Source organism: Roseibium algicola (assembly GCF_001999245.1).
Classification (GTDB): domain Bacteria; phylum Pseudomonadota; class Alphaproteobacteria; order Rhizobiales; family Stappiaceae; genus Roseibium; species Roseibium algicola.
Map to the genome: position 1 here is coordinate 2,472,501 of NZ_CP019630.1, position 115,343 is coordinate 2,587,843.

At 60.9% G+C, this 115,343-nt stretch carries 105 protein-coding genes (2 of these 105 cut by a window edge); 44 read left to right on the forward strand and 61 right to left on the reverse strand.

Annotation, left to right across the window (positions count from 1 at the left end; translation table 11 throughout):
* From B0E33_RS11505 to B0E33_RS11530, 6 genes are all read right to left on the reverse strand, one after another.
* Positions 1–531, reverse strand: partial view of a thiolase family protein gene (locus B0E33_RS11505; protein WP_077291302.1) — the start only. It extends 669 nt beyond the left edge of the window; only the first 531 of its 1,200 coding nucleotides appear in the window; it begins with the start codon at positions 529–531; the stop codon falls past the left edge of the window.
* The gene (locus tag B0E33_RS11510) at positions 528–1,982 is read right to left on the reverse strand and encodes an AMP-binding protein (RefSeq protein ID WP_077291303.1); all 1,455 of its coding nucleotides are present in this window, start codon (positions 1,980–1,982) and stop codon (positions 528–530) included. Before B0E33_RS11510 ends, B0E33_RS11505 begins: the two co-directional genes overlap by 4 nt.
* Positions 1,983–2,008: 26 nt before the next feature.
* Positions 2,009–2,563 (reverse strand): biotin transporter BioY, encoded by a 555-nt coding sequence (locus B0E33_RS11515; protein WP_031269905.1) that lies wholly within the window; start codon positions 2,561–2,563, stop codon positions 2,009–2,011.
* A 145-nt stretch (positions 2,564–2,708) separates the two neighbouring features.
* A complete protein-coding gene (locus B0E33_RS11520; protein WP_077291304.1) occupies positions 2,709–3,317 on the reverse strand; it encodes an energy-coupling factor transporter transmembrane component T family protein in 609 nt (202 codons plus the stop codon).
* Entirely contained in the window at positions 3,314–4,093 is a 780-nt protein-coding gene (locus tag B0E33_RS11525) for an energy-coupling factor ABC transporter ATP-binding protein (RefSeq protein ID WP_077291305.1), read from the reverse strand. Before B0E33_RS11525 ends, B0E33_RS11520 begins: the two co-directional genes overlap by 4 nt.
* Before the next feature lie 127 nt (positions 4,094–4,220).
* Positions 4,221–5,630, reverse strand: coding sequence for an aminotransferase-like domain-containing protein (locus B0E33_RS11530; protein ID WP_208997799.1), 1,410 nt, complete (start codon positions 5,628–5,630; stop codon positions 4,221–4,223).
* Between the two features lie 106 nt (positions 5,631–5,736).
* On the opposite strand from B0E33_RS11530, the gene B0E33_RS11535 reads away from it, so the two are divergent.
* Positions 5,737–6,333, forward strand: a complete 597-nt coding sequence (locus B0E33_RS11535) for a LysE family translocator (RefSeq protein ID WP_023002287.1) — start codon at positions 5,737–5,739, stop codon at positions 6,331–6,333.
* 248 nt (positions 6,334–6,581) lie between these two features.
* Here the strand turns inward: B0E33_RS11535 and B0E33_RS30900 are convergent, their stop codons facing one another.
* Entirely contained in the window at positions 6,582–6,818 is a 237-nt protein-coding gene (locus B0E33_RS30900; RefSeq protein ID WP_156912389.1) for a hypothetical protein, read from the reverse strand.
* 95 nt (positions 6,819–6,913) lie between these two features.
* Between B0E33_RS30900 and B0E33_RS11540 the strand changes: the two genes are divergently transcribed.
* On the forward strand, positions 6,914–7,840 hold the full coding sequence (locus B0E33_RS11540) for a LysR family transcriptional regulator (protein WP_023002291.1): 927 nt from the start codon (positions 6,914–6,916) through the stop codon (positions 7,838–7,840).
* Positions 7,841–7,940: 100 nt separating this feature from the next.
* Here the strand turns inward: B0E33_RS11540 and purU are convergent, their stop codons facing one another.
* From purU to B0E33_RS11555, 3 genes are all read right to left on the reverse strand, one after another.
* Positions 7,941–8,798, reverse strand: a complete 858-nt coding sequence (purU, locus tag B0E33_RS11545) for a formyltetrahydrofolate deformylase (RefSeq protein ID WP_023002292.1) — start codon at positions 8,796–8,798, stop codon at positions 7,941–7,943.
* Positions 8,799–8,870: 72 nt separating this feature from the next.
* Positions 8,871–9,680 carry a beta-keto acid cleavage family enzyme gene (locus B0E33_RS11550; protein WP_077291306.1) on the reverse strand — a complete coding sequence of 270 codons (810 nt, stop codon included), beginning with the start codon at positions 9,678–9,680 and terminating at the stop codon, positions 8,871–8,873.
* Positions 9,681–9,682: 2 nt separating this feature from the next.
* The gene (locus B0E33_RS11555; RefSeq protein ID WP_077293237.1) at positions 9,683–10,999 is read right to left on the reverse strand and encodes an aspartate aminotransferase family protein; all 1,317 of its coding nucleotides are present in this window, start codon (positions 10,997–10,999) and stop codon (positions 9,683–9,685) included.
* Between the two features lie 188 nt (positions 11,000–11,187).
* Here B0E33_RS11555 and B0E33_RS11560 point away from each other — a divergent pair, with 188 nt between their 5' ends.
* Positions 11,188–11,604 carry a YcbK family protein gene (locus tag B0E33_RS11560; RefSeq protein ID WP_023002295.1) on the forward strand — a complete coding sequence of 139 codons (417 nt, stop codon included), beginning with the start codon at positions 11,188–11,190 and terminating at the stop codon, positions 11,602–11,604.
* Positions 11,605–11,668: 64 nt separating this feature from the next.
* Here B0E33_RS11560 and B0E33_RS11565 read toward each other — a convergent pair whose 3' ends face one another.
* Entirely contained in the window at positions 11,669–12,028 is a 360-nt protein-coding gene (locus B0E33_RS11565; RefSeq protein ID WP_023002296.1) for an ArsC family reductase, read from the reverse strand.
* A gap of 273 nt (positions 12,029–12,301) precedes the next feature.
* On the opposite strand from B0E33_RS11565, the gene B0E33_RS11570 reads away from it, so the two are divergent.
* From B0E33_RS11570 to B0E33_RS11610, 9 genes are all read left to right on the forward strand, one after another.
* On the forward strand, positions 12,302–14,080 hold the full coding sequence (locus tag B0E33_RS11570; protein ID WP_077291307.1) for an adenylate/guanylate cyclase domain-containing protein: 1,779 nt from the start codon (positions 12,302–12,304) through the stop codon (positions 14,078–14,080).
* Between the two features lie 64 nt (positions 14,081–14,144).
* A complete protein-coding gene (argE, locus tag B0E33_RS11575; RefSeq protein ID WP_075284584.1) occupies positions 14,145–15,287 on the forward strand; it encodes an acetylornithine deacetylase in 1,143 nt (380 codons plus the stop codon).
* Positions 15,288–15,403: 116 nt separating this feature from the next.
* Positions 15,404–16,987 (forward strand): ABC transporter substrate-binding protein, encoded by a 1,584-nt coding sequence (locus B0E33_RS11580; RefSeq protein WP_031269916.1) that lies wholly within the window; start codon positions 15,404–15,406, stop codon positions 16,985–16,987.
* 79 nt (positions 16,988–17,066) lie between these two features.
* Positions 17,067–18,041 (forward strand): ABC transporter permease, encoded by a 975-nt coding sequence (locus tag B0E33_RS11585; protein ID WP_023002301.1) that lies wholly within the window; start codon positions 17,067–17,069, stop codon positions 18,039–18,041.
* A gap of 14 nt (positions 18,042–18,055) precedes the next feature.
* On the forward strand, positions 18,056–19,033 hold the full coding sequence (locus B0E33_RS11590) for an ABC transporter permease (protein WP_173017272.1): 978 nt from the start codon (positions 18,056–18,058) through the stop codon (positions 19,031–19,033).
* A gap of 7 nt (positions 19,034–19,040) precedes the next feature.
* Positions 19,041–20,762 (forward strand): ABC transporter ATP-binding protein, encoded by a 1,722-nt coding sequence (locus tag B0E33_RS11595; protein WP_077291308.1) that lies wholly within the window; start codon positions 19,041–19,043, stop codon positions 20,760–20,762.
* Positions 20,763–21,536: 774 nt separating this feature from the next.
* Positions 21,537–22,940 (forward strand): HAD family hydrolase, encoded by a 1,404-nt coding sequence (locus tag B0E33_RS11600; protein WP_077293239.1) that lies wholly within the window; start codon positions 21,537–21,539, stop codon positions 22,938–22,940.
* Between the two features lie 115 nt (positions 22,941–23,055).
* A complete protein-coding gene (locus B0E33_RS11605) occupies positions 23,056–24,855 on the forward strand; it encodes an IlvD/Edd family dehydratase (RefSeq protein WP_023002305.1) in 1,800 nt (599 codons plus the stop codon).
* Positions 24,856–25,138: 283 nt separating this feature from the next.
* Positions 25,139–25,420 carry an SCP2 sterol-binding domain-containing protein gene (locus B0E33_RS11610; protein ID WP_023002307.1) on the forward strand — a complete coding sequence of 94 codons (282 nt, stop codon included), beginning with the start codon at positions 25,139–25,141 and terminating at the stop codon, positions 25,418–25,420.
* Between the two features lie 312 nt (positions 25,421–25,732).
* On the opposite strand, the gene B0E33_RS11615 is transcribed toward B0E33_RS11610, so the two are convergent.
* The 9 genes from B0E33_RS11615 to modB form a co-directional block, all read right to left on the reverse strand.
* Positions 25,733–27,337: a TRAP transporter large permease gene (locus tag B0E33_RS11615; protein ID WP_023002308.1), complete on the reverse strand. Its 1,605-nt coding sequence runs from the start codon at positions 27,335–27,337 to the stop codon at positions 25,733–25,735.
* Positions 27,338–27,347: 10 nt separating this feature from the next.
* Positions 27,348–27,968 (reverse strand): TRAP transporter small permease, encoded by a 621-nt coding sequence (locus B0E33_RS11620; RefSeq protein ID WP_023002309.1) that lies wholly within the window; start codon positions 27,966–27,968, stop codon positions 27,348–27,350.
* Between the two features lie 125 nt (positions 27,969–28,093).
* Positions 28,094–29,101 carry a DctP family TRAP transporter solute-binding subunit gene (locus B0E33_RS11625; protein ID WP_075284138.1) on the reverse strand — a complete coding sequence of 336 codons (1,008 nt, stop codon included), beginning with the start codon at positions 29,099–29,101 and terminating at the stop codon, positions 28,094–28,096.
* A gap of 273 nt (positions 29,102–29,374) precedes the next feature.
* Complete coding sequence (gene sigJ, locus B0E33_RS11630; protein ID WP_077291309.1) at positions 29,375–30,289, reverse strand: RNA polymerase sigma factor SigJ; 915 nt, start codon at positions 30,287–30,289, stop codon at positions 29,375–29,377.
* A gap of 1 nt (position 30,290) precedes the next feature.
* On the reverse strand, positions 30,291–30,722 hold the full coding sequence (locus B0E33_RS11635) for a carboxymuconolactone decarboxylase family protein (RefSeq protein WP_031269919.1): 432 nt from the start codon (positions 30,720–30,722) through the stop codon (positions 30,291–30,293).
* Between the two features lie 147 nt (positions 30,723–30,869).
* Positions 30,870–32,204 (reverse strand): sigma-54-dependent transcriptional regulator, encoded by a 1,335-nt coding sequence (locus tag B0E33_RS11640; RefSeq protein ID WP_023002313.1) that lies wholly within the window; start codon positions 32,202–32,204, stop codon positions 30,870–30,872.
* 16 nt (positions 32,205–32,220) lie between these two features.
* Positions 32,221–34,017, reverse strand: a complete 1,797-nt coding sequence (locus tag B0E33_RS11645) for a sensor histidine kinase (protein ID WP_023002314.1) — start codon at positions 34,015–34,017, stop codon at positions 32,221–32,223.
* Positions 34,018–34,060: 43 nt separating this feature from the next.
* A complete protein-coding gene (gene modC, locus B0E33_RS11650) occupies positions 34,061–35,182 on the reverse strand; it encodes a molybdenum ABC transporter ATP-binding protein (RefSeq protein WP_077293241.1) in 1,122 nt (373 codons plus the stop codon).
* Positions 35,175–35,882 carry a molybdate ABC transporter permease subunit gene (modB, locus tag B0E33_RS11655; RefSeq protein WP_055660401.1) on the reverse strand — a complete coding sequence of 236 codons (708 nt, stop codon included), beginning with the start codon at positions 35,880–35,882 and terminating at the stop codon, positions 35,175–35,177. Before modB ends, modC begins: the two co-directional genes overlap by 8 nt.
* A gap of 237 nt (positions 35,883–36,119) precedes the next feature.
* Between modB and B0E33_RS11660 the strand changes: the two genes are divergently transcribed.
* Both B0E33_RS11660 and B0E33_RS11665 read left to right on the forward strand, forming a co-directional pair.
* Complete coding sequence (locus tag B0E33_RS11660; protein WP_023002317.1) at positions 36,120–36,542, forward strand: GNAT family N-acetyltransferase; 423 nt, start codon at positions 36,120–36,122, stop codon at positions 36,540–36,542.
* Positions 36,543–36,642: 100 nt separating this feature from the next.
* Entirely contained in the window at positions 36,643–37,110 is a 468-nt protein-coding gene (locus B0E33_RS11665) for a DUF1203 domain-containing protein (protein WP_077291310.1), read from the forward strand.
* On the opposite strand, the gene B0E33_RS11670 is transcribed toward B0E33_RS11665, so the two are convergent.
* Positions 37,111–37,758 carry a pyridoxamine 5'-phosphate oxidase family protein gene (locus B0E33_RS11670; protein ID WP_208997801.1) on the reverse strand — a complete coding sequence of 216 codons (648 nt, stop codon included), beginning with the start codon at positions 37,756–37,758 and terminating at the stop codon, positions 37,111–37,113. It lies immediately after the preceding gene.
* On the opposite strand from B0E33_RS11670, the gene B0E33_RS31110 reads away from it, so the two are divergent.
* Genes B0E33_RS31110 through B0E33_RS11680 form a run of 3 tightly spaced genes read left to right on the forward strand, consistent with a single transcriptional unit; the run spans position 37,757 to position 39,300 of the window.
* Positions 37,757–37,936, forward strand: coding sequence for a hypothetical protein (locus tag B0E33_RS31110; protein WP_162493103.1), 180 nt, complete (start codon positions 37,757–37,759; stop codon positions 37,934–37,936). The two genes, B0E33_RS11670 and B0E33_RS31110, sit on opposite strands and share 2 nt — an antisense overlap.
* Before the next feature lie 47 nt (positions 37,937–37,983).
* Positions 37,984–38,829, forward strand: a complete 846-nt coding sequence (locus B0E33_RS11675) for an isocitrate lyase/PEP mutase family protein (protein ID WP_075284142.1) — start codon at positions 37,984–37,986, stop codon at positions 38,827–38,829.
* A 6-nt stretch (positions 38,830–38,835) separates the two neighbouring features.
* Positions 38,836–39,300, forward strand: coding sequence for a GNAT family N-acetyltransferase (locus B0E33_RS11680; RefSeq protein WP_077291311.1), 465 nt, complete (start codon positions 38,836–38,838; stop codon positions 39,298–39,300).
* Between the two features lie 107 nt (positions 39,301–39,407).
* Here B0E33_RS11680 and rsgA read toward each other — a convergent pair whose 3' ends face one another.
* A complete protein-coding gene (gene rsgA / locus B0E33_RS11685; RefSeq protein ID WP_077291312.1) occupies positions 39,408–40,502 on the reverse strand; it encodes a ribosome small subunit-dependent GTPase A in 1,095 nt (364 codons plus the stop codon).
* Between the two features lie 199 nt (positions 40,503–40,701).
* Positions 40,702–41,871, reverse strand: coding sequence for a citrate/2-methylcitrate synthase (locus tag B0E33_RS11690; RefSeq protein ID WP_075284145.1), 1,170 nt, complete (start codon positions 41,869–41,871; stop codon positions 40,702–40,704).
* A gap of 76 nt (positions 41,872–41,947) precedes the next feature.
* Between B0E33_RS11690 and B0E33_RS11695 the strand changes: the two genes are divergently transcribed.
* A complete protein-coding gene (locus B0E33_RS11695) occupies positions 41,948–43,051 on the forward strand; it encodes a citrate synthase/methylcitrate synthase (RefSeq protein ID WP_077293245.1) in 1,104 nt (367 codons plus the stop codon).
* A gap of 21 nt (positions 43,052–43,072) precedes the next feature.
* Here B0E33_RS11695 and B0E33_RS11700 read toward each other — a convergent pair whose 3' ends face one another.
* Positions 43,073–44,011: a LysR family transcriptional regulator gene (locus B0E33_RS11700; RefSeq protein ID WP_077291313.1), complete on the reverse strand. Its 939-nt coding sequence runs from the start codon at positions 44,009–44,011 to the stop codon at positions 43,073–43,075.
* Between the two features lie 149 nt (positions 44,012–44,160).
* Here B0E33_RS11700 and B0E33_RS11705 point away from each other — a divergent pair, with 149 nt between their 5' ends.
* From B0E33_RS11705 to B0E33_RS11715, 3 genes are read left to right on the forward strand one after another with little or no spacing between them, the layout of a single operon-like run.
* Positions 44,161–45,336 (forward strand): cytochrome P450, encoded by a 1,176-nt coding sequence (locus tag B0E33_RS11705; RefSeq protein WP_077291314.1) that lies wholly within the window; start codon positions 44,161–44,163, stop codon positions 45,334–45,336.
* Positions 45,337–45,386: 50 nt separating this feature from the next.
* Positions 45,387–45,710 carry a 2Fe-2S iron-sulfur cluster-binding protein gene (locus tag B0E33_RS11710; protein ID WP_062485787.1) on the forward strand — a complete coding sequence of 108 codons (324 nt, stop codon included), beginning with the start codon at positions 45,387–45,389 and terminating at the stop codon, positions 45,708–45,710.
* Between the two features lie 29 nt (positions 45,711–45,739).
* A complete protein-coding gene (locus tag B0E33_RS11715; RefSeq protein ID WP_228148085.1) occupies positions 45,740–46,807 on the forward strand; it encodes a TRAP transporter substrate-binding protein in 1,068 nt (355 codons plus the stop codon).
* Between the two features lie 160 nt (positions 46,808–46,967).
* On the opposite strand, the gene B0E33_RS11720 is transcribed toward B0E33_RS11715, so the two are convergent.
* Positions 46,968–47,711, reverse strand: coding sequence for a tellurite resistance TerB family protein (locus B0E33_RS11720; protein ID WP_075284149.1), 744 nt, complete (start codon positions 47,709–47,711; stop codon positions 46,968–46,970).
* Between the two features lie 151 nt (positions 47,712–47,862).
* Between B0E33_RS11720 and B0E33_RS11725 the strand changes: the two genes are divergently transcribed.
* On the forward strand, positions 47,863–48,402 hold the full coding sequence (locus B0E33_RS11725) for a hypothetical protein (protein ID WP_145903837.1): 540 nt from the start codon (positions 47,863–47,865) through the stop codon (positions 48,400–48,402).
* A 4-nt stretch (positions 48,403–48,406) separates the two neighbouring features.
* Here the strand turns inward: B0E33_RS11725 and B0E33_RS11730 are convergent, their stop codons facing one another.
* Positions 48,407–48,874 carry an Lrp/AsnC family transcriptional regulator gene (locus tag B0E33_RS11730; protein WP_023002331.1) on the reverse strand — a complete coding sequence of 156 codons (468 nt, stop codon included), beginning with the start codon at positions 48,872–48,874 and terminating at the stop codon, positions 48,407–48,409.
* A gap of 127 nt (positions 48,875–49,001) precedes the next feature.
* On the opposite strand from B0E33_RS11730, the gene hppD reads away from it, so the two are divergent.
* Positions 49,002–50,114 carry a 4-hydroxyphenylpyruvate dioxygenase gene (gene hppD / locus B0E33_RS11735; RefSeq protein WP_023002332.1) on the forward strand — a complete coding sequence of 371 codons (1,113 nt, stop codon included), beginning with the start codon at positions 49,002–49,004 and terminating at the stop codon, positions 50,112–50,114.
* 541 nt (positions 50,115–50,655) lie between these two features.
* On the opposite strand, the gene B0E33_RS11740 is transcribed toward hppD, so the two are convergent.
* From B0E33_RS11740 to rsmI, 4 genes are all read right to left on the reverse strand, one after another.
* Positions 50,656–50,985 (reverse strand): antibiotic biosynthesis monooxygenase family protein, encoded by a 330-nt coding sequence (locus tag B0E33_RS11740; protein WP_023002333.1) that lies wholly within the window; start codon positions 50,983–50,985, stop codon positions 50,656–50,658.
* Positions 50,986–51,082: 97 nt separating this feature from the next.
* Entirely contained in the window at positions 51,083–52,027 is a 945-nt protein-coding gene (gshB, locus tag B0E33_RS11745) for a glutathione synthase (protein ID WP_077291315.1), read from the reverse strand.
* 369 nt (positions 52,028–52,396) lie between these two features.
* Positions 52,397–52,801 carry a YraN family protein gene (locus B0E33_RS11750; RefSeq protein ID WP_077291316.1) on the reverse strand — a complete coding sequence of 135 codons (405 nt, stop codon included), beginning with the start codon at positions 52,799–52,801 and terminating at the stop codon, positions 52,397–52,399.
* Positions 52,801–53,715: a 16S rRNA (cytidine(1402)-2'-O)-methyltransferase gene (rsmI, locus tag B0E33_RS11755; RefSeq protein WP_077293249.1), complete on the reverse strand. Its 915-nt coding sequence runs from the start codon at positions 53,713–53,715 to the stop codon at positions 52,801–52,803. Before rsmI ends, B0E33_RS11750 begins: the two co-directional genes overlap by 1 nt.
* 189 nt (positions 53,716–53,904) lie before the next feature.
* Here rsmI and B0E33_RS11760 point away from each other — a divergent pair, with 189 nt between their 5' ends.
* Positions 53,905–55,128 carry a penicillin-binding protein activator gene (locus tag B0E33_RS11760; protein WP_023014453.1) on the forward strand — a complete coding sequence of 408 codons (1,224 nt, stop codon included), beginning with the start codon at positions 53,905–53,907 and terminating at the stop codon, positions 55,126–55,128.
* A 36-nt stretch (positions 55,129–55,164) separates the two neighbouring features.
* Positions 55,165–56,391 (forward strand): bifunctional phosphopantothenoylcysteine decarboxylase/phosphopantothenate--cysteine ligase CoaBC, encoded by a 1,227-nt coding sequence (coaBC, locus tag B0E33_RS11765; protein WP_077291317.1) that lies wholly within the window; start codon positions 55,165–55,167, stop codon positions 56,389–56,391.
* A 134-nt stretch (positions 56,392–56,525) separates the two neighbouring features.
* Here coaBC and B0E33_RS11770 read toward each other — a convergent pair whose 3' ends face one another.
* The 3 genes from B0E33_RS11770 to B0E33_RS11780 all read right to left on the reverse strand — a co-directional run bounded on the left by B0E33_RS11770 (position 56,526) and on the right by B0E33_RS11780 (position 58,563).
* The gene (locus B0E33_RS11770; protein ID WP_023002340.1) at positions 56,526–57,314 is read right to left on the reverse strand and encodes a DODA-type extradiol aromatic ring-opening family dioxygenase; all 789 of its coding nucleotides are present in this window, start codon (positions 57,312–57,314) and stop codon (positions 56,526–56,528) included.
* Positions 57,315–57,540: 226 nt separating this feature from the next.
* Positions 57,541–58,122, reverse strand: a complete 582-nt coding sequence (locus B0E33_RS11775; RefSeq protein WP_077291318.1) for an OmpA family protein — start codon at positions 58,120–58,122, stop codon at positions 57,541–57,543.
* Between the two features lie 21 nt (positions 58,123–58,143).
* Positions 58,144–58,563, reverse strand: coding sequence for a hypothetical protein (locus B0E33_RS11780; RefSeq protein WP_208992429.1), 420 nt, complete (start codon positions 58,561–58,563; stop codon positions 58,144–58,146).
* 175 nt (positions 58,564–58,738) lie between these two features.
* Between B0E33_RS11780 and dut the strand changes: the two genes are divergently transcribed.
* From dut to cysK, 3 genes are all read left to right on the forward strand, one after another.
* Positions 58,739–59,188, forward strand: a complete 450-nt coding sequence (gene dut / locus B0E33_RS11785; protein ID WP_023002343.1) for a dUTP diphosphatase — start codon at positions 58,739–58,741, stop codon at positions 59,186–59,188.
* On the forward strand, positions 59,188–59,844 hold the full coding sequence (locus B0E33_RS11790; RefSeq protein ID WP_208997802.1) for an HAD family hydrolase: 657 nt from the start codon (positions 59,188–59,190) through the stop codon (positions 59,842–59,844). The genes dut and B0E33_RS11790 overlap by 1 nt, the downstream gene beginning before the upstream one ends.
* A 144-nt stretch (positions 59,845–59,988) precedes the next feature.
* The gene (cysK, locus tag B0E33_RS11795) at positions 59,989–60,948 is read left to right on the forward strand and encodes a cysteine synthase A (protein ID WP_023002345.1); all 960 of its coding nucleotides are present in this window, start codon (positions 59,989–59,991) and stop codon (positions 60,946–60,948) included.
* 57 nt (positions 60,949–61,005) lie between these two features.
* Here cysK and speB read toward each other — a convergent pair whose 3' ends face one another.
* From speB to B0E33_RS11870, 14 genes are all read right to left on the reverse strand, one after another.
* On the reverse strand, positions 61,006–61,965 hold the full coding sequence (gene speB, locus B0E33_RS11800) for an agmatinase (protein WP_077291320.1): 960 nt from the start codon (positions 61,963–61,965) through the stop codon (positions 61,006–61,008).
* 109 nt (positions 61,966–62,074) lie between these two features.
* Positions 62,075–62,665, reverse strand: a complete 591-nt coding sequence (locus B0E33_RS11805) for a GNAT family N-acetyltransferase (RefSeq protein WP_077291321.1) — start codon at positions 62,663–62,665, stop codon at positions 62,075–62,077.
* Between the two features lie 7 nt (positions 62,666–62,672).
* Positions 62,673–62,990 (reverse strand): heavy metal-binding domain-containing protein, encoded by a 318-nt coding sequence (locus B0E33_RS11810; protein WP_023002348.1) that lies wholly within the window; start codon positions 62,988–62,990, stop codon positions 62,673–62,675.
* A gap of 81 nt (positions 62,991–63,071) precedes the next feature.
* The gene (hisC, locus tag B0E33_RS11815; RefSeq protein WP_077291322.1) at positions 63,072–64,133 is read right to left on the reverse strand and encodes a histidinol-phosphate transaminase; all 1,062 of its coding nucleotides are present in this window, start codon (positions 64,131–64,133) and stop codon (positions 63,072–63,074) included.
* A 480-nt stretch (positions 64,134–64,613) separates the two neighbouring features.
* Positions 64,614–66,413 carry an NAD(P)/FAD-dependent oxidoreductase gene (locus B0E33_RS11825; RefSeq protein WP_077291323.1) on the reverse strand — a complete coding sequence of 600 codons (1,800 nt, stop codon included), beginning with the start codon at positions 66,411–66,413 and terminating at the stop codon, positions 64,614–64,616.
* 135 nt (positions 66,414–66,548) lie between these two features.
* Positions 66,549–68,309, reverse strand: coding sequence for a sigma-54-dependent Fis family transcriptional regulator (locus tag B0E33_RS11830; protein WP_077291324.1), 1,761 nt, complete (start codon positions 68,307–68,309; stop codon positions 66,549–66,551).
* A 116-nt stretch (positions 68,310–68,425) separates the two neighbouring features.
* Entirely contained in the window at positions 68,426–70,510 is a 2,085-nt protein-coding gene (locus B0E33_RS11835; RefSeq protein ID WP_077291325.1) for a peroxidase family protein, read from the reverse strand.
* Positions 70,507–72,966 (reverse strand): c-type cytochrome, encoded by a 2,460-nt coding sequence (locus tag B0E33_RS11840; protein WP_077291326.1) that lies wholly within the window; start codon positions 72,964–72,966, stop codon positions 70,507–70,509. Before B0E33_RS11840 ends, B0E33_RS11835 begins: the two co-directional genes overlap by 4 nt.
* 288 nt (positions 72,967–73,254) lie before the next feature.
* On the reverse strand, positions 73,255–74,178 hold the full coding sequence (locus tag B0E33_RS11845; protein WP_228148086.1) for an ABC transporter substrate-binding protein: 924 nt from the start codon (positions 74,176–74,178) through the stop codon (positions 73,255–73,257).
* A 98-nt stretch (positions 74,179–74,276) separates the two neighbouring features.
* Positions 74,277–75,401, reverse strand: a complete 1,125-nt coding sequence (locus B0E33_RS11850) for an NAD(P)/FAD-dependent oxidoreductase (RefSeq protein ID WP_077293251.1) — start codon at positions 75,399–75,401, stop codon at positions 74,277–74,279.
* A gap of 39 nt (positions 75,402–75,440) precedes the next feature.
* Positions 75,441–76,967: a YifB family Mg chelatase-like AAA ATPase gene (locus tag B0E33_RS11855; protein WP_077291327.1), complete on the reverse strand. Its 1,527-nt coding sequence runs from the start codon at positions 76,965–76,967 to the stop codon at positions 75,441–75,443.
* 88 nt (positions 76,968–77,055) lie between these two features.
* The gene (locus B0E33_RS11860) at positions 77,056–77,316 is read right to left on the reverse strand and encodes a hypothetical protein (protein WP_077291328.1); all 261 of its coding nucleotides are present in this window, start codon (positions 77,314–77,316) and stop codon (positions 77,056–77,058) included.
* Positions 77,317–77,398: 82 nt separating this feature from the next.
* On the reverse strand, positions 77,399–78,595 hold the full coding sequence (locus B0E33_RS11865; RefSeq protein ID WP_077291329.1) for an MFS transporter: 1,197 nt from the start codon (positions 78,593–78,595) through the stop codon (positions 77,399–77,401).
* Positions 78,555–79,595: a hypothetical protein gene (locus tag B0E33_RS11870; protein WP_055660346.1), complete on the reverse strand. Its 1,041-nt coding sequence runs from the start codon at positions 79,593–79,595 to the stop codon at positions 78,555–78,557. Before B0E33_RS11870 ends, B0E33_RS11865 begins: the two co-directional genes overlap by 41 nt.
* A 162-nt stretch (positions 79,596–79,757) precedes the next feature.
* On the opposite strand from B0E33_RS11870, the gene B0E33_RS11875 reads away from it, so the two are divergent.
* Positions 79,758–80,666 carry a LysR family transcriptional regulator gene (locus B0E33_RS11875; protein WP_077291330.1) on the forward strand — a complete coding sequence of 303 codons (909 nt, stop codon included), beginning with the start codon at positions 79,758–79,760 and terminating at the stop codon, positions 80,664–80,666.
* Between the two features lie 12 nt (positions 80,667–80,678).
* Here B0E33_RS11875 and B0E33_RS11880 read toward each other — a convergent pair whose 3' ends face one another.
* Positions 80,679–81,554: a LysR family transcriptional regulator gene (locus B0E33_RS11880; RefSeq protein ID WP_156912392.1), complete on the reverse strand. Its 876-nt coding sequence runs from the start codon at positions 81,552–81,554 to the stop codon at positions 80,679–80,681.
* Positions 81,555–81,593: 39 nt separating this feature from the next.
* Here B0E33_RS11880 and B0E33_RS11885 point away from each other — a divergent pair, with 39 nt between their 5' ends.
* Positions 81,594–82,565, forward strand: a complete 972-nt coding sequence (locus tag B0E33_RS11885) for an NAD(P)H-dependent flavin oxidoreductase (protein WP_156912393.1) — start codon at positions 81,594–81,596, stop codon at positions 82,563–82,565.
* Between the two features lie 342 nt (positions 82,566–82,907).
* The gene (locus tag B0E33_RS11890) at positions 82,908–84,047 is read left to right on the forward strand and encodes a PepSY-associated TM helix domain-containing protein (RefSeq protein WP_077291332.1); all 1,140 of its coding nucleotides are present in this window, start codon (positions 82,908–82,910) and stop codon (positions 84,045–84,047) included.
* A 132-nt stretch (positions 84,048–84,179) separates the two neighbouring features.
* On the opposite strand, the gene polA is transcribed toward B0E33_RS11890, so the two are convergent.
* The 3 genes from polA to B0E33_RS11905 form a co-directional block, all read right to left on the reverse strand.
* On the reverse strand, positions 84,180–87,170 hold the full coding sequence (polA, locus tag B0E33_RS11895; RefSeq protein ID WP_077291333.1) for a DNA polymerase I: 2,991 nt from the start codon (positions 87,168–87,170) through the stop codon (positions 84,180–84,182).
* 55 nt (positions 87,171–87,225) lie between these two features.
* Positions 87,226–88,257 carry an acyltransferase family protein gene (locus B0E33_RS11900; RefSeq protein ID WP_077291334.1) on the reverse strand — a complete coding sequence of 344 codons (1,032 nt, stop codon included), beginning with the start codon at positions 88,255–88,257 and terminating at the stop codon, positions 87,226–87,228.
* Positions 88,258–88,375: 118 nt separating this feature from the next.
* Entirely contained in the window at positions 88,376–88,888 is a 513-nt protein-coding gene (locus B0E33_RS11905) for an FxsA family protein (protein WP_075283209.1), read from the reverse strand.
* A 238-nt stretch (positions 88,889–89,126) separates the two neighbouring features.
* Between B0E33_RS11905 and B0E33_RS11910 the strand changes: the two genes are divergently transcribed.
* The 7 genes from B0E33_RS11910 to trpS all read left to right on the forward strand — a co-directional run bounded on the left by B0E33_RS11910 (position 89,127) and on the right by trpS (position 97,837).
* Positions 89,127–89,855: a Tim44/TimA family putative adaptor protein gene (locus B0E33_RS11910; protein WP_077291335.1), complete on the forward strand. Its 729-nt coding sequence runs from the start codon at positions 89,127–89,129 to the stop codon at positions 89,853–89,855.
* A 113-nt stretch (positions 89,856–89,968) separates the two neighbouring features.
* Positions 89,969–91,087 (forward strand): murein transglycosylase A, encoded by a 1,119-nt coding sequence (gene mltA / locus B0E33_RS11915; RefSeq protein WP_208997803.1) that lies wholly within the window; start codon positions 89,969–89,971, stop codon positions 91,085–91,087.
* 3 nt (positions 91,088–91,090) lie between these two features.
* Complete coding sequence (locus B0E33_RS11920; RefSeq protein WP_062485885.1) at positions 91,091–91,660, forward strand: Smr/MutS family protein; 570 nt, start codon at positions 91,091–91,093, stop codon at positions 91,658–91,660.
* A gap of 4 nt (positions 91,661–91,664) precedes the next feature.
* On the forward strand, positions 91,665–92,036 hold the full coding sequence (locus tag B0E33_RS11925) for a helix-turn-helix domain-containing protein (RefSeq protein ID WP_023002387.1): 372 nt from the start codon (positions 91,665–91,667) through the stop codon (positions 92,034–92,036).
* 171 nt (positions 92,037–92,207) lie between these two features.
* Entirely contained in the window at positions 92,208–95,042 is a 2,835-nt protein-coding gene (locus B0E33_RS11930) for a [protein-PII] uridylyltransferase (protein ID WP_023002388.1), read from the forward strand.
* 32 nt (positions 95,043–95,074) lie between these two features.
* Positions 95,075–96,637 carry a murein biosynthesis integral membrane protein MurJ gene (gene murJ, locus B0E33_RS11935; RefSeq protein ID WP_062485891.1) on the forward strand — a complete coding sequence of 521 codons (1,563 nt, stop codon included), beginning with the start codon at positions 95,075–95,077 and terminating at the stop codon, positions 96,635–96,637.
* 120 nt (positions 96,638–96,757) lie between these two features.
* Positions 96,758–97,837 carry a tryptophan--tRNA ligase gene (trpS, locus tag B0E33_RS11940; protein ID WP_023002390.1) on the forward strand — a complete coding sequence of 360 codons (1,080 nt, stop codon included), beginning with the start codon at positions 96,758–96,760 and terminating at the stop codon, positions 97,835–97,837.
* Positions 97,838–98,514: 677 nt separating this feature from the next.
* Here trpS and B0E33_RS11945 read toward each other — a convergent pair.
* Positions 98,515–98,829 (reverse strand): cupin domain-containing protein, encoded by a 315-nt coding sequence (locus B0E33_RS11945; protein WP_077291337.1) that lies wholly within the window; start codon positions 98,827–98,829, stop codon positions 98,515–98,517.
* Between the two features lie 138 nt (positions 98,830–98,967).
* On the opposite strand from B0E33_RS11945, the gene B0E33_RS11950 reads away from it, so the two are divergent.
* From B0E33_RS11950 to B0E33_RS11965, 4 genes are all read left to right on the forward strand, one after another.
* A complete protein-coding gene (locus B0E33_RS11950; protein WP_167579532.1) occupies positions 98,968–99,384 on the forward strand; it encodes an Lrp/AsnC family transcriptional regulator in 417 nt (138 codons plus the stop codon).
* Positions 99,385–99,491: 107 nt separating this feature from the next.
* The gene (locus tag B0E33_RS11955) at positions 99,492–101,909 is read left to right on the forward strand and encodes an ATP-binding protein (protein WP_077291339.1); all 2,418 of its coding nucleotides are present in this window, start codon (positions 99,492–99,494) and stop codon (positions 101,907–101,909) included.
* 289 nt (positions 101,910–102,198) lie between these two features.
* Positions 102,199–103,137 (forward strand): l-ornithine N(alpha)-acyltransferase, encoded by a 939-nt coding sequence (olsB, locus tag B0E33_RS11960; protein ID WP_031269943.1) that lies wholly within the window; start codon positions 102,199–102,201, stop codon positions 103,135–103,137.
* 327 nt (positions 103,138–103,464) lie between these two features.
* Positions 103,465–105,714 (forward strand): transglycosylase domain-containing protein, encoded by a 2,250-nt coding sequence (locus B0E33_RS11965; protein ID WP_077291340.1) that lies wholly within the window; start codon positions 103,465–103,467, stop codon positions 105,712–105,714.
* 262 nt (positions 105,715–105,976) lie between these two features.
* Here the strand turns inward: B0E33_RS11965 and B0E33_RS11970 are convergent, their stop codons facing one another.
* Positions 105,977–106,414 (reverse strand): hypothetical protein, encoded by a 438-nt coding sequence (locus tag B0E33_RS11970; protein WP_077291341.1) that lies wholly within the window; start codon positions 106,412–106,414, stop codon positions 105,977–105,979.
* Positions 106,415–106,490: 76 nt separating this feature from the next.
* A complete protein-coding gene (locus B0E33_RS11975) occupies positions 106,491–107,324 on the reverse strand; it encodes a LysR family transcriptional regulator (protein WP_167579533.1) in 834 nt (277 codons plus the stop codon).
* Between the two features lie 87 nt (positions 107,325–107,411).
* Between B0E33_RS11975 and B0E33_RS11980 the strand changes: the two genes are divergently transcribed.
* Positions 107,412–107,675, forward strand: coding sequence for a cyclase (locus tag B0E33_RS11980; protein ID WP_077291343.1), 264 nt, complete (start codon positions 107,412–107,414; stop codon positions 107,673–107,675).
* Positions 107,672–108,556 carry an EamA family transporter gene (locus B0E33_RS11985; RefSeq protein WP_077291344.1) on the forward strand — a complete coding sequence of 295 codons (885 nt, stop codon included), beginning with the start codon at positions 107,672–107,674 and terminating at the stop codon, positions 108,554–108,556. Before B0E33_RS11980 ends, B0E33_RS11985 begins: the two co-directional genes overlap by 4 nt.
* 10 nt (positions 108,557–108,566) lie before the next feature.
* On the opposite strand, the gene B0E33_RS11990 is transcribed toward B0E33_RS11985, so the two are convergent.
* From B0E33_RS11990 to rph, 7 genes are all read right to left on the reverse strand, one after another.
* A complete protein-coding gene (locus B0E33_RS11990) occupies positions 108,567–109,304 on the reverse strand; it encodes a M48 family metallopeptidase (RefSeq protein ID WP_055660313.1) in 738 nt (245 codons plus the stop codon).
* Positions 109,305–109,514: 210 nt separating this feature from the next.
* Positions 109,515–109,937, reverse strand: a complete 423-nt coding sequence (locus B0E33_RS11995; RefSeq protein WP_167579534.1) for a DUF2852 domain-containing protein — start codon at positions 109,935–109,937, stop codon at positions 109,515–109,517.
* A 164-nt stretch (positions 109,938–110,101) separates the two neighbouring features.
* On the reverse strand, positions 110,102–110,794 hold the full coding sequence (locus B0E33_RS12000; protein ID WP_055660566.1) for a glycosyltransferase: 693 nt from the start codon (positions 110,792–110,794) through the stop codon (positions 110,102–110,104).
* Positions 110,795–110,957: 163 nt separating this feature from the next.
* Entirely contained in the window at positions 110,958–112,580 is a 1,623-nt protein-coding gene (phaZ, locus tag B0E33_RS12005) for a polyhydroxyalkanoate depolymerase (RefSeq protein WP_077293257.1), read from the reverse strand.
* A gap of 281 nt (positions 112,581–112,861) precedes the next feature.
* A complete protein-coding gene (hemW, locus tag B0E33_RS12010; protein WP_077291345.1) occupies positions 112,862–114,016 on the reverse strand; it encodes a radical SAM family heme chaperone HemW in 1,155 nt (384 codons plus the stop codon).
* Positions 114,017–114,031: 15 nt separating this feature from the next.
* Positions 114,032–114,670, reverse strand: coding sequence for an RdgB/HAM1 family non-canonical purine NTP pyrophosphatase (gene rdgB / locus B0E33_RS12015; RefSeq protein ID WP_023002405.1), 639 nt, complete (start codon positions 114,668–114,670; stop codon positions 114,032–114,034).
* An 11-nt stretch (positions 114,671–114,681) separates the two neighbouring features.
* Positions 114,682–115,343, reverse strand: the 3' portion of a protein-coding gene (rph, locus tag B0E33_RS12020) for a ribonuclease PH (protein ID WP_023002406.1). The gene runs 52 nt beyond the window's last position; the window shows 662 of its 714 coding nt (coding positions 53–714); its start codon lies off the right edge, out of view; it ends in the stop codon at positions 114,682–114,684.

Genomic DNA, 115,343 nt, shown 5'->3' on the forward strand with positions numbered 1-115,343 from the left:
CACAGCAAAGACCGCCTGGTCTTCTCGCGATGTTCCCGTTTCAGCGGCGAGCCTTGCAGCTGCATCTGCAAGATCCGGGTCGCCGAATGGCGCGGGCGCAAAAGCAGGACGGTCGTAAGCAACGGGCGGTACCTCCGGATCGACAGGTCTGATCATCCGGATCGGCGACCGGCTGAAGCTTTCCGCTCCTCCTGCCAGAACAATGTCCGCCGCACCTGCCTCGATCAATCTTGCGCCCATGACGATCGCATCAAGTCCCGAGCAGCACTGCGTATCGATGGTGAGAGCGGGAACCGTTTGAGGCAACCCGGCGCGAAGCGCGGCAAGGCGGGCCGGATTGCCGCCGCCATAAAGAGCGTTGCCCAGAAAGACGCAGTCGACCTCTTCTGGCTCTATTCCGGCGTCAACGACAAGCTGTGCAAGAACGGGTGCGGCAAGCTCGTCGGTCTGAAACAAGGCAAGTGCGCCACCGCGCGGGCAAACCGCCGTCCGCCGTGCTGCTGCGATCACTGCCTTGCGTGTCTGCGTCACCCGCTGCCTCCGGTTTTCGCCAAATCGGCCACGACCTTCCGAATATCCGGCTTGCCCCCTGGCGTCAGCGGCATCTTTGCCCTGATGTGAATATGCCTCGGCACCTTGCCGGGTGCGAGACGTTCGCGGCAATGGCGCAGCAAGATCTGCTCTGCCCCCGCCAAAGACGCACCCAGCTCAACCACCGCCTCCAGCCGGTGACCGCGCACCTGATCCGGTAACCCTGCGACGACTGCAAGGGCGACGGCGGGATGGTCGGCCAATACGGCCTCAACCTCTTCCGGATAGACATTCAGCCCGGAAGTGATGACCATGCGGTTTTCCCGTCCTGTCAGAAACAGGAAGCCTCGCTCATCGAGAAAACCGTGATCGCCGACGGTGAGCCAACCGTCCCGCCAGAGCGTGTCCGGCGATGTGCCGCTTATATAGTGCGAAAACAGCAGTCCGCTCCGCACCCAGACCGGCCCGGCCCGGCCAGGGGCAGCGGGGGACGAAGGGTCACCGATCACGATATCGACCCCTTGCGCGGCACACCCGACCGAGCCTGCAGGGACATTGTCCTCAGGTGAGGACAGCGTGATGAAGCTGGTTTCCGAAGCCCCGTAGAATTCGAAAAGGCGTGCCTCGGGGAAAACCGACTTCAAGGCCTGCCTGTCGGCTTCACGCCATTTGGCCCCGCTCGCGAGAACCTGTTTCACCGCAGCGATGGGACCGCTGCGCCGGGCAGCCTCGGCCAGAAAGTGCAGCTGGGTCGGCGTTGCATAAAGGACAGAGCCTTCGGGGGCACTGCCAAGTTCCCTCAGGACGACGCGCGGGTCGAACCGCGGCGTGAGCACCACCTGCTGGCCGCAGGCGAGGCCGCAGACAGCGCCATAAAGGTGAAGTGAATGCGTGAGCTGCCCGGGCAGGACGACGCGGCTGCCTTTCGAAATACCGAAAGCCTGTGCTGACAGCTTGAAGCTTTCGAGCCACGATCTGTGAGAGCGCACATAGCCCTTGGGAACACCGCTGGAACCGGAGGTGAAGCCTGCATAAAAGAGGTCGTCTTCGTCCGGCAGGATCTCAGGTGGAGTTTCCGGTGACCTTCGCGCTTCAGTGGAACCGGTACCAGCCGTCAACAACACCGGCAGGGACTGGTCATCGATGACGAGGTCTGGCCCGACCGCTTCCAGAACTGCTGATGCCTGGGCTGAAGGCCAGTCCGGGTCCATGACCGTGGCGACACGCCCGGTGCGGGCGCAGGCAAAGAAGCAGACGACCAGGTCCGCAGGGTCCCGAAGACGCAGAACCACATAGCTTGCATGGTCGGTCCGATCACAAAGCACTGCCTCGATCCGGTTGATCCGGACTGCAAGCTCCTGCCAGGAGAGAGAATTCGGACCGCATGTGAGTGCGGCCCCAGTGGCTTTCTCACTGGCAAACCGGTCGAGATTGTCGCCGACGAAGGCCATGATGTGGCCTTGCTGGATCTACGGAATTAAGACCGGGACAACACGGCACCCGGCAGGCCGCGTGCGACGGTCTGAACGATGAGCGCCGTAAGTGCGACCTTGACCAGGTCACCGGGAATATAGATTGCGCTGCCAAGCGCGGCTTTCGGAAGGGAAAGTCCGGCCATGATGGCAACGCCCGGGATGCCGAAAGCGTAGACCACCAGAATGCCGCCGACCGCAGCCGCTATTGCCGAAGACACCAGAATGTTCAGCTCGCGGGTCGACTGCATGATCAAGCCGGCCACGAGAGCTCCGACCGGCCAGCCGATCAGGAAACCGACAGACGGACCCATGAAGACGCCAAGACCACCGCGGCCGCCGGACAGGAACGGCAAGCCCAGCGCGACGAGAAACAGGAAAAGCAGCACGGCAAGCGCACCACGGATCGGGCCGAGCATGACACCGGCCAGCATGACACCGAGGGTCTGCGCCGTGATCGGTACACCGCCGAGAAAGGCGATCGCCACCGGCGGAACCAGCCCCAGGGCGGCAATCAGCGCGGCATAGAAAGCAACGTGCACAAGAGACCTGTCAGCCATGATGAATTCGACCTTCTTCTCGTTAACAAGGGCGCTGCCGTTCAACCTCGCGCGGATCTTACCACATGAGGGTCAGGCAACGTCATCTGTGGGCGGGATATCCCAGTTTTTGGCCGAATGCCAGCCATATGGAGCTTCTTTTCGGTCATCTTGACAAGCCTTCCGAGCCGCCTCGCGCCTTCAGTGCCTCGGCAACGTGATCCGACATGCTCAGGGACTGAATGGCGAAAGGCGCCAGCAGACGCCACGAATTTCGCGTGCCTGTTCGCGCCTGCCAGGCTTCGCGTAGTTGACCGAAAACGACGAGCATGTAGGGCGCGAAGCGAAGCACCAGTGCAACGCCCAGCGCCGGTTTGCGAGTAGAGAAACCGAGGAACTCGAGCGGCCTGAACAGCGGCTGGACGGCATTCAGCATATCGTCCATGCGGGTGGTCACCGAAACGAAGTTTGCAGCCAGGATCATGATCGCAAGCCGCAGGATGATCGTAATCCCTTCCAGCAGACTTCCGGACACCCAGTGAAGCGCCAGCAGCACGGCAAGCAGAAACGACATTGCCCGCAGGAGCTTCAGTTGCGCCAGTCCCTCGCGCCCGAGGGAGGCATAACAGAGGAGAACACCTGCAAGAGCCGGCAGCAGAACCCAAAATGATGTGTATCGCAGCAGCAGCAGACTGGCGACGGCAACAGCCAGAAGTTTCAGGCCCGCGGGCATCCGGTGGGCCCAGCTGTTGCCCTGGAGATAGACCGACATCATAACTCGGCAACCTCCACATCCATGCCCTGCCGCGAGACGACGTCTTCCTGAAACGCCGCCCGAACCGCATCCGGCGCGCCATCCATGCGCAAACGTCCGTCCTCCAGCCAGAGCAGTCTGTCGAAACCGTCGAACTGGCTGAGATCGTGACTGACGAGAACGATCTTCTGCGGCAGTGACAGGATTTTCTGGCGGATCCGCACTGTCGTCAGTGCATCGAGGCTGGCCATCGGCTCGTCCAGCACCAAAAGGCGCGGCTCCATGACCAGAACCGCCAGGATGCAGACGAGCTGTTTCTGACCGCCGGAAAGTTCCGTGATCGGTTTGCCGGCCAGCCCCTCACAGCCATGCAGGGCGAGGAACGCCCGCGCGCGGCTGCGGCTTTCTTCCTTGCCGGCCCCGAGTTGGGTGAGGCCAAAGGCGATCTCTTCTTCCACCGTGGGAAAAATGGCCTGATGATCCGGGTTCTGGAACACGAAGCCGACATGACGCGGCAACTCCAGTTCCGCCTCGGCGGAGGGGGCTCCAAAAAGCGTGAGGTTGCCGTTCGTCGGCGTACGCAACCCGTTCAACAGGCGTACAAGAGAGCTCTTGCCGGACCCGTTCAGGCCGATGATGCCGATCCGGTCTTCGGCAAGCTGCAAGGTGAGATCCTGCAGGATATGCTCTTTGCCGACACTCAGGCCAACCCGATCGAAGACCGCGTAGGGACTGGCGTCGGGATTACAGACACTGGGCCTGTCCTTGAGTTTCCTGCTTTTGGGCCAGAATGCCATGTCACCTCGTCGCGGACGGCACTCCTTGCAAGGGCCGGTCCTGTTTTGCGCGCAGCTTATCGGTCGGATCTGCCGGCTTGTCAAAGACTGACAGGTGCCTGGCAAAATCACACATTACCGCAAGGCCTTACCCTACCGGGCGGGTGAGATCGGGCAATTCGGCCAATTGGCCGATGGTGGATCTGATGCGCTGGAGGGCCCAGCGGAATCGGTCGTCGGACTGCTCGGATCCGAAGGTCAGGCGCAGATAGGGCGCCGGCTGGTGGTCCTTCGCCTGAAAATACCGGGATGACAAGACCGAAATGCCCTGGTGTCCGAGCGCGTTCTGAAGCGCGTCGGGATCGACGGTTTCCGGCAGGCGCAGCCAGCCGAACACCTTGTTGACGTCGCTCTGCAGGAAATGCGGCGCGAGCAGGTCACGCGCCGCCAGGAACCTCGTGCGGTTTGCCTTGCGCTTCAGGCGCAGCGTCTTGAACAGATGTCCCTCGCGTACCCAGCCGGCAATCAGTTCTGCCGTGATGGGGGAGGCCATCCAGGTGCTTTCACCGATCTTGTTGCGAATGCTGTCACCGAAAGGCCCGGGCACATGGACGAAGCCGATCCGGCTTCCGGGTGAACAGACCTTGGAGATACTGGCGATTGAGGCCGTGCGCTCCGGCGCCAGCGCACCGAAGGCGGGCAGAGCATCCGGCAGAAAAGGCGTATAGGGATCGTCCTCGACGATCTTCAGGTCGAATTGCCGGGCAACCGCAACCAGATCCTGCCGTTCTTCAACAGACATGGTGTGAGTGGTCGGGTTCTGCATGTTCGGCATCAGGAACACGCCTTTGACACCATGCGTCTTCGCGGCCTGGGCAAGCGCTGCCGGATCCATGGCGCCGAAGCCGCCATCGGCCCGTATCAATGCGGGCAAAGGCACCGGCTTCAGGCCGATGCTGGCAAAGGAACTGAAGATCGACGGGTAGGTGAACCGGTCGACGGCAACCGCATCGCCCGGGCGGAACAGGGCCTGGCAGGTGACCTGAATTCCGTGCTGCGCGCCACAGGTAACCGCGACCCGGTCCGGGTCGGCTTCCAGACCGTAGTCCTTGAAGACGAGAGCCCCGGTTTCGCGATGCGCCTTCAGCCCTTCAGACGGTACGAACCCGTTCAACCGGTCGATCCCCACCGTGCGCGCCATCCGCGTCAGCCCGTCGGAAAGACTCGGGTTGAGATGCGGATAGGCAAAGTTTCGCGCCAGATCGCAGGTTTCCGGCTCGTCTTCCTTCGGGACAAGGGGCGAAACCTTCTGGGTTTCAGAGGCAATATAGGTGCCCCGTCCGGTTTCTCCCTTCACCAGCCTGCGCCGCTCGGCTTCGCCGTAGGCACGGGTAATGGTGCCGAGCGTCACGCCAAGCTGATAGGCAAGTTCGCGCTGTGGCGGCAGCCTGTCGCCCTGGGCAAGCGCCCCGGTCTTGATGTCGGCTTCCAACGCGTCCGCGATCGCCAGATAGATCGGGCCACCGGCCGCTTCGATGTTCGGGATCCACATTGTCATGAGAACAATGTTATCATTGACTGATACAATACCTCAAGACAATTAGTATCTCCGCTATTTTGTATCGATTGTATCGAAACACTCGATGCTGTGTCTGGAGATACCCATGGATTACGCCACGTTTCTCGCCTTCGCGGTGTTCGTCATCGTCATGACCGGGACACCCGGTCCGGGCAACCTGACCTTTCTGGCCATCGGCGCATCCGCAGGGTACCGCACCGCCTTTCCCGTGATTGTCGCCTCGCAGATCGGATCTTTGCCGCTCAAGCTCAGCGTTGCCTATGGCCTGGGCCATGTCATGGCCGGAGGCGGCACGGTGGTGACTGTCTTCAAGGTGCTGAGCATGGCCTATATGACCTATCTTGCCTGGCGGATCGTCTGCCTCAGCGTCAAGCCGAAGGGCGAGGTCGCGCTGCCCAGTTTCTGGGAAGGATTGCTGATACACCCGCTCAGCCCGAAAACCTGGGCCATGAACCTGGTTGCCTTTTCAACCTTCCTGGCCGGCAACGGGCTCGGGATCCACGAAAACGCAATGATTTTGGTGGCGGGATTTACCCTCGGCGGAATGGTGTTTCATTCCCTATGGGCCCTGGTTGGCGTGTCGATCCTCGCCCTGATCGGCGAAGGCCCGCTCATGCGAGCCATCACGGTGACCATGGCAATCGCCATGTTGGCGGCGACTGTTTGGGCACTACTGATCTAGCGAAGTCTCGCTGCTTTTCGATTATCTGCACGGCAAGACGGCGGAAGAAATCGCCAGATATCCGGCAATGAAGCTCGCCAATGACCAACTTCGCAAACAGGTACAATGCCTTGCCGGCGCTCAAGAAACTGACCTGACCGGAGGCACAGCGTGAAGCGAGACAGATCCGGCAGCATGCGCCTGCCGGATCTGCCCGACCGGCCACAGGGGAGACCGCGGCCGGGTGAAGGTCAGGCAACGGGTAAACTCTACCGCTGCAGGTCCTTCAGTTCCTTTTGCCAACGCGCCTCGAACGACGTTTCATGCGGGTTGGGGCCAAGCCCGATATCCCGGCGCAGCTCGTCCGTCAGATGAGCCACATTCACACGCTTGCGGCCACGGGTTGCCATCCTTGCGAACAGAGAACCGATAAGCGACCGCAATGAAAAGCCCAAGTCTTGCTGATGGGTCGCGCAGCCCGATTTTGTCTGGGAGAGCCTGAACACGTCTATAACTCCTGTTTCTTGTGAGTTACATATCGGCGGGTTCCGGTTGTCTTACCAACGAAAATTCGATAGACATGCATAAGGGAGACTTATGCATGTCAGTGAATTTGCCACCACTTTCCGCAATCCGGGCCTTTGAAGCTGCAAGTCGGCACCTGAGTTTTACCAAGGCCGGCGACGAGTTGGGCATGACCCAGGCGGCTGTCAGCTACCAGATCAAGATTCTGGAAGATCGTCTCGGCTTTCAACTGTTCACCCGCAAGGCCCGCAAGATCGAGCTGACCGACAATGGCGGACAACTGGCGGCGCGGGTGGTGGATGCGTTCTCCTCGCTTCGCAGTGCCTTCGAGGATATTTCCGAAAAGAACGCCGGCCAGCTTGTCGTCTCCAGCAACACCACGTTTGCGGTCAACTGGCTGTCAAACCGCCTGTTCGAGTTCCAGATGCAGAACCCGGACGTGGGCGTGCGCATCGTGCCCTATGGCCCGCATGCTGAACCGGAGTTCAACGAATCCGACGTCGTGATCTCCGCCTGCAAGGCCCCTCCGAAAAACTGGCTCGCCCATGAAATCGTGCGCGCGGACTTTACACCGATGCTGAGCCCGAAGCTTGCGGACACGATCGGCGGCGTCAAAAAGCCCGAGGACATTCTGAAATTGCCGCTGGTCGATCCTCAGGACCCGTGGTGGCAGATGTGGTTCGAGGCAGCGGGACTGCCGAATGTCGACCTGAGCGGTCACCCTAGCTCGCGCATGGGGTCACAGGCGCTCGAGGCCAACCGGGCGATCGCAGGACAGGGCGTCGCGATCCTGACCCCTTATTTCTGCAAGACCGCCCTTGAAAACGGCCAGCTGATCCAGCCGTTCAAGCTGACCTGCCATGCCGATGACGAAAGCTGGTACATGAGTTACCCGCCCGCCCTGCGCACCAGCCGCAAGGTCCGCCTGTTCCGCGACTGGGTTCATGCGGAACTGAAGCGCGACGGCATGCCCGTCACCGCGCCGATGGCAGTGGTAGCCTGAGGACACTCGTCCTCCCAACCCAAGCTTCCGGATCATGAAAAAGCCCCGGCCATCCATCGGACGACCGGGGCCAATTGCTTTTCGGGCACCAAGGCCTGCCTTACGGCGTGAACACGATGGTCTTGTTGCCGACGATCATCACCCGGTTTTCCAGGTGGTATTTGACGGCACGGGCCAGCACGCGGGATTCGATGTCGCGGCCACGGGCGACGAAATCGTCAGCGGAGAGCGCATGGCTTACCCGTTCGGCGTCCTGCTCGATGATCGGGCCTTCATCGAGATCCGGCGTCACATAGTGAGCGGTGGCCCCGATCATCTTGACGCCGCGAGCATGCGCCTGGTGATAGGGTTTTGCACCCTTGAAGCTCGGCAGGAAGGAGTGGTGGATGTTGATGATCTTGCCGAACAGACGCTTGGAAAGGCTGTCGGAAAGCACCTGCATGTAGCGGGCGAGAACCACCAGATCGGCTCCGGTTTCCTTGACCAGCTTCAGCAGTTTCTCTTCCTGCTCGGCCTTGTTTTCCTTGTTCACCGGCCAATGGTGGTACGGAATGCCTTCGTGCTCGGCCGTGCGCTGGCTGTCGGTGTGGTTGGAAACGATCGCAACCACTTCGGCATCCATCCAGCCGACGCGGATCTGGTAGAGAAGGTGCAACATGGCATGGTCGAATTTGGACACCATGACGATGACCTTCGGCCGTTTGGCCGTGTCGACCAGTTTGGCCTTCATGTCGAAACGGCTGATGACCGGGTCAAGCGCCCTCTGAACGCTTTCCAGGGTCACGCCTTCCGGAGCCAGAATGGCAATACGCAGGAAGAACTGGTTGGTTACCCGGTCCCAGAACTGGTCACTTTCGGCAATATTGGCGCCAAAATCTGCCAGTTCCGTCGTGACTGCCGCCACAATGCCAGGCTTGTCCGCGCAGGACAGCGTCAGAACGTAAAGGCTATCCGCCATGATTTTCCAGTCTCCAACCTTGAGGGCCGCAGCCCGCTGATTTTGCTTCGTGCCGGATGCCGGCCCGAATGATCAGGCAGGCATCAGACTGTGTTCCTTCAGGGCCGATACCAGATCGCTGACCCGGTCGGCATTGTCTATCGCGCGTTCTCCGGTCCTGTTCCACAGGCCGTTTTCAAAACCGATCCTGGTCTTGCCGCCCCGCCGGACCGCCTCCACCAGACACTCGGTCTCGCGGTGTCCGAAAGCGCAGACCGCCCAGTCCAGCGACTGCCCCTTGCCGCGTTCCGTGAGCTTTTCCAGAAACGGCACCAGATCTTCCGGTTTGCTTTCCTGGCCTGCCGCATAGCGCCCCAGAACGAACAGCAGCTGATGGCTTTCCCCTGCCAGGGTGCCGGCTGCCGCCAGGTTGAAAAACCGGTCCAGATCATCCGCGCTGTAGACGATATGCTGGACCGCACATTCATGGTCGAACGCCCAGTGGTAAAAGGCTTTTGCCCGGTCTTCCCCGCCTTCCGGAACCATCTCCCGGATCGCGATGGAGACCGCATCCGGCTTGACCTTGTAGACCAGTTCGCGTTGCTCTTCCGGAGTGTATTTTCCAACAGCTTCCGTGGTGATTTGAACCTGCATTTGCGGCACCGCAACACGCATTTCCGACAAGAGCTCACGATAAAGCCCGGCGTCAAGCACATGGGCACCGGTAAGGTCGCGTACGTGGGCATGAAGCGCACCGGCTCCAGCCTCAAGACACGCCTTTGCCGCCACCACCGTTTCGGCGATGGTCATCGGCAGGGCGGAATGATCCGCCTTTGTCCGGCGGGCACCGTTGGGAGCCACCATGATCAATGATAAAGGCGGCGGGACAAAAAGCGCACTCATGTTCAGAAGACCGCCTTGAACGCCTGGTTGAGCTTGTCGGTAATCTCTCCGACATGGCTGTCCTCGAGAATGAAAGGCGGCGCCAGAAGTATATGGTCGCCCCGCACCCCATCGATCGTCCCGCCCATCGGGTAGCAGATTAGACCGGCCTCGAATGCTGCCTTCTTGAGCGCCTTGTTGATGCCCCTCTTCGGATCAAACGGCGCCTTGCTGGCCCGGTCCTCGACGATTTCGATGCCCCGGAAAAGTCCGCGGCCGCGAATATCACCAACATGCGGGTGCTGACCGAAAGCATTGTTAAGTGCCGTCGTCAGTTTCTCGCCCATCGGCATCACCCGGTCGGCAACGCCGCCCGTCAGTTTCCTGAACACGGCGAGCGCGGCGGCGCAGGCGGTCGGATGGCCGATGTATGTGTGGCCATGCTGGAAAAAGCCCGATCCGGTCTCGATGGCTTCGTAAATGGCAGCGGTGCACAGCATGGCACCGACCGGCTGATAGCCGGCTCCGAGCCCTTTCGCGATGCATAGAATATCCGGCGCGACACCATCCTGCTCACAGGCAAACAGGGTGCCCGTGCGGCCCATGCCGCACATGACCTCGTCCAGGATCAGAAGCACGCCGTAATTATCGCAGATCTCCCGGATCCGCTTGAAATAACCTTCGACCGGCGGCAGGGCACCCGCCGTCGCACCGACAACCGGTTCGGCAACGAAAGCCATGACGTTTTCCGGCCCGAGCCGAAGGATTTCCGCATCCAGTTCGTTGGCGATCCGCTGACCGTAGTCGAAGGCGGTTTCCCCCTCGCGGCGGTCCCGATACTCGTAACAGGGGGCAATATGGGTGGTATCGATCATCAACGGTGCAAAAGGCTCCCGCCGCCACTGGTTGCCGCCGGTTGCCAGCGCACCAAGCGTGTTGCCATGGTAGCTCTGCCTGCGGGCAATTACCCGGTGCCGCGACGCTTCCCCCTTCTCCAGGAAATACTGACGCGCCAGCTTCAGCGCCGCCTCCATGGCTTCCGATCCACCGGAGACGAAATAGACGCGGTCCAGATTGCCCGGTGCTTTTCCGATCAGGAGGTCCGCCAGTTCCTCTGCAGGTTCGCTGGTGAAAAAGCCTGTATGGGCGAAGGCGATCCGGTCCACCTGGGCCTTGATGGCAGCGATCACATCCGGATCGCTGTGCCCGAGACAGGAAACCGCGGCGCCGCCGGATCCATCGAAATATTTCTTTCCGGACCGATCGAGAATGTAGCAACCTTCCCCTGTTACTGCGACGGGGAGATCGGCTTTGGTGTGGCGGGGAAAAACATGAGACATGGCAAACGCATCCGACAACTGACGGGACAGCCCACATTGGGTTGACGCATTTGTATCAGAAAACGGCAGCGCCTGAAACATTTGTTTCGTAGGTGCGTTAACCACGTTTTTCATTAGAATTTTAATAAAATTCAATCAGCCTGCGCGCGGGGGACGAGATTGTAATCAGTAACCGAAGGCCGCCCGTCATGCGTCAGCGCCTCACCGCCTGGATCGTATTCCTAGGATTGACTGTCACACTTGCCGGCTGCGGAACCGTCGCCGGTGTTACCGGCATGGGCTGGATGACCGCATCCCACAATTCCATCGACTATAACGACAGTTCCTGGTGCGTGCCGCGCAAGCTGAAGAAGGTTCTAAACCGGGTTGCATCCCGCTATGGCAAAGTGACTGTCAGCTCGACCAAGCGCTGGTGGCTTGAGAACTGGTGGAAGGGTGGCGCCAGGGATTCCTATCACCTCAACTGCCGGGCGGTCGATTTTTCGGTCCGTGGCAACCCGTCGTCCGTCATTGCCTTCTTGAAATCACAGCCGGAAGTTGGCGGATACAAGCACTATTCTTCCGGCCACTACCACATCGACACCGGCCCGCGCCGGACCTGGTAACCGCCTGGCAGGCAAAAGCCCGGCCCGGTATGTACCGGGCCTGATTGGCCAGTGACGGCAACCGCTACTTCAGCTCGCCCAGTTCCAGTGCCATTTCCCATGCGACAGGGTCAAAGCCGACGAAATTCTTGGTTTCGCCTGCCACGATCGGCCTTTTGATAACGGACGGGTTCTCGATCATCACGTCAAGTGCACTCTTGGCATCGACAACGCTGTCCTGTGTCGCTTCGTCCAGGCGCCGCCACGTGGTGCCGCGCTTGTTCAGGATAGACTCCCATCCGAATTCACCGACAAAGCCGGCCAGTCGATCGGCATCGACGCCATCCTTCTTGTAGTCGTGGAATTCATAAGGCACGCCGGCCTCTTCCAGAAACTTCCGCGCCTTCTTGACGGTGTCGCAGTTCTTGATGCCGTAGACCTTCATTGCCTCTTCCCGGTTGTTGGATGTCCGGCCCGGAATGTGCCGACTGACGCCCGGGATGCAAGGTCATAGCCGAAGAAAACCCGAAATTTTGCGAAAATTGAGCTGACAGTGCCTTCATGCCGAGGAGTTTTCCACGTTTCGCGTGCCTTCACGGGCAGTTCACCGCATTTCCTTTTTGGCTCCTTGACCTCGGCTGCCCCCCGCGCTTCAAGTGGCAATTGACAGGGTGGACCGGCAGAAGGCCGGAACGGCCAGACCGGAGACTGAAAATACATGCAGGAAGAGGCCCCCGGCACAAGCCGGCCAAACAGGCCCGCGACGGCCGCCAAATCTTCTGAAAAGTCCGCTTCGGCTGCAAAACCGGGCAAGAAGTCCGACAGTGTCATGGTTGCCGGAGGGAACTGGCGTCAGCGGCTCCGGCTGTGGAGCGGCCTGATCCTGTTCACTTTCTGCCTCAGCCATTTTTCAAATCACGCCCTCGGCATCATTTCCTTCCAGGCGATGGACCAGGCCTCGATCTGGCACTACTGGGTCTGGAGAAGCCCGCTTGGGGAAACTGTCCTCATCCTCGCAGCGCTGACCCATGTGCTGCTCGCCTTGTGGCGGACAAGCAAACGGCGAACGTTGAAGATGTCCCGTTGGGAGCTTTTACAGCTCGCCCTCGGTCTTTACATTCCCTGGCTCCTGATACCGCATGTCACCACGACCATGGGCGTTGCCAAGGAGTTCGGCTTCCTGCCGCTCTACGAGCAGATGCTGACGCTGCTGTGGCCGAATGCGGCGGTCAATCAGTCTATTCTGCTGCTCATGGTGTGGACCCACGCCATGATCGGCCTGCACTTCTTCCTGCGCCTTTATCCGGCTTACCAGAAGCTGAAGCCGCTGGCGGCCGGGTTTGCCTTTGCAATGCCGGTGCTTGCCATCTGGGGCTGGATTGAAGGCGCCCGCCGACTGGCCCTCAGCCGTGACGTAACCCTCCGAATCACTCCGGACCAGCAATTGTGGGCCAGCGAGGTCGTCGTTCAGTTCCGCGCGGTCGTGTTCGGCCTGATTGCCGTCAGCCTGCTGGCCATCCTGATCCGTTACCTTCTCAGCCTGAAAGCGCGCAGCCTGACCGTGGTGTATCCGGGCGGACTGACGGTGAAGGCGCAACCGGGCGCAACGCTGCTGGAAATCAGCCGCATGAACGACATACCCATCGCATCGGTATGCGGCGGGCGGGCCAGATGCTCCACCTGCCGGGTGAAAATTCTGGAAGGCGGCGAAACCTTGCCGAAACCGAGTGTTGCCGAAGCTGCGGTGCTGACGCGGATCGGCGCGGGAAGCGACATTCGGCTGGCCTGCCAGGCGCGCCCGGAAAGCAACGTGGAAGTGCAGCCCCTTGTACCGGTCAAGGCCAGTGCAATTATCGGCGAACACCTGAAGGACGCCTATTACTGGGGCGTCGAGCAGGATGTGGTGGTCATGTTCGTGGACCTGCGCAATTTCACCGGCATCACCGAAAGCCAGCTCGCCTATGACGTGGTTTATCTGCTCAACAGCTACCTGGACCAGGCCTCAGCCGCGATCCGGGAGGAGGGTGGCTATGTCGACAAGTTTATTGGTGACGGCATCATGGCCATCTTCGGCATGGACAGCAACGCTGAAACCGGCGCTCGGCAGGCTCTTGCCGCCTGCCGCCGTATCGAGAAGGTCATGAAATCGCTCGACAAGGAGAAGGGTCCGCAGTTTCGCGATCCGATCCGGCTCGGCATCGGCCTGCATCTGGGGCCGGCCATTCTCGGTCGCATCGGCGCCGCCGGAACGGCAGGCAAACGGGGTGGGCTGACTGCGCTTGGCGACGTGGTCAACACCGCAAGCCGGCTGGAAACGGAGAACAAGAACCACGGCAGCTTCATGGTTGTTTCCAAGGCTGTTGTCGATGCGGCAGGCGCGCGGATCGACGGTGCCGAAGAGGCCGAGATCAAGGTGCGCGGCAAGGAAATCCCCTTGCAAATCCTTGCGGTGAAAAGCTTAGATGGTCTCCATCTCGCTGACGCCGTTCCCGCCTGAGACCCATCCTCCCTGTCACAAAACCTCTGGAGACCACGTGAGCCGGACCTACACGCCTCGGGAAATGCTGGAGAAACTGATCTCCTTCAACACCGTTTCGGATCGAAGCAACCTCGATCTGATCACCTTCGTCGAAGACTATCTCAGCCAATGGGGTGTCACTTCAGGGCGGGCGCTGGATGAAACGGGCCAAAAGGCCGCTCTTTATGCCCGCATCGGTCCGGATATCGACGGCGGAACCGTCCTGTCCGCCCACACCGATGTCGTTCCGGTGGCGGGCCAGAACTGGTCTCACGATCCTTTTTCCGCCTGGGAGGAAAACGGCCGCCTCTACGGCCGTGGCGCGGCGGACATGAAAGGCTTCGCGGCAACTGTACTTGCCAAGGTTCCGGATTTTCTGAATGCACCGCTCAGACGGCCCATCCACATCGCGCTGTCCTATGACGAGGAAACCGGCTGCGACGGGGCCAGGGTGCTGATCCCTGAAATGCTGGCAAACGGCCCGCGCCCTTCCGTGGTGATTGTGGGCGAACCGACCAGCATGAAGGTCGTTACGGGCCACAAGGGCATTACAGTACTGAAGACGCGCATCCAGGGACATCCGGTCCATTCCAGCCAGTTGCACCGGGGTGTTTCGGCGATTTCGGTGGCGGCCAGGCTGATCGGCTGGCTGGATGCCAGAACCGCGGAGAACCGGGCCAAGGCCGATCCTGACTGCCCGTTCGAACCGCCCTACACCACCTTGCATTGCGGCACCATTTCCGGCGGCCAGGCGCACAACATCACGGCCCAGCACTGCGAATTCGTGACCGATATCCGGCTGCTGCCGGGTGAACACGCGAAGGACTGGGTCGCAGCCTACCGGGCCTTCATCGAAAATGAGGTTCTGCCGGGAATGAAAGCGATCTCGCCGGACTGCGCCATCGAGGTGAGAGAACTTGCCTATGTGCCCGGGCTGGGAGAGGAACCGGACGGGCTGGCGGAAACCACTGCCAGGCGCCTGACCGGCGACAACAGCCGCAACGTCGTGGTCTATGCCACCGAAGGCGGGATCTTCCAGGATCACGGACTTTCGACCGTGGTTTGCGGTCCCGGATCCATCGATCAGGCCCATCAGCCCGACGAATTTATCGAGCTTTCCGAACTCGACCGCTGCGCTGCCTTCCTCGACAAGCTGATTGACAGAATGTCGCAATTTGACAGCTAAACGGGTTTGAACACAGAGATTTACGATGTCATAGTCGTTTTTGACAACATGGCCGCATGGTCCTGGCAGGGGGGTGCGGCCGTGGAGCAAAGCCGAAACCGGAAAACGAGGGGACTATGAACAAAAGAAAAATTGTCATCGCCGCAGCGCTGTTTGCGGCGGGAACGGGGACTGCTGTTCATGCTGAAACGCTGAAATTTGCCTTTCAGGGTGCACTGAACGCGCTTGATCCCTACAGTCTCAACGAGACCTTCACCCTGTCGTCGCTCGGCAATACCTATGAAGGCCTGACGCGCCGTGGTCCGGATCTGGCCATTGAACCGGCCCTGGCCGAGAGCTGGGAAATCGTCGATCCGAACCGCTGGCGTTTCCACCTACGCAAGGGCGTAAAGTTTCACAACGGCAGCGATTTCACTGCCGAAGACGTTGCCTTTTCCGTCGACCGCGTGCGCTCGGAAGGGTCCGACCTGACCACCCGCGTCCCGGCTGATGCCAAGGTCGAGATCGTTGACGACTACACGGTCGATTTCGTTCTCACCGGTCCGAACCCGATCCTGCATTACGAGTGGGACACGTTCTACATCATGGACAAGGAGTGGACGACGGAGAACGACGCGGTGAAAGTCACCTCGGCGTCCGACACTTCTGCGAACCATGCCGCGCTCAATGCAAATGGTACCGGACCCTTCAAGATCGTCAGCCATGAAGCCGGCGTGAAGACCGTCTATGAAAAATACGACGGCTGGTGGGACGAAGCCAAGCACAACATCGACACGGTGGAATTCACGCCGATCGGTTCCGATGCAACGCGCGTTGCCGCGCTGCTGTCCGGCGAGATGGACATGGTCTACCCGATCCCGGTGCAGGACATCAAACGCATCAACGACAATGCGGGAACCAAGGCGCTGACCGGCCCGGAACTGCGCACGATCTTCCTGGGCATGGACCAGATGCGCGACGAGCTGCTCTATTCCGACGTCAAGGGCAAGAACCCGCTCAAGGATGCCCGGGTGCGCAAGGCCTTCTACCAGGCGATCGACATCGAGGGGATCAAGAAGAAGGTCATGCGGGACCTGTCCAACCCGTCTGCCCTGATGGTTTCGCCACTGCTGTTCTCCAAGTCGGCCGATTTCGAGCGTTATCCCTATGACCCGGAAGCCGCCAAGGCACTGCTGGCCGAAGCCGGCTATGCAGACGGCTTTTCCATCGGCATGGACTGTCCGAATGACCGCTACGTCAACGACGAGGCGATCTGCCAGGCGGTTGCCGCCATGCTGGCTCGTATCGGCGTGAAGGTGAACCTCAACGCCCAGCCAAAGGCGAAATACTTCGCCAAGATCCTTGCTTCCGGTGGTTACGATACGTCGTTCTACCTGCTTGGCTGGACCCCCGGATCCTTCGACAGCTGGAACGTTCTGGACAACCTGATGAACTGCCGCGACGAATCCGGCAAAGGTTCGCCGTTCAACAACGGTGGCTTCTGCGACGAGAAGATCGACCAGCTGACCGATGAAATCCTGGTCGAGATCGATCCGGAAAAGCGTGACGCCATGATTGCTGAAGCTTTCCGCATCAGCCACGAGAACGCCTACTACCTCCCGCTGCACCAGCAGAGCCTGGCATGGGGCGTTTCCGACAAGCTGGACCTTGTCCAGCGTGCCGACAACCAGTTCCAGTTCCGCTTCGTGACCAAGAACTGATCCTGAAGCACAGCAAATGACGCTCCCGGCAACTCCGCCGGGGGCGTATTTTCATGACTAAAGCATTCAAAGAGCCGAAATGATTGGATTTGCAACGCGCCGCATCGTGCAGGCGATGATTGTCATGCTGGTGGTCGCCCTTCTCGCGTTCACCATGTTCCGCTTTGTCGGCGATCCCATCAACCAGATGGTCGGCATCGAAACCTCGATCGAAGAACGGGAGGCCCTGCGCGAGCGCCTGGGTCTGAACGACCCGGTTCCGGTCCAGTTCTTCCGTTTCGTCACCAAGGCCGCGCAATTCGATTTCGGCACGTCCTACCAGTTCCGTCAGCCGGTTTCCGAGCTTTTCGCCAAGCGCATACCCGCCACGCTCGAACTCAGCTTCGCGTCTGCGGTGTTTGCGCTCGTTGTCGGCATTCCCATGGGCATCTACGCCGGGCTCAATCGGGAATCGCCCGTTTCCAAGCTGTTTCTATCAGTTTCGCTGATCGGCATTTCGCTGCCGACGTTCTTCATCGGTATCCTGCTGATCTTCCTGTTTTCCGTCACCCTGCAGTGGCTGCCGAGCTTCGGACGCGGCGAGACCGTGCAGATCGGATCCTGGTGGACGACCGGCTTTCTGACCATCTCCGGCCTGAAGGCGCTGATCCTGCCCTCCATCACGCTCGGCCTCTACCAGATGACCCTGATCATGCGGCTGATCCGAGCCGAGATGCTGGAAGTCATCCGGACCGATTACATCAAGTTCGCCCGGGCGCGCGGTCTGCCGGACCGGCTGGTGAACTTCCGGCATGCCCTCAAGAACACGCTCGTTCCAGTCATCACCATCACCGGGCTGCAGCTTGGCGCGATCATCGCTTTCGCGACCATCACCGAGACCGTTTTCCAGTGGCCCGGCATGGGCCTGATGTTCCTGCAGGCCGTGCAGAACGTCGATATTCCGATCATGTCCGCCTATTTGCTGCTGACTGCCTTCCTGTTCGTGACGATCAATTTCATCGTCGACATCCTTTACTTCTTCATCGATCCGCGTCTGCGGGTCGGTCGGCCATAAGGGAGACCGACGCCATGCCTTTCGTCACCAACGAAGAAGCAAAATCCAGCGTTCAGGACAGGGCGACACCGGTCAAGGAACCGGGGCGGATGGCCCGCGCTCTCGACAGCGACCTCTTTCATTCGTTCCTGAAATCGAAGGTCACCGTTGTCGCTGCCACCGGCACGGCAATCCTGTTCCTCCTTGCGTTCCTGGCGCCGTGGATTGCTCCACATGATCCGTTCGACCTGGCGTCGATTTCCATCATGGACGCCCGCGTTCCTCCGGTCTGGATGGAATATGCCGATCCCCGCTTCCTCCTGGGAACGGACGATCAGGGCCGAGATATGCTCTCCGGTATCTTCTACGGCATGCGGATCTCGCTGATCGTCGGCTTCTGCTCTGTTGTCGTCGCCGCCTTCATCGGCATCTCGCTGGGGCTCGTCGCGGGCTACATGGGTGGTCGGGTAGATGCGATCATCATGCGGATTGCCGACGTTCAGCTGACGTTTCCGGCCATTCTGATCGCCCTTCTGATCGACGGTGTCGCGCATGGCATCTTCGGCGCGATCGACCGGGAGGTCTTCGCCTTCTACATTCTGATCGTGTCGCTGGCGCTGTCCTTCTGGGTGCAATATGCGCGCACGGTTCGCGGTTCCACTATGGTGGAGAAGAACAAGGAATATGTTCAGGCCGCCCGCGTGATCGGCATTCCCTCGGTCATCATCATGGTGCGCCATATCCTGCCGAACGTCACCGGACCGGTGCTTGTGATCGCGACCATCAACCTGGCACTTGCCATCGTGACCGAAGCGACGCTCTCGTTCCTGGGTGTCGGCATGCCGCCTACCCAGCCGTCCCTCGGCACATTGATCGCCATCGGCAACGATTTCCTCTATTCGGGGGAGTGGTGGATCGCGATCTTCCCGGGCCTTGCACTGGCCCTGCTGGTGTTGAACGTCAACCTTCTGGGCGACTGGCTGCGCGACGCCCTCAACCCGAAACTCAGGTGAGGCCGGTATGAGCGTTCTCGATATCAAGGACCTGAGGGTCGAGTTTCCGGGCCGAAAATCTGTCTTCGTCGCCGTCGATGACGTTACCTTGAGCGTCGATGCCGGCAAGGTTCTCGGCGTCGTCGGAGAATCGGGTGCAGGCAAGTCGACAGTCGGCAACGCGGTGATCGGGCTGCTGCAGGAACCCGGACACATAGCCGGCGGTGAGGTCTATCTTCACGGCAAGCGCATCGACCAATTGCCCTACAAGGAAAAGCGTCGTTTGCGCGGCCGAAAGATCGGCATGATCTTCCAGGATCCACTGACGTCTCTCGATCCGCTGCAGACGGTGGAAAGCCAGCTTGTGGAGACGATCCGCACCCATTTGCCGCTCTCCGGATCGCAGGCCCGCCAGCGCGCGATCGAACTGATCGAAGCCGTGGGCATTCCAGATGCGCCCGAACGCATCAAGCAGTATCCGCATCAGTTTTCCGGCGGCATGCGCCAAAGGGTGGTCATAGCGCTTGCGCTGTGTGCGGAACCTGAACTGGTGATCGCGGACGAGCCGACAACCGCGCTCGACGTTTCCATCCAGGCGCAGATCCTTGAACTGATGAGGAAGCTGTGCCGGGAGCGTAACGTCGCCATGCTGGTGATCACCCATGACATGGGCGTGATTGCCGACATCACGGACCATGTGGCGGTGATGTACCACGGTGAACTGGTGGAATACGGCGAGACGACCCAGGTGCTGGGCGCTCCGGAACACCCCTACACCCAGAGCCTGATTTCAGCCGTGCCACGCCCTGATATCAAGGTCGAGCGGTTTCCGGTGGTCAACTACATCGAAAAGGCCGGCACACCACAGAAGCAGATCGACATCGCCACACACTGGCTCGGCAAGGCACGCGACTATGAAAAAGTGTCCGGTCCGCTGGTCAAGGCAACGGACCTCGACATGCGGTTCGAGACCCGTGGCTCGATCTTCCCGTCCAAGCGCAAATACTTCCAGGCGGTCAAGAAGGTCAGTTTCGACATCAACGAAGGCGAGACCTTCGGCCTCGTCGGCGAGAGCGGGTCGGGCAAATCGACCATCGCGCGCCTGATCACCGGCCTCTACCAGCCGACCGGAGGGTCGATCCTGTTCGGCAAGACCGAGCTGACGTCGCTCAAGAATCGCAAGGACGTTCTGGCGATGCGCCGCCAGATGCAGATGATCTTTCAGGATCCCTATTCCTCGCTGAACGCCCGCATGCGCGTCAGCGACATCATCGCGGAACCGATCAAGTTCCACCGACTGGCGTCAAGCAACGCGGAAGTGCGCCAGATCGTCGATGACCTGCTCGATCATGTCGGTCTGGGCGCGGCGGCCGGCAGGAAATTTCCGCACGAGTTTTCCGGCGGTCAGCGCCAGCGCATCTCCATCGCACGGGCGCTCGCGACGCGGCCCAGGTTCCTGATCTGCGACGAGCCTACCTCGGCACTCGACGTGTCGATCCAGGCACAGATCCTGAACCTTTTGAAGGATCTTCAGGAAGAACTTGGGCTGACCATGCTGTTCATCAGCCACGACCTGGCCGTGATCCGGCAGATGTGCAACCGCATCGGCGTCATGCGCCATGGCGAGTTGTGCGAGGTGGCAGACTGCGACCAGCTCTTCGAAGCGCCGCAACACCCCTATACACGCGAACTCCTGAACCTGATGCCGTCACTGGAGTTGCTGTCGCGGGCAAACCTCGCAACGGCCTGAAGGAACCGGCGGCGTTGTCGCCGGCCTTCCCAAGTCTTTGAAGATGAGTCTTTTTTCGGATTCGGCCGAGTCGCTGACTTGACTCCAAGCCCCACCCCGATTCTCCGGTGACCGCAAAACGTTAGTCACAATCCAGTCCGAACCGGGCAGTTTTTGCCGCCCAGGGCGCCACTACGATCTGCACTCAAATAGATTCATTCTGACTTTCAGTCCGGACGCGATTGTTAACAGATGTTAACCATGTTTTTCCGGCGCACCCAAACGTAAAAGGGAGAGCCTTTCGGCTCTCCCATTAATATACCACACCCCGAAATAATCTTCGTCCAGAGGACTATTAAATACAGGCCCTCAATACTTGCAGGCCGTTTAAAAAATTACCCGTTTATACTACCCGCAATTCAGTTTCGCTCAAGTTCCACGCTGCACAAATGGTCAGCACCCATTCCGATGCACTGCGACTGGGACAGGCAACATGCTTACCGAACTGACTCTGCGGCATTGCCTGTCTCCGGCCGCTCCCGCATTTTCAGACGGTCCCCAGGGCGTGCCGTTTGTATCTCCAGTTGGCCCACGACCCGGTTCCAGCAGAAGAATTCCAGATACGAGAGCCGACCGGCTATGCCGAAAACATCATTGATTTCAGTTCTTTGGGCATTTTTTCTTGTCATTGCCGTAGTGTGCCTTGTTCTGGCTCTGGCAGCAGCAGGCGGAGAACCATCTGACGCCGCGACGTCACTTTTGGTTTTCGGTTCCTACAGCGCCTTAATTTTCAGCATGTTTTCCGCGATTTTTTCGCTTCTCGGCCTCTCTTTTTCGCTCAACACCTCTGTCGGCCGGCCCTTGACGCTTTTCACGGCGCTGGTCAGCACCGGATTGCTTACCGTTTCGACCGGCCTCCACCTGTCCGGTCCGACATCGCCCCAGACAAATGCACCTGCCCTTGCCGCAGCTTTCCTGATGGTGCTGCGGGCGTTCGGTGTGGTTCTGTTGCCACCAAGGGGTGACCTCAGCGGAGTGCCACAAGCGGCTTGGTCTGTCCTGTTGGCGCTGCTGGCTGCCGGTACCTGGTGGTGGGTCTTCGACAGGACCGAGGCCCCGGCAGCTCTTGCCGCCGCGCTGCTTCTTTCCTGGCCGCAACTGATCGACGGAATCAACGCATTCGCGGACAAGGTCTTTCACAAGGCAGCGCTGGCGGCAGGCGCCCGTGACATTGCCCCCGGCGCCTTTACCAAGGTCGCTCATGCCCGCGATATCCTCATCGACAAGGCTGCCGTGATGTCTGGACCCAACCTGATGGTCACCAATGTCATGGCCTTCAACAACGAGCCGAAAACGCTCCTGGCCGTTGCCGCCTCCGCTGAGGCCGGATCATCCCATCCGGTCGCCCAGGCCCTGCGCGAACTGGCCAGCCAGTGGCAAGTCGCCCTCAAGATGCCGGACCGGTTCGAACCGACACCTGGTCTGGGTGTTGTTGCGCTGCTCGGCGGACAAACCGTGGTGATCGGCACGACGGACCTCCTGAAGCGCCTCAAGATCGACAGTTTTACCGCCGACGCCATTGCCCGGTCGCTGGAAGCAGACGGCAAGACGGTGCTGCGTGTCGCTGTCGGGGGACGCGTCGTGGGTGTTTTAGGTCTGGAAGGCACATTGCGTCAGGACGCCGGCGTTGCGGGGATGGCCCTGCGCAAAGAGGGCCTCGTGCCGTGGTTGTTCAGTGGTGACAGCCCCAACACACGCAGCGCGCTGGCGGGCATGCTTGGCCTAGAGCTGACCGATGATCCGAAGCCGGGAGAAACCGCGCCTGAGGCCGCCTCACGCTGCTTTCCGGACATGCCTCCCCTTGTCCTGACCCTGTCGCAGGACCGTATGGCGCTGGAACTGCGCGAAGGCGCCACGCCCGGAAAGGACGGGACCGATGCAAGGCATTCCCCCCTTGCTGTCAGCGACACCGGCGACATTGGAGCCTTCCCTGCCCTGAAGGCGCTGGCCATGCGCCGCAATCTGCTGGCCGTGCACGCCCGCCGGCTGCTGTCAGGTCTCTGGCTTTTCGCCGGCCTGTGCGGTGCCTTGACCCTCCTTCCGCTGTCGGCCGCACCCATTCTTTTTGCTATCTGTCTTGCCGTCCTTTGGACATTTGCCCGATTTTCCATTGCAGATACGCTGCACCGGAATACATGACGCGCCCATTCTCAGATTGTGGAACCGAAATCGGGTTTCAGCGCCTTTACAGCCTCATGGAGCTGGTGTTTATCGGCTTTTGACACTTTGTGAGTGCATTGAGGGATGAGGCGACATGAGCGACACCAAAACACCGAAACTGCGGTCCGCCGCCTGGTTCGACAATCCCGACAATCCGGGCATGACCGCGCTCTATATCGAGCGTTACTTGAATTTCGGCATCACGCGTGAAGAGCTGCAGTCGGGCAAACCGATTATCGGCATCGCCCAGACCGGCTCTGACCTTTCACCCTGCAACCGCCACCATCTTGAGCTGGCCAAGCGTGTGCGCGAAGGTATTCGCGACGCCGGTGGTATTGCCTTCGAATTTCCGGTTCACCCGATCCAGGAGACCGGCAAGCGCCCGACCGCAACACTGGACCGGAACTTGGCCTATCTTGGTCTCGTCGAACTGCTGTATGGCTACCCCATCGACGGCGTGGTGCTGACAATCGGCTGCGACAAGACCACACCTGCCTGCCTGATGGCCGCCGCAACGGTGAATATTCCGGCCATCGCGCTGTCCGTCGGTCCGATGCTGAACGGCTGGTACAAGGGCGAACGCACGGGCTCCGGCACCATCGTCTGGAAAGCCCGCCAGATGCTTGCCGCTGGCGAGATCGACTACAAGGGCTTCATGGACCTCGTCGCCTCCTCCGCGCCGTCCGTCGGCTTCTGCAACACCATGGGCACGGCGACGACCATGAACTCGCTGGCCGAAGCCCTGGGCATGCAGCTTCCGGGTGCGGCCGCCATTCCGGCGCCTTACCGTGAGCGCGGTGCAATTTCCTACGAGACCGGCAAACGCATTGTCGACATGGTACGCGAGGATCTGAAACCCTCCGACATCATGACCCGCGAAGCGTTTGAGAACGCCATTGTCGTCAACTCGGCCATCGGCGGTTCGACCAATGCACCGATCCACCTGAACGGCATTGCCCGCCATCTGGGTGTTGAACTGGACAACGACGACTGGCAGGAGATCGGCCATGACGTGCCGCTGCTGGTCAATCTGCAGCCGGCCGGAGAATATCTCGGCGAGGATTACTTCCACGCAGGCGGCGTGCCTGCTGTCGTCGCGGAGCTGATGCGAAACGGCAAGCTGCCGCATCCGGGCGCGCTGACCGTCAACGGCAAGGGCATCGGCGACAATTGCGACGGTGTCGTCACAGACCTGCCGGATGTCATCAAGCCTTTCAACAATCCGATGAAAGACAAGGCTGGTTTCATCAACCTGAAGGGCAACCTGTTCGACAGCGCCATCATGAAGACCAGCGTGATCTCGGAAGAGTTCCGCGACCGCTATCTCTCCAATCCGGACGATCCGGAAGCGTTCGAGGGCCGTGCCGTTGTGTTCGAAGGGCCGGAGGATTATCACGACAACATCGACAATCCGGACCTTGAGATCGATGAGCACTGCATGCTGTTCATCCGGGGCACCGGCCCGATCGGTTATCCAGGCGGTGCCGAGGTGGTCAACATGCAGCCACCCGCAGCCCTGATCAAACGCGGGATTACATCCCTGCCCTGCATCGGCGACGGCCGTCAGTCGGGCACATCCGGTTCGCCGTCGATCCTGAACGCATCTCCGGAAGCTGCCGCCATGGGTGGACTCGCGCTTTTGAAAAGCGGGGACCGTGTGCGCATCGATCTGAGGAAAGGCACTGCCGACATCCTGATTTCCGATGAGGAGCTTGCACAACGTCGCACGGACCTGGAAGCGGCGGGCGGCTTCAAGATTGCGGAGAGCCAGACTCCCTGGCAGGAGATCCAGCGCGCCATGATCGGGCAGTTCGACAAGGGCATGGTTCTGGAGCCGGCGGTTAAATACCAGGACGTCGCGCATACCAAGGGGCTGCCACGGGACAATCATTGATCTGACGAACCTGTCAGGTGCATTGCCTCTGGCACCGCGAAATGTTGAAATTCTCCGTCACTACCGGAGTTGATCCGGCAATCCATGCGATGATCACGGCGGCCGCGCTGCCGGTGAAGCGACATGGATCCCATGGTCAAGCCATGGGATGACGGAGCGTGTGGCGAAACGCTCCCGGCGGCGCATCTCTTTCGACACAGATTTCTACTTGACGATTACGTAAACGTCATGCTTCAAGAGGGCAAAGACGGGCTCCGGCCCAATTCAAACGGGAGAAAACGACATGTCCTTGGAACAGCTTACCGAAGGTGTCCGCGCAAAGGTTGCCGATGGCGGCATTGAAGAATCCGTCAAGTTCGATCTTGGGGAAACGGGTATCATCTTCCTGCAAGGCTCCAGCGTTTCCAACGAAGATGACGAGGCAGACTGCACCATCAAGATGTCCGCCGAAGACCTCGGTGACCTTCTCTCGGGTGATCTGAACCCGACGGCTGCCTTCATGGGCGGTAAGATGCAGGTGGAAGGTGACATGAGCGTTGCCATGAAACTCGGCAGTATCGTCTAAGCGATTTTTTTAAAGCAGAGCCTTTCAAGCCGGTCCTGAGGGCCGGCTTTTTTTGTTCCACGATCACCACTCCCACCTCCCCCATTCCCATCAGCCTCATCCTGAGGAGCCCGGTACAGCCGGGCGTCTCGAAGGATGGGCCGCTTGTTTCGGAGTGTGCCGCCCATCCTTCGAGACAGGCCTTTGGCCTTCCTCAGGATGAGGTGGCGGGAATGAGGCCCGGTGAAGGACGTGAAGGTTCCCTCCCGGGCACGGCAAACAAAAAAACGGCGGGCAAGGCCCGCCGTTCGAGTTTCTGGATGGTCCGGGTCGTTACCGGTTTGTGATGATTTCCGGTCCCATCAGGCTGTAGGGCAGCCAGGTGGACAGGGCCGGGACGTAGGTGACGAGGATGAGGAACAGGAGCAGGATGAGCACGAACGGCGCTGCCGCCTTGACCACCTGCACCAGACTCATCCCTGTTATCCCCGATGTGACGAACAGATTGAGCCCGATTGGCGGCGTGATCATGCCGATTTCCATGTTCACGACCATGATGATGCCGAGGTGAACCGGATCGACGCCAAGTTCCATGCCGATCGGGAAGACCACCGGCGCCACGATCAGAAGCAGGCCCGACGGTTCCATGAACTGACCACCAAGCAGCAGCAGCAGGTTGACCGCGATCAGGAAGGTGAACCAGTTGAAACCGGCTCCGACCATCCAGTCGGTGATTGCTTGCGGAATCCGCTCCGATGTCAGCACGTGGGCAAACAGGAGGGCGTTGACGATGATGAACATCAGCATGATGGTCGTCTTCGCCGCGTCCACCATCACCTTCTTGGTGTCCTTGTGGAACATGGCCGGAAGAAACTTCCAGACGATCAGTCCGATATTCCGACCCCAGATCTTTGCGCCGATACCATAGATGGACGGCAGCTCCGCAGGGCTGACACGGCCACGCAGAAGCGGATAGCCAATCAGCGCAGCCAGCAGGACAATGGCACTGTCGATGCCGTAGAAACCCTGTCTGTCCGTGACCATGCCGGCGATGCTCGACCAGGCGAACATTGCGGCAAACCCGTAGGTGATGGTCTTGAAACCGGCCAGTCCCAGAGGGCCGTCCTGTTCCTGCACCCAGCGAATGCCACTGAGCGGGCCCATGTCGCGATAGACGAAGAGTGCCACCAGACAGGCATAAACGGCTGCCACTGCCGCAGCTTCGGTCGGGGTGAAGATACCGCCGTAGATGCCGCCCAGGATGATGACCATCAGGAACAGGCCGACGGCTGCTTCCATCATGGCATGCCAGATTTCCTTGAAGCCTGGCCACGGCTGGGCCGGCAGGTTCTTGACGCGTGCCATGACATAGATGGCGATCATCAGCATCAGACCGGCGATCAGCCCTGGAACCACACCGGCAAGGAACATGCGGCCAACGGAAACGTTGGTTGCAGCCGCATAGACCACCATGACGATGGAAGGCGGGATCAGGATGCCGAGCGTGCCGGCGTTGGCGATGACACCCGCGGCAAACTCTTTCGTGTAGCCTGCCTGCCGCATGCCGGCGATGGCGATGGTACCGATGGCAACGACGGTTGCGGGCGAGGAGCCTGACAGCGCGGCGAACAGCATGCAGGCAAAGACGCCCGCGATCGCCAACCCACCCCGGATCGCACCGACGGACGCGATCGAGAAGCGGATGATGCGCTTGGCAACGCCGCCCGTCGACATGAAGGCCGAGGCCAGAATGAAGAAGGGAATGGCCAGGAGCGTGTAGTTCTGCGACGCCGTGAACAGCTGCAAAGCCACCGACGAGATTGAATCGTTGGAGAAGATGGCAATCGCCAGAACGCTGGACAAGCCGAGCGAAATGGAGATCGGAACGCCCAGGAACAAGAAGCCGAGGACGAGAATGAAGAGAATTGCTGCTTCCATTGCCCCGGCCTCAGTCCTTCAAGACGTCTTTGTTTTCAGCGACGAGGTCTTCCGCCTCATGCGCGGCGATCATCATTTCGCGCTCGCCGGTAATGATCTGCCAGGCCGCCTGAATGCAGCGGAACATGAACAGGAACAGGCCGATGGGCAGGATCAGATAAGCGATCCAGCGCTGAACGCGCTCTTTCGTGCCGAAGGTTTCAATGATCGCGTCGGGATAGCGCAGGTCGTCGAGACCGATGCCGATCTTGTACATCTTGGACCAATAGTCGATCGCGCCACCTCTGGTATCGAGACCGAAGATGTGCAGCCATTCCGACCAGAGCAGCGTCAGCGCATAAACAACGCCGCAGAGTGCACCGAATACGGCAACAGCCCGGAACACCGGCTTGGGAAACAGGCGGATGACCGCATCGACGCCCAGATGCGAGCCGATTTTGACGCCATAGCTCATGCCGAACAGGATCAGCCAGGCGAACAGGATACGTGTGAATTCCAGGGCACCAGTCCAGCCGGAATTAAAGCCGTATCGCGCCACCACCTGGGTGAAGGATACGATGGTCATGGCGGCCAGGAGAAAGGCGAGTACACCTTCCTCGAAGCGCGTGACCCAATTGTCGACGCGTTGCATGCGTTTCCCCCGAATTGGCCTCTTGGTTATCAGCGTGTCCGCCGGCATGGTTGCGCGTGCGGCCGCGGGACCTTGGCAGAAGGGCCGGACGATCCGGCCCTTCCAGGAGTTGTTTCAGGTCAGCCTTAGCTGGCGTTGTTGGAAGCGACGGCGGAGTCGATCAGGTCCTTACCGATATCGCCTTCAAACTTGTCCCAAACCGGCTTCATGGCGCCAACCCATGCCTTGCGCTGTTCCGGCGTCAGTTCACGAATGGTGGAACCGGCATCCAGAACGTTCTGGCGGTTCTTGGCTTCAGCAGCTGCCACGTTACCGTTTGCGGTTGCAGTGACTTCTTCCACGATGGTCAGGAACTGGTCACGAACTTCCGGGTCCAGGCTGTCCAGCCACTCGTCGGAAGTGACGAGCAGGTAAGCAAGCAGCTGGTGGTTGGTTTCGGTGATGCCATCCTGCACTTCGAAGAACTTCTGGGTGTAGATGTTGGACCAGGAGTTTTCCTGACCGTCCACAACACCGGTCTGCAGTGCGCCGTAGACTTCCTTGAAGGCCAGCTTCTGAGCATTGGCGCCCATGGCTTCGATCATGGCAACAGCCACGTCAGAGGTCTGCACGCGGAACTTCAGGCCTTTTGCGTCGTCCGGAACCAGCAGCGGCTTGTTGGCGGAGAACTGCTTCAGGCCGGAGCTCCAGTAGCCGAGGCCCTGGAAACCGTAGTCGGTCATGGAGTTCAGGAGTTCCTTGCCGTTTTCACCGGTGGTGAAACGCTCGACGGCGTCCAGATCCTGGAACAGGAACGGCAGGTCGAACAGGCGGAACTTCAGCGTGTAGGCTTCGAACTTGGAAAGCGACGGCGCAGCAAGCTGAACATCGCCGAGCAGAAGGGCTTCCATTACCTTGTCGTCGTCGAACAGCTGAGAGTTCGGGAACACCTGCATGCAGGCCTTGCCGTTCATCTCGTCGTTGACGCGTTCCGCCAGCAGCGTGGCAGCGTCGCCTTTCGGGTGGCCGGTTGCGGCAACCACATGGCTGAACTTGATGACGATTTCACCGTCATTGCAATCGTCAGCCGCATAAGCGTTCGCAGACAGGGCCAGAGACGCCGCGGTAGCTGCGGCGAGAGCGAATTTTTTCATCGGATGTCCTCCCAGACATTTCAGTATGACGGCCATTCGGGCCGGACAGCGTGGTGGCTGGTCGGCACCCTATTGGCAAAGTCCGTGCCAAGTGCCGGAAGAGCAACAAAAAGCGCCGATTTCTGCAGGTTAACAAAAAGTTTCAAATGAACCTGGTCGGGAGAGACTTTCGTTTATGGGTCGAGTCAGACACATGGCATGAAACCGGATGTGTCGAAACCGACACATTTCCGGCCTGCTACATCATATTTTAAGCCGTAAAGCGCCGAATTATCAGTGCCAGATAGCGCCTGAAGACCGGTCGTGGCGCAGCTTGACCTTCAGGCGTGCCAGCTTGTCCGGATTGCGCATGTTGTAGATACGCTCCAACCGCCCATCGGCGTCATAGGCGAACATCACGGCTGTCACGATCTCGTCGCCGTAGAACATGACGAGGCCACGCGTTCCGTTCAGATCCAGTATCTTGATCTGGCAGGGCTCCCAGAGGCGGCCAAGAATAAGAACTGCGTAGCGAGCGACCTCGTCCGCGCCTTCCAGGATCCGGCTCATGGCCGTTGCTTTGCCGCCACCATCGGACTGGAGTTGTACTGTTTCGGCGAGAAGGCCCGTCAGGTGGTCCGTGGATCCTGTTTCAATCGCGGTGAGAAAAGCAGACAGGATCCGGTCCTGATGATCGGCCGGAGGAACAAAACGGGAGGTCGGACCCTGCACATGTCTGCTTGCGCGGGACACCAACTGGCGGCAGGCCTGTTCGGTAACCCCCAGAGTTTCGGCAACTTCGTCATAGGGCTTTGCGAAGATTTCGCGCAGCAGGTAGGCGGCGCGCTCCTTCGGGCTGAGGCGCTCCAGCAGCAGGAGGAACGCTGTCGTCAGGGATTGTGCCCTGTCCAGGTCGGTCTCCGGGTCCGAGCCACTTTCGAACTGAAGCGGTTCGGGGATCCACGGGCCGACATAGTCGACCCGTTTCCTGTGAGCGGCCTTGAGAGTGTCCAGGCAGCAATTGGTGCAGACCGTGGTGAGGAATGCTTCCGGATTCAGGATGCCGGCACGATCCGTGGATTGCCACTTCAGGTATGTGTCCTGCACCGCATCCTCGGCATCTGCCATGGAGCCGAGCATGCGATAGGCCAGCCCCATCAGCTTCGGGCGTACCGTCTCGAAAACATCGATGCCTGGAGCGTCACTCATGTCAGTGGTTCGATACCTGTACCCGGTTCCACAGATTGATCATCGCGACCGCGGCGGTGATAGCACTGATCTCGGCGTCATCGAAGTGGCGGCGCAGTTCACCGCGCAACGCCTCATAGTTCGTATCGACCTGAAGACTGGTCAAGGCTTCCGTCCAGGCAAAGGCCGCCTTCTCCGCCGGCGTGTAGTCATCAACGTGCCGCCAGACCGTCAAGCGCTGCAAACGCTCCTGGGTCTCGCCCGCGTCAAGTGCTTCCTGGGTGTGCATCTTCACGCAATAGGCACACTGGTTGATCTGCGAGGCACGCAGATCGATGAGATGCCGCAGTTTCGGCTCCAGCCCTGCCTTGCCGATCTCACCGCTGGCAGCGACGAAACGCTTCACGATATCGGGGACATTTTCGTAGTGATTGATGGCATTAGAGGTCGTCATTGGCGTGTCTTCCATTCAGGTTTCAGGGTGTGACACAGGGTTGACGACCGGGGGCAGCGATTTGTGACACCGGCCCGAAACTTTTTTCGGCCATTCGTTTTGCCGACCCGCCCAGCGAGCCGGGACGGCAAGGAAATCAGGTCATTGTCAGACGGAAAGCGCTTCGTCCTTGCCGAGACCGTATTTGCGCATCTTCTCATAGAGCGCCTTTCGCGAGAGCCCAAGGTTCTCGTAAGTGGGCTTGATGGCACCGTCGTTGCGCTTGAGTTCGGCGACGATCAACGCCCGTTCATATGTCGCGACCTGTTCGAACAAGGTGGATCCGGCCCCGCTGCTGGGCGCGTTGACCAGCTCGACACCGAGCACGAAACGGTCGGCGACATTGCGCAACTCGCGGACGTTGCCCGGCCAGTCCCGCGCCATCAGCTCGGCGAGGTATTCCTCGTTGATGTCCGGGATCTCGCGCCGGTAGCGTGCCCGGGCTTCCACCGCCAGATGCCGGAACAGGAGGGGGATATCCTCCAGCCGGTCGCGCAACGGTGGAATGGCAACGTTGACGACATTGAGCCGGTAGAACAGGTCCAGCCGAAATCGGCCTTCCTTGCCGGCAGCCTCAAGGTCTTCCTTGGTGGCCGCAATGAAGCGCACATCCAGTTCGATCGCCTTGTTGGAGCCGAGCCGTTCGATTGTCCGGGTCTCGATCACGCGCAGCAGCTTGACCTGCAGTTCCAGCGGCATGGATTCGATTTCGTCCAGAAACACGGTGCCCCCATGGGCATGTTCCAGCTTGCCGATGCGCTGTCCACTGGCACCGGTAAAGGCGCCCTTCTCGTGGCCGAAGAGTTCAGATTCGATGATTTCGGCAGGAAGCGCCCCGCAATTGAGGGCGACGAAAGGCTTTTCCTTGCGGGGTCCTTCGTCATGCAGTGCCCGGGCGACCACCTCCTTGCCGGAGCCGGTCTCCCCCAGGATCAGCACATCGGCATCGGTTGCCGCCAGGGCCGTGACATTGCGGCGAAGCAGTTCCATGGCGGCGGTGCGCCCCACGAGACGGCTTTCCAGGCCCGTTCGGTCTGCCAGTTCCTCGCGCAGCTTTCGGTTTTCCAGCACCAGCCGGCGCTTGTCGAGCGCGCGTTCCACCACGGAGGCAAGGCGCGAAACGGAAAAGGGCTTTTCCATGAAATCATAGGCACCGGCGCGCATGGCCTCGACCGCCAGTGGCACATCGCCATGGCCGGTGATCAGCACCACGGGCAGGGCGGGATCGATCTCGAAGGCCCGCTTCATGACCTGGAACCCGTCCGTCCCGGGCATGCGAATATCTGTAACAAGCACGCCGTAGAACCCGCGGTTGACCCGTTCCAGGGCTTCTTCCGGTTCGCCGGTTGCAAACACCGCCTGGCCGGACAACTCCAGCCCCTGGCTCAAGGAGCCGCGCAGGTCCGCTTCATCGTCTATCAGTAGGACGGTCGCCTGATCCATTAACGCCTATCTCATTTCATTCCGCTGCAAGGACATGCTCATCGGCCACCGGCAGGCGCATGGTGAACACCGCACCGCCACCGTCGCGATTCGCCGCCTTCAGCGATCCGGAAAAGTCATGAACGATCTTGTAGGCAATCGACAAGCCCAGCCCGAGCCCGGCGCCGACATCCTTGGTGGTGAAAAACGGGTCGAAGATCTGTGGCAGCACATCGGCATCGATGCCTGTGCCGTTGTCACTGACGGTCAGAACCGCTTCGCTGCCTTCCTGCCTCAGTTCCAGCCGCACTTCGGGCATGGCAAGCGATGCGGCGTTGCCGCTGACGGCATCCAGTGCGTTGGACAGGAGATTGATGACCACCTGCTCCAGGCGGATGCGCCCGCCCTTGACGATGATATCCTCCGTTGGCAGTGCCAGATCGAGACGCACCTTGCTCTGCTTGATATGTGGCTGCAGCAGCAACGTTGCCTCGTCGATCACCTGGCGCAGGGACACCGGCTTGATGTCGGTGCCCGACTTGCGCGTGAAGCCTTTCAGCGTCTTGGCGATTTCGGCCATGCGGCTGACCATGCCTTCGATCCGCGAGAGATTGCCGAGGGCCTCGTCCGCACGCCCCCGCTCGATCAGCATGCCTGCCACTTCGGCATCGGAACGGATAGCTGCCAGTGGCTGGTTGTACTCGTGACTGAGAGCCGCAGACATCCGGCCGAGCGTTGCGAGCTTGGCTGCCTGCACGAGTTCGGCCTGGGCCAGACGCAAATCGGCTTCAGCCTGTTCGCGCTCGCGCACTTCCTGTTCCAGAAGGACGTTGGTGCGGCGAAGATCCGCAGTCCGTGATTGCACACGGCGCTCCAGGCGCAGTGCGCTCGCCCGGTTGCGCCGTTCCTGGCGCACGAATTCTTCCCGCCTGACGATCAGGATGGCGATACCTCCGGCGGCGATCACACAGACCAGAAGCGCGACCAGCATGGCCCAGCCGGATCGCTGGCGGGCATCCTCGATCGTCACAAGCGTTCTGACCTGCCAACCGAGAACGGCCAAGTTCTCCGTCAATTGCAGGTAATAGTAGGGAGACGGCGTTGCCGGCAGCAGGACCTCGATGCGCTCCGCCACCGACATGTCGGCGATATCCCGGCCGACAGAAAGCTCGTCCATCCGCTTGCCGCGCCATGCGGGAACGTTGGTGACCACAATCCGGCCACTGCCATCCAGCGCGACCAGCGGTTCCTTGCTGAGTGCCCAGGCTTGCTCGACGTCTTCCAGACTGACCCGGACGGCAATCACACCGACGATGGAGCTGCCCCGACGCAAGGGCGAGGCGAAGACATAGTTCGATGCGGCCTCTGGCGTACCGGGAATGAGCTGCCGACCGAGCTGGCCCTGTAGGGCCTGTTCGAAGGCATGTCCGATGCGTTCCGCCCCGCCGAAGGAGCCCGTCGGCACACCATCCTGGCTGGAGACCACGACATTGCCTTGCCTGTCCATCAGCCAGATCTCTTCCGCGCCCGACATGCCGGCAGCGATCGCGGCGATGCCGGGGTCTCCAGACCTGCCTGTGCTCATCAGCAACTGACCGATATCCGGACCGCGTGCCAACAGCGGCGACAGCAGGCGGAACTTGTCGAGAAGTCTTTCGAGAACGGCTGTCTGAACCGCAAGATTGGCCCGCGCACCGGTTTCCACCTCCGCAAGCGTGATCCGCAAGCTGGCAAGCCCGGTCAGCCACATCAGTGCAACCGTCGACAGGATCGCCGCCGCTCCGATACCGATCTTCAGCCTGCGCCAGGTCCGGCGCTTGGTCTTGCGCAACATCGCGTCAGTATAAACAAGCCGCGCGCCGCGTGAAGCGGGAGCCTTATCCAGCGAATTCCTCCCCGGTAGCCGTGTCCGACAGGGCCGGTGCACGCTGGCGCCGGTCAATGGCAACGCTCTTGATCAGAACCGTGACGTCCTTGCCTGTGTGGAGATCAAGGTCGGCAACGGACGCGCGGGTGATGCGGGCACGCAGCACCTGTCCGCTGACGGAGCAAAGGATTTCCGCATAGGGACCGCTTTCACTTGAAATACTGCGGATTGTCGCCGCGAAGGCATTGCGGATGGACAGGCCCTCCGGCGGTTTGACTGCCAGGGCAACGTCCCTGGCCCGGATGCGCAGGCGCACCGCATCGCCCGGCACGGCTGCCATATCCGGTATCTGCAGTGTGGCTCCGCCGATATCGACATCGGTCAGGCCCCAGTCCGGGTCACATCTGGTGACGGTACCTTCCAGCAGCGCGCTGGCCTCGTGACGGCCGGTTGCCCGGCCCAGATCGGTCCGCGCGAGCATGTCGGCCACCGGTCCAAAGGCGGGCGTGCGTCCATCCGACAGGATCACGAGCGTGTTGGACAGGCGCGCCACCTCCTCGATGGAATGGCTGACATAGAGGATCGGGATTCCCGCTTCCACGCACAGACGGTCCAGATACGGAAGAATGTCGTTTCGCCGCGCCTGATCGAGATTGGCCAGCGGCTCGTCCATGATCAGGAGCCGCGGGTCCGACAGAAGCGCCCGCCCGATGGCCACCCGTTGCCTCTCGCCGCCAGAAAGAGTTCCGGGCTTTCGCTCCAGGAGCCCAGCCAACCCCAACAGATCGACCACTTCGGCCATGTCCCGGGTCCCAGGCCTGCGGCCCGCCCAGCGCGCATAGGTGAGGTTCGAGGCAACGCTGAGATGCGGAAACAGCCGGGCGTCCTGAAAGACGTGACCGATCCTGCGTGCCTGAACCGAGAGGTTGATACTCTTGTTCGCGTCGAAAAGGGTCGTGCCGTTGACGGTGATATGTCCGCTGAGCGGCTTGATCAGCCCGGCGATCATGTTGGTGAGCGTTGTCTTGCCGGCGCCCGACTGGCCGAAAAGCGATGTCACCCCGCCCCGGCTGTTGAACCGGGCTTCAAGATCAAGTTGACCGACACGGCCGGTGATGTCGACATCAAGCATGACCACCCCCCATGCGCGCGCGCAATCGGCGCGCCAGTGCTTCCGAGGCGATCAGCGCCGCAAAGGCGACAAAGGCCGCAATCAGCGTCAGGCGGAAGGCAGCCAGTTCTCCACCAGGGGTCTGGGTGGCGGTATAGAGCGCCAGAGACAGGGTTCTTGTCTCCCCGGGAATGTTGGAGACGAAGGTTATGGTGGCACCGAATTCGCCCATGGCCTTTGCAAAGCCCAGGATCGCGCCACCGAGAATTCCCGGCAGGGCAAGAGGCAGGGTGACCGTCAGAAAGGCGGTCAGGCGATGGGCACCAAGAGACTTGGCCGCTTCTTCCAGTTTCGGGTCCACGGCTTCGAAGGAAATACGGATTGGCCTGACCATCAACGGAAAAGCCATCACACCGGCAGCAAGCGCTGCACCGGTCCAATTGAAGGCGAAGGTGACACCGAAGACACTGTCCAGAAACGATCCGACCGGACCCTTGCGGCCAAAGGTCAGCAGCAGCACGTAGCCCGTGACCACCGGTGGCAAGACGAGCGGCAGATGCACAAGAGCATTGACGGCGCCGTGGCCGGTGAACCGGTAGCGGGCAAGTACGAAGGCCATCAGAACGGCAAGCGGCAGCGCGACAGCGAGGGCGGCAGAAGCGACCTTGAGGGTCAAGAGAAGGGCCTGCCATTCCCCGGGCTGGAGATTGAAAAAATCCACGTCTGCTCAGTCTTCTCGTTCCGGTACGCGGCCGAATTTTCTCAGCCACCTGCCGTTATCGGTTAGAACACTGCAGGAACGCAAGATGTCGTTTGTCTTGAGCCTTCAATGCAAAGCAGTGTGCCTGGGGTCAACTGCCCCTTGTCCGGCTTGAGCATGTCTATTCCGATGGCCAGCGCCAGTGCGATCGGCTAGGGTCGCGTTCCCTCCTTGTTGCAGCCGATTCCAGGACACTGCATGACAATCTCGCTGAAGACCCAGGTCCCCGACATCGATACCTATTTGCGCCTGCGGGTCGATTCCGGGCTGAGCGGCTACGGCAGGGACGCTGCGGAAATCGGGCTGAAGAACAGCCTGTTTTGCGTGATGCTATATGACGGTGATGAAGCGATCGGCATGGGGCGTCTCATCGGTGACGGCGGCTGTTTTGTCCAGGTAACGGATATCGCGGTTTTGCCCGCCTACCAGGGGCAGGGCCTTGGCAAGCGCATCATGGCAGCCCTGACTGCCCATATCGAAAGCGCATTCCCGCCCTCGACCTATGTCAGCCTGATCGCCGATGTTCCGGCCAATGCGCTTTATGCCCAATTCGGCTTTGAAGAAACCGCGCCGGTTTCCCTGGGTATGGCACGCCGGGCAGGTGTCAAAAACCCGGCCTGAAAGACCGGCAGCGGGAAAATATTTTCCCGCTCGCAAATCGGGTCGTTTGGGCGTTTTGAGCCGCCTAGGGTCTTCTCACAACCATTGAGGAGACAACACCATGTTTCAGATCGAGCCTCTTCCCGCCACCGAGTTTGCACATTTGAGCAGCCTGAGTGACACGGAACTCGCGCAGAAGGGCATTCAGGTGCACATTTCGGACGGCGCGTTTCCCTGCCGTGTGTCACTTGCCGATGCAGCCCCGGGTACCCGGGTTTACCTGCTCAATTTCGAGCATCAACCAGGCGAAACGCCCTACCGCTCCCAGCATGCGATCTTTGTCGCCGATGGCGCGAAGGAAAACCATCCGGCCCCGGACACGATCCCGGAAGTCGTGGCAAAGCGCCTGCTGTCGGCACGAGCCTTCAACCGGGCCCACGAGATGATCGACGCGGAAGTCGTTGAAGGCCGTGAGCTGGAAGGTGTCATCCGGACGTTCTTCGACAATCCGCAAGTCGACTACATTCACCTGCATTTTGCTCGCCGCGGCTGCTACGCGGCAAGGGTTTCACGCACCGCATGGACCTGATCAATAAAGCCTGAGCAAGCCTTCGGAGGTGGCTTCTTCCAGAAGCGCCTCCGGGGTCTGTTTCAGCTTGCCATGCCGGATCATCGCATCGCCGATGTCGCCCAGGTCATCAGCGTTACGCCAGCTTTCCGGTTGCCAGATCTTCGAGCGGACCATGGCCTTCGGGCAATGCATGAATGCCCGGGTGATCTCCACTGCCAGCGCCATCGCCGGCTGTTTGCCCTCCACCTGCATCCGCTCCAGCAACCAGGCATCCCGGACGATGCGGGCTCTGCCCGACACCCTCAAGGTCTCGCCCTTGCCCGGGATCAGGAAAATAAGTCCGACGCGCGGGTCCTTCAGCAGGTTGTGGTAGCTGTCGAGGCGGCGGTTACCGGGGCGGTCGGGGATCGCCAGCACTGTGTCGCTCAAGACGGTGACAAAACCGGCCGGGTCCCCCTTGGGACTCACATCGATCACGCCCTCCGGATCGACCGTCGCGATCAGGCAGAAGGGAGATCGTGCAATGAACTGCCTGCAAAGGTCGTCCAGTGCCTTGATCTCCTTTACCCTCACCTTTTCGGGCGCGGTTCCGGCATGGGCTTCGAGCTGGTCAACCGTTGTTATCGGGTCGTTGAAATCTGAAAGTGTCGTGGGATCTTCCGGCATGGCAACCTCCCTGGATCTGCCTGCTGGCGCTTTCACCATCAAACGGCGCTGCGAACGCAAAGACAAGGCGTTTCGCTGGAATCACGGTTTTTCCAAACTGGCGCCCCGATTCTGGCTAAACTGGATCTTACCTGAGCAACATCGCACCCATCATAAAGGGATCGCATTGCCGATTTAAACTTTAACGGTAATCTTTGCGAAATACACCTCAAGGGAGATCCGGCCATGCCGACCGCAGCCAAACGCCGTGCCGCCTTCAAAGCTCTTCACGAAAAAGGGCGTGCTTTCCTGATGCCGAATCCCTTCGATATCGGCACAGCCCGCATCCTCGACGGGTTGCGGTTTGACGCGATGGCCACGTCCAGCGCCGGATATGCCTGGACGCAAGGCGTGAAGGATGCCGAAGGGCTGATCACGCGCGACGATGCGCTCGGACATGCCGCTGACATCATTGCCGCGACCAGCGTGCCGGTGAACGGTGACCTGGAGAACGGGTTCGGCGACAGCCCGGACGATGTGGTGGCAACGGTCAAGGGGGCGATCGAGGTTGGCCTCGCCGGCTGCTCCATCGAGGATTACACGACCGATCCGAAACATCCCTACTACGATCTGGAGCTGGCGGTGGAGCGGATCAAGGCGGCGGTGGATGCCAAGAACCGGCTGGCTCCGGATTTCGTCCTGACTGCCCGCAGTGAAGGGCCCGTCCAGACGCAGCATGAACTTGACGAGACGATCAAGCGCCTTAACGCCTTTGCAGAGGCGGGTGCCGATTGCGTCTATGCACCGGAGCTGAAGGACAAGGAACAGATTGCCGCCGTTCTGGCCGCCGTGAAAGCGCCGATGAACGTCCTGGCCGGGCGCAAGAACTTCCACCTGACCCGCAAGGAACTGGGCGACATGGGCGTTACGCGTGTCTCCATCGGGGCAGGTCTGGCACGGCTTGCCTACCGGGCCTTCATTGCTGCTGCCGAAGACATGAAAGACGGTGGCACGTTCGGCTGTTTCGACAGGACCGAAACCATGCCGGAAGGAATTCCCGATTTTGAATCCTTCATGAAAACAAGGCCCTGATCCGTAATGGACGCCTCACAGGTTTCCGAAGGCCTTGACCAGGCGAACCTGGGTGATGCAGTCGCGATGACCGAACTCGCGCGGCGGGCCTATGCGCATTATATCCCGGTCATCAACGCTGTCCCCGTGCCAATGACCGCCGATTATGCCGCGCATATCCGGCGGGACGACGTCTGGGTGCTCCGCTCCGGCACCTCTCTTGCCGCCAGCCTTGTTCTGATCCGGCATCCGGACCATCTCCTGATCGAAAGCATTGCCGTTGATCCGGAAGAGCAGGGCAAGGGCCGTGGCAGGCAGCTGCTCGACTGGGCGCGGCGGCGCGCAGCGGACTTCGGGCTGAGCGAAATCCGGCTCTATACTAACGTACTCATGACCGAAAACCGGGCCTGGTACCAGCGTGCGGGTTTCGCGGAAACCCATCAGGAACAGCGCGGCGACAAGCGGATCGTCCACATGCGGCTGACACTGTGACCAAGCTGCTTGCCAACTCCGGGTGCGCTGGAAAGCATTGATCCGGGGCCGGGCAGAGCCCGGCCCCGGATGTCAGCAGCTACGTAAGCCTTGGCCTTCCAGACCCGCTACTCCAGGCCCCAGGTTTTCTGCTTCTTCTGCTTCATGACGCTTCGGACCATCTTGCCGAATGCCCGGTCCTTGGACCTGCGCTCCGCCAGACTTGCAGAGTTGAAGGCTTCTTCCGCCTTCAGCTTTCGCCACCTGTTCAGCCGGCCAGGTTCCAGGGTGCCGTCCGCCAGCGCGGCCTGAACGGCGCAACCGGGCTCCGTTTCGTGCCGGCAGTCAGTGAAGCGGCAACGGGATGCCAGCTCGTTCAGATCCGAGAACAGATCATCGATCCCGGCTGCCACATCCGTCAGCTGCAGTTCACGCATGCCCGGTGTATCCAGCACCAGACAACCGCCTGGAACCACGTGAAGTTGCCGGTGGGTCGTCGTGTGACGGCCCTTGGCATCGTCTTCGCGAATAGCCTGAGTGGCTATGTCCTCGGTGCCTGAAAGCGCGTTCGTTAGCGTCGACTTGCCGACGCCCGAAGAGCCAAGGAAAGCAACTGTTTTGCCCGGCTTGCACCAGGCCGCGAGTTTCAGGCCCGGCTCATCGCCACGCGCGTCCAGCGTCACGACCGGAACCGAGTTCGAAATCGTCCGAGCCTGATCGACATAGTTTTCCGGATCGCTCGCCAGATCCGACTTGGTCAGGACGATCACCGGATCGATACCGGCTTCGAACGCAAGGGCGATGTACCGCTCCAGCCGGGCAATATTGAAGTCCTGATTGCAGGAAGACACCACGAACACCGTGTCGATGTTGGCTGCAATCAGCTGGATCTGTCGATCGGTTCCGGGTGCACGGCGTTTGAGCAGGCTCTGTCGCTCCAGCACCCGGCTTGACGGCGGATGAGCGCGGTCCAGCAGCAACCAGTCGCCTACCGTGGCGTTCCTGACAGGCAGGATCGCTTCGTCAAGCCCTTCGCCGACCACGTGAAACGCGTTTCGATGGACCTCGACAACACGGACGGGCGGTGTTGCCGTCAGCTCGTCGGAGCTGATCTGTTGTGCAAAATAGGGCTGCCAGCCAAGTGAAAGAAGTCGTGAAGTGTTTTTGTCCGGCCCATCGTTTTTAGGGCGTGCGGGAAAGAAGTCGGAATAGTTCCGTACCATTGGATTGTCTCGTGATTTAAACACACGTCATCGGGCGCCCGCCAAGGCACCGGTTCATGTATTCAAGGCTCTCTGATCTTCAGAGAGCCTGCTCACGCAATCTCTGACATCCAATCTCCATGGGACGCACCTCGAAGGTGCCCGTTACAAGTAGTCGCAAAGACGCCCCGATACAAGCATCCCGCAAATGTGACCAGGCTTATTCCGGACGCTCGCCAACATAGGCGGCCCGCGGGCGGATCTGTTCCGGCGCCGCGTATTGCTCCAGCGCATGAGCGATCCATCCGGTCATGCGGGCAGCGCAGAAGATGATCTTTCCGGCGTCCTTCGGCAGGTCATAGGTCTTTTGTGTGGCCGCCAGGGCAAGATCGATGTTCGGCGCTTCACCGAACAGGTCACGCGCGACCGTAATCAAACCCGGCAGACGCTGGACGAAGGGGTGCGCGGGCTCGCTGCGGTAAAGCACGTCGAGCAGGCATGCGGCGCGCGGATCCGGCCCGCGGTAGATCGTGTGACCGAAGCCGGGCAGGGGCTCGCCCCGGCTCAACCGGTCCGAAAGCAGGGTCTCTATATCGGTGTCCGGCCCGACATCGGACAGCCATGCCGTTGTCCTGTCGGATGCAGCACCGTGGCGCGGGCCGGCAAAAGCCCCCAGACCGGAAATGAGGGCTGCGTGGAGGGGCGCCCGGGTGGAGGCAGCGCAGCGCGTCGCGAAGGCACTGGTGTTGAGCTCGTGGTCGGCACACAGGATCAGCGCCGCCCGGATCACGTTCTTCGCCGAAGACGACACGCCGAAAGCGTTGGCAATCTGCGTGTGGATCGGCACGTCGACCGGATCTGCGTTGAGGAGAGCTGCAACCGCGTAGCGCAGCAGGGCAGCGCCTTTCACTTGCAGAAGCTTGGGTGCCTGCGTGTAGGCCGCCTTGTCCTGCAGCGGCCAGGCGGCAAGCGCGACCATCAGCCTGTCCAGCGGCGCAAGCCCCTCTGGCAGGTTGGGCGGGGGCAATGGAGCGCTTTCGGCAAACGGGTCTTCCTGCGACGCCCAGAGCAGGGTGGCCACCGTTTCAAGCGTGGAGGTTTGCGCCAGATCGACCGCGGGCCGGCCACGATAGACCGGACCGGCTTCCGAAATCAGCGTCAGTTCTGTTTCCAGCACCGGGTCGCCGGTCAGGGGCCGCGCACCGGAGTAGTCGTCGGCAGCCTTGCGGCCTTTCATGCGGCGCACATCCACCGCGTCGTAGCGGCGCTGCTTGCCCGGGCCGGCAACGGAATTGATCAGCCCCCGGCTGACATAGGCGTAGAGGGTTGCCGGCTGAACACCAAGTTCGGCGGCGGCTTCACGGGCGGACAGGTAGATCGGCTTGCTCATACATTGATTTTAATTATCAACATTGATCAATGCAATCTTCTCTTTCTATCTGACCGGGAAAGAAAAGGAGATAGCCATGACCGAAGCGCCGAACCCCGCCCGGATGACGCCTGACCCGATTGCCGGTTTGGAGGGCGTTGTTGCCGCCACCACCATGCTCAGCCATGTCGACGGCCAAAAGGGTGTCCTCATCCTCTATGGCCGCCATATCGAAGATCTGGCCGGCAAGCTGAGCTTCGAGGAGGCCGTCCGGCATCTGTGGCAGGATTTCCAGATGCCTGAGGCCTCGTCCCTGCGTGAGGCTTTCGGTGAAGCCCGGAGGGCCGCCTTTGCCGTCATGCCGGTTCTTGAAGCTGCGCCTTCCAGCCTCGGCGTTTATGAACGCATGCAGCTGGGCCTGGCTGCCTTGCCGATGTCCACCGGCCTGCCCGACTCGATTGCGATCAGCGGCGCATTGCCCGTCTTTCTGGCTGCGTCGCACCGGATTGCCAGGGGACAGACGCCGATCGCACCGGACAGCACCCTGGAGACCGCAACCGATCTTCTGCGCATGCTGACGGGCGCGCTGCCGCCTGCCGACCATGCCGCCGCGCTCAACCGCTATCTGGTGACAATCCTGGATCACGGGCTGAACGCTTCCACCTTCACGGCGCGCGTGATCGGCTCGACCCAGGCGAACCTGAAACAGGCCGTTGTTGGTGCGATGGGCGCCCTCAGCGGGCCGCTGCATGGCGGCGCGCCGGGCCCTGTGCTGGACATGATCGATGCTATCGGCCGTCCGGAAAACGCAGCTGCCTGGATCGGCGAAGCCTTGGCACGCAAGGAGCGGCTGATGGGATTCGGTCACCGGATCTACAGGACAAGGGATCCGCGCGCGGACGTCCTGAAGGCAGGGCTGCGCCTGCTTGGGCCTGAGAACCCAAAAGTGCGTCTGGCGGAGGAGATCGAACAGGCAGCGCTTGCCGCACTGAAAACTGCCAAGCCCGACCGGCCGCTGGAAACCAACGTGGAGTTCTATACCGCCGTCCTGCTGGACGCGATCGGCATCGACCGGACCCTGTTCACGCCGCTGTTTGCCGTCGGCCGGACACCGGGCTGGTGCGCCCATGTCCTGGAACAGCAGGAAACCGGCAAATTGATCCGGCCATCGTCGCATTATGTCGGGCCGAGCCCCGCGTGACGGAGACCAGCTGAAAGCTTGTTACCGCGAGATACCCAGCCCGGAAGACGGATCATCCGCCTTCCGGGCGCGTGTGTTCAGCCGGTAGACCATGTCGCGCACCCACATGTGCAGCGGTGCGCGGTGGTTGAGCGTGGTCCACACGAGGCTGATTGTCACCGACGTTTCCACCGGGCAGGGAACCACATGAAGTCCATCCGCAACTGATCTGGACAGCCGTTCCGGCACCGTGGCGACGAGGTTCGATCCGGCAACCAGACGCTCCAGCCCGGCCGGGCTCGGCACGCGCAGGGCGACTTTCAAGTCCTTGTTCATGCGCTCAAGCTCGATGATGTAGCGCGACCGCCACTGGCCGCCGTAGGTGACGAGCACGTGGTCGAGATCCAGATAATCGTCCAGGCTCAGTGCCGCTCCGGCTTTCGGGTGCTCCGGATCGAGCAGGCAGACGTAGCGATCCTGATAGAGGTCGCGCCTGTAGAAATGCGGGTCCGACCGTTCGAACGGACCAAGCAGGAGATCCGCCTCATTGCGCAGCAGTCGCTCGTGACCGATCCCCGACGCATCGATGATCTCCAGGTCCAGGTTAGGCGCTTCGCGCTTCAGAAAATGAACGATTTCCGGAATGATCAGCACGCGTTCATAGAAGTTGCAGGCGATGGTGAAGGTCTGCGCCGCCGTCTTCGGATCGAAATCCGGCGGAGCGACCAGTTGCCGGAACTCGGCCGTCAACCGTTTGGCCTGATGGACGATATCTTCGCAGCGTTGTGTCGGGTGGAGCCGACGAGCCTGGCGGACGAACAGCGGATCCTGAAACACGTCCCGCAGCTTGTTGATCGTGTAGCTGACCGCTGACTGATTGACGCCGAGTTCTTCCGCCGCACGCGTGAACGAACGGAGCTGGTGCACCCAGACCAGGACCTGCAGCGCCCGAAAATCGACTTCCAACGGATCGCCCGGCATCGGCAAATTCCCCCCGGATCCGGCAAGAACACTCGCCACGATTTGTAAAATCAAAAAATTCAATGACAACTATAAAGTCAATCGTATTGCTTGATTTTATTCTGCCCGCTTAACCTGCCGTCAGTGCCGGATTTGGGAGGAGAAGGCAGATGGCGGTCGCACCTGTCGACGAAACGCTGACGCTTGCGGACCTGACGCGCGACCCCTATCCGATCTACAAGCGGATGCGGGCCGAAACGCCGATCGTTCAGGTTCCGGCGGCAAACCGTATCTTTCTGACCAAGGCGAAACACACCAAGATGGTGAAGGACGACCCCGAGCTTTACAGTTCGGACGATCCTGTCACACCGATGCGGCGCGCCTTTCTGGCCCACACGCTGATGCGCAAGGACGGCGAGGAACACCGGCGCGAGCGCATGGCCATGCAGCCGGCTTTCTCGCCCAAGGTCATCAAGACAGACTGGGCCGATCTCTACCGCAAGATTGCCGCGGAGTATCTCGACCGGCTGCCACGAGGCGAAACGGTCGACCTTTTCACCGACCTGTGCGGACCGGTGGCGGCACGGATCCTCGCGCACATCCTGGGTCTCGACGAAGTCGGCGACGCCGACATGCAGCGCTGGTCGCAGGTGCTGATCGACGGCGCCGGCAATTTCGGCTTCGCGGATGAACCATTTGCCCGGTCTGATGCGGCCAATGCCGAAATGGATGCCGTGTTCGACAGCCTGATTGCCCGGCATCTGGCAGAGCCCAACAACTCCGCGTTCTCCGTCATGCTGAATGCCCGCGACCCGATCCCCAGAAGCCAGATCTACGCCAACATCAAGATTGCCATCGGTGGCGGCATCAACGAGCCGCGCGATGCGCTGGCAACCATCATCTATGGCCTGCTGACAAATCCGGACCAGCTTGAGGAAGTGAAGCGGCAGGACACCTGGGCGGATGCATTCGAGGAAGGTGTCCGCTGGGTCGCGCCGATCCAGGCGTCGTCTCGCCGGGCGACGCGGGATCTGGAAATCGACGGCATCGACATTCCCGAAGGCGTGACGCTGATGACCATCCAGGCCTCGGCCAATCGCGACGAGGATCTCTACGAGGACGGCGAATCCTTCAACGTCTTTCGAAAGAAAGCGCCGCATCAGGCCTTCGGCAGCGGCCCGCACCATTGTGCCGGCGCCCATATCTCGCGGCGAACTGTCGGGGAGATCATGCTGCCGATGCTGTTCGAACGGTTCTCCGGCATGACGCTGGACAAGCCCGAAGACGTTGTCTGGAGCGGTTTCGGTTTCCGTGGCCCCCTGAACCTGCCCGTCAAACTGAGCTGACAAAAAGAAACCAACCGGGCCGGGTTAGAGCCGGCTGAAAGGAAAACCGCATGGTGCAGATCACCTTCGTCCAGCCGAACGGCAGCCGGAAGACCATAGATGCGAGCGAAGGGGCGAGCGTCATGGAAACGGCTGTCAGCCACGGGGTCGATGGCATCTTTGCCGAATGCGGCGGGGCCATGATGTGCGCCACCTGCCATTGCTACGTGGACGAGGCGTGGAGCGACAAGACCGGCGCGCGCACGGACGGCGAGGAAATCATGCTGGAATGCGCAGCCGCAGACTTGCGCGAAACATCCCGCCTGTCCTGCCAGATCAGGCTGACCGGTGCGCTCGACGGACTGGTGGTGCATCTGCCGGACGAGCAGGCGTGAGGAAACGATTTCGAACAAGGGAGGAAACCATGTCGAAGTACCGGATGATGAGATCGGTGGCCGCAGGTGCGTTCACCGCGGGAGCGGTTGCCGTAGCCGCGCTTTCGCTAAGCCTTACGGCGGGCCAGGCCGTGGCAGCGGAGGTCACGCTGCGGCTGCACCAGATGCTGCCGGCGCAAGCCAGTGTACCGAAGAACATCCTTGAACCGTGGATGGCCAGGATCGAGGAAGAATCGGGCGGGCGGATCGAGTTCCAGCATTTCCCCGCCATGCAGCTTGGCGGCAAGCCGCCGGAACTGGTCGACCAGGCCATCGACGGCATCGCCGACATCGTCTGGACCTTGCCTGGCTATACGCCCGGCCGCTTTCCAAGGACGGAAGTCTTCGAACTGCCCTTCGTCATGACCAATGCCGAGGCCGTGTCGCGTGCCTTCTGGCAACTGGCGGAAGAAACCATGCTGGACCAGGACTTCAAGGACATGAAGGTTCTGGGGCTCTGGGTGCATGGACCCGGGCTGATCCACTCCAAGGACCCGATCGACTCGCTCGACGACCTGAACGGCGTGAAGCTGCGGGCGCCGACGCGGGTGACCAACGACATGTTCAGTTCACTCGGGGCAACACCTGTCGGCATGCCTGTGCCGGCGGTTCCGGAAGCCCTGTCCAAGGGCGTTATCGATGCCACCGTGGTGCCGTGGGAGGTGACCGGCGCACTCAAGATCAACGAACTCGTCAGCAACCACACGGATTTCGGTGACGATGCTCTTTACACGGCAACCTTCGTGCTGGGCATGAACCGGGCGGCCTATGACGGACTGCCCGACGACCTGAAGGCGATCATCGACAAGAACTCCGGTCTTGAACTGTCCGGATTCGCAGGTGGCCAGATGCAGCGGGACGATGCCAAACCTCGCGACGAAGCGATCGAGAAGGGGGCGACGATGATTGTCCTTCCACCGGAAGAAGTTGCCCGCTGGAAGGAAGCCTCGGCACCGACGATTGAAAAATGGGTGGCCGAAATGGACGAGAAAGGCATGGACGGCACAGGGCTTTACAAGCGCGCCATCGAGCTGATCGAGGAGAACACCGGGAAATAGCCGGCCAGGGGTGGTGTGCGGCTCCCCCACAGGGCTGCGTGCCTTTAGGCTCGCTTCGCGGCTTGCCTTTTCGACGGCCGCGCGGCATGTGCCGGTTATTCAGGGCGTCCCGTGATCTGTGGTCACGGGGCGCCCGATTTTATTTACGCCGTTTTGCCGGTCATCCCGCCATTTGCGCTTCGCGAACGGCGTATTCGATCTCCTGAACGAGGCCGTCCTCCAGACCAAGCCGGGCAGCGAGCATCTGCAGGTAGGCCTTTTCCGCCGGGTGATCCGGATCGATGGCAAGACGCGACGCGGCGTAGATTTCGGCCGCAGTCTCCTCACAGGTTGCACTGGCCACGACCTTGTCCAGATCAAGCGGCGAGCGCAATTCGTCCATCAGGAACGCCTTCGCCTCGCTGTCCAGTCCGGCCTCGTCGATCTTGTCGAAAATCCGGTCCTGTTCGTCGCGATCAATATGACCGTCGGCCTTTGCGGCGGAGATCATTGCCGTCAACAAAGCGATTGCGGCCTGATGTTCGCCGCCCGGATGCTCACACGGATCGAAGGCGGTGCCGCGCGGTGCTTCCAGCGGGATCGGATCATCGGCCGGATACTGTGGACGCGGTGCATTCTGCTGATTGGCCTTGTGGCCCTGGTAGGCCTTGTAGGCAAGGCCGGCAACCAGTGCGAGGCCGCCGTAGGTGACTGCCTTCTTGCCGAGCTTGCGTCCGCTCTTGCTGCCAAGCATGAGACCGGCCAGGCTGCCGAGTGCCAGACCGCCACCCTGGGACGACAGAAAATCCTTGCCCTGGGACAGGAGATCACCGGATCCACCCTTGCGGGCAGTCCCGCGCTGGCCGGGTTGACCACCGCCCTGGGTCCCCAGAAACTGATCCAGCAAGGATTTTGCGTCGAACATATTCGGCTCCTTAAAATTGCCGCGTGAAGCGGTTTAAATCACGGTTGCACTATCAAATGGGATTTTCTGCAAGGGACGCAAGTTTGCGTTACACTCGGTCACCCTTCTCCAATCCACAATGCTTGTGTTCCAGGCCACAACGAGAACAATCTTGAACTTCCTCGCCTCAGTCCGCAGTCTTTCCCTACGATGCTGCCTCATCGCCGGGACTTTGGGGAGCGGGAGTGCGCATGCCCTGTCGCTGAACGACGAGGCCGATACCTACCGCAAGATCTGGCAGGAGGATCTGCTGAGCGCCTATTCGCGCACGCTTGCCGATGCAGGCGAAAGCACGACCGGCAATCTTTATGCCTTCAACATCAAGGGCTGCTCGCGTGAAGACGCGCCTGGAAGCCTGTTGTACATCCATGCGATCCAGGACCGCGGCCAGCCGCGCGGCAGCGAGTTTCCGACCTATGTCTTCACCTCGGGAACAAGGCAGGACAAACCGGAACTCGCATTCAAGACCTTTGCGGGAAAACGGATCTATCTCTCCGACACGATCACCTGTGAACCGGAGCGATGTCTTCTCTCCGGCAAGACCGGGTTTTCAGATGTCTGCCTGGCGGATCCATACGGCAACCCGGCACCGGATCTCAAAGGCCTGCGCAAGGATTTCTGGACCGATCTCATGGGCTGGCTGGGGCTTTGAGCGGTCATTTCAGCGGCAGCAGATTGTCGTCCTTCAAGGTTTCCATGGCAATGGACGAGCGCACATGATGGACCGCCTCCTGGGGTAGTAGCTCGTCGTTGATGATGTGGCTGAGCGCCTTCAGGTCCGGCACCACGATCTTCAGCATGTAATCGACATCGCCGGTCAGCGTGTGGGCCTCCTGCACTTCCGGCATGGCGGTCACCATGTTGCGGAACTTGCGGGCGTTTTCCCTGGAATGCGCGCCAAGTGTCACGCCGACATAGGCCGTCACCATCAGACCCAGGGCTTCCGGATCCAGTGCCGCCCGGTACCGGCGGATGATACCCGCTTCTTCCAGTTTCTGCCGCCGCCTGGAGACCTGGCTTGCGGACAGGCCGATCACGTCACCCAACTCCGCATTGGTGAGGGCGGCATTGTTCTGCAAGGCGGCGAGCAGCTTCACATCAAAGCCATCCAGCGCAATCGTCATGCGTCACTCCGAAATTTCCTGCATGTTTCGTGCATCATCTTACGCGAAAACACGTGGATTGCACACACACTGCGCGTCCTTCGCGGCATTCTGGTTTCAATGACCCGTTTTACCGAGGAGGACTTTCATGGGACCGTTCCCGCACGACGCGCCGCCGGCACAGATCACGTCTGAAAATCCGGCAGGGACCGATGGCTTCGAATTTGTCGAATTCGCCCATCCGGAACCGGAAAAGCTGGACGAACTGTTCCGCAAGATGGGCTACCTCCCCGTTGCAAAGCACAAGAGCAAGAACATCACGCTCTATCGCCAGGGTGACGTCACATACGTGCTGAATGCCGAACCGGGCAGCTTCGGCATGAAGTTCGTGGACACGCACGGCCCGTGCGCGCCTGCCATGGCCTGGCGCGTCGTCGATGCGCAAAAGGCGTTCGAGCATGCGGTTGCCAAGGGCGCGACGCCTTATGAAGGCGACGACAAGACCCTGGACGTTCCGGCAATTGTCGGCATCGGCGGCTCGCTGCTTTATTTCGTGGATACCTACGGCGCCAAAGGCTCGGCCTATTCCAGGGAATTCAACTGGCTGGGCGAGTTCGACCCGAAGCCGCAGGGCGTCGGTTTCTACTATCTCGATCACCTCACCCACAACGTCTATCGCGGCAACATGGACAAGTGGTGGGACTTCTATCGCGACCTGTTCAACTTCAAGCAGATCCATTTCTTCGACATCGACGGTCGGATCACCGGTCTCGTCAGCCGTGCGATCACCAGCCCTTGCGGCAAGATCCGTATTCCGCTGAACGAATCCAAGGACGATACCAGCCAGATCGAGGAATACCTGAAGAAGTACAACGGCGAAGGCATCCAGCACATTGCTGTCGGCACGGACAACATCTACCAGAGCACGGACCTTCTGGCGGACAACGGCCTGAAATTCATGCCCGGCCCGCCGGAAACCTATTACGAGATGTCCCATGCCCGGGTGAACGGCCACGACGAGCCGATCGAGCGGATGAAGCGCCACGGCATCCTGATCGATGGTGAGGGTGTGATCGACGGCGGCATGACCAAGATCCTGCTGCAGATCTTCTCCAAGACCGTGATCGGCCCGATCTTCTTCGAGTTCATCCAGCGCAAGGGTGACGAAGGATTTGGCGAAGGCAATTTCCGCGCCCTGTTCGAATCGATCGAGGAAGACCAGATCCGCCGCGGCGTCATCAAGACTGAAGCAGCCGAATAATCCCACTTGCAGGTTGCTTCTGAAAGGCCGCTGTCCTTCGGGAAAGCGGCCTTTGTTTTGCCCTGCGGGCCAGATTATTCTTTTTCCGATGCAGCAAAGCCCGGACCCGGCTCAGGACTTGATCTTGTTTGCACGGCCCGAGGGAGTGGCCGCCCTGCCAAGCGACATGCCCCAGGGGAACACGAAAAGTCACGCCATTTCCGGGTGTTGCGCCTCGCTGACAGCGCGATCCGGGGTTTCAGCGGGTATCAATGGAAAAAAATCTTGAGCGTCCTTGGCCGGATTAATCCCGTATTTTCAATACGATAACGACAGCCTGAAGTAGAAACTTGAAAAATTTCACGTGAATCACGTTTTTCCAAGGAACGATTCCATGTGGAACGGGTTTTACATACAGAGGCTGCCGAGTAGGCCCTCTGTTGCATTGTCTAAGCACAAACTCTTTATACCTCCGCACCCCCATGCGGAGGTTTTTTTTGCCTTGGCGCGGGCTGTGCGCGCGACCTCCGCATGCGGGTATTCCCGTTCGTACCGTCAGACATCAGACAGCGTTCATGTTCGCCATGACTGCCTTTGCACCGATTTGCTTCAGGAAGGCCTGCGGGTCGAATGCGACCTTGCGGTATTCATCGGCAATCCGGGCTTTCGCCTCCAGAAAGACCTCTTCGTTCTGCCATTCGACAAAGGTGACGAATTTTGCCATCCCCTCGCCGGAAGGTTGCTCAAGCACAAGGTTCTGGCGGCACCCTTCGATGTTCTGAAGCAGGCCGCGAATGACATTGAGCCGTTCCAGCAGAACGTCTCGCGCCTCAAGCGGCACTTCAAAGCGGTCGACGCGGTAGATAGGCCGGGATTCCGTGTCCGATTTCATGCTTTTCTCCTTGGGATTTGAAAGGAGAGAAAGCTCTACAACCTCAACTTAAATTGAGGTCAAGCGGATATTCGAACTGGCTGGCGGGAAGGGCTGATCAGCCCTCCACCTTCGCTTCCAGCACGTCCCAGACCATGCCAGCCACATCCGGTCCGCCGAGATTGCGGATGGCGCGGATGCCTGTGGGGGCGGTGACGTTGATTTCTGTCAGGTTGCCGTCGATGACATCGATCCCCACCAGGATCAGGCCCTTCTCCTTCAGCGAAGGCCCGAGGCGCGCACAGATCTCGCGTTCGCGCTCGGTCAGCTCACTGTCGGTCGGCGCACCGCCCCGCACCATGTTGGAGCGCAGGTCGCCCGCGGCCGGAACGCGGTTGACCGCACCGGCGAACTGGCCATCAACCAGCAGGATGCGCTTGTCGCCGTGCTTCACATTGGGCAGAAACTGCTGGATGACCCAGGGCTCGCGGAAGGTCGCGGCAAAGAAGTCGTAGAGCGAACCGTAGTTGAGGTCGTCCTGGGTGATGCGGAAGACGGCCGCGCCACCATGGCCGAACAGCGGCTTCATGACGATGTCGCCGTATTCCTTCCGGAACAGATCGATTTCCGACTTGTCCTTGGTGATCAGGGTCGGCGGCATCAGGTCGGCGAATTCGGTCACGAACAGCTTTTCCGGCGCGTTGCGAACGGCTGCAGGATCGTTGACCACCAGAGTGTCCGGATGGATCTTTTCCAGAATATGGGTCGCAGCGATGTAGGAGAGGTCAAACGGCGGATCCTGGCGCATCAGCACCACGTCCATCTCGCGCATGTTGAACCGGCTCTTTTCACCCAATGTGAAGTGGTCACCCTTCACATCGCGCACTTCGATCGGCTCCAGCGCGCAGAACACTTCGTCACCGCGCATCGCCAGACGGTCGGGCGTGTAGTGATAAAGTTCATGTCCGCGAGACTGTGCTTCCAGCATCATTGCGAAGGCGCTGTCGCCGGCAATGTTGATGGACGAAACATGGTCCATCTGGACCGCAACTTTCAAAGCCATGAGGCAACTCCCGGCGGGCGGCGCCGCGTGAGCGCCTTTGGGATTTTCAGAACGATTGGTCCAGATATGCGGTGCGCAGTCGGCTTTGTCCAGAGGGGGAGGTCAGAAGGATCCGAGTTCGGTTCCTGTGGCTCCGGGCACCGGCAAATGAGGTGAAGTCTCCCGGCCATAGTCAGCGTCACCCCGGCGACCGACGGGAGACCCGGGGCCTGTTCGTTTCAAGAGCGCTCCCAAGGTGACGCAAACATCCGGGACATTGAGACAACTGTGAGCAAGCAGGGCAGCGAGCAAGCCCCGGATCCGCGCTGCGCTTGTCCGGCGTGACGCCGAAGGTGAATTTTCTCGGCAGCCGAAAAATTGCGCCCCGAACTACTCCCAGGCCTGAAACGCATTCACGATCCGCTCGGGCAACGCGCGGGGTCGGACGACGATAATATCGAAGCGCAGGGTGAAGAACCCGGCCTTCGGGTGTTCCGTGACGAAGATCTTCGCGGCACGCGAGATGCGCTTCTGGCTGGCGGGCGTGACGGCTTCCAGCGCCGCCTGCCGCGATTTGCGGGCCTTGACCTCGATGAAGGCGACTGTCTTGCGCCGTTTGGCGATGAGGTCGATCTCGCCAGCCTTTGTCTTGTAGCGGCGCTTGAGAATGCGCCAGCCGGTGAGGCGCAGGTACCAGGCGGCAAGGGTTTCGGCAGAAAGGCCCAGGGCATGTGCCCGGCGGCGGCGATCGGTTTCTGCCGGTTGCCTTCCGGCTCCGTCGGGACGACGTGCCATCAGGCGTCGTCCGCCTTCAGTTCCAGCGCGCGCTTATAGACCTCGTTGCGGTCAAGCCCCGTCGCTTTCGAGATTTTCTTGGCCGCGGCACTGACCGGCATTTCGGTGAGCGCCTCACTCAGCAAGGCATCCAGATCGTCCACCTCGGCTTCCGGCTTGTCTTCCGGCGGACCGACGAGAATGACGATTTCACCCTTGACCTGCCGGCCCTCGAACCGGGTGCTCAGGTCTTCCAGAGTGCCACGCTCGAAGGTTTCGAACCGCTTGGTCAGTTCGCGCGCAACGACGGCTTCGCGGCCGGGGCCGAGCAGTTCCGCCATCAGCGCCAGGGTCGCGGCGGTGCGGTGGGGCGATTCAAAGAAAATCAGCGTCGAAGGCACCTTGGCCAGCTCTTCCAGCCGCCGGGACTTCGGGCCTCTCTTTTGAGGCAGGAAGCCGGCGAAAAGCACCGTGTCGCTCGGCAGACCCGCGGCGACAAGGCCAGCCAGCGGGGCCGACGCACCGGGGATCGGGATGACTTTATGCCCTTCTGCGACCACATCACGCACCAGCCGGTAGCCCGGGTCGGAAACCAGAGGCGTGCCAGCATCAGACACCAGCGCCACGGCGCGGCCTTCCGCCAGAGCTTCCAGGATCTTCGGCCGCTGCTTGTCGGCATTGTGTTCGTGATAGGGGAGAAGCGGCGTCTTCAGCGAAAACCGCTGGGTGAGCGTTGCCGTGACCCGCGTATCCTCGCAAGCGATTACGCTTGCTGCAGCAAGCGTTTCCAGGGCCCTGACGGTGATATCACCGAGGTTGCCGATCGGCGTGGACACGATGTAGAGCGCGGGTTCCAGATTGGGTGCAGTGAAGACATGTTCGGAGAGGCTGTAGCGGTTCTTGTCCGCAGCCGGCCCGGCTGTTTCCTTGACCATGTCGCCTTTCCTCTTGTCCGCCGCGAATTGCAGCATCGGCCCCGTTTGCGCCCTTGCGCTAGCCTTTCAATACAACCGATGCAAGGCAAATCCACCGTTGATCGGGCCGATATGCCATTGAAAGGCCACTAAATCTTTACAGGCCTGTAGCGAATACGTAAGTCTTTCCCAAAGGGTGAACCAACAAATATGGCAAGTGCAAGACGGGGCGACATCGTGCAACAGCACAGACGTGTTTTCTTGAAAACGGCGCTGGCTGGAGCCAGCACGATGTTGCTGGGTGGCTGCATGGGGTCCACGCTCGGCTCTCTGCCGGGTGACCAGATCCAGCCAAGTGCCCAGCCGCAACCGACTGGTGAAATCATCGGCACGGGCGGGGTGCGCATCGGATTGCTGTTGCCATTGGCAAGCTCCGACGGCAATGCCTCCATCGGTACGGTTTTCAAGAACGCCGCCTCACTGGCGCTGCAGAACTTCCCGAGCGCGGATGTGCAGTTGCTGGTGAAAGATACCGGCGGCACGTCCGAAGGCGGACGCGCGGCAGCGCAGGCTGCCATTTCGGAAGGCGCGGAACTTATCCTTGGCCCGGTGTTCTCACCTGCGGTATCCGGCGCTGCGCAGGCTGCGCGGGCAACCGGCGTTCCGGTCATTGCCTTCTCTACCGACACCTCCGTCGCATCCCGGGGCGTCTATCTGCTCAGCTTCCTGCCGGAAAGCGACGTGAAACGGGTCGTCGGCTATGCCAACAGCCAGAAGAGACATTCCTATACCGCCCTGATCCCCGAAGGCTCCTATGGTGCCATCGTCGAGGCGGCGTTCCGCCAGGAAGTCGGCCGCGGAGCAGGCAGGATCGCATCGATCCAGCGCTATTCCATGAACGGATCGGACACATCCGATCTTGTTGCCAAGACCACGGCGCTGAAATCGGTTCTGAACAATGCAGACGCCCTGTTCGTACCGGCCGGGGGCGGTGTGCCGGCAGTTGTCGTGCAGACCCTGGTCAGCCAGGGCGCCAATCTGGGCAATGTGAAATTGCTCGGGACCGGACAGTGGGACTCTCCCCAGGTCAAGAACAACCCGGTGCTTGCCGGTGCCTGGTTCGCCGGGCCGGAGGACAAGGGTTTCCTGGCCTTTGCCCAACGCTACCAGAGCATCTATGGCTCCGCGCCGCCGCGCAATGCCAGCCTGGTCTATGATGGTGTCACGCTGGCCGCAGGCCTGATCCGCTCCGCCGGACAGCAGCGCTTCCAGCAGAACATCATCACAAACCGCGATGGCTTCATCGGCATTGACGGATTGTTCCGCTTCCAATCCAATGGCCTCAACCAGCGGGGCCTTGCCGTCTATCAGATCACCGGGCAGGGCACACAGGTGATTTCTCCGGCACCACGGGATTTCCGCACCGGATTCTGATCTTATCCGCCGACACCCTAGGAGTGCTGAGTTAAGATGCTGAGCGGCAAACAGATCGTCCTGATCATCAGCGGCGGTATCGCTGCCTACAAGTCCCTTGACCTGATCCGCAGGCTGAAGGAACGCGGCGCCCGGGTGATCCCGGTGATGACGAAAGGCGCGCAAGAATTCATCACGCCTCTGGCTGCCGGGGCTCTGGCCGCGGAAACCGTCTTCACCGACCTGTTCGACCGGCAGGCCGAACACGACGTCGGCCACATCCGCCTGGCCCGCGACCACGACCTGATCCTGATAGCGCCCGCCACCGCCGATCTGATGGCCAAGATGGCCCACGGGATTACCGACGATCTGGCGACAGCGGTTCTGCTGGCAACCGACAAGCCTGTTCTGGTTGCCCCTGCCATGAACCCGAAGATGTGGCAGCATGAGGCGACCAAGCGTAACCGGACGATACTCAAGGCGCGTGGCATTGCCTTTTGCGGCCCAGCATCCGGCGAAATGGCGGAAAGGGGCGAAGCCGGCACCGGCCGGATGAGCGAGCCGCTGGAGATCGTGGCAGCTGCCGAGGCCGTGCTGCGGGAAGAGGCGATCCGGGCTGGCAGCCTGCCGCTTGCCGGAAAACATGTTCTGATCACCTCAGGCCCGACCCATGAGCCGATCGACCCCGTCCGCTACATTGCCAACCGATCTTCCGGCAAGCAAGGCCATGCGCTGGCCCGCGCCGCCTATGAAGCGGGCGCTCGGGTAACGCTGGTATCCGGCCCGGTAACACTGCCGGACCCGGCCAATATCCATGTCATCCACGTGGAGTCCGCTTCCGCGATGTTGAAGGCGGTGGAAGGCAATCTGCCGGCGGATATCGCCATCATGGCCGCCGCCGTCGCCGACTGGCGTGTCGCGAGCGAGGGGGCCCAGAAGATCAAAAAGGATGGGACCGGCAAACCGCCCGCGCTGGAGCTGACGGAAAACCCGGACATTCTGGCGACTGTCGGTCATCATCCGGACCTGAGGCCAAAGTTGCTGATCGGCTTTGCCGCCGAGACGCAAAACCTGATCGACAATGCGCGTGGCAAGCTGGAACGCAAGAAGGCCGACTGGATCATCGCGAACGACGTCAGTCCGCAGACAGGCATCATGGGCGGCGACGCCAACACCATTCGCGTCGTCAGCCGTGACGGCGTCGAAGACTGGCCGGAAATGGACAAGGGTGAGGTAGCCCGCAGGATCATCGCCCGCGCAGCCGAGGCGCTCGGCTCGGACTGACCCGAGCCAGACATTTTCACTATCGTACGCGATGAAGGGCTCGAGCTTCTGACCGGCAGCTTTCTGCCTTGTTTCACCGAAACCGTTCTGCAAGCCTGCGCCCCTGCCGGAGCAGGGGCGGTCGATGGGGCTGGTCAGGCTGCGAAGCGGAAGTAGCTCATGCTGATGGAGCCGTACTCGTAGCTTCTATGGAGAAGCTGGGCCTTTGCATCCGTTCCGCCTGCGCCAAAGGCGAAGAACAGCGGCAGAAGGTGCTCGTCCGTCGGGTGGTTGCGGCGAAAGTTCGGAGCGCTCTGGATATCGTCGAAATATCCGATCGATCCGGACTTGAGGCCATCGTCCAGCCAGCGGTCGAAATCAGACGCCCACACAGGCGTTGGCGAGCCTTGCGGCCCGAATTCACGCAGGTTGTGCGTGGTGCTGCCGGACCCTGCCAGCAACACGCCCTTGTCCTTGAGCGGTGCCAGCGCCTGGCCGAGCGCATAGACGGATGCGGGCGTGCTGCCGTGCGGCAGAGACATCGCCACGACCGGAATGTCGGCATCCGGATAGGCAAGCGACAGCGGCACCCAGGCACCGTGATCAAGCCCCCAGTGACTGTCGAGTTCCACATCGTGGCCGGCAGCTTCCAGGAGGCGTGCCGCTTCGTCGACGTGATCCACATCGGCCTTTGCGGGATAGGAGATCTCGTAGAGCGGGCGCGGGAAACCGCGGAAGTCATGATAGGTCCGCAGCGGTCCCGGTGCCGACAGCTTCAAACCGTCTGTTTCCCAATGCGCGGACAGGATCAGGATTGCCTTGGGGCGTGGCTGGCTTGCGGCAAAACTCTTCAGGAACCGGCTGGCAGCGGTGTCTTCAAGTGCCAGGGTTGGCGCACCGTGAGCAAAAAAGACGGGCGAAATACGGTTTGGTGTAGCCGTCATGGGACCACTCCTCGGGAGAATTGTTTCTACCCGAGAAGATAAGCTATTCGGCCGGAAGGATTAGACCAGAAAGGGAAGAAGGCTCGTTCGACACATGTGAACAATCCCGGCCTTCGATTTCCACTGTTCAGCCATACCGCTTCCGCTTACGGGAGCGGTATGTGTCCTTGCTTGCCGGTATCAGGCGGGCTTCAGAACGCCTGGCCCAAACCCGCCCGAGCGGCCCTTACCTGTAACCCAGGTTGATCAGCTGAACGCGCCGGTTGATGGCGGCATCCGGCTTGGACGGATCGCGCAGCTGCTCCTCACCCAGGCCCACAGCGAAGAGATAGTCGCCCGGTACGCGGAATGTGGTCACCAGTGCTTCACGCACCGCCTGCGCGCGTTTCAGCGAAAGTTCCAGGTTATATTCGCGTGCACCCTTTGCATCCGTGTGACCGACGATGAAGAAAGTCTGCCCCTGCAGATAAGGCGTGTGCAGGGCATCCGCGATCAGGCCAACGGTTTCATAGGATTCCGGGCGAATGCGCGCGCTGTCGAAATCGAACGTGATTTCCACGTTGAACTGGCGCAAAGAGGCCAGCTTGTCGGCAAGCGGCAGAGTGTTGGGAGCGTTCGCACCCGGATATTTCTGGATATTCTCCAGCGCTGCCTTCTGCAGTTCGTCGGCCGTGAGGTCGACCTTCTGCTGGGCCCCCTGCAGGGAGTTGATGATCTCGTTGCGGCTCAGCTTGGTCTGGGCCACAAGGCCCGAAGCGGACACGGCGAGAAAGGCGGCCGACAAACCGGCCAGAAGCATCTTGTTCATGAAAAATCTCCCGGTGCCGTGTTAGCGGTAGCCGGCCAGGTCAATGGCCGTGTTGCATTTTTCGCTGACGGAAGGCTGGGCCTTCAGCAGGCAGCGCAGAAGATGGCCCGCACCGGCCTTGACGCCTTTGCAATATTGCGCGGCATCGCGCTGGCACAGTTTGGGCGCTTCCGCCTGGGCCGCCAGCCGTGCCTGAATGAGTGAAGTCACGACCAGACGGTCGGCGTTGCACTTTTCCGAAACCTTGGACTGATTCTGTTCAAGACACTGAGTGATGCCGTTGTTGGCCAGTGTCGCGGACTTGCAATAGGATTCGATGTCCTTGCCACAGCTGGCGGCCAGGATCTTGATGGCGTCGGCATAGCCGACGGTCTGGGCGAAGGCAGCCGGTGCAGCGACCAGCATCAACCCGGTGGTAAATGCAAAAATCAATCGTCTCATGTTGCCAATCTCCCAATCGCTGGCACGTTACGATGCGTCAGAGTGTTTCAGGTGAAGATTACGACTTCAAGTAGATATCTGATTTTCATGCGAAGTTTCGTGAATGCCCGCCAGCCTTGACACGGACCGGCGAATATCGTCACTCGCCAGCAACGCTCACTGCCGGACACTTTCAATGCCTGTTACCCTGGAACTGAAGCGACTGGAGCACGGTCGCGATCTGCCACTGCCCGCCTATCAGTCGGTGCTGGCCGCCGGACTTGACCTTCTGGCAGCCGTTGACGGCAAGATAACCCTTGCACCTGGTGCCCGCGCCCTGGTGCCAACTGGTCTTGCCATGGCTCTGCCCGCGGGTTTCGAGGCTCAGGTTCGCCCCCGGTCAGGCCTTGCCGCCAAACATGGCGTGACCGTCTTGAACACGCCGGGCACCATTGATGCCGACTACCGCGGCGAGGTGAAGGTGATCCTGATCAATCTCGGTGACGACCCCTTCGAGATTTCACGGGGAGACCGGATCGCCCAGATGGTGATTGCACCTGTCCTGCAGGCAGACATTGTCGAAGTCGAGGTTCTCTCGGAGACCGAGCGCGGGTCCGGCGGTTTCGGTTCGACTGGCCGCGCGTGATGTCCGAGCTGATCATATTCGATTGCGACGGCGTTCTGGTCGATACGGAACGCATGGCCAACGCCAACATGGCCGCGATCATCAGCGAGCTTGGCGTTCCGATGACCGGGCCGGATTGTCAGCGCAGGTTCATGGGACGGACACTGGAAGACGTGCAGTCCATGATCGAAGACCTGACAGGTCAGGTGTTGCCTGCCGACTGGCCGGACCAGGTTCGGCTGCGCGATCTGGAGAGCTTCAAGGCGGGTGTTCCGGCGATCGAAGGCGTGGCCAGCGTGCTGGACGAACTCGACCGGCGCGACGTCGCCTATTGCGTCGGGTCTTCCGGCAAATATGAAAAGATGCGCACAACGCTCGGCAGTTCCGGTCTGCTGCCCCGGCTGGAAGGCCGGCTGTTTTCTGCACAGGACTGCGAGCGCGGCAAGCCCGCGCCGGATGTGTTCCTGCTGGCAGCACGCACCATGGGCCACGCCCCGGAAAACTGTACGGTGATCGAGGACAGCCTGCCCGGCGTTCTGGCAGCCCGGGCAGCGGGCATGGGCGTCTATGCCTTTGTCGAGGATCCCGCTTGCGACCGCGAGGCCATGCAGGGCGCCGGGGCCGTCCTGTTCGAGGCAATGGCGGATCTGCCGGACCTGCTCTTTTCCAAGACCTGAAGCTTTTCTGGAAAAAGGTTTTACCCGCAGGATCGCAAAGGTGCTTTCGGCCCCTTATAACTTGCCGAAACCCGTACTATCTTATCGCTCCGATAGTCGAACGATGCCGGCGGAAGAAGATCCGGCCAACTTGGGAGACCTGCCATGACGATCAAGACCAGTGGTCGCGGAAAAATCTATTCCTCCATCACCGAGACCATCGGCGATACACCGATCGTCCGGCTGGACCGACTGGCCAAGGCGCACGGTGTCAAGGGCAACCTCCTGGCGAAGCTTGAGTTCTTCAACCCGATTTCCAGCGTCAAGGACCGGATCGGCGTTGCGATGATCGAGGCGATGGAGCAGGCCGGCCAGATCGTTCCGGGCAAGACCACACTCGTCGAGCCGACCTCCGGCAACACAGGCATCGCGCTGGCATTTGTCGCTGCCGCCAAGGGCTACCGGCTTATCCTGGTAATGCCGGAGACCATGTCGGTGGAACGCCGCAAGATGTTCAAGATCCTGGGCGCCGAGCTGGAATTGACCGAAGGGCCAAAAGGCATGAAGGGCGCAATCGCCCGCGCCGAGGAACTGATCAGTGAAATCGACGGTGCGGTGATGCCGCAGCAGTTCGAAAACGCCGCCAACCCTGAAATCCACCGCAACACCACCGCGGAAGAAATCTGGAACGATACCGAAGGTGGTGTTGACGTCTTCGTCTCCGGCATCGGCACCGGCGGCACCATCACCGGCGTTTCCCAGGTGCTGAAGGATCGCAAGCCGGGCCTTCATGTCGTTGCCGTCGAACCGGCCGACAGCCCCGTGCTTTCCGGCGGCCAACCCGGTCCGCACAAGATCCAGGGCATTGGTGCCGGTTTCGTGCCAGGCGTGCTCGACACTTCCGTCTACGATGAAGTCCAGACCGTCGCCAACGAAGATGCCTTCGCCATGGCCCGGGAAGTGGCAAAGACCGAAGGCTTGCCGGTGGGCATTTCTTCCGGCGCCGCGCTCACCGCTGCCATCCGCGTCGGTCAGCGCGAAGGCATGGAAGGCAAGAACATCGTGGTGATCATTCCGTCCTTCGCAGAACGGTATCTTTCCACCGCACTGTTCGACGGCCTCTGAGCATCCAGTCGCGAAATTTCACCCCGTCGGCCAGTTCACTCCGGCCGGCGGGGTTTTTCATGTCTTGCGGTGATGCAGAACCCTGCCGATGGTGTTCATGAGAACCTGTGCCGCAAGGGTGCTTGTGGAACCGGTCGGGTCATAGTCCGGCGCAACTTCCACCAGATCGATGCCGACGATGTCGCCCTGTCTTGCCAGACCGTCGAGCAGCTCCAGCACTTCATAATAAAGAAATCCGCCGTGGCTCGGCGTGCCCGTGCCCGGTGCGATGGACGGATCGAAAGCATCGATATCAAGCGTCAGGTAATAGCGCTTGCCGGCCGGTATCCGGGCCAGAAGCGCCTCGGTGCCGAGCTTGCGGGCGTGACGCACGGACAGGATGTCGGAGCCCATCCTGCGGGCATCCTCGTAGCCATCGCGCGAGGTGGAGGAGACGTTGCGAATGCCGATCTGCGTCAGGCCGGTGACATAAGGCTTTTCCGCCGCGCGGCGCATCGGGTTGCCATGGCCGTAGCGAACGCCATGACGTTCGTCGACGAAATCCAGATGCGCATCGATCTGGACGACGTGGATTGGATCTTCGCCATCAAAGGCGTTGATGCAGGGAATGTTGACCGAATGATCGCCGCCCAGCACCACCGGCAAGGCACCGGCCTTAAGGATCTTGCGTACGCCGAATTCTATGCGTCTGTGGCTTTCAATCGTGTCCGTATGGACGATATCGGCATCACCCAGATCGACAATGCGGGTCGTTTCCGCCGGCAGGTAGGTGATGTCGTCCTCGAAATCATAAGCGCCCGCATGGCCGAAGGAAAACAGTGTCGAGGCCTCCCGGATCGCACGCGGCCCCATACGCGCGCCCGAACGCCACTGGGTGCCGAAGTCGAACGGAGCCCCCATGACGGCAACATCCGCATCGATGGCGTCCCAATCCGGCTTATAGGGAAACTTGCCGAAGGTGCAGATGCCGACAAAGGGCAGGTTCAACCGCCCGCTTTCATAACCGTGTGAGGACATTCAAAGGCTCCTGTTGGGGACGGGCCAACTAGAGCATCATTGCGGAAAGGGGGAAAGGGCGGGGTTGAGGCAACCAAAAAACTACTGGCTCTGAACCTGGCTGAACTCCCTAAACCTGCTTTTCCATACGTGTCGCGGAGGAAAAACCGAACAGAAGTTCGAGAAACCCGGTCTTTTCTTCCCCAACCGCCTTGAACCCCGAGCGCTCGTAAAGAGCTTTTGCCCTTGGGTTCGTGTCGATCACATCCAGCCGCACACGGGTGAGCGAGCGCTGGCGTGCTTCTTCGCCAATGGCTTTCAGCAAGGTGCCGCCGATGCCGCGGCCGCGGGCGCTTTCGGCCACAAAGATGCCGTCCATCAGTAGGCAGTCCGGCTCGATCCTGCGTTCCAGAACTTCCAGAAGAAGTCCGCGCCAGAGGCCGCCGAACGTGCCGTAAACCGCCGTCATGTCGGCGAGGCTTCCGCCGACAAGTGCCCCGTCCCGGGTCTTGTAACCGGCAAGGCCTAGCAGCCTTCCCTCCCGGTCGAGAGCGCTGATGGCAAAATCCGGGTTGAGGATGCGCTCGACAAGTCGAAGCGCTTTTTCTTCCGGGGCCAGTACCTTGCCGAGCTTGCCGGAAAAGGCTTGCCAGAACAGGCGGGCGGCAACCGGCCGCTGGTCTTCCGGGAAGCCGGGAGAAATGAAAATGTCGGATGACATGGCAGGATCAGCGGATGAAGACCGCGGTCCCTGTGGCGCTGACCATCAGCATGGAGCCGTTCTGGCCTACGGTTTCGTAATCGAGATCGACGCCGATCACCGCATTGGCGCCCATTGCCTGGGCCTGCTGGCACATTTCGTCGATGGCGATCTTGCGCGCCTTGCCAAGTTCTTCCTCGTACGCGCCGGAGCGGCCGCCGACAATGTCACGGATGCCGGCAAAGAAATCCTTGAAAATATTCGCGCCGAGGATCGCCTCGCCCGTCACCAGACCCTTGTAGTCCAGATCCTTGCCTTGAATGGTGTTGGTGGTGGTGACCAGCATGCATTGTCTCCCTTTTGAACCGATGTTCGAGACATGGGTTCGTCCTCGTGGTTTTGCAAGAAACGGCGAGAATGGAAGAGGTTAGCCGGCGACAAGTCCCGCCATCGCCTTCAGCAAGGCCTCGCCCTCCTCTTCCGTTCCAATGGAAATACGCAGCCAGTTGTCGATGCGGTCCTTGTTGAAGTGGCGCACCAGAATGCCTTCATTCCTGAGGCCTGTCAGAAGATCCCGTGCTGCCCTTGTTTCATGCGAGACGAACAGGAAATTGGCTGCCGACGGCAGCACGTTGAACCCGAGAGAGCGCAGGCCTTCCGCCATCCGATGCCGTTCCGTGATCACAAGGCGCCGGGTCTCCTCGAACCAGGCGGTGTCCTGCCAGGAGGCTTCTGCTCCCGCGAGCGCCAGGCGGTCGAGAGGGTAGGAATTAAAACTGTCCTTGATCCGCTGCAGCCCCTCGATCAGGTGCGGCTGACCAAGAGCAAATCCGACACGCAGACCCGCCAGGCCGCGCGACTTGGAAAAGGTCTGTACCACCAGAAGATTGTCGAACTCGGGAACCAGACGAGCAGCGCTCTCCGCGCCGAAATCGACATAGGCTTCGTCAACCAGCACCACCACATCCGGGTTCTGCTCAAGAACGCTTCGCACCGCTGCAAGATCAAGCGCAATGCCGGTCGGAGCGTTCGGATTGGCAAGCACGATGCCACCACACGGCCCACCAAGGCTGGCCGGATCAATCCGGAAATCATCATCGAGTGGCACAGAACGGTGCGAAATGCCGTAAAGCTCGCAATAGGTCTTGTAGAAGCTGTAGGTGATATCGGGGAACAGCAGCTTGTCCTTGCCACTGAAAAAGCCGTGAAAGGCATGGGCCAGGACTTCGTCCGAGCCGTTGCCTGCAAAAACGTGATCCACACCCAGACCGAAGCTTGCCCCGATCGTTGCCCGCAACGCACCGGCTGACGGATCGGGGTAGAGCCTCAGGCTGTCTTCGGTAGCTGCGCGGATTGCCCCGAGCGCGATGGGCGACGGGCCATAGGGATGCTCGTTCGTATTCAGCTTGATGAAGCTGCGGTCCTTTGGCTGCTCACCCGGCGTATAGGGCACCAGCTTGCTGACTATGGGGCTCCAGAACCTGCTCATGGACCGTATCCTGACGGAAATTACTGTGGTTTTTTCGCACAATAGGCGCCAAACCGGTGCGGTAAAAGTGATTTTGACGTTGTTCTTTTGCGGCGTTGCCAAAGCTCTGCTACCCGCAGAGACCGCTGCGTCTCGGGGCGGGAAAGGTTCAAGCCTTCGGTGGGGTAGGGAGACGCTGTTCCAGGGCCTCTCCGCACTCGTGAAATGGTAGGCCGCTTTCCAAGCAATTCTGTCACCAACCTCACGTCGTCTTCCCGGCCAAGCGAAGCGCGAGCCGGGATCGGGGAGGCACGAACGTTTCGATATGGACGCTAACCTGTTGCAGCCACGCGTTGGTGGTTCCCCGGTCCCGGATCTTCGCTGCGCTACGTCCGGGATAACGATGGTGAGGGTGTGGGTGAGGGGGTGGTAAAGACGGAAAGAGCCGGGGGACATTTCCCCCGGCTCTTCCATTTGGTCAGGTCCTGTCCGCGTTTCCGGTCAGGACAGGTGATGCACCTGCTGAAGGCCGTAGACCGGGGTCGGCAGGCCTTCCATCCGCGCTTTCAGCTGTAGCGCCAGATACTGGGAGTAATGGCGCGACTGGTGCAGGTTGCCACCATGGAACCAGAGCGCTTCCTGCTGGGTCGGTTTCCACATGTTCCGCTGTTCGCCTTCCCAGGGCCCCGGGTCCTTGGTGGTGTCGGAACCAAGACCCCAGACCTTGCCAACCCTGTCGGCCATGTCCTGGCCCATCAGGTCGGCAACCCAGCCGTTCATGGAACCGTAGCCGGTGGCATAGACAATCACGTCCGCTTCCAGCTTCGTGCCATCGTCCAGGATGACACCGTCTTCCACGATCTCGGTGACCTGGCCACGCTTCAGCTTGATCTCGCCGTCGATGATAAGCTGGCTGGCGCCGATATCAATGTAGTAGCCGGAGCCCCTGCGCAGGTATTTCAGGAAAAGGCCGCTTTCGTCGTCGCCCCAGTCCAGCCAGAACCCGGCTTTCTCCAGCCCTTCGTAGAAGTCCGCGTCCCGCTTCTTCATCTCCGCATAGGCTGGGATCTGGAACTCGTGCAGGATCCGGTAGGGCAGTGAGGCGAAGATCAGGTCCGCCTTTTCCGTCGTCACGCCGGACCGGACCGCCTCTTCCGAGTAAAGCGCGCCGAGGCCAACATCCATCAGGGTGTCGGAGCGCACGATATGGGTGGAAGACCGCTGCACCATGGTCACATCGACATCATTTTCCCAAAGCGCCGCGCAGATATCGTGCGCCGAATTGTTGGAGCCGACCACCACCGCCTTCTTGCCGCGATACTGATCCGGCCCCGGATGTCTGGACGAATGATGCTGGTCGCCCTTGAAGGTGTCCATGCCGGGAAATTTCGGAACGTTCGCCTTGCCCGACATGCCGGTTGCCATGACCAGCTGTTTCGGTTTCAGAACCACTTCCTCTCCGTCACGATCCACGACGACTGTCCATTCCTTCTTTGCTTCGTCGTAAGTTGCGGATTTGGCAACGGTCCGGGTCCAGTAGTTCAGTTCCATGACCTTGGTGTACATTTCCAGCCAGTCGCCAATCTTGTCCTTGGGGCTGAAGATGGGCCAGTTTTCCGGGAACTTGATGTAGGGCAGGTGGTCGTACCAGACGGGATCGTGCAGGCAGAGGGACTTGTAGCGGTTGCGCCAGCTGTCGCCGGGCCGGTCATTCTTTTCCACGATGATGGTGGGCACACCGAGCTGCCTCAGGCGCGCGCCGAGCGCGATGCCGCCCTGGCCGCCACCGATGATCAGGCAATAGGGCTGGGTCTTGTAACCGAGGTCCACCAGTTCACGCTCGCGCTCCTCCTTCCAGCTGGTGCGGTGCTTGCTGGCGCCATGCTTGGCCCCCAGCGGCCGGTTGAAGCCCTTCGGCTCCTCATGGCCCTTCAGCTCGGCCATGGTTGTCAGCAGGGTCCAGATCTTGCCGCCCTTCAGCCGGATCAGGCCGAAGCAGCGGGCCCGTTCGGTATCGAACTGAATCCAGGCCGTGACGACATCGCCCTCTTTCGTCGGTATTTCGCCTTCCGCGATGCGCCAGTTGCTCGGCCCGGTGGAGGCCAGTTGCTTTTCCAGCATGTCGCGGACCTGATCCTTGCCCTCGACGGTCTTGATGTTCCAGGTAAAGGCAATCAGGTCCCGCCAGTAGCAATCGTCCAGGAACATGTCCGTTGCAGCATCGATCTTGCCGTCTTCCAGCGCCTTGCCGAAAGTGTTGAGAAAAGTCTCGGTCTCGTGAACCAATGGTTTGTCGAGCATTCCAGTTCCTCCCTGTTTATGGAGGAAACAATGCAGAGCGCCCCTGCATTTTTCCATGGAACGCCCGTCAATTGATGACATTAAGGGGCAGAAACTCCGTTTGCTGTTGCGCACGCAACAGGACGCAACAGATAGTCATGCACGCGGCTTGGGGTGTGGCTCCAGGCCGAGAGAGCGCATCCGCCGGAGCACCGTCGACCGATTGACGCCAAGCCTTCGGGCGACCTGGGACATGTTCCAGCCACAGGCGTCCAGAAGCGCTTCCAGATCCTGTTTCGGGTCGGTTTCGACGCGTCTGGACAAAGACGCCTGCGGCAGATCGGTAAGGTCGATCACATCGGTTTCTGCAAGCGCTGTCGCGACATCCAGCAAGGTCGCGAGTTCACGGATGTTGCCCGGCCAATGCCGGCCGCTGAGTTCGGCGCGTGCCGAAGGTGACAGGCGCAGGTCCCGCGGAGAGCGTCGCAGCAGACGATCGACCAGCCAGTCGAAATCCTGGCGATGCCGGAGTGGCGGGATCCGGATGAGAGACCCGGCAAGCCTGAAATAGAGTTCCGGCCGCAATGCGCGGATGCTTGTGGAACCTGCCGGATCCTGCCGCGTGGTGGCGACCACGCGAAGATCACTTCGGTGTTCCAGCAAGGCAAGCAAGGCAGCCTGGCCCGCCATGTCAAGATCTTCGATCCCGCGCAGGAACAGCGTTCCGGCTGCAGCATCAGACAAGGCGGCGACCTTTTCCGGTTTCAGAGCGGAACAGCAGAGCGTATGGAACGACCGGTCTGCAGGACCCAGAACATGGATGGCCCTTGCCAGATATTCCTTGCCCGTTCCGGTTTCGCCAGACAGCAGGATGGGAACCTGCGTTGGTGCAAGCCGGGCAACTTTCGACACCACCTGCGACAGCGTCGCATCCTGCCCGCAGATGCCGCGCAGCGGCGTGGGCAAGGTCCCGGAAACGGGGCTGCGTGCCATGCGTGCGGCTTGCGGAGCGATGGCATGACCGTATAACCCACCACCGTCGCGCCGGCGCAGAACCCGATCTTCTGCCGGGCGGCCTCGCATCAGTGACGGCAGATCGTCGACATCCAGGTCCAGGTACATGTCGATCCGGCTTCCTATGAGGTCTGTGGAGCCGGTCGGGGCCAGACAGGCGAGCGCGCCGTGCGTCATTCCCGTTATCCGTCCGCTGTCGTCCAGGGCGATGGCGGCTTCCGGATCGACTTCCAGAAACTCCGGCGATGTCGAGAAGCGCAAGACCCATTCCTTGCGTGTGGTCGCCATCAGGTTGGCCATCTCGACCCGGCGGGTGGAAGCCTTCACCAGGTTCATCGCGAGGTTCTGGCTCGATTTCGGGCTTGGGGAGCGCAGGAGGGAAATATCCAGAACCGCCGCCAGCTTGCCGCAGGTGTCGTAGATGGGGGCCGCCGTGCAGGACAGCGGTGTATGCGACAGCCCGAAGTGATCGCTCTGGTGTATCGTGACAGCTTCCCCCGTCACGATGCAGGAGCCGACACCGCAGGTTCCCGCAAGATCCTCGGACCAGTCGGACCCGAGATAAAGGCCCGCCTGCCGGAGATCGTCCTCGAACCGCGGATCACCGAAGAAGTCGACGCACACACCCTTGGCATCGGCCAGCAGCAGCACGTAGTTGTGCCCGGCCACCTGCTTGAACAGGGTGCGCAGGCCGGAACGAGCCGTCGCGATCAACCGCTCGGACTGCTCCTGATGTTCGCGCAGTTGCTGCTCGGTGACGATATGTGCCGGTTCCGGACGCGCCGGATCCATGCCGTACGTCTGGACACAGCGCCGCCAGCTTTCCGACACCAGCCCATCCCTGCCGGTCTCGTACCCCTTCAATACGCGGTCGATTTCACTCACATGTTCAAGGTCGCGCATGTCATCCTCCCTTGACACAGCACTTCACGATAGCCTTTCAGGCAGGCTTTGCAAATTTTGCCGGCGCAATTCTGCGTTCGTAAAGCTTGTGCAGAGGGGAAGCCCGGCCAGGGATATCAGCCTGGCCAGGTCAAAAGCGTGTCCTTGTTGATGGTGAAATTCGCGTTCGGCCTTCTGGCGTTGGCGGCAACGTTGAGATCGACAATGTTCTGGAAGGTGGACGTCGCCTCGATTTCCGTCATGCCATACTCGGTGAAGACCTCCGGACCGAAGATATTCTTTGCCAGAAGCGGGTTGGTGAGTGCCTGGGAGAAGGCGTCGGACCCGACCATGGCCAGAAGCAGGGGCGGCAGCGGGCGCGCCCGCATCTGGTCTTCTGCCAGCAGTCCGATGGGAAGATCGACCCGATCGATGCCGCGCACGCCGTTCCAGTCGGGATAGAGTGCTTCCAGCTCTCCCGCCAGACCGGCGTCGCCTCCGGTCAGTTCCAGGAAACTGTCGTACGGACGCAGCTTCCAGGAGGCGCGGTAGGCGTTGAAGGGGGCGAGCCGGAACCTGCGGGCAAATGCCAGCGTGCGCTCTTCCGCGCCTTGCAGGAAGAACGGGGTGTTGTGAAGGGTCAGCTTGCCTGCCCGCTGGCTCGCCGCCGCATCGATGACCGCCTCGACGCCGTGTTTTTCGATGATCGTGTTGTTGAAGCGGAAATTCTCGTTTTCCAGTACCTCGCCCTGGAACAGGAACCGATCCGGAACCATGGCATGCCAGCGGTAAAGCAGGTCGAATTCCAGCGAGATCCGGTTGGTGCGGTACCACAGGCGCTTGTCCGCGTCGCCAGGCTCCACGAAGATCTTGAACGGTGAATTGGCAAGGTGGTTGATATAGTCCTCGATAATGACCTTGAGCAGCTTGACGATGTTGATGTTGCGGGCCGTTTCGAAGACGCGGTCCGAACCGAAGTGCGGGTTCCGTTTGCCGATCTCGCGCGCGAGACGATTGTGCTCGCGCAGGAAGATCGTGTTGAGCGCGCTGTAGAGAATCGTGGAATTGGCCCGTTCCAGGCCGGCTGCATAGTGGCATTTCCAGCGCTCCGGCGTGACGGCCCAATCCCCGATACCGGCCAGTAGTTCCCGAAGCTTTTTCGCCGCGCCCCATTCCGGATCTGCCCCCAGGAAGGTCGTTGCCCACATGGGCATGAAATGAATGCCGGCAAACTCGGCTTTGACTGCCAGATCCGGGCCCGCGAGCAGCGGCGGCAGCTCGCCGACGGACGTCTGCCGGGACTTCAGAAAAGCGCCTTCCCGTAAAAACGAGGTGGTTTCCTCGCCAAGACCGTAGATCTGGCAAAGATCGATTTCGTGGTTCGAGGTGTTCAGCCGTTTGTTCAGCGGATGAGTGCGCAGGAAACTGTCGGTGAACCACTGGGCAAAGAAGCAGAACAGCGTGCTGGTGTCGCTCTCGACCATCGCCTTGCGCCGGTAAAGTTCCGCCACCCTCGGCACTTCCGGCAGGGCATCGACAAAATCCTGATCCACGGGTGGCAGGTGCCGGCCGGTGTAGCGGCGGTCAACCAGACCCGGCCAGCTGGCGAAGGTGCTGGTGGTCTTTTCCGGATCCTTTGGGCCCGCAACCATTTCCAGATGCGTTTCCGGATCATGCGGTGTCCAGAGGGAGAGCGGGAGCGGACGACCGGGAGGCGCGTTCGAGATGCCGTTGATGACAAGACGGTTGATCACCCGGCTGAGCGGACCGCAACGCTTGACCAGCCGGACGAGGGCGGGAAAGGCCTCGGCCAGTTTCAGTGCCTGGCCGCCGATGAAACCGAGGATCCGCTTGTGCACCGGCGGATCCCGCAGAACGTCCCTCTCGGAACGGGCGCCGAGCTGATCCAGAAACGGCACGAACACCAGGGCATAGAGGATATGTGGCCAGACGTGGTGGTGCCAGACATCCTGCAGCACGAATATGAACACAAAGGCGACGACCACATTGCCGCCGATGAAGATCCAGTAGCCGATGCGCAGCCGTCGGAACATGAGCCAGTTGGCATAGGCGCCGGCCCCCAGCGCCAGCCCGAGGACCATGTGTATCGGATCGAAATCGTAGCGGAAGAATTCCTCGACACCGCGATAGGCCATGATCGTCCCAACGAGCAGGCAGATGATGTCGAGAAACGTTCCCTTGAAGGATGCGCTAAGCCTCATGACCGCCCCGCATATTGCTTGGATTTGAGATATTCGATCAGTGCGGATTTCTCGCCGTCCGGAAGACCGGTGCCGTAAAGATGTCCACCATTGCCGTTGCCGGTCAGCTGCGTGTCGAACAGGAAGCCACTTTCGCAGGCAAAGCCGACGTCCACCGGATCGAAATCCGTGCAGCCGCGATAGAAGGTCGCCGGACGGTCTTCCGGCGGTGACAAAAGCGCCCGAAGCGTCGGCACGGAACCATTGTGGAGATAAGGCCCGCGTGCCCAGATGGCGTCCAGCGGCGTGTTTGCATAGCCGTCCGTTGCCCGGTAGTGCGAGAACCGCCAGGTGTACCCCTTGCCGACATCGCCGAAGCGGCTGACGAAGGCATCGTCGAAGAGGTCAGATCGTGCCGGGTCTGTCTGAAGGTCCGAAAGCGGCGTGACCTGCCCGAAGCTCTCGCCTCCTGGGTCATGACACGTGCCGCAGCCTTCCCTTTCGTATATCGCAGCGCCGTCTGCTGCCATGTCAGCATTGACTGGCAAGGGGTAGGCGGGCGGCGGCAGGTCCCGCAGCCATTCCGCCTGGGCATCGATCAGCCCGCGTTGCAGCAGCCATTCCTTGGCGCCGCCGGCAAGGGCGGCGGAATAGTTGCGCTCGATCAGCGAATTGTTGTTGCCGTCCCAGTGGAACCAGCCCCCCTCACGGATGCCCTGGTTCCAGACCGAGGGAAAGTCGACCGTTCCGACCGCCTCGTCCTTTTCCGGGCCATAGCCCCAGCGCGCGCGCCAGTTGTTACCCGCGTCCGTGCGCCCGGGGCCATGCCGCGGTTTCACCTTCATCCAGCTGAAAGCGGTCGCCAGTCCATCGGCCTGGTCCTTGATGCCGGGTACAAGAATGGTGCGCACCAGCAGACGGTCGATTGGCCCCAGAGGTCTGCCGGCCTGCGCGGCGCTTTCGATCACCGCATCCGCCGTCAGCTTGTCACTTGCGGCAACGTAGCCAAGGAACAGGATGTAGGACTGGATATCGAGCGTTTCGGCAGGTGCACCCAGCAACAACATGGTGTTGCCGCCTGCGGTGACTTCCGCGCTGTGGCAGGTGGCGCAATTGAAGCCGACCCTCGGCACACCGACGCGCCGGATGCTGAAGCCGATCGGAAGTTCCTGTCCCGGTTCCTCGATGAAGCCGAATGTGCGCCAGCCTTCGGGCAGCTCGTCCTTGAAAATTGCCGGCAGTTCGCGCCAGACCATGTAGGGGAAACCGTCCCATTCGGCGCCGATGGAACCGTATTTGAATTCGGCGACCGGATTGTCAAAGGTTTGTGGCGGACCCGGCTTGATTGTGAGGCGCTTGCCTTCCAGGACCAGGCAGGCGATCAGCAGCAGCGCCGCGACAATCGCCAACCAAAGCGGCATGCCGTCGTTTCTGGGCGATACGGAGGGTTGTTGCATCTTGTAGCTTTCCGGAATGCCGGCAAAGACGGGTGGAACAACGCCATTGACTTCATGCCGCTTGCAAGCGGCACTCTCGTAGGCTTGTCGCCGGGCAAGGTTGATGGCGCCGACGGGCTCGTGCGCCGGCAGGCTGTTCCAGGGTGAAAAGGCGATGTTCTCCGCCAGTGGGGCGTGTTGATCGACGTCCTGCTGAAAGATTTCCAGCGTCGCCAGCTTTTCGTGACGCGCGCCCGGCACCGCCGACCAGGCAATCGACGGATCATCAACCGGCTGCGCGGCCGGATCTATCTGCACTTCGACGCCGAATTCAAAAGTGACCGGGCAACGGATCAGGGTTTCCCTCAGCGCGACGGCCAATTGATCGCGTCCGGACCGGACCTCAGGCGGATCCACCGGCACCGGCCTTGGCGTTGCGGTATATTTCACCAGAAGATCGCCAAGCCGATAAGGCGTGGTGCTGAAGTATCGGCTTGCAAGCGGAGACACGGGACGATGAGAGACAAAGGCCCGGATCCTGCCGAAGAGATAGAAGCCCGTGAACAGAAGCCGGGACAGGGGCTTCAGGCGGGCAAGTCCGCGTTTCAGCAGCAGGGTGTTGATGTCGTCATAGTCGCCGAGGTCACCGGTGAAAAAGGTTTCATGGTCGACGAGAATGAAGTCCTGCACCCTGCCGTCCGGGTTTTCAGCCGACAGCCACTCCCTGTCGATGCCCAGCACCTTGATGGCCATGCCGTGGGCGTCCCGCTTCCGGTCATCCAGTTGGCGGCCGTTGGAAAACCGGACAAGGGCGTCATATGTGCCCGGCAAGGCGAAGAGACCGTGACGCAAGTCCTCCGGCACTTCGCCGATAATGAAGCGGGCGCGGACACAGCCGTGATGTTTCGGGTGCTGTGGGCGTCGCGCCAGACCGGGAACCGTGCAAATGGCCTCGGCATTGGTACGGGCAATGCTGTCGATCAGCCCCGCGTCTCCACCGGTTTCCGATATGCCCGGCCGTGCCGGTTCTCTCGAGGCCATTCAGCCCGCCCTCTCGCGTTGGTGGGTCAAACGCATGGACCGGCTCTTCAACTGCCGATGCGTTTAATTACCTTACGTAAGGCTAGCTTTTATTTTCAGGGAAGGGAAGGTTTCCGGCCGTTGTCCGTCACGGTGGTGTGACGGCATCCTTTTGAAATACAACCTGATTTAGACGCCGGGTTGTATTTCTTCGCTCCGACAATCATATCTGCTCCGTGCCAGAAGCTCGGAACGGCGAGGTGGCCCGGGTCAAAACTCTTGATCCGGGCCCTGTTGCTTCAAAGGAGTTCAGTTGGAACTGAGGTCGACATCCGTCCCGTAGATCCGGGCGATGTCCCGAAGCATTGCGCGGGCTGCAAGAATGCCCTGCGACGTTGCCCAGACACCGTCATCGACCTTGTGGGCGTTTCCCGCCTTGACGACTTCCAGATTGGCCCAGAGAGGGTCTTTCAGCGTCTCGCCCTCCAGGGCCGTGCCCTCTCCATTGCCGGTGTCGTATGTCAGGTAGAACATCCGGTCGGCTTCCATGTTCGGGATGCTTTCCTTGCCGACGGCAAGAGCCAGACCGTCCTGCGCCTGTACCTCGGGCCGCTTGAAGCCGATGTCGTTCAGCACAACACCGGAGAAACTGTCATGGCGATAAACGTAAAGCTGGCCGGGCACGAAACGGACGACGGAAACCGTGTCCCCGGCATTCTCGCCGAGGGCGGCGCGCAACCGGGCAACGTCCGCCTCATAGGCACTGACAAGCGCTTCGCCTTCCGCTTCCATGCCGACCGAGCTGGCATAGAGCTTCATGTTGTCCTTGAAATCCGTGGCATTGATCACAAACACCGTGGGCGCAATGGCGGAGAGCTGAGGATAGATTTCCTCGTGCCGCTTCTTGCTGCCGAGGATCAGATCCGGCTCAAGCATGGCCAGCCGTTCCAGGTTGACCGCAAGCTCCGTCCCGACAACTTCAACTCCGGCCATCCGGTCGCCCAGATGCGGGTACCAGGGATCGCCATACCAGGAAGACGCAGCCCCAACAGGCGTCTTGCCCAGCATGAGCATTGCCTCGGTGCCTTCGTTGGTGAGAACGACAATCTTCTGCGGAGTGTCTGGCACCTCGGTGGTGCCCATGGCGTGGGTGATCTCGGCAGCGGACAGGGCGCCGGGCAACAAGGTTGGCACCAGGGCTGCGCAAAAACAAAGGCTGGACAGAAAACGCAAGGGGTATCTCCGGCATTACAGGTTATCTGGCTTGCCGAACCCCGACTGGCTTGAGGAATTTTTTCCTGGAAATTGCCGTCATTGTCAAATGAAGAAGATCAGGCCTGCAGGAACCGTCCGGGTGCAAGCTGGTCCAGTGTGATACCGCAGGCGGACAGATCACCCGGCAGGTTCCGGCCGGCAACGAGGGCCGCCAGTGCCCTGCCCATCGCCGGGGATGTCAGAACCCCGCATCCGCCCTGGCCTGCGCTGACAAAATAACCCGGATGATCGGGAAATCCGCCGCAGACAGGGTTTCGATCAGGCGCAAACGTGCGCAGTCCTGCCCAGCTTGCGGATGGACGCGGCACGGCCAGCTCGGTGCCGATGCCGATATGATGGATCGCCTCTGCAAGGCGAAGATCATCTGCATAAACCTCTCCCGGAGAAACTGGATCAGCCTCTGCCGGTGACGCCGTGAAGCCGTGCGGCTGCGGATGGACGTACCAGGTGTAATCGGCCGTCGTGACATGTGGCCAGACACCGGCTTCCTGACGGTGAAGCGGAAACGTGAAGGCCGAACGGCGGAAGACGTTGAGGCCAAGCGCCGGGACACCGGCAAGATCCGCAACCCGGTCCGCCCAGGCCCCGGCCGCATTGACCAGAACGGGCGCCGAAAGGGTCAGGTCTCCGGCCGTTACCTGCCATGTGTCGGCAATCCGCCGGATGGAAGTGACTTCCGCCTTGCAGACGAAGCGAGCGCCATTGGCAGCAGCCGCCTTGCGATAGGATTGCAGCAGCAGATCGACATCGATATCCATTGCATCTGCTTCGAAAACGCCCGCATGTACCCGTTCCGGCCGGAGGGCCGGAAACAGGGCCAAAGCCTCTTGTCTGTCAACAAACCGGCAGTCCGACCCGGCCTCCTGCAGCCTTGCTATCAGCCTGTCCAGAACAGGCCGATGCTCCTCACCCCCAACCGTCAGGCAGCCGCGGGGCGCGACAAGCGTCTGCTCGCAAAATTCCGGCGGCGGCGCCTGAAAGAACGCACGGCTTGCCGCGGCCAGTGCGCGCATGGTGTTGGCGGAAATGCCGGCCGTGAATTGCCCTGCCGTGCGGGCTGAAGACTGCGTTGCCAGCGCCGGCTCGCGCTCCAGAAGCGTCACTTGCGCAAACCCGGACAGAAAACAGGCCGCGCTCAGCCCGGCAACACCGCCGCCGATGATGATGACGTCTGCTGTCATTGCGTCAGACATATCCTCGCGGTCTCACGATCAACGCTGTCACGCCGCCTTGCGGGACATGTCTTCGCCGCGGTAACTCAAGGCCTCCGCCAGGTGAATGCGGCCAACCTGATCCGCACCGTCCAGATCGGCCAGCGTGCGGGCGAGTTTGAGGACGCGGTGATATCCGCGCGCGCTCAGGGCAAGACGCTCGGCGACATCGCGCAGGAAAGCGAGCCCCTTGTCGTCCGGCCGTGTCATGGTTTCGACAATCGATGCAGGCGCCTGGGCATTTGTGCGGCAGGCAAGGCCAAGTTCCAGGAAACGCTCTGCCTGGATGCTGCGCGCTTCAGCAACCCGAGCAGCCACGACGGCGGACGGCTCGCTGGCCGCGGGGCCGATCAGGTCGGCCGCCGTTACGGCCGGAACCTCGATCCTGACGTCGATCCGGTCAAGCAGCGGTCCGGACACCCGGGCCTGATAGTCGGTGACGCAGCGCTCGCCCCGGCGGCACTGGTGGCCCGGCTCGCCCGCATGGCCGCAGCGGCAGGGATTCATGGCCGCCACAAGCTGGATGCGGGCCGGATAGGTGACCCGGTGGTTTGCGCGGGCAATTACCGCTTCGCCCGATTCCAGCGGCTGGCGCAGACTGTCGAGAACCTGCGGATTGAACTCGGGAAGCTCGTCGAGGAATAACACTCCGTTATGGGCGAGCGAGACCTCACCGGGCCGGGCGCGCATCCCGCCACCGACAAGGGCGGCCATGGAAGCGGAGTGATGCGGCGCGCGGAAGGGGCGTCGATCGGTCAATTTGCCTTCGGCCAGCTCGCCCGCAAGCGAGGCGATCATGGACACTTCCAGAAGCTCGCGCGGGGTCAGGGCCGGCAGGATGGATGGCAGGCGCTGCGCCAGCATGGATTTGCCGGAGCCGGGAGGACCGGTCATCAGCAGGTTGTGCCCGCCGGCAGCGGCGATCTCCAGCGCCCGTCTGGCGCTTTCCTGTCCTTTGACCTCCGCAAGGTCCGGCAGCACACCGGCATTGCCGCGCAGCCGGGCCACCGGCCGGGAGAGCACCTGTGTTCCCTTGAAGTGATTGGCGAGCTGGATTAGCGAACGAGGTGCGAGAATGTCCATGTCTGCGTCGGCCCAGGCAGCCTCGCCGCCGCTGGCTTCCGGGCAGATGAGGCCCTTGCCGATGCCGTTGGCGCCCATGGCGGCCGGCAGGACACCGGCAACAGGCGCAAGCGTGCCGTCGAGACCAAGCTCGCCCAGAACAACGTATCTTTCCAGAAATTCAGCCGGTATGGCGCCGATGGCGGCCATAACGCCCAGCGCGATCGGCAGATCGTAATGCGAGCCTTCCTTGGGCAGGTCGGCAGGGGCGAGATTGACTGTGACGCGTTTGGCCGGCAGGGCCAGGCCTGAAGCGGCAAGCGCCGCGCGAACTCGTTCCCGACTTTCTGCAACGGCCTTGTCCGGCAGGCCGACGATGGTGAAGGCAACCATGCCCGGCCCGACATGCACCTGCACGTCTACCGGAACTGCCTCGATGCCCCGAAACGCGACCGTCGTGATCCGGCTGACCATATTCACCTCTACTTACAGATGCAGGTCAACGAAGCATATGTCGATAAAAGACGCAAGAACAAATATGGAACAGACGGGGTCAATCCAGTCAGGAGACCAGCACGCGCAGCTTGCTTCCGCTGGCAACAGTGAAGTTGGCACTAGTCAGAACAGCATCCAGATAAGCGGGCACCTTAAAGTCTTCACTCGGCTGCAAACCGTTGGTTTCCAGCCAGTCGGACACAAGTTCAAGGAGCCGGTCCGGGTCTTTTTCATAGAGGGCCCGACACAGCTCCATGTCGAGCTTGGCCCCGGCGGTGTTGGCGGCGGTGAGTATCATCGATCCAATCGCATTCTGTTCATCAATCATAGCGTGCTGCCAACATGCTTGCAATTTCCGGGAAAGGCCAGCACATAGCGGTTATGTGGGCGTTGGCCACCATAACCCGCTGTTATGGTCTGACCCCTTCGGCCTGCTTTCCGGCGGCAAAGCCCGCCAGGCCGCAGCACAGAAGCCCGGCTGCGAAGAAAAGCGCCGAATGGCCGACAACCGGAATGAGAAAGCCGCTCAGCACGGGCCCGACCCCCTGCCCCAGGGAAATCAGGAAGAAGGTAAAGCCGAACCCGATGGACGGTGCCTCCCGGAACAACCTCATGCTCCACATGCCGAAAAGGGCGGTCATCACGATGAAACCGACGCCGAAACAGGCCGCTGACACGTAGATCCCGAGTCTTGTTTCCACCAGCAGCGGCAGAGTGCCGATTGCGGTCCCGACCAGAACCGCCAGGACACGATAGGCAGCCCGCAAACCCCAGCGATCGACAAGACCACCGGCGAAGCAGCCGGTAACGCCCGAAATACCCAGCACGATCCAGAACAGGATTGCGTCTCGTGGATTGCCCGTCAGCATGGTCAGGAGTTCGACGGCATAGGTCCAGTAGACGGCTGTGACGATGCCGAAAAGAAATGCCGCGACAAACAGTCCGCGCGCTGTCCGATCCATAAGGATCCAGACGGACACCCTGGGCCGGGCATGTTCCAGATGCACACTGCGCCTGGGCAAGGTGGCTGCGTTCCAGATCGTTACACTGAAGGCGATAACCGCGAAAACCAGCCAGGCGAGCCGCCAGTCACCACCTGCGAAGAGAGCCAGCGGCCCGGCAAAGGCAACGCCGAAACCGGTGCCGGAGTTGATCCAGGCATAGACGCTGTTCTGCCGGCTGAGTTCCGTATGACGCACGATGACATCGGAAAAGGGCGGATAGGAAAGGCCCGGGCTTGCTCCTGCAACGAAGACGCCAAGCGCCAGTACAAACGGGGTCTGGGCCAGGGCGATCATGGCCATGCCTGTTGTGGCGGCGAGGCCGCCGAGCAGGATCGGCAAGCGCGGTTCGAACACCGTCGACAGCCAGGAACCGACGAACGTCGCCGCCAGATAACCCAGATAGGACAGACCGGCGATCAGGCCGACCGTTTCCGGCGACAGCGCGAATTCCTGACGGATTTCCGGCAGGAACAGGCCAAAACAATAGCGTGCCAGTCCGTAGGTGACAGCGACGATGGCCAGGCCCGCGGCAGTAAGACCGCGGGTCTGTGCCAAGGTCATCTCAAACCCGGCGGGAGAGCTGGAAGTGAAGTGTTTGGTCATCCGTGTAGCTCTCGCCGAATATTTCGAAATGGCCACCCTCCTGCCGGTACGAGCGATACTGATCGCGCGTGAGTTTCAGGCAGAAGTTGGAAACATGCAAGTTTCTTCCGCTGATTGAATGCGCGAATTCTTCGGCCAGAATGGCCACTTGCGCACTCTGGCCATCTTCGAACACGACGGGCAGCAAAAAGAAGCGATTCAGCGTCGGCAAACTGCGGTCCACCGCCCGTTCGAACGCGATGCGCGAAAACCGCTGCATGGCCGGGTGGGCGTAAAAACCGGAGATCTTGTCGGTCTGTTCGATGGTGTAGAGCTGGCTTTCGGACAGCAGCAGGTCTCCTGGCCGGGTGATGTCTCTCAGCCAACCGTTGACCACTGCCGGATCGTCGTTGCCTTCCTGAAAACCGAGCATTGTCACGAGGGCGGGCGGCGCACCGTCTTCGATCATGTCTTCCAGGCGGCAGGCCTCGAAAGGCGCGGTGACAAACTCAAGTGGAGTGTCCGGCAGGATCGCCGCGAGGGCTGCCCGCATCGGCGCAGCCGACATCGGGTTGATGTCGACGGCGATATAACGATCTATGATGACGCCCAGGCCCTGCAGTGTCTTGAGAATGAACCCGGTCTTGACCGGCTCCGGCCCCAGTTCGACATACACCAGCCGCTCACCTGCAAGCTCGGTTGCAATCCGCCCGCAGCTTTCTTCCAGCGCCGCCCGAAAAGACCTGCCGTCTTCATGAATTCGGCCAAGCGTGTCCGATGCGATACCGGTCTCGTTCAGCTGGCGCATCAGCTGAAACACCTCGTCCAGAGGCCCGGTTGCGGTCTCCGAACTGCCTTCGTTTGTGTATTTCACCCGGTTGTCCTGGGTCAGGATCGTATCGAGACTGAATTCCGTGTGGCAGGCAATTGCCCTGTGAACTCTTTGTTGCAGCGAAAGGGGGCCGGTCGTCTGGTGATCTGGCCCATGCTCCGGCTGGCCATAGGAAAGCGCTAAAGTCATGGCGGATACCTGTTTTGACAAAAGAGACTCTCGGATTACGGGATTTTTTACCGACCCTTAAATTTATAATTGAAGCGCCCCATAATGGAACGTTATGCTTGTGTGGCGCTGGACCGGCGGAAAACCGCATCGGTCGTCTTGCGCTAAAACGGAGGCAGGGACATGACCATAGGCCGTTTTAATATCGAGTTGCTGGAAGCCTTTGTGGCTGTTGCCGAAGCAGGCAACGTTACACATGCGGGATCTCGGTTGAACCGCACACAACCCTGCGTCAGCACTCAGCTGCGGCGTCTGGAGGAACGGGTTGGCAAACCGCTGATCGAGCGCAGCGCGCGCACAATGAACCTCACGCCCGCCGGGCGTATCCTTTATCAACACGCCACGGAAATCCTGCGCTCACACGAGGAAGCCAGGTTGCGCCTGTCTGCGCCGGAACTGACCGGCACGGTGCATGTCGGCCTGCCAGAATGGTATGCGACCGGCCAGCTGCAATCGATCTTCTGCAATTTCGTGCGCATTCACCCCAACGTGAAACTTGAGATGACGGTCGCCGACAGCGCCACACTGCACGAAATGCTGTCCAACAACGAAATCAACCTCGCAATAGCCCTTGTCTCGTCAACCAAGCAGATGCCGGTCGAGATTTTCGAGGAACCGCTGCACTGGGCGGTTGGCGACAACTGCCCGCTAACCGATCCGCTGCCATTGATCATGTTTCCCGAACCCTGCCCTTTCCGGGAAATCTCCTTCGGTTCGCTCGCCCGCGCCGGACGGCAGTGGTACGAGCGCATCACCACCACCAGCGTTGCCGCCGCCCAGGTAGCCGTTCTGTCGGGTGCAGGCCTTTGCTGCCTGCCGTCGGGAGCCATTCTGGAAGGCTTCAAGATCCTGAAGGAGCAGGATGGCTTTCCGAAGCTTCCGGCAACACAGCTCGCGATCTACACCCAGTCGACAACGCAATCGCCCATCGTCGATTACCTGGAAGAGCATCTCAACGACCTCCTGCAGAACGCCATTGCGCCGCGTTCGGCGCTGGCGGGCAAGATGCAGCCGGATTTGCGGGTGGTCTGACGGCCTGAAGCCTCAGGCCCGTTCTGCCAGGATTTCCAGCAGCTTCCTGTGCGCGTCGACCGGTTTGCGGTCGACGCGCCAGACAAGATAGGTGACGGTTTCGCCAAAAGGCGGCGGGAGCGGGGTCGTCGTCAACTGGTCGGCATTGCGAAAGCCCAGGACAGCGCTTTCCGGAGCAACCGTGAAGCCGAGACCGGCCTCCACACAGCCCAGAATTCCTTCCAGCGTGCCCATTTCCGTTACTTCCCTGTCGCTCTGGCCGATACTGCCGAGCCACGCCTGCGCCGCCGCCCTGTAGCTGCAACCATGGCGAAAGGCCAACAGCGGGCCCTGCTCCGAAGTGGCCGGACCAATGGCGCAGACAAGCTGTTCGCTGAAGGCATGAACCGCCTGAAACCTGGCCTTGTCGACAGGCCCGGCGACAAAGGCGGCATCGATCTTCTGATCCCACACCTTTGACAGCAGGTCTGCGGTCGGGCCGGTCGTCAGGGAAAGCGGTGCTGCGCTTTTGTCCCTCAGACGTTTGAGAAGAGCAGGCAGGCGAACGGCCGCCGTTGTTTCCATGGAGCCGAGCCTGAGCGGCGCACCTGCCCCGGCAGCTTCCAGAAGATCGCGCTCGGCCGCCGCAAATTGTTGCAGAAGCACGATCGCGCGCGCATGAACCTGTTCACCGAATTCCGTCAGCCGGGCCCCGGCCTTGCTGCGCTGGAAGACTTTCTGACCGAATTGTTCCTCAAGACGCCGGATGCGGGAGGTGACGTTCGACTGCACGCAATTCAACGCCTGGGCAGCCCCCGAAAAGGAGCCTGTCTCGGCAACTGCCATCAGTGTTTTCAGAAGCACGATGTCCATAATATCCAAATTAGAGATATCAAATTCCTTCTTCAATCATTTTTCCTGAAATGATTTTCGTGGCAGCGTGTCTGCATGAAACAGCTGCTCGACACGCCCTTTACCCGCCGCTTTGCCGTTTCCCATCCGGTCGTGCTGGCGCCGATGGACAGGATTTCGGATGGTCGTCTGGCCGCTGAAGTCAGCCGCGCCGGTGGCTTCGGTATTATCGGCGCCGGTTACGGCGACCCGGACTGGATCGACGCTGCCTTCGATGCGGCCGGAAACCAGAGGGTCGGTCTTGGTGTCATCACCTGGAGTCTTCTGAAAAAACCGGCCCTCGTGGATCGGATCCTCGACCGCAATCCGGCGGCCCTGTTCGTTTCCTTCGGTGACGCGGAACCGATCATAAAGGCCGCCAGGGAGCGCGGAATTCCAACCATCTGGCAGGTGCAACGACTGGACCAGGCCGAACAGGCCCTGAAGGCCGGAACGGACGTTCTCGTCGCCCAAGGCCAGGAAGGTGGCGGTCACGGCATGGACCGGGGCCTGTCCGCCCTTCTTCCCGCGGTTCGCGATGCCGCTGGCAAGGAGACAATCGTGTTGGCGGCCGGCGGGCTTGCGGACGGGCGCGGACTGGCAGCAGCTCTCATGCTGGGCGCGGACGGTGTCATGATGGGGACCCGTTTCTGGGCAAGCGTTGAGGCGAACGGATCGGAAAAGGCCAAGGTTGCCCTGACCAAGGCGCACGGGGACGACACGGCCCGGTCCAGTGTGTTCGACGTTGCTCGCGGTCTTGACTGGCCGTCGCAATTCACAGGACGGGTTGTCCAAAATGCGTTTTCCCGCCCCTGGTTGGAAGACCCGGCAGGCTTGTCCGGCGCGGCTCACAAGATCCAGAAAACCTATGAGGCTGCCGATCCGGACGACTATTCCGTTCGCGCCCTGATTGCCGGAGAATCCCTCGATCTTGTGAACACCGTTCAACCGGCGGCAAGGATCGTGGAGAACACTGTTCGAGAGGCGGCAGCGCTTCTTGCTCGCGCCCCGGATTTCGTCATCGGGTGAATTCGCACCGCTTCCTCAAGATCTCCCTGTCACCCACTTCCGTCACTATCGAAGCCTTTTCCGTCCAGCCTTTGGTGCGGCAAATTGTATGCGGCTTGGGACACTCCTGAGGGTTTTGGCACCGGGACCTGATGTGGACTCCCGGAAACCCTGGGCTTTTGAGCTGCTGACGGAAATCACCAAGTGCCCGGTTCTTCGCGGTAGCGACAACTGGTTACAAATTCTCGGCCAAATACCCTGCTGTTGCCTTTGACGCAGCGAGATCTTCGGCTTAGGCCTGTTGAAGCCGGTGGAGGAGGACCCGGCAACCGTCAAATCCGGTCTGAAACGGGCAGCAGCACCATGTCTTTCAAACGTATCGTTTTCTGGGCGCATCTCGTCGTCGGGGTCGCCTTTGGTCTCGTTATCCTCCTGATGTCAGCCACCGGCGTGGTCCTGACCTACGAGCGCCAAATCATCTCCTACGTGGAAAGCCGCGCAGTCGTAAAACCGGCCGATGCGCAGCTCCTCTCTGTCGACGAACTGGCAACTGCCGTTCTGGCCAACGGCGGCCAACCCGGCAATTCGCTGGTCCTGCCAAGGCAGGACGGCGCCCCGGCCACACTTTCGGTCAGCCGCCGCGAGAACCATTTGCTCAACCCTTATACCGGGGAGCGGATCGACAATGCCGCGGAGGGCACAAAATCCTTCTTTGGCACGGTGACCGCGCTGCACCGCTGGTTTGCCCTTACAGGTGAAAACCGCAGCCTTGGGCGGGCCGTGACCGGTGCTGCCAATCTCGGCTTCCTGTTCATTCTGGTGTCCGGAATTTATCTCTGGTGGCCGAAGAAATGGACGTGGCGGATCGTCAAGCTGAACCTTCTCTTCCGCAGAAACCTGCCGACCGCGAAGGCACGCGACTACAACTGGCACCATGTCTTCGGCATCTGGTCGCTCGTACCGCTGTTTGCGGTGGTGGTCTCCGGCGTCGTCATTTCCTATCCCTGGGCCAGCAACATGGTGGCCGCCGTCTTCGGGCCGGTTTCGCCCGCAGCAACCGGCCAGGCTGCCAGTGAAGACCGCCAGGGTCAGAACCGCGCTCAGGGTGAAGCCGTCAGCCTGCAGGCCATTGCCGAAACGCTGAAACAAGCCGAACCGGACTGGCAAACACTTTCGGTCAAATTGCCCAACGGACAGGCTGCACGTGTGGTGATGACCGTCGATACAGGCAACGGCACCCAGCTTTTCCGCCAGACGACCTATACGGTCTCCAGGGTTTCAGGCGAGGTGCTGGGCGTCGGCGGCGCCGAGGACCAGCCGGCAGGCCGGCGCGCCAGGGTCTTCCTGAGATTTCTGCACACCGGCGAGGTCTATGGCTTCATCGGCCAAACGCTCGCGGGACTTGCCTCGCTGGCGTCGGTGTTTCTCTTCTACACAGGCTTTGCGCTTGCCTATCGCCGGCTGATCCAGCCGCTGTTCCGGCGCCGTGCCCAGCAGGCCTGAGGCCTGCTCTCTTGTCGGGACTGAGGCACCCAGAGCAAATCGCGTTTTGTCGGCATCGCTTCTCGCTGTCTGAAATCAGAGATTTCAACGCAAAAAGCGATGTAGGATTTTTCAGGTTAAACGCGACGTGTTCTAATGCGCCTCGTCCCAATTGTCGGCGGCGCGGGCGTCGACCTGAAGCGGCACGGAGAGTTTCAGCGCCGGATCGCAGGCGTTTTCCATTACGTCCCTGATCACCGGAATGGTGGATTCCACCTGCGCATCCGGCACTTCGAAGATCAGTTCGTCATGCACCTGCAGCAGCATCTGCGCATCCAACTTTGAGCCTTCCAGCCGGTTTTCCATGCGCACCATCGCCCGACGCAGGATATCCGCGGCAGACCCCTGGATCGGGGCGTTGATAGCGGCACGTTCATAGAAGGCGCGCATGTTCGGGTTCTTGGTGTTCACTTCCGGATAATGCGCCTTGCGGCCGAAGATCGTGGTCACGTAGCCGTTCGCATGAACCTGCTTCTTGGTCGCTTCCATGTAGTCCTTGATGCCCGGGAAACGCTCGAAATAGGTCTTGATATAGTCGCCCGCTTCGCCGCGCGAGATGCCGAGCTGGTTTGCGAGGCCGAATGCGGAAATGCCGTAGATGATGCCGAAGTTGATCGCCTTCGCCCGGCGACGGACCATCGGATCCATGCCTTCGATCGGCGTTCCGAACATTTCGCTTGCCGTCATGGCGTGAATGTCCAGCCCGTCGTCGAACGCCTTCTTCAACTGAGGAATATCGGCCATATGCGCCAGGACGCGCAGCTCGATCTGGCTGTAGTCGGCCGAGATCAGCTTGTGACCCTTTTCGGCAATGAAGGCCTTGCGGATCTTGCGGCCTTCCTCGGTCCGGACCGGAATGTTCTGCAGGTTCGGTTCCGACGAGGACAGACGCCCGGTGGTGGTTGCCGCCAGCGCGTAGGATGTGTGCACACGCCCCGTTTCCGGATTGATGTAACCGGGCAGGGCGTCGGTGTAGGTGGATTTCAGCTTGGAAAGCTGGCGCCAGGAGACGATCCGCGATGGCAGTTCGTGCCCTTCCGCGGCCAGATCTTCCAGAACCTGCGCCGAGGTCGACCAGGCGCCGGTCTTTGTCTTCTTGCCGCCGGGAAGACCCATCTTGCCGAACAGGATATCACCAAGCTGCTTGGGCGAACCGATGTTGAAGCTTTCACCGGCCAGCTCGTAAATCTCGGCTTCCTTGCCGGCCATGCCTTGCGCGAATTCACCCGAAAGGCGCGACAGCATCTGCCGGTCGACGGAGATGCCCCGCTTTTCCATGCGCGCAAGCACCGGCACCATCGGCCGTTCCAGCGTCTCGTAGGCGGTCGCCATACGCTCGGAAGCGAGCCTCGGCTTCAGGATCAGCCAGAGACGAAGCGTCACATCGGCGTCTTCCGCCGCATAGGCGGTTGCCTTGTCGATGGCGACCTTGTCGAAGGTGATCATCGACTTGCCGGAGCCACAGATTTCCTTGAACGGGATCGGCTTGTGATCGAGCCAGCGCTCGGACAGTTCGTCCATGCCGTTGCCGCCCTTGCCGGCATCGACCGTGTAGGACAGCAGCATTGTGTCGTCGTAAGGCGTGATGTCGACACCGTATCGGGTCATCACCAGCCAGTCGTACTTGAGGTTCTGCGCGATCTTGAGAACCGAACGGTCCTCCAGCATCGGCTTCAGCACTTCCAGCGCGTCTTTCAGCGGGATCTGGCCTTCGACAAGACCGCCACCGCCAAGAAGATCACCCTCGCCGTCGACGTGGCCAAGCGGCACATAACAGGCCTTGCCGGGCTCGGTGGACAGCGAAACACCGACAAGCTCTGCCTGCATGGCGTCCAGCGATGTCGTTTCGGTATCGAAGGCGACGTAGCCCTTTTCAAAGGCCGCGTCGCACCATTCCTTCAAGCGGTCGAGGCTGGTGACGGTTTCATAGGCGCTGCTGTCGACCGGGATCGCCCGGATCGTCTGGGCGCGTGCATCGGCAACCGTCTGCGGTACCAGAAGGCCGGAATTGTCCGGATCAGCGTCGCCCGGGGTTTTTGCAGCTTCCGAACCCGCGCTGTCACTGCCGGCTGCGCGCTCCATCATCCGGCCCTTGTGGTCCGGAACATCCCATCCCGGAACCTTGAGGTCCGATGCATCGACCGTATCCAGATCGGCACCGGTCACATCCGCAACGCGCCGGGTGAGGGTGGTGAACCCCATCGCCTTCAGGAAGCCGAGCGCCTTGGGTCCGTCAACATCGGTAACCGACAATTCGCCCACCGGCACCTTGACCGGCACATCCTGCTTGAGAGTGACGAGCTGCCTGGAAATTCGCGCCTGATCGGCAAATTCGATCAGGTTTTCCCGGCGCTTGTTCTGTTTGATCGTGTCTGCCTTGGCGAGCAGCGTTTCCAGATCGCCAAATTCGTTGATCAAAAGGGCCGCGGTCTTCAGGCCGATACCCGGCACGCCGGGCACGTTATCGACGCTGTCGCCCGCCAGCGATTGCACCTCGATGACCTTGTCGGGACCGACGCCGAATTTCTCGAACACCTCGGCTTCGCCGAAGGTCTTGTTCTTCATGGTGTCGATCATGCCCACCTTCGGGCCGATCAGCTGCATCAGGTCCTTGTCGCCTGAAACGATGGTGACGCGCGCGCCCTGTTCGGCAGCCTCACGGGCATAGGTCGCGATCAGGTCGTCCGCCTCGAAGCCTTCCTGCTCGATGCAGTGAACCGAAAAGGCGCGTGTCGCTTCGCGGATAAGGCCGAACTGCGGCACCAGATCTTCCGGCGGGTCCGGCCGGTGGGCCTTGTATTCCGGATAAATCTCGTTCCGGAATGTCTGCGCGGAATGGTCGAAGATCACCGCGAAATGGGTGGGCTCGTCGCCTTCCTCCGGTGTCAGGCCTTCCTGCAGCAGCTTCCACAGCATGTTGCAGAAGCCAGAAACCGCCCCGACAGGAAGCCCGTCCGGCTTGCGCGTCAGCGGCGGCAGCGCGTGATAGGCGCGAAAAATGAACGTGGACCCGTCGACCAGGATGAGATGGTCATCGGCGGTGAGGGCGGAGGAGGTGCTTTGCGTCGACATGGCGCGGATCATGCCCGCAGCCTGTTCTGGAGAAAAGTCCTAAAGTTAAAAATTCCAAGCTTGCCGATCACTCAGCTGCCTGTGCCTGACGTTTCCCGCCAAAGGTTCCGCTGAGATACGCCCAGGCGGGCCTGCGGAACAGGAACCAGCCGATGTTCGTGCGGCGGATCAGCCAGAACAGGATCATCGGACTGACCGACGCCACCAGCGTCACGATCAACGACGTTGTGCCGATATCAAGGATGCCCAACTTCAGCAGAATCACCCGCGTCACGCCCATGGGGAAGAAGAAGGCGAGATAGATGACGATCGAGTTTTCGCCGAAATGCTGAAGGAAACCGAGCCGGCCCCATTTCACGATCAACGCGCTGGTGAGGATGATGGCACCTGCACCGGCCGCGCCAAGAACAAGGGCAATGACCGGCAGATGCGCCCAGCCGGCATAGACCAGCGTGCCGTTCACCAGGCCCCAGACCAGCAGACACGCGAGACTGATCCCGATCCGCTCGCGCGCCCAGTCGGCCAGAGCGAAGATCTGCGGAGCAAAAACGAAGCCGGCATAGAAGAAAACGAAACGGGCCGCGAATTCATCGACCAACAGCCAACCGGTGTGGATCGGCGCGATCTGCAGAAGTGCGCCGACGGCCAGAACCAGTTGCCACGGCACACCCTTGTCGTGGGCGACCTTTGACACGACGAAGAAGACCGGCAGCATGTAGATGAACCACAAGGTACCGAAGGGCTCGATGAAACTCAGAAAATAGAGTTCCACCGTTTCGCGAACGCTGGTCTCCTCGATGAAGACGGGCGCCTTCACCAGAAACTGGATCGTCATCCACAGCACATAAAAGTAGGCAAAGTGGACGACCTTGCGATCAAGATAGAGTTTCCAGTCGCGGGTAATGACGTTCGACAGGAACAGGCCCGAGATCAGGAAGAAATCCGGCATGCGGAAGGGGGCTGCAAAGGCAACGACCACATGCATCCAGCCTGTCTGGCCAGCGGCGGCTTCCACGCCGAGCACCGAATGCATCATCACGACGAAGATGATGCAGATGCCCTTGGCGGTATCCACCCAATCTACACGCCTGGTGCTCATTCTCCCGCTGCCTGCTCCGCTTCAGTCCGGTTTCGGGTCCAATTCAGCGCAGACATAACCTTGACTGGTAAATTTTACGCATACACCAGCAGTCACGTTTTAGTGAGCGTTTGGGAAATCAGGGCTTCGCGTTGTCCGAGCCATCCTGCCAGGGGCTGAGCTTCGGCTGGCCGGAGCCACCACCCGTGCCGCTGTTTTTTTCGCTCCAGTCGCCTTCGTCCAGATCCACGACGCCGTCATCCGGCCGGCGCATACCACCGCCGCCATCGACGATAACGACGTTCGATCGGGCAATGATGAACCGCGCCAGCGCTTCGCGCACCGGCGGTATGAACAGGAGCAGGCCGATGGCATCCGTGACGAAACCCGGGATCAGCAGCAGAATGCTGGCAAGAACGATCATTGCACCCTGCATCACCTCGTTTCCGGGTGTGCGGCCGGCATCCAGCTCCGTTTGCATGCGCATCAGCAGCGACAGGCCTTGCTGGCGCAGCATCACTGTCCCGGCCAACGCGGTGATCACCGTCAGCAGGATTGTCGGGAACACACCGATCAAGCCTCCCACCCAGATGAACATCGCAATCTCGATCAGGGGCAGAAGAAGAATTGCGGCAATGATATAAAGTCCCACGGGAGCTCCATCGTCTGATAAGCTATTCGGACCTAAGGTAGACATTCACTCGCAAAAATGCGAGCAGGCAGTCACGAAATGGCTATGAATGCAAAGATTCAGTCTTGCTCTTGGGTCTGGATGCTGGTTCAAGGACCCCCTAAATAGGAAGCAGACAGGCTTTGCGTACGAGGCTGCGCTCACCTGGCAGTTAGAGCAGGCGGCTCTAGGGCCTCAAAAAGGGTAACCGGAAGTTACGATGAACGAGATTTTTGACCCGTTGAACCTCCTCCTGATGGGACTTGCGGTTTTCATTCTGTTCAGACTGCGATCGGTGCTGGGCAAACGCACCGGCAATGAGCGCCCGCCATTCGACCCCTATTCCAAGCCCGATCAGCCGCGCGAACGCAAAAACGGCAACGATCAGGACAATGTCATCCCGATGCCGAACCAGACCACGCCGGAGGCCGAGCCGGTCGAGGAGAGCGGTCGTGGTGGCGACGTCGTGATCGACAAGGTTGCCCCGGCGGGCTCCGCATTGAACAGCGCCCTGAAGCAAATCCTGTCCGTTGACCGCAGCTTCGAGCCGGAACCTTTCCTGGAAGGCGCACGCGCCGCCTACGAGATGATCGTGATGGCGTTTGCGGACGGCGACAAGAAAGCGCTGAAGAACCTTCTCTCCCGCGAAGTCTATGAAGGCTTCGTCACCGCAATCGACGATCGCGAAAAGCGTGGCGAGACAATCGAATCGACCTTTGTCGGCATCGACAAGGCCGAAATCGTCGAAGCTGCGCTGAAGAATTCGACCGCCCAGGTAACCGTGAAGATCCACAGCCAGCTGATTTCCGCCACGCGCGACAAGGCCGGTGAAGTGGTCGACGGCGATCCGGCCAAGGTAAGCGAAGTGATCGACATCTGGACCTTCGCCCGGGACACCACGTCTCGCGATCCGAACTGGAAGCTGGTCGCGACCGAATCCGCAGAGTAATCACGATGCAGGGCAAGCGGAACACGCGGCCCCGGCCGGGCTTCCGGCTTGTCCCACTGCTAAAGGGCGCGGTTCTGGCCGCGCCGCTTTTCTTTTCAGGAGCTGCCTCATCCATGGTACCAGGCCAACGGATCCCGGACCGGTTCGAGGCAATCTCCTTCTCCAGTCTGCCGGGCTGGCTGAACGACGATCATGCCGCCGCTCTTGCCGGATTTCTGCGCCTGTGCCGCAAACCGGAAATCCTGACCCAGGACACCGTTTTTCCCTCCGTTGCCGCAGCAGATCTGCAAAAGCTCTGTAACGACGCCGAAAAGGCCGCAAAGTCCGGTGATGAAGCACCGCGAGACTTTTTCGAAAGCCGGTTCACGCCGCACCGAATTGCCCAGAGCGGATTTGTGACGGGCTATTTCGAGCCGGAACTGGCCGCCTCGCGGGTCAGAACCGAGATATTCCGGTATCCCTTGCTCAAAAAGCCGGAAGGCCTGGAGGCGATCACGCCGGAAAACCGGCCACAGGACTGGCCCGAAACGCTCAGCCATGGACGGCGGGTTGAGGGACGCGTCACCGAAATGCCGGATCGGAGCGCCATCATGGATGGCAAGCTCGATCCGGAAAATCTCGAACTCGTCTGGCTTGCCGATCCGATCGACGCCTATTTCGTACATGTTCAGGGCTCGGCAAGGCTGCGTCTTGCGGACGGAAGCGCGATGCGGGTCGGTTATGCGGGGAAGACAGGCCACCCCTATACCGGCATTGCCCGGTTGCTGGTAACGCGCGGAGAAGGCACGCCGGAGGACTTCACGGCTGCCGGACTTCGTGCCTGGCTGGAAGCGCATCCGGAGGAGCGAGATCAGCTGTTCCGACAAAACCGGTCTTTCATCTTCTTTCGGGAAGTCGACGAAATCGGCGTGAACGACGGGCCCGTCGGGGCCGCGGGCCTTCCCCTTGTGGCAGGCCGCAGCCTTGCGGTCGATCCGAGTTTCATTCCCTATGGATCCCTGGTTTTCGTTGCCTCCGCGCTGAAGGATCACGATAGCGACGACGGCGCTTTCCAGCGGCTGATGGTGGCAGATGACACCGGATCGGCAATCAAGGGACCGGCGCGGGGCGATATCTTCGTCGGATCCGGGCAGACGGCAGGCGCCATTGCCGGAGAAATCCGCCACAAGGCCGACTTCACGATCCTGGTGCCGAACATCCGTCTTGGTCCCGCTGGTGTGGCGGCGGACTGAGACATGGCAAGACGGGGTAAAAAAGGGACACTGTCGCCGGAAGACAGGGAACTGTGGGGCAAGGTTGCCAAAACCCTGACACCGCTGCATCCGGACAGGGCTCAGGACCTCAAGGCCGAGCTTGAGAAAATCGCCGAAACCGAACCGGCGGCACCCGCAAAGGCGCTGAAAACCGCGACCGCGATCCAGGCTCCCGCTGCGGCCAAGGCGCCGCCAACACCGCTGCCGCTGCATCAGCTGGAACACCGCTACCGCCGCAAGCTGGTGCGCGGCGTGAAGGCCATCGATGCGCGGATAGACCTGCACGGCCTGACCCAGCATCAGGCGCATGACCGGCTGCGCGGCTTTCTCTACCAGGCGCAGGCGAGAAGTCATAAGGTTGTGCTGGTAATCACGGGCAAGGGCAGCGGTGACGCACGCGCCTATATGGACGAGCGCGGCGTTTTGCGCAGAATGGTGCCCCAGTGGCTGTCGATGCCCGACTTGCGATCCGTGGTACTTGGCTACGAGGAAGCCCACGCGAACCACGGCGGCGGCGGCGCACTGTACGTTCGCATTCGAAAAAGAAGGTAGGGCCGTGACCCCACTTGGCGCAAAAATCCGGGAACTCAGGATAAAACGGGATGTGTCGCTGAAGGAAATGGCAGCGGCCTTGTCGGTTTCCAGTGCCTATCTGTCCGCGCTGGAACATGGCAAGCGCGGCAAGCCAACCTGGTTTCTGGTGCAGCGAATCATCACCTATTTCAACGTCATCTGGGATGAAGCGGAAGAAATCCAGCGCCTGGCCGAACTGTCCGACCCGCGCGTCACCATCGACACGGCCGGCATGGACCCGAAGGCCACCGAACTTGCCAACCAGCTTGCGCTGAAGATCGGAGGCCTTTCCGAAGAGTCTCTTGCAGCCCTCCTGCACCAACTCCGGGTTGCCGCCGTGAAGGACGGTGTGTGACGACGCATGCCCTCGCCAGGTTCAAACCATGGCATGGCGGTGCATTGCTGTTTCTGTACCGCTTGGAACGCAGCCTCTTGCAGGTCAGTTCAGGATTTACGTGTCCTTCAATCCCATCCTCTATATAACCTCCAGCAAACCTGCGCCTGCTGAACGGAACACTGGACCAGTATGAAACTCTCCCAGGAAGACCTTGCCGGACTGATCGATGCCGATGACCTGAGAAATCGCCTGACCGCGCTGACCGCCGGCAATGACGGCGACGGTTCGGACATGAAGACCCGCTCGGCTGTTCTTGCGATGCTGAAGCAGGTGGTGAAAGACGCTCGCGGCAAGGCCCAGGCGATGCTGGACGAGGACGGCGGCGGGCTGCTGTGCGCCGGGCGGCTGTCCTATATCCAGGACGAGCTGATCCGCGTGATCTACGATTTCGCCCTGCACCACGTCTACCGGATCAAGAACCCGTCCGCCGCGGAGCGCATGGCCATTGCCGCCGTTGGCGGTTACGGCCGCGGCACACTGGCGCCGGGGTCCGACATCGATCTTCTGTTCGTGCTGCCGTACAAGCAGACCCCCTGGGGTGAGCAGGTGGTGGAATATATCCTCTACATGCTCTGGGACCTGGGCTTCAAGGTAGGCCACGCGACCCGGAATATCGACGAGTGCATCCGCCTGTCCAAGGCGGACATGACCATCCGCACCGCCATTCTGGAAGCCCGCTACATCTGGGGCGACGAGGCTCTTTTCGAGGAACTCGTCCAGCGCTTCGACAAGGAAGTGGTCGAAGGCACCAGCTCGGAATTCATCGCCGCCAAGCTGCTGGAACGCGATGACCGCCACAAGCGCCAGGGCGCCTCGCGCTACCTGGTCGAGCCGAACATCAAGGAAGGCAAGGGCGGTCTGCGCGATCTCAATACCCTGTTCTGGATCGCCAAGTACCACTACCGGGTCAACAGACAGTCGGAACTGGTCAAGAAAGGCGTTCTGACCCGTTCGGAATATGCGCGGTTCAAGAAGTCTGACGACTTCCTGTGGGCGGTCCGCTGCCATCTGCATTTCCTGACGGGACGGCCGGAAGAGCGCCTGTCCTTCGATGTCCAGCGCGAGATCGCGATCCGGCTCGGCTACACCCAGCACCCGGGCATGAAGGATGTCGAGCGTTTCATGAAGCACTACTTCCTGGTGGCCAAGGATGTCGGCGATCTGACCCGCATCATCTGCGCCGCGCTGGAGGAAGAGCACGTCAAGGAGCCGCGCGGCAAGGGCCTGACCGGCATGATGCGCCGCCTGCGCGCAGGCCGCGTTTCGGCAACCGCCAAGCCCGTTGAAGGGGCGACCGGCTTCGTGGTGGAGAACAACCGCCTGAATGCGGTATCCGACACCGTGTTCGAAACCGATCCGACCAACCTCCTGCGGGTGTTCCAGATCGCGGACAAGCACGACTACAACATGCATCCGCAGCTGACCCGCCTGATGCGGCATTCGCTGAAGCTGGTCGATGGAAGCCTGCGCGCCGACCCTGAAGCGAACCGGCTTTTCCTGTCGATCCTGACCTCCCGGCACGCGCCGGAAAAGACCTTGCGCAAGATGAACGAAACCGGCGTGCTCGGCCGCTTCGTGCCCGAGTTCGGCAAGGTCGTGGCGATGATGCAGTTCAACATGTATCACCACTACACGGTCGACGAGCATCTGATCCGGTCCATCGGCGTGCTGGCCGATATCGAGCGCGGCAACTCCGGCGACGACCATCCACTGGCAACCGACCTGATCCTGACGCTGCAGAACCGCAAGGTGCTGTTTGTCGCCATGTTCCTGCACGACATCGCCAAGGGCAGGCCGGAAGATCATTCGATCGCCGGCGCCCGGGTCGCGCGCAAGCTGTGCCCGCGTTTCGGACTGAACGACGCGGAAACCGAGACGGTTGCCTGGCTGATCGAGCATCACCTGGACATGAGCACCATTGCCCAGTCGCGCGACCTGTCGGACCGCAAGACGATCACGGATTTCGCCAACACGGTGCAGTCGCTCGAAAGGCTGAAACTGCTCCTGATCCTGACCGTGGCCGACATTCGCGCCGTCGGGCCCGGCGTCTTCAACGGCTGGAAAGGCCAGCTGCTGCGCACGCTCTACTATGCCACCGAACCCCATCTGTCCGGCGGCCACACGAAGATGTCGCATCGCCAGACCATCGACAAGGCCAAGGAAGAGCTCGGCAGCAAGCTGGAGCACTGGTCCGCCAAGGACCGCAATGCCTATTTGAACAGACATTATCCGGCCTACTGGCTGCGTACGGAGCCGGAGCGGCTGGTCTCCCATGCCGAACTTCTGCACAAGGCCGACAAGGACAAGAGGCAGCTCGCCTTCCAGGTCATCCCGCGCGCCTTCGAGGGTGTGACCGAGCTGACGATCATGGCGCCGGACCATCCGCGCCTGCTGTCGATCATTGCCGGGGCCTGCTACACGACCGGTGCCAATATCGTTGACGCACAGATCGACACCACGACAGACGGCTACGCGCTGGACACGATCTTCATCGGCCGGGAACTGCCGGACGACGAAGACGAAAAGCGCCGCGGCGAGCGGATTGCCAAGCTGATCGAGACCACACTACGCGGTGAAGAGCGGCTTCCGGAGCCCGTTTCCAAGAAGACCGGCGTCAAGGGCCGCATGAAGGCCTTCAAGGTGGCCAGCGAAGTGCTGGTCAACAACGCCCTGTCTGACGATTACACGGTGCTGGAGATTTCTGGTCTCGACCGGCCAGGCCTGCTCTACGACCTGACGCGCTCCATCGCGACGCTCAATCTGAACATCGGTTCGGCCCATATCTCGACCTTCGGCGAGAAAGTGGTCGACGTTTTCTACGTCACCGATCTCACCGGACAGAAAATTGCCAACATCGGGCGTCAGGAAATCATCCGTGAGCGCCTTGCCAATGCGGTCGACGGCCATGTGGAACTCGATCCGGCAGCTCCGGCAACCCGCAAGGTTCAGCGGCAGGCTTCATAAGTGCATACCTTCCTCTTCGGAGTCCTTCCGGCATGAGTCTCGTCCGCAATTTCGCAACCGTCGGCAGCGCGACCCTGCTGAGCCGCCTGCTCGGCTTTGTTCGCGACGTGCTTCTGGCCGCCGTCGTCGGGGCCGGTCCGGTTGCCGATGCCTTTGTGGTGGCCTTCCGTCTGCCCAACCTGTTCCGCCGGCTGTTCGCGGAAGGCGCCTTCAACTCCGCCTTCATCCCGCTGTTCGGGCGAACGGTCGAGGAAGAGGGCGATGCGGGCGCCAAGCGGTTCGCCGGGGAAATCGGCGCAGCGCTGCTGTTCTGCCTGCTGGTGCTGACTGCTTTTGCACAAATCTTCATGCCGCTGGTGGTGTGGGCACTGGCACCGGGTTTCGTGGAAGACCCCACCAAGTACGACCTGACAGTTCTGATGTCGCGGATCGCGTTTCCCTATCTGATCTTCATGTCGATGCTTGCCTTCATCGGCGGTATTCTCAACACCTATCAGCGCTTTGCCGCCGCTGCCTTCGCGCCGGTGATGCTGAACGTGGTGATGAGCGCCGTTCTGGGTGCCGTGCTTTATCTCGGTATCAAGGACGACACGGCGCTCGGGGTCATTCTGGCCATCGGCGTCACTGTTGGCGGGATCGTGCAGTTGATCGTCGTCCTCATCGACCTGAAGCGCCTCGGCTTCAAGATCCCCGTCTTCCGCCCGCGCTATACCAAATCGGCCAAACGCCTGCTGATGCTTGGCATTCCGGGCGTCGTTGCCGGCGGCGTCACCCAGATCAACATTGCCGTCGGCCAGATCATCGCCTCCATGCAGGAAGGCGCCAATGCGCTGCTCTATTTCGCCGACCGGCTCTACCAGTTGCCGCTCGGGGTGATCGGCATCGCCATCGGCGTGGTGCTCTTACCCAGCCTGACGCGGCAACTGCGCGCCGGACAGATGGGCGCTTACCAGCACAGCCTCAACCGAGCACTGGAGTTCTCACTGGTGCTGACCCTGCCGGCCGCTGTTGCGCTGGCTGTCATACCGCAGGAAATCGTCTCGGTGCTGTTCCAGCGGGTGCGCTTCGATGCCGCCGCGGTGGAAGGCACGGCTGCAGCCCTGACGGCATTTGCCTTTGGCCTGCCCGCCTTTGTGCTCAACAAGGTGTTTTCGCCCGGTTATTTCGCGCGGGAAGACACCAAGACGCCGATGATCTTTGCCGTTGTCGGCATGGTCGTGAACGTCGGCCTCTCGATCGCGCTGTTTCCCATGCTCCAGCATGTGGGCATCGCGCTGGCCACAACGCTGGCTGGCTGGGTGAACACCGGCCTCCTGATCATCGTTCTGTGGCGACGGGGCCATTTCCAGCCCGATTTCAAGCTGCTCCGGCGGCTGTCGCTGGTGGTGCTCGCCAGCCTGCTGATGGGGGTCGCGGTGCATTTTGCTGCCATCTACATGGCCTCCTGGCTATCGGCGCCATGGCTGGCGGTGCGTGCGGGCAGTCTCGTTCTGCTTGTGCTCGTCGGCATGGTCACCTTTGCCGTCTTCACCCAGCTCAGCGGCGGTTCCGACCTTGTCGGCATGCTGAAAGCGTTGAGACGGCGCAACACCTGACCGCGAAACGCCGGCGCACGCCGTTTCCAGCTTGCATGCATAACGGACCGGGCTTAAACCCGGCCCGCCCAAACATTCATAGCGCCCTTCCAACCGGCCGCACCATCAAAGGGATTTGAAATGGCGGAGTTCCAGCCCCGTGTCTTTTCCGGCGTCCAGCCGACAGGCAACCTGCATCTTGGCAACTACCTGGGCGCCGTTTCGCGCTGGGTTCCGTTGCAGGATCAGATGCCGACGATCTTCTGCGTCGTCGACAGCCATGCCATCACGGCAGGGTTTCCGGATCCGCACGAGCTTGCCCAGGCAACCCGTGAAGTGACCGCTGCCTATATGGCGGCCGGCATCGATCCGAAGAAATCGATCATCTTCAACCAGAGCCAGGTTCGCGAACACACCGAACTTGCCTGGATCTTCAACTGCGTGGCGCGCATGGGCTGGCTCAATCGCATGACCCAGTTCAAGGAAAAGGCCGGCAAGAACAAGGAAAACGCTTCCGTTGGCCTGTTCGCCTATCCGAACCTGATGGCTGCCGACATTCTGGCTTACCGTGCGACCCATGTTCCGGTCGGCGACGACCAGAAGCAGCACCTGGAACTGACCCGCGACATCGCCGCCAAGTTCAACAACGACTTTGCGGACCGGATCAAGGAACTGGATATCGGCATCGAGAACCCGACGCCGTCTCCGGAACTGCCGGAATATCTCTATTTCCCGATGACCGAGCCGATGATCGCCGGCCCGGCTACCCGGATCATGTCGCTGCGCGACGGCACCAAGAAGATGTCGAAGTCCGATCCGTCGGACCTGTCGCGCATCAACCTGACGGACGACGCGGACTCGATCTCCAAGAAGATCAAGAAAGCCAAGACCGATCCGGACGCGCTGCCGAGCGAAACCGGCGGCCTGGAAGGCCGTCCGGAAGCAGACAACCTTGTCGGCATCTATGCCGCCCTGAGCGGCGCGACCAAGGCCGACGTCCTGAAGGAATACGGCGGTCAGCAGTTCTCGGCCTTCAAGCCGGCCCTGTCCGACCTGGCGGTGGCGAAACTCTCGCCGATGACCGACGAAATGCGCCGCCTGATGGACGACAAGGCACAGATTGACGCCATCCTGAAGGAAGGCGCCGAAAAGGCCTCCGCCATCGCCGAACCGGTGCTGAAGGACGTTCGCAAGATCATCGGTTTCCTCGACGTCCGGTAAACAGACGCGACAACAACCTGATCCTGAAAGCCCGGCAGGTTTCTGCCGGGTTTTTTGCTTGGGTAACCGCAATCCGCAACGTTCCACCTTACACCGTTGCGCCTTGCCCGGAAAAAAGCGGAGGTTCGCCTCATACCCTTGCAGGTCGTCATCCCATGGCTCGACCATGGGATCCGTGCCATTGCGCCGCAAAGAGAAAAGTCCTTGCCGTGAGCAAAGGTTACGGCAAGGCGACTTGTCATCCCCGCACAAGCAGGGATCCAGTATCCAGCTGATTTGCGATTATTCGCCTCGGACGACACGGCGTACTGGATCCCGGTCTTGCCGCGTTGCGCCAAACCGGGATGACAAATCATGGCAGCGCGTGGAAGCCGGTCCTGACGACAGCAAATGCTGAAGCCCGCGCTTCGCTACGCATTGCCCGGGATGAAAAGGCAGCCTTTTTCCCCTTCCTCAATTCCGTCATCCCATGGCTCGACCATGGGATCCATGCCATTACGCTCCAAATCGGCAAAGCTTTGCGGTGGGCGAAGGTCAGGGGATGGATTGCAGGGTCTAGCCCTGCAATGACGGGGTGGGTTGAGAGGTTGGGACTTTCATCCGGCCGACGGGGCTCACCAGCCGGTTTGTACATTGCCACTGGATCCACTCCCTGGGCTGCCCCGTGATCTACACTGTCAAACGCTATCCTTGCGCTCGACAACGAGCACTCTTGCCTCTCCGACCGGGTGGGCCACATGGGCATCGCCGTCGTTGGCGAAGAAGATCTGTCCTTCGGTCAGGCGTTGAACCTTCTCGGTTCCGGCCTCGCGGTAGTGCATGTCGACAGTGCCCGACAGAACCACGAAGACTTCCGGACCGTCGTTGACGTGCCATTTGTAGGGCTTGTCCGTCCAGTGCAGGCGGACCGTGATGCCGTCCAGTTCACCGATCAGACGTGACCCCCAGGCTCTTTCCGCCGTAAAGCTGCTTGTATCGAGATGGAAATCCATGAAACTCTCCCGCTGCAAAATCACTCAAGGGTGCTATCGCGGACAGGCTCTCGTTTCTTCCGGCAATTTGACCGGTTCGGCCGGTCAATTGCCGGTGAACGCAGGCAGTTCGACACACAGGACAATGACAGAAGACCCATGGATTCAATCGACCGGACCTTGCTGCAACTGCTGGAAGCCGACAGCCGGACACCTGTGAAAACGCTGGCTGCCCATGTCGGCCTGGCCCGGTCGAGCGTTCAGGCCCGGGTCCGGAAGCTGGAAGAAACCGGCGTCATTCGCGCCTACACGATCCGGATCAGCGATCCGGAGCCGGCCGAAATCGAAGCCTATCTGTGGATCCGGACAGGTTCGGCGACCTGTGCGGCGATTGCGCCGGTGGTTTCGAAATTCGAGGAGGTTCTCCAGTGCCGCTCGATTTCCGGCGACAGGGACATGGTTCTGCTGGTGCGCGCCCGGACGCTGGACGGCCTCGCCGAGCTTCGCAATCGTATTGCTGCCCTTGATGGAATTGCCAATGTCGAGACCCATCCGGTGCTGAAAGACTGGATATGAACGCGGCGCGAAATTCCCGATTTACTTTTTTTGTCAGGCAATGAAACGGTTTCTCAAAGTTTACAACGCACTCTCAAGGCAACAGGATCTTGTAGAGAGTAGTTATCTTGGTCAGTCAAAACAGCGAACGCGCCGTCAATGCCGCGCCAGAAGCCGATGACACGCAGGACAAATTCTTTGCCGAAGAGCAAAAGCTTTCCTCTGCGGACACCGTAACTACAGACGAATATTCTTCCAGCATCACGAAACCCCTCGACGAGGAGGACGTCGGTCCCGCAGTCGGCCCAGGCCGCCGGGCAACCGATGCGCCCGTCTCCGCGCCTGCCAAATCGCTGCAGCATCTTGCCCTGGCGGGCATGATCATCGGCCTTGCCGCCGGTTTCATCATGGTTTCCAGCGACAGCCTGAACCGGTTTCTCGGTCTTGGTCTGACCTTCTTTGCCGGCGGGCTGGCTGTCTGGCGGCTGTTTGCCGACGACATGCAGCGCTCGGTGCAGGCGTTACAGGTGAAGGATGACAAGATCCGCCGCCTGATGGCACGCTGCGAGGAACTGGAAGACCGCGCCTGGGAACTTGGCGAATCCGACGAACGTCACGCCAGCATCCTGGCAACGCTTGGCGATGTCGTCGTCCGGCGCGACCAGGACGGCACCATCACCTATGTGAACTCTGCTGCCGACGATGTGTTCGGGCTCGGACATGCCTTGCAGCCGGGTGCAACCCTGCATCTGCCGCTGCTTGAGGAAGTGGGCTTTGAAAGCGCCGTCACGCAGGCCCTGGACAAGACGACCCCGGGCATGGGCTTTCAGGATCTCCACATCGACACCGCACAGGGCCCGCGCTGGTTCTCACGTATCGACATTCCGGTGCGCGACACCACGACGGACCGCCAGCTGGTGCAGACCGTTCTGCGCGACGTGACCGAGCGGCGCCTGATCGAAGAAGAACTGCTGGCTGCCCGTCATTCCGCCGAAAGCTCCAACGAGGCGAAATCCCGCTTTCTCGCGACCGTCAGCCACGAGATCCGTACGCCGCTCAACGGCGTGCTCGGCATGGCCGCGCTCCTGCGCGACACCCGCCTGACCAAGGAACAGAGCGCCTATATCGAGGCGCTGGAAACCTCCGGCGAAACATTGCTGCTCCTGATCGATGAAGTGCTCGACTTTTCCAAGGTGGAGGCCGGCAAGCTCGACATTCAGGCTGCCCCGGTTCGGGTTGGCGCCCTGGTGGAAAGCGTCGTTGAACTGCTTGCCCCGAAAGCCCACGCCAAGTCGCTTGAAATCGGCTCCATGCTTGACCCGAACCTGCCGGAAGAGGTGACGCTGGACGCCACTCGTGTCCGCCAGATCCTCTACAATCTCATCGGCAACGGCATCAAGTTCACCGATGAGGGTGGCGTTGCCGTCGAACTGACAGGTCGCCCCAATCCGGACGGTGGCGGTTTTCTGGATATCGACGTGCGCGACAGCGGCATCGGCTTTGACGAACAGGAGGCCGAGCGGCTGTTTCAGGAATTCGAGCAGGTCGACCATGGCCCGGCGCGCAAGTTCGGCGGCACCGGCCTCGGTCTGGCCATCGCCCAGCGGCTTGCCGGCCTGATGGGTGGCGAAATTGCCGCGCAGCCCTCCGAAGACGGCGGCGCGCAGTTCCGCGTGTCCTTGCCGATCCCCGAATCCCTTGTTGCCGACACGGATCCGCGCCTTGCCAAGCTTGAGGGCCGCAGGATCGTGTTCGTCAGCACCAGCCAGATCGAATGCCCGCTGCTGGCCAGACGGCTGCAGTATCACGCAGCCAATGTGTCCGTGCATGCGCCGGGCAGTACGGATCTCGATGCCGCGCTGGCCGAGGCCGATCTACTTGTTGTCGACAACGGCGCCCTGTCCGACAGCGGCGGCTGGCTGGCCTCTGCCCGCCTGACCGGCTGCAAGGCTCCTGCCGTCGTTATGATCGCCCCGCCGGAGCGCGAGCGCCTGGAACATCTGCGCGAAGCCGGGTATGCCGCCTATCTGATCCGCCCGGTGCGGATCGAGACCCTGGTCCAGATCTTTTCCGGCCTGCTGGACGACGACGGCATGGAACACGCCTGGGACGCAAGCGCGGAGCCCGTCAGCAACGGCTTCCTGCCGAACCGCTACAAGGTTCCGGCCCGGCCGCTGCGCCTGCTCGTGGCGGAAGACAACGACATCAACCGCCTTTTGAGCGAAGCCATGCTGCGCAAGCTCGGCCATGTGCCGGTGATGGTGATCGACGGCGAAAAGGCCGTCGAGGAAGCCGCCAGCGGCGCTTATGACGCAATTCTTATGGACCTGCACATGCCAGGCCTCGACGGATTCCAGGCCATTCGCCAGATCCGGTCCGACGAACAGGCCGCCGGCCGGACCAATGTACCGGTGCTGATCGTGACCGCCGATGTCATGAAGGATGCAAGGGACAAGGCGACAGAAGTGGGCGCTGCCGGCTATCTGACGAAACCGCTTTCCGTAGAAGCGATTTCCGACGCATTGGCCGAAATCAGCCGCGCCTGACGCAGCGAACTTTCCCTGTCGCGACAGCCGGAAGTGGAAACGCTTCCACCGGCGCTCGTAGAAATTCACAAAGCCGCAAGAGTGGGCTAAGCTTGCACGTGGAAAACACGGCGCAAAAAACCGAGTGTCATCCAGCTGTCGGAATAGTATGTTCTACGGCAGGCTTGAAGCACACTGACCGGGTTCGGACGTAATGTTCCGGCGAAGGTAATTCGGCAAGTGAAACAGACGAGAACCTGTGAAACCTGTCAGTGCGCCATAAGGAATACACGAGGGTGGAATGTCCATAATGCGCCAAGGGCTTTTTTCTCCCAGGAAACTGGTCAGGAAATTCACACCGGCAATGCGTCCGGACGCCAACCTCCCCAACGCGCAGCGCATCGGGCCAGCACTGCAGACCCCGGTCAAGACTGGCGAAACGCTCGGCCGGATCGGATCCCTGGAAGTGCGGATGGCCCGCAACTTCAAGGAAGTTAAAAAGGCACAGCGCCTGCGCTATGACGTTTTCTACGAGGAAATGTCGGCCATTGCCGATGCGCATACGCTGGCAACCCGCCGTGATGCCGACCCCTTCGATGCCTATTGCGATCACCTTCTCGTGGTCGACCACGACTTGCAGAAGCGCAACAAGCTGGGCCGCCTGAAGCCTGAAATCGTCGGTACCTACCGGATCCTGCGCCAGGAAATCGCCGATCAGCATGCCGGTTTCTATACCGCCGCCGAATACGACATCCAGTCGCTGATCGACGCAAACCCGGGCAAGCGCTTCATGGAACTCGGCCGGTCCTGCGTTCTGAAGCCTTACCGCAACAAGAAGACCGTCGAGCTCCTGTGGCACGGCATCTGGTCCTATGTTCTGCGCCACAACATCGATGTCATGCTCGGCTGTGCCTCGATCGAAGGCACCAATCCGGATGCGATCGCCGGCCAGCTCGCCTTCCTGCATCACAATGCCCGCGCCCCGGAGGAATGGCGCGTGCGTGCGGTGGAAGACAGATACGTCGAAATGAACCGCATGCCAGCCGAGGAACTCAATTCCAAGGAAGCGCTGCGGGCTCTGCCACCGCTTGTGAAGGGCTATCTGCGCCTCGGCGCGTTCATCGGCGACGGAGCGGTGATCGATCACCAGTTCGGCACGACGGATGTGCTGATCATCATGCCGGTGTCCGAACTGAACACGCGCTACGTCAATTATTACGGCGCCGACGCAAGCCGCTACTCCAGCTAGCTCCGGCGATTGCTGCCAAGCTTTCCTTCGTCCTCCCGGCCAGGCTTGACCCTTAGCCGGGATCGCGGAGGCACAAGCCTTTGCATTTTTCCTGCGTTTGAGCGGCACTCGCTTCCCGGTGCTGCGGGTTTGCTGCCTTTTGTGCGGGATGGTTATCGAGCTAGTGCGCGCCGCCTGTAGCTGAACATCCCGTCGTCTTGCCCGTGCAAAAGCCCGTAGCCTTAACGCCCCCTTAAATCGCCGCAATTTAAGCTCATCTCCGGGGAAACCGGCGTTTGCCGGATAACGCCAACCCTGGTTGGTACGGAGTTAGGGGACGAAGGATCAATGGCGCCTCGGGCGAAACGCCAGCCGCGTGTTGAACCGACATTCGGAAATTCAGGCAGCAGCCTGCTCGACCTGCGCTTGAGCCCGCAGGACCGTCCAGCTGCGCCTTCTTCCAAGTCGTCCGGCAAGGGCAAGACCCGCAAGGCTCCGGTCAAGAAAAAAACCGGATCCTCTCCGCGCAAGACGGCCAAGAACGGCAACGGCAATGGCCGAGGCAACGGAAGGGGCGGCGGCCGGTCCGGCGCCAAGCGGCGCAAGGCCAAACGCAAGAACAGGTTCCAGGCCCCGACCGCCTTCGGCCGCCTTCTCAAGCGCGGCTTCTACTGGAGCATGGTGCTCGGCATCTGGGGCACCATCGCCGTTGTCTGCTTGGTCGGCTATTACGCCGCCTTTCTGCCGCCGACCTCCGAATGGCAGGTTCCGGCGCGACCGCCCAACGTCAAGATTGTCGCCGCCAATGGCGAATTGCTGGCAAACCGCGGAGACACCGGCGGCGAGGCCGTGCGCCTGGAGCAATTGCCGCCCTATCTGCCCAATGCCGTCATCGCCATCGAGGACCGGCGCTTCCGCTCCCATTTCGGTGTCGACCCGGTCGGTCTTGCCCGCGCCGTCTACACCAACTTCACCTCCGGACGCCTGCAACAGGGCGGCTCGACGCTGACCCAGCAGCTTGCCAAGAACCTGTTCCTGGAACAGGACCGGACGATCAAGCGCAAGATCCAGGAACTGGTGCTCGCCTTCTGGCTGGAGGCCGAATATTCCAAGGACGAGATCCTGGAAATGTACCTGAACCGGGTCTATCTCGGCTCCGGCGCCTATGGCGTGGATGCAGCTGCCCGCAGGTACTTCGGCAAATCGGCACGGCTTTTGACCATTCCGGAAGCTGCCACCATCGCAGGCCTGCTCAAGGCGCCGTCGCGCTATTCGCCTGCCCGCAATCCGGACCTTGCAGAAGACCGCGCCCAGCTTGTGCTCGCTGCCATGAACGAGGAAGGCTACATCACAGGCGATGAAGCCAAGAACGCCCTGGCCGCGCCCGCCAAGGTGGTGCGCCGCTACACCACCGCCAGCGAGAACTATGCCGCCGACTGGGTGATGGACGTGCTGCCGCATTTCATCGGCTCGATTGAAACCGACATCGTGGTCGACACCACCATCGACCCGAAGATGCAGCGGGCTGCCGAACAGGCGCTGCGCAGCGCCCTGAAGGAAAACCGCGAGAAATACGGCGTTTCCCAGGGGGCTGTCGTGACGCTGGACACAGCGGGCGCCGTGAAGGCGCTGGTTGGCGGGGCCGATTATTCCAAGAGCCAGTTCAACCGGGCAGCCTATGCCAAGCGGCAGCCGGGCTCATCCTTCAAGCCGTTCGTCTATCTGGCCGCGCTTGAAAACGGCCTTTCACCCCAGACTATCCGGCAGGACCAGCCGGTCCGGTTCGGCAACTGGTCACCCCAGAACTATTCCAAGGACTACTACGGCCCGGTGACGCTGACACGGGCGCTCAGCCTGTCGCTGAACACAGTGGCCGCGCAGCTGACCTATGAGGTTGGCGCGGGAACCGTTGCCGACACGGCCAAACGGCTGGGTGTCACCTCGGAAATGAAGAACAACCTGTCGATCGCGCTCGGCACCTCCGAAGTTACGCCGCTGGAAATCGCCGGTGCCTATGTGCCGTTCTCCAATGGCGGCTATGGCGTGCTGCCGCATGTGATCCGGCGGATCAAGACCGTGGACGGCAAGACGCTTTATTCCCGCTCTGGCGATGGACGCGGCCGCGTCATCGACCGCCGTCTGGTCGGCGAAATGAACATGATGATGTCGGAAACCCTGGTAACCGGCACAGGCCGCAAGGCACGGCTGGAAAGCGGGCGTCCCGCCGGGGGCAAGACCGGGACCAGCCAGGATTTCCGCGACGCCTGGTTCATCGGCTATACGGGCAATCTGACCACCGCCGTCTGGTTCGGCAATGACGACAACTCACCGACGCGCAAGGCGTCCGGCGGCGGGCTGCCCGCCACTGTCTGGAAAGAGGTGATGGATGCCTCCCACGAGGGCCTGCCCGTGGCAGACCTGCCCGGCGTGCCGGATGTACCGGCTACCGTCTCCGCCCCGCGCAAGCCCGGCCCGGTGGAAACCGTCGGCTCCGGCAGCGAACCGATACCGCCAGCCCCCATTGGTGGCGGCGGCGAAGGCAACGGCGAACGCCGCGGCCCGCTGAACCTGCTGCGCAATCTGTTTGGTGGCGGCTGATACCGAAAACTGTCGTTCACAGCTCATAAGGCCGTGTTTGAGGCTTCGGCCGGTGGAACTGCGCGTTCCGACCGTGTGTGTGCAGCCCATCCTTCGAGACAGGCTTTCAGCCTTCCTCAGGATAAGGTTCACTATTTTGATCTTCCCTGGCCTTCAACACACATCTCCCTCATCCTGAGGAAGACCAGAGGCCTGTCTCGAAGGATGGGCCACTTGCTCCATTTCTCAGAAATACCTGCGACACATATCCGTTAATTCCACCTCAGCACTGATGGCTGTAGGTGAACACCAGCGTGTCGGTGGTGTAGCGGCCGGTGGGGCGGCACTGGTTGAAGACTTCACGGGTGCCGGTGACAGTGACCTGAAGCTGGTCGCCGCGCACCGGGCCTTCGACGAAATATTCCAGCGGTGAACCCGGACAGTATTTGGAGAACACCCGGGCGGTGCCGGAATACCAGTTGCCGTTCTTGGCACCGCTGAAGAGCAGCGTGCCGCGCTGGACGCCGGCGTTGCGCAGGACGGGTTTTGGCACTTCATAGGACAGCCATCGCTGATTGCCCTGCGCCTGCAGCCGCATGAGCGAGCCATTGTGGTTCCAGCAGCTGTCGGCCATGGCCTGACCGGAGAATGTCAGTCCCGGCAGGGCAAGGCCCAGCAAGGCCAGCGCCACGACTTTGATCGGATATCTCAAGCTTTTCATGTTGCATCTCCCAGCTTCCCCTGGGGAATCGAGGCAGATTCTCCCGTGTTTGCAACTGGTTTTGCCCGGCCGCCGCTTACCCTTTTGCCTCCAGAAGCCCCTGCAGACCTTTGCGCACATAAGGCAGGTATGTTTCCCCCACCGGCGTTCCGGCGACGATGCGAAGTTCCAGGTGTGGCAGGGCAGGCAGCGAGGTGACTGTGGGCAGGTCGGCGGCATGGAACCCGGCGAGGGCCGGAGCCACGGCGATGCCGGCACGGACAGCCGCCTCGATGACGACAAGGCCGGACACGGTGGCCTTGGTCGTCCATTTCACGGCGCTCGTGTCCAGCGCGGCAATGGCGGCATCGCGCATGGCGCATCTGTCGGCATAGACCGCAAGCGGCAGGGCATTTTTTGATGTTGAAAGCGACGCGCTGCCGAGCCAGACAAGCGGCACGCTGGCAACAAGGTCACCGGTCCGGCCCCGCTGGGGCGACACCACGATGACAAGATCGTACCGGGAGCCGAGACTTGCCAGAAGCATCTGCGAGGAGTGGGTTTCCAGATCGAGAGAGCAGGGCTCCGGGCCGTCTTCCAGCGCTCTCAAGACAGGCACGAGGCCATAGGCGGCGATGTCGTCCGTTGCGCCAATGCGCAGGTACGGCAGCACCGAAGCCCCGCGCGCGGCGGATATCGCCTCGCGGTGCCGGGCCAGCAGGCTGCAGGCATGGCTGTAGAAGGTCTGTCCCGCCGGCGTCATCTCGACCGAACGGGTGGAGCGGTTGAACAATTGAACACCGAGTTCGGCTTCCAGGCCCTTTATCTGCTGGCTGACGGCAGACTGGGTGCGTCCGACATCCTCGCCGGCGGCACGGAAACTCTGCCGGTCACAGACGGCGACGAAGGTACGCAGGACATGCTCATCCATTGAGTAATTTTTCTTTTCAATAAGTCCAGAACAATTAATTTCACAATAGAACCAATGACTGGCTATGTCCATTTGAGGAGACAAGCCATGACACACATCCAGACAAATGACGAAAAACGGGTCTGCTTCGATTTCGAGATCGATTTCTCGAACGGTGGCGGCATTCAGGGGCAGGGCTTCCGGCTCGACATTCCCGGAGAGACCATCTCGGACGACGAACTTGCAGACTACATTGTGCGCGACATGCGCCTCTTGATGGTCGGCGAGGTGCGTATCCTCAACAAGACGATCATTACCGAAGCGCACAAGCGCCAAGCGGCGGCGAAGGACCGGACGGAGACCCGGCCTTGAAGGGACAAGACATTTTGCTCGCGCTTGTTGTGGTGTCGGTCTGGGGGTTCAATTTCGTGGTGATCAAGATCGGTCTGCAGGAACTGCCGCCAATCCTGTTTGCCGCATTGCGCTTTGCCCTGGCAGCTTTTCCGGCCGTCCTTTTCCTGAAGCGGCCGCGCACGTCGATGAAGCTGGTCGTCCTGTTCGGCCTGTTCATGTTCGCGCTGCAGTTCGGACTTCTGTTTGCCGGCATGCACCTTGGAATACCGGCAGGACTGGCCTCGCTTGTGCTGCAGGTTCATGTGTTCATCACGATAGCACTGGCCGTTGCCTTTCTGGGTGAAACGGCCAGTCCGGCGCAGATTGCCGGAGCCACGCTGGCGACCGCGGGCCTTGGCCTGGTGGCATTCAACCTGACGGGCAGCACAACACTGACCGGGCTTGGTCTGGTCGTTCTGGCCGCCTGTTGCTGGGCCATCGCCAATCTCGTTACCAAGCACATCGGCACCGTTGATCTGCTGTCGCTGGTTGCCTGGGGCAGCCTTGTGGCTCCGCTGCCGCTGTTGCTGCTATCGGCCTTCGTCGAGGGTCTCGACGTCTACCGGCAGGTCTATGAAACCGTTTCGTGGCGGGGGTTATTTGCTCTGTTCTACATCGTCTACCCGACGACCTTGCTGGGCTTTTCGGTGTGGAGCGGACTTCTGGCAAGATATCCGGCGGCGACCGTGGCGCCCTTCACCCTGCTGGTACCGATCGTAGGCATGCTCTCAGCTGCCCTTGTTCTGGGCGAACCTCTGGAGCCGTGGAAACTCGGCGCGGCAGCGCTGGTGGTATCGGGTCTTTGCGTCAATCTGTTCGGTTGGCAGTCTGCAGCGCGCCTGCGCCGGACGGGCGGCTAGGAAGGCAATTTCAGCCGTACCCGTGCAGGCGAACCCCGTTCTGCTTCAGCCAGACGCGAGCCTTCGGTGTTTGCGGGGCAAGCTGTTCGCACAGGCGCCAGAAGCGCGCCGAATGGTTCATTTCCTTCAGATGCGCCACCTCGTGGGCCGCGACATAATCGAGGATTTCCGTTGGTGCCAGAATGAGCCGCCAGGAAAAGGAAAGTCGTCCGTTGGAGGCGCAAGACCCCCAGCGGCTGGTGGTGTCGCGAATGCTGATGGCCGCGACCTTCTTGCCGATGGTTGCGGCGTGGAGTGTTGTGCGGGCCGAGAGGTCCGCCCGGGCCTGTTCCTTCAGCCAGGTGGTGACCTTGCGCGGGATGTGGTCTTCAGCCCCCGGCACGAACAGCGCCGGCAAACCGGCGTCGTTCCGGCCAAGGGTAATCAACCCGCGCAGCTTGCCGGTTGGCACGATGACGTGATCCTCACCGCGCAGGGGTACGATTTCCCCGGGCAGAAACGTGACGTGGTCCGCCCTGTCCTGCAGACGCTCTATCAGCCAGTCGATGTGCTGGCGCGCGAACCGCTCGGCACGGGCAAGATCGCCGCCCTTGGGGACGGTCAGCACCGGACCGGACCTGTCGGCCGGCAGACGCAGAAGATACCGCTGCGCGCGCGGATTGGCCTTGAGGCGGATGCGCACGGCACTGGCACCGGTCTGGATCTCGATATGGTCGGGCAGCGTTTTCTTGCCGGCGCGGAGAAACATCAAGGGCGAAGGTCCATCGAATCAGTTGTTCCGATTTTAGCGAATTTGCGAGCGATTTCGCGGCAATTCTAAAGGGGGCAAATTGAATGAGATTCCGGCTTTCTGAAGGCCGGCTGCAATTCTGGCTGTTCTGAAACGGACAAGAGCGGCGCCTTTTCAGGCGCCGCTCTTGGTCTGGCCGTCGGGGAACGGGTCCGGGAGGAGGAGACTTTACAGCGGTGCGGCTTCGTCGCCAGTGCTGCGGCCCCGATTGGCCATGAAGCGGTCGAATTCTTCCTGATCGCGCGCGCGGCGCAATTCACGGAGGAAATCATCGAACTCGGCGCGCATGGTGTCGAGCTTGGCACGCTCTTCTTCCAGTCGCTTCAGTTCGCGCTCGCGATAGTCGTCAAATGCGACGTTGCCCGTGCGGGCATAGGCAGTCGTATTCATCTGCTCGAAGGCTCCCTTCAGCGGGCTGCCCCGCCACTGATCTTTCGCATCGCGGAGCATGCCTTCAAAGCGGTCGCCCCACAAAATGTAGGCAAGCATGGCAAGGCCAAGCGGCCAGAATGCCACGAAACCCAGCACCATCAGGCCGATAGTTACCGGCGTCCAGGCAGGTTTGATCATGCAACTTTTGGCTGTTGTCATCGTCCTATCCATTTCAGACATCCACGACTTTCCAAGTGGGGACGATTGCAGGCTCCTTCAAGGATTCGTGACAGGGATCACAGAATTCCCGCAACGAAAAACCCGGTCTGCAAAGTTGCGGACCGGGCCTACTTCATTGATTTATATGTAAAATGCGAAACGGATCAGTCGAATGGTCCGTCGATCACATGTTGCGCCGAATAGTTCGCCAGGAGCTTCTCGCGGTGCCATTCAGCCGCCATCGGCGCGTTGGCGTATTCGTGGAAGCAGGGCGTGCCGAGCGTGAAGTGAAGAAGTTTCGCGTCGGGGTTGGGGCCGAATTCATCCGGCAGCCAGTTCCATTCCTTCGGCAGCTCGCCGATGAGCTCGTCGTCCAGCCAGGTGAACCGGTGCAGCTGCGCACCGGTGGCATTCATCACGAAGTCGGGCGTTACCACCTTGTTGGCCGGGTGACCGCAGTTCCACAACACCACGCTGGACCAGTTCTTGCGCGGGTAGTTCTCGTTCTTCGAGCCGAGATACTTGGTGGTCTGCCGGGTCTGATAGTCATGGTGGACACACATGACCGCCTTGCTCTCGTCGCGCATGGCGAACAGCTTGGCAATGTCGTCCCGCACGATCATGTCGCCGTCCATGAACAGCGCCCAGCCGTTGTAGTTCATCAGGCTCGGGATCAGGAAGCGGGTGTAGATGAAGTGATTGGACCCGTCGGTATGGGTCTCGTTGTAGGTCTTCAAATTGTGCAGCGACAGCGGCGTAATCGCCAGCACGTCGCTCGAAAGCCGGGTCAGGCTGTTGGCGCAAACATGATAGGCAATCGCTTCACGCGGATCGAAACCAATAAAAATATTGAGCACTACTGAAACCTCCGGCCTCGCTGTCTGACCGGCACTTGTATTGGGCCGAAAGGCCAGAATCAATAGCAGCAGGCAGGCTGCCGCCAGAAACCGGACTTTTTGGGACAAGTTAAAGGCACGCGGCCAAAGGCACCCATGGTGGGTGCCTTCACCGATGCTTGTTTCAGCTCACCGTTTCGGAAAGCTGGCGGGCCTGCTCGATCCAGTTGTCCCGGGCGATACGGCCACGGAAATCCAGCTTGGTGTCCAGGGCCTCGATCTGCTCTTCCGTCAGGCCGGCGATTTGCCAGAAGTGGAAGATACCGGCTTCGTTGAGAGCCGATTCCAGTTTCGGGCCGACACCGCTGATCGATTTCAGATCATCCGCGGCACCGTCCGGCTTGGTCAGCAGGATGCTCTCCAGCGAATTGCCGCTGCTCTTTGCAGCCGGTTTTGCCTTGGCAGGCGCTGCCTTCACGGCCGGTTCGGCAGCTGCTTTCGCAGCCGGTGCGGCAGCAGGCGCAGGTGCCGGTGCAGCGGCCTTGGCGACCGGAGCCTTGGCGGCAGGCTTGCGCAGGTCCGTACGGTTGGAGCGGATGAAATCCATGACCCGCGGCGCGATCTCGGACCGCCAGCGCGATCCGTTGAAAACGCCGTAGTGGCCGACATTCGGCTGCTCGTAATGCGCCTTCATGTCGTCGTCCAGACTGGTGCAGAGCTTATGCGCCGCCTTGGTCTGGCCCCGGCCGGTGATGTCGTCCTTCTCTCCTTCAACGGTCAGAAGGGCCGTGCGGGTAATCTTGCCGCAATCCACCAGACGGCCATTGTGCATCATGGTGCCGTTCGGCAGCGCGTGCTCGATGAACACCGTTTCGACGGTCTGCAGATAGAATTCGGCCGTCAGGTCCATGACGGCGAGATATTCGTCATAGAAGTCGCGGTGTTTTTCGGCGTTGTCGCCGTCGCCTTCCACCAGATGCTGGAAGAAGTCCCGATGCGCGGTCACGTGACGGTCGAGGTTCATGCTCATGAACCCGGAAAGCTGCAGGAAGCCCGGATAAACGTCCCGCATGAAACCCGGATGCGGGAAGGGAACCTTCATGACGACGTTGTTCTTGAACCAGTCGATACCCTTGGAAACCGCCAGGTCGTTGACCGCCGTCGGCGCCACGCGGGTGTCGATCGGTCCGCCCATCAGCGTCATCGTGGAGGGTACATAGGGGTCTTCGCGGTCTTCCATGACAGCGACGGCTGCCAGCACCGGCACGGACGGCTGACACACGCCCAGAATGTGTGTGTCCGGCCCGAGGAAGTGCAGCATCGAGATGATATAATCGATATAATCATCAAGATCGAACTTGCCTTCCTGCACGGGAACCATGCGGGCATCGATCCAGTCGGTGATGTAGACATCCGCATTCGGCATCAGTGCTTCCACCGTACCGCGGAGCAACGTGGCGTAGTGGCCGGACATCGGCGCGACGATCAGGATCTTCGGATCGTTGCGGTGCGTCGTGACCCCGCGTTCGAAGTGGATCAGGTCGCAGAACGGACGGCTCCAGACGCTGACTTCACGTACAGAAACGCGCACACCGCTTACGGTGGTTTCCTTGAGACCGAACTCCGGCTTGCCGTAGCGGCGCGTCGTGCGTTCAAGCACCTCGCAGCCGGCAGCGATCGAACGGCCATAGCTGGTATGAGTCAGCGGATTCAGCGGGTTCTGGAAGTAGAGCCGGGTCATGTCGGCCAAAGCTCTGAAGGGCGCCATCGCGGCGTGGTTCAGTTCGTAAAGGTGGTAAAACGGCAAAGACGTCTCTCCTTTGCTGAACCAATTGGTGCCGGCCCCATTGGCATTGTTCGTAAACATTTTTTTCGGCCCGTCTCTTCTTACACCATCTATTGCATTGCAACAGGATAGCTATGCCTGTTGCAGCCCGCAATACTTCTAATTGGTATGTGAATACGCGCCTAAGTGCTCAGGATCGCGACGAAAGACATTTTCGCACCAAATCACTGTGCAATGCAAAAGACCCAATAGAACATTTAAATCAATTTGGTAGCATTATATTAACGGCGTTCCAGAACGGCTCAGGCGGCCAGATCTGCGACCACCGCATCGAGCACGAAAAAACCTTCACGGGTTGCGCGAATGCGGTTTTCCCCGATTTCTTCCACCATGCCATGCTCTATCAGGGCTGCCAGACGAAGCGGATCGATGGAGCGGCTCGCATAACGCTCGTAGCGTTTCAGGTCGATCCCCTCGGTCAACCGTAGTCCCATGAGCAGGAATTCGTCGCCTTGCTCCTCTTCGGAAAGACCGGCGTTTTCGATCAATGCATGACCGTGGCTTTCGACATTTTCCAGCCAGGTCTCCGGATGGCGCTCGGTGGCGGTTGCAAGCTTGCTGACACCCACCGTGATGCGCCCATGGGCACCGGGCCCGACGCCGACATAATCGCCGTAGCGCCAGTAAACCAGATTATGCCGGCATTCGGCGCCCGGACGGGCGTGGTTGGAGACTTCATATGCGGGCAGACCGGCAGCAGCGGTCACATCCTGCGTCAGTTCATAGAATTCGGCGCCGAGATCCTGATCCGGCATCTTCAGCTTGCCGGCGTGAAACAGCGTATGGAAGGGCGTGCCTTCCTCGATCGTGAGCTGGTAGAGCGACAGGTGATCGGCCGCGAGCGCAATGGCCTCGTTCAGTTCCTGTTCCCAACCGGCCAGTGTCTGACCCGGCCGGGCATAGATAAGGTCGAACGACAGGCGCGGGAAGGTTGCCCGCGCGGTTTCGATAGCGGTGCGGGCCGTGCGCGCATCATGCAGGCGGCCAAGCAGCCTCAGATCCGTATCGATGAGCGACTGCACGCCCAGCGAGACCCGATTGACACCTGCTGCCCGGTAACCGCGAAAGCGCTCGGCCTCGACCGACGAAGGATTGGCCTCCAGCGAGATTTCGACGTTCTCATCCATCGACCAGCGATCGGAAATCGCCTTCAGGATACGGTCGACCGTTGCCGGTTCCATGAGCGAAGGCGTGCCGCCGCCCAGGAACACGGACTGAACCGTCCTGCCCTTCGTCAAATCGGCGAAATGAGAGAGTTCCCGTTCGAACGCGGCCGCGAAACGGGCCTGGTCGACCGGCTGGTGACGGACATGGGAGTTGAAGTCGCAATAAGGGCATTTGGCCGCGCAGAACGGCCAATGAATATAAATGCCGAAGCCTCCTTCGGCTGCCCCCACACCTGTCACGTCTTTTTATCCTTCCAGGCAGCCGGCAGAAAAGAGCTGGAATGCCCGCGCCCTGTGTGAAAGGGCGGATCCGTCCTTTGACCAGCCGTGTTTTTCTTCAGAGGTCATTTCGCCGAAGGTCCGCTCATGGCCATCCGGCTGGAAAACCGGGTCGTAGCCGAAGCCCTGCGTACCGCGCGGCGGCCAGACGATCTGTCCCTCGACCTCGCCGCGGAAGAACTCTTCGCTGCCGTCCGGCCAAGCCAGGCACAACACGGCAACAAAAGATCCCCGGCGCTTGTCGTCCGTCGTTGCACCCAGGGTCTGAAGCTTTTCCTCGATCGTGCGCATGGCCATCGCGAAGTCCTTGTCCGGACCAGCCCAGCGCGCGGAATAGATGCCCGGATCGCCGTTCAGTGCCGCAACGCAGAAGCCGCTGTCATCAGCCAGGGCCGGCAAGCGGGAAGCCTTGGCCGCCGCATGGGCCTTGATGGCTGCGTTTTCCTCGAACGTGACACCCGTCTCGTCCGGTTCCGGCAGGTCCAGCTCTCCGGCGGAGATCACTTCGAAACCATAAGGCTGAAGCAGTTCGTTGATCTCGCGGATCTTGCCCTTGTTGTGGCTTGCGACAACCAGTTTGCCCGGTTCCAGCTTGCGATGGCTCATGGTTTGCGCCCTTAGAGAATGGCCATTTTCTGAAGATCGACCAGCTTGCCGATGCCCAGCTTGGCCAGGCCCATGAGCTTGCCGAATTCTTCTTCGGAGAACGGTGCACCTTCGGCCGTTCCCTGGATTTCGACGATGCCGCCGGACCCGGTCAGAACGAAGTTGGCGTCGGTCTCGGCGGTGCTGTCCTCGGCGTAGTCGAGGTCGAGCACCGGAGCACCTTCGTAGATGCCGCAGGAAATGGCGGCAATGTGATCCTTCAGGACCTCGCCGGAGACCATGTCACGGGCCTTCATCCACTCGATGCAGTCGCGCAAGGCAACCCAGGCACCGGTGATGGACGCCGTGCGGGTGCCGCCATCGGCCTGGATGACGTCGCAGTCCACAGTGATCTGGTTTTCGCCGAGGGCTTCCAGATTGACGACGGCGCGCAGAGACCGGCCGATGAGACGCTGGATTTCCTGCGTCCGGCCAGATTGCTTGCCGGCACTGGCTTCGCGGCGCATGCGGTCGCCCGTGGCGCGCGGCAGCATGCCGTATTCAGCCGTCACCCAGCCGCGGTTCTGTCCGCGCAACCAGGGCGGAACCCGCTCTTCCAGGCTGGCGGTGCACAAAACGTGCGTGTCGCCGAACTTGACGAGGCAGGACCCCTCGGCATGTTTGGAGACCCCGC

Bases quoted from the DNA above. Each gene is read 5' to 3' on its own strand.
- B0E33_RS11580 (WP_031269916.1), top strand. From the start codon at position 15,404: ATGAACAAAAGAAAAATTGTCATCGCCGCAGCGCTGTTTGCGGCGGGA.
- B0E33_RS11855 (WP_077291327.1), bottom strand. From the start codon at position 76,967: ATGGTCAGCCGGATCACGACGGTCGCGTTTCGGGGCATCGAGGCAGTT.
- trpS (WP_023002390.1), top strand. From the start codon at position 96,758: ATGGCGGAGTTCCAGCCCCGTGTCTTTTCCGGCGTCCAGCCGACAGGC.
- B0E33_RS11565 (WP_023002296.1), bottom strand. From the start codon at position 12,028: ATGAAGGTCTACGGCATCAAGAACTGCGACACCGTCAAGAAGGCGCGG.
- B0E33_RS31110 (WP_162493103.1), top strand. From the start codon at position 37,757: ATGGCAACCTCCCTGGATCTGCCTGCTGGCGCTTTCACCATCAAACGG.
- B0E33_RS11615 (WP_023002308.1), bottom strand. From the start codon at position 27,337: ATGGAAGCAGCAATTCTCTTCATTCTCGTCCTCGGCTTCTTGTTCCTG.
- B0E33_RS11740 (WP_023002333.1), bottom strand. From the start codon at position 50,985: ATGAAATCGGACACGGAATCCCGGCCTATCTACCGCGTCGACCGCTTT.
- rdgB (WP_023002405.1), bottom strand. From the start codon at position 114,670: ATGAGCCATCGCAAGCTGGAACCGGGCAAACTGGTTGTCGCAAGCCAC.
- B0E33_RS11810 (WP_023002348.1), bottom strand. From the start codon at position 62,990: ATGCTGGTCACCACCACCAACACCATTCAAGGCAAGGATCTGGACTAC.
- hppD (WP_023002332.1), top strand. From the start codon at position 49,002: ATGGGACCGTTCCCGCACGACGCGCCGCCGGCACAGATCACGTCTGAA.
- B0E33_RS11605 (WP_023002305.1), top strand. From the start codon at position 23,056: ATGAGCGACACCAAAACACCGAAACTGCGGTCCGCCGCCTGGTTCGAC.
- B0E33_RS11680 (WP_077291311.1), top strand. From the start codon at position 38,836: ATGGACGCCTCACAGGTTTCCGAAGGCCTTGACCAGGCGAACCTGGGT.
- B0E33_RS11515 (WP_031269905.1), bottom strand. From the start codon at position 2,563: ATGGCTGACAGGTCTCTTGTGCACGTTGCTTTCTATGCCGCGCTGATT.
- B0E33_RS11710 (WP_062485787.1), top strand. From the start codon at position 45,387: ATGGTGCAGATCACCTTCGTCCAGCCGAACGGCAGCCGGAAGACCATA.
- B0E33_RS11570 (WP_077291307.1), top strand. From the start codon at position 12,302: ATGCAGGAAGAGGCCCCCGGCACAAGCCGGCCAAACAGGCCCGCGACG.
- B0E33_RS11560 (WP_023002295.1), top strand. From the start codon at position 11,188: ATGCGTCAGCGCCTCACCGCCTGGATCGTATTCCTAGGATTGACTGTC.
- rsgA (WP_077291312.1), bottom strand. From the start codon at position 40,502: ATGGTACGGAACTATTCCGACTTCTTTCCCGCACGCCCTAAAAACGAT.
- B0E33_RS11660 (WP_023002317.1), top strand. From the start codon at position 36,120: ATGACAATCTCGCTGAAGACCCAGGTCCCCGACATCGATACCTATTTG.
- B0E33_RS11640 (WP_023002313.1), bottom strand. From the start codon at position 32,204: ATGGATCAGGCGACCGTCCTACTGATAGACGATGAAGCGGACCTGCGC.
- B0E33_RS11555 (WP_077293237.1), bottom strand. From the start codon at position 10,999: ATGTCTCATGTTTTTCCCCGCCACACCAAAGCCGATCTCCCCGTCGCA.
- B0E33_RS11635 (WP_031269919.1), bottom strand. From the start codon at position 30,722: ATGACGACCTCTAATGCCATCAATCACTACGAAAATGTCCCCGATATC.
- B0E33_RS11510 (WP_077291303.1), bottom strand. From the start codon at position 1,982: ATGGCCTTCGTCGGCGACAATCTCGACCGGTTTGCCAGTGAGAAAGCC.
- B0E33_RS11780 (WP_208992429.1), bottom strand. From the start codon at position 58,563: ATGAGACGATTGATTTTTGCATTTACCACCGGGTTGATGCTGGTCGCT.
- B0E33_RS11970 (WP_077291341.1), bottom strand. From the start codon at position 106,414: ATGAAAAGCTTGAGATATCCGATCAAAGTCGTGGCGCTGGCCTTGCTG.
- B0E33_RS11525 (WP_077291305.1), bottom strand. From the start codon at position 4,093: ATGGCATTCTGGCCCAAAAGCAGGAAACTCAAGGACAGGCCCAGTGTC.
- cysK (WP_023002345.1), top strand. From the start codon at position 59,989: ATGACGATCAAGACCAGTGGTCGCGGAAAAATCTATTCCTCCATCACC.
- B0E33_RS11550 (WP_077291306.1), bottom strand. From the start codon at position 9,680: ATGAGTGCGCTTTTTGTCCCGCCGCCTTTATCATTGATCATGGTGGCT.
- B0E33_RS11850 (WP_077293251.1), bottom strand. From the start codon at position 75,401: ATGACAGCAGACGTCATCATCATCGGCGGCGGTGTTGCCGGGCTGAGC.
- B0E33_RS11750 (WP_077291316.1), bottom strand. From the start codon at position 52,801: ATGGCACGTCGTCCCGACGGAGCCGGAAGGCAACCGGCAGAAACCGAT.
- B0E33_RS11730 (WP_023002331.1), bottom strand. From the start codon at position 48,874: ATGACGATTGCGCTGGATGGCTTTGATGTGAAGCTGCTCGCCGCCTTG.
- mltA (WP_208997803.1), top strand. From the start codon at position 89,969: ATGGTACCAGGCCAACGGATCCCGGACCGGTTCGAGGCAATCTCCTTC.
- B0E33_RS11610 (WP_023002307.1), top strand. From the start codon at position 25,139: ATGTCCTTGGAACAGCTTACCGAAGGTGTCCGCGCAAAGGTTGCCGAT.
- B0E33_RS11645 (WP_023002314.1), bottom strand. From the start codon at position 34,017: ATGTTGCGCAAGACCAAGCGCCGGACCTGGCGCAGGCTGAAGATCGGT.
- B0E33_RS11535 (WP_023002287.1), top strand. From the start codon at position 5,737: ATGGATTACGCCACGTTTCTCGCCTTCGCGGTGTTCGTCATCGTCATG.
- B0E33_RS11965 (WP_077291340.1), top strand. From the start codon at position 103,465: ATGGCGCCTCGGGCGAAACGCCAGCCGCGTGTTGAACCGACATTCGGA.
- B0E33_RS11950 (WP_167579532.1), top strand. From the start codon at position 98,968: ATGGATTCAATCGACCGGACCTTGCTGCAACTGCTGGAAGCCGACAGC.
- argE (WP_075284584.1), top strand. From the start codon at position 14,145: ATGCTGGAGAAACTGATCTCCTTCAACACCGTTTCGGATCGAAGCAAC.
- modC (WP_077293241.1), bottom strand. From the start codon at position 35,182: ATGCTTGATGTCGACATCACCGGCCGTGTCGGTCAACTTGATCTTGAA.
- speB (WP_077291320.1), bottom strand. From the start codon at position 61,965: ATGTCCTCACACGGTTATGAAAGCGGGCGGTTGAACCTGCCCTTTGTC.
- B0E33_RS11990 (WP_055660313.1), bottom strand. From the start codon at position 109,304: ATGTTTCTCCGCGCCGGCAAGAAAACGCTGCCCGACCATATCGAGATC.
- B0E33_RS11900 (WP_077291334.1), bottom strand. From the start codon at position 88,257: ATGAGCACCAGGCGTGTAGATTGGGTGGATACCGCCAAGGGCATCTGC.
- B0E33_RS11875 (WP_077291330.1), top strand. From the start codon at position 79,758: ATGACCATAGGCCGTTTTAATATCGAGTTGCTGGAAGCCTTTGTGGCT.
- B0E33_RS11885 (WP_156912393.1), top strand. From the start codon at position 81,594: ATGAAACAGCTGCTCGACACGCCCTTTACCCGCCGCTTTGCCGTTTCC.
- gshB (WP_077291315.1), bottom strand. From the start codon at position 52,027: ATGGCTTTGAAAGTTGCGGTCCAGATGGACCATGTTTCGTCCATCAAC.
- B0E33_RS11945 (WP_077291337.1), bottom strand. From the start codon at position 98,829: ATGGATTTCCATCTCGATACAAGCAGCTTTACGGCGGAAAGAGCCTGG.
- B0E33_RS11835 (WP_077291325.1), bottom strand. From the start codon at position 70,510: ATGAGGCTTAGCGCATCCTTCAAGGGAACGTTTCTCGACATCATCTGC.
- B0E33_RS11705 (WP_077291314.1), top strand. From the start codon at position 44,161: ATGGCGGTCGCACCTGTCGACGAAACGCTGACGCTTGCGGACCTGACG.
- B0E33_RS11715 (WP_228148085.1), top strand. From the start codon at position 45,740: ATGTCGAAGTACCGGATGATGAGATCGGTGGCCGCAGGTGCGTTCACC.
- B0E33_RS11805 (WP_077291321.1), bottom strand. From the start codon at position 62,665: ATGTCATCCGACATTTTCATTTCTCCCGGCTTCCCGGAAGACCAGCGG.
- B0E33_RS11890 (WP_077291332.1), top strand. From the start codon at position 82,908: ATGTCTTTCAAACGTATCGTTTTCTGGGCGCATCTCGTCGTCGGGGTC.
- B0E33_RS11995 (WP_167579534.1), bottom strand. From the start codon at position 109,937: ATGACAACAGCCAAAAGTTGCATGATCAAACCTGCCTGGACGCCGGTA.
- purU (WP_023002292.1), bottom strand. From the start codon at position 8,798: ATGGCGGATAGCCTTTACGTTCTGACGCTGTCCTGCGCGGACAAGCCT.
- B0E33_RS11920 (WP_062485885.1), top strand. From the start codon at position 91,091: ATGGCAAGACGGGGTAAAAAAGGGACACTGTCGCCGGAAGACAGGGAA.
- B0E33_RS11670 (WP_208997801.1), bottom strand. From the start codon at position 37,758: ATGCCGGAAGATCCCACGACACTTTCAGATTTCAACGACCCGATAACA.
- B0E33_RS11675 (WP_075284142.1), top strand. From the start codon at position 37,984: ATGCCGACCGCAGCCAAACGCCGTGCCGCCTTCAAAGCTCTTCACGAA.
- B0E33_RS11540 (WP_023002291.1), top strand. From the start codon at position 6,914: ATGTCAGTGAATTTGCCACCACTTTCCGCAATCCGGGCCTTTGAAGCT.
- B0E33_RS11980 (WP_077291343.1), top strand. From the start codon at position 107,412: ATGACACACATCCAGACAAATGACGAAAAACGGGTCTGCTTCGATTTC.
- B0E33_RS11830 (WP_077291324.1), bottom strand. From the start codon at position 68,309: ATGCGCGACCTTGAACATGTGAGTGAAATCGACCGCGTATTGAAGGGG.
- B0E33_RS11590 (WP_173017272.1), top strand. From the start codon at position 18,056: ATGCCTTTCGTCACCAACGAAGAAGCAAAATCCAGCGTTCAGGACAGG.
- B0E33_RS11595 (WP_077291308.1), top strand. From the start codon at position 19,041: ATGAGCGTTCTCGATATCAAGGACCTGAGGGTCGAGTTTCCGGGCCGA.
- B0E33_RS11585 (WP_023002301.1), top strand. From the start codon at position 17,067: ATGATTGGATTTGCAACGCGCCGCATCGTGCAGGCGATGATTGTCATG.
- B0E33_RS11775 (WP_077291318.1), bottom strand. From the start codon at position 58,122: ATGAACAAGATGCTTCTGGCCGGTTTGTCGGCCGCCTTTCTCGCCGTG.
- polA (WP_077291333.1), bottom strand. From the start codon at position 87,170: ATGATCCGCGCCATGTCGACGCAAAGCACCTCCTCCGCCCTCACCGCC.
- B0E33_RS11625 (WP_075284138.1), bottom strand. From the start codon at position 29,101: ATGAAAAAATTCGCTCTCGCCGCAGCTACCGCGGCGTCTCTGGCCCTG.
- B0E33_RS11930 (WP_023002388.1), top strand. From the start codon at position 92,208: ATGAAACTCTCCCAGGAAGACCTTGCCGGACTGATCGATGCCGATGAC.
- B0E33_RS11865 (WP_077291329.1), bottom strand. From the start codon at position 78,595: ATGACCAAACACTTCACTTCCAGCTCTCCCGCCGGGTTTGAGATGACC.
- rsmI (WP_077293249.1), bottom strand. From the start codon at position 53,715: ATGGTCAAGGAAACAGCCGGGCCGGCTGCGGACAAGAACCGCTACAGC.
- B0E33_RS11840 (WP_077291326.1), bottom strand. From the start codon at position 72,966: ATGGCCTCGAGAGAACCGGCACGGCCGGGCATATCGGAAACCGGTGGA.
- B0E33_RS11870 (WP_055660346.1), bottom strand. From the start codon at position 79,595: ATGACTTTAGCGCTTTCCTATGGCCAGCCGGAGCATGGGCCAGATCAC.
- B0E33_RS11600 (WP_077293239.1), top strand. From the start codon at position 21,537: ATGTTTTCCGCGATTTTTTCGCTTCTCGGCCTCTCTTTTTCGCTCAAC.
- coaBC (WP_077291317.1), top strand. From the start codon at position 55,165: ATGCTGAGCGGCAAACAGATCGTCCTGATCATCAGCGGCGGTATCGCT.
- B0E33_RS11825 (WP_077291323.1), bottom strand. From the start codon at position 66,413: ATGCTCGACAAACCATTGGTTCACGAGACCGAGACTTTTCTCAACACT.
- B0E33_RS11700 (WP_077291313.1), bottom strand. From the start codon at position 44,011: ATGCCGGGCGATCCGTTGGAAGTCGATTTTCGGGCGCTGCAGGTCCTG.
- hisC (WP_077291322.1), bottom strand. From the start codon at position 64,133: ATGAGCAGGTTCTGGAGCCCCATAGTCAGCAAGCTGGTGCCCTATACG.
- B0E33_RS11665 (WP_077291310.1), top strand. From the start codon at position 36,643: ATGTTTCAGATCGAGCCTCTTCCCGCCACCGAGTTTGCACATTTGAGC.
- B0E33_RS11530 (WP_208997799.1), bottom strand. From the start codon at position 5,630: ATGACAATGTGGATCCCGAACATCGAAGCGGCCGGTGGCCCGATCTAT.
- B0E33_RS11860 (WP_077291328.1), bottom strand. From the start codon at position 77,316: ATGATTGATGAACAGAATGCGATTGGATCGATGATACTCACCGCCGCC.
- sigJ (WP_077291309.1), bottom strand. From the start codon at position 30,289: ATGAGTGACGCTCCAGGCATCGATGTTTTCGAGACGGTACGCCCGAAG.
- B0E33_RS11720 (WP_075284149.1), bottom strand. From the start codon at position 47,711: ATGTTCGACGCAAAATCCTTGCTGGATCAGTTTCTGGGGACCCAGGGC.
- murJ (WP_062485891.1), top strand. From the start codon at position 95,075: ATGAGTCTCGTCCGCAATTTCGCAACCGTCGGCAGCGCGACCCTGCTG.
- B0E33_RS11910 (WP_077291335.1), top strand. From the start codon at position 89,127: ATGAACGAGATTTTTGACCCGTTGAACCTCCTCCTGATGGGACTTGCG.
- B0E33_RS11520 (WP_077291304.1), bottom strand. From the start codon at position 3,317: ATGATGTCGGTCTATCTCCAGGGCAACAGCTGGGCCCACCGGATGCCC.
- B0E33_RS11770 (WP_023002340.1), bottom strand. From the start codon at position 57,314: ATGACGGCTACACCAAACCGTATTTCGCCCGTCTTTTTTGCTCACGGT.
- B0E33_RS11790 (WP_208997802.1), top strand. From the start codon at position 59,188: ATGTCCGAGCTGATCATATTCGATTGCGACGGCGTTCTGGTCGATACG.
- B0E33_RS11975 (WP_167579533.1), bottom strand. From the start codon at position 107,324: ATGGATGAGCATGTCCTGCGTACCTTCGTCGCCGTCTGTGACCGGCAG.
- olsB (WP_031269943.1), top strand. From the start codon at position 102,199: ATGCGCCAAGGGCTTTTTTCTCCCAGGAAACTGGTCAGGAAATTCACA.
- B0E33_RS11620 (WP_023002309.1), bottom strand. From the start codon at position 27,968: ATGCAACGCGTCGACAATTGGGTCACGCGCTTCGAGGAAGGTGTACTC.
- B0E33_RS11690 (WP_075284145.1), bottom strand. From the start codon at position 41,871: ATGAGCAAGCCGATCTACCTGTCCGCCCGTGAAGCCGCCGCCGAACTT.
- B0E33_RS11760 (WP_023014453.1), top strand. From the start codon at position 53,905: ATGGCAAGTGCAAGACGGGGCGACATCGTGCAACAGCACAGACGTGTT.
- dut (WP_023002343.1), top strand. From the start codon at position 58,739: ATGCCTGTTACCCTGGAACTGAAGCGACTGGAGCACGGTCGCGATCTG.
- B0E33_RS11695 (WP_077293245.1), top strand. From the start codon at position 41,948: ATGACCGAAGCGCCGAACCCCGCCCGGATGACGCCTGACCCGATTGCC.